The sequence below is a fragment of the Pseudomonas sp. NPDC007930 genome (genome assembly GCF_042958985.1).
Lineage (GTDB): Bacteria > Pseudomonadota > Gammaproteobacteria > Pseudomonadales > Pseudomonadaceae > Aquipseudomonas.
The window spans coordinates 108,175-221,100 of the sequence record NZ_JBIBKC010000005.1; the positions used below are offsets into that span (position 1 = coordinate 108,175).

Sequence of the window (112,926 nt, forward strand, 5' to 3'; positions counted from 1 at the left end):
TGATCCTTCCACGAAGCGGCAATCAAAGCGCTAAATCTTAGGCACAAAGCCTTGATCTCTCCCTGGGGTTTTACCGAGCGCATGATCTGACTGGCCTATCGCCCGGCACAGCCGGCCTCCCACAAGTTCTGTGTTGCCCAGTAAATCAAATGCTTACACAAATCGGGTGGGAGGCCGGCTGTGCCGGGCGATGGGCCCTGAAGCTCATGCACGAAATCAGCAGCGCTTACAGATTGATCCTTCCACGAAGCGGCAATCAAAGCGCTAAATCTTAGGCACAAAGCCTTGATCTCTCCCTGGGGTTTTACCGAGCGCATGATCTGACTGGCCCATCGCCCGGCACGGCCGGCCTCCCACGGACTCTGTGTTGCCCCGTAAATCAAGTGCTTACACAAATCTGGTGGGAGGCCGGCTGTGCCGGGCGATGGGCCCTGAAGTTCATGCACGAAATCAGCAGCGCTTACAGATTGATCCTTCCACGAAGCGGCAATCAAAGCACTAAATCTTAGGCACAAAGCCTTGATCTCTCCCTGGGGTTTTACCGAGCGCATGATCTGACTGGCCCATCGCCCGGCACAGCCGGCCTCCCACGGACTCTGTGTTGCCCCGTAAATCAAGTACTTACACAAATCTGGTGGGAGGCCGGCTGTGCCGGGCGAGGGGCCAGTCAGGTCATGCGCTCAGTAAAACCATCAGTGCTTTTCACCCCCGATTTGGCGCTCTGATTGCTCAAGTGAACAGCATTCCGGCTGTGCCGGGCCAAGGCCCCCAACCCCGCCACCTGATGAGGGGTGCCCCACGGATTGAACAATCCGCCCCCCTGCCGCTGTCACAGCCTATGCACGGTTGCCCGGCCCTCTGGAGTTGGAAGGCTTCTTGCAACCCTTGTTCCAAGCGTCAAAAGTTTGCTGGGGAACGAACGTCATGGCGGTGGATCGCACACAATTACTGAACAACGCCAGGGGCCTGGCCCGGGGCAACCTCGGGGTGCCGCTGCTGCTGCTCACCATGCTCGCCATGATGACGCTGCCGGTGCCGCCGTTCCTGCTCGACGTGTTCTTTACCTTCAACATCGCGCTGTCGATCGTCGTGCTGCTGGTCAGCGTGTACGCCCTGCGGCCGCTGGATTTCGCCGTATTCCCGACCATCCTGCTGGTCGCCACGCTGCTGCGCCTGGCGCTGAACGTGGCCTCGACCCGGGTGGTGATGCTCCACGGCCACGAAGGCCACCAAGCCGCGGGCAAGGTGATCCAGGCGTTCGGTGAGGTGGTGATCGGCGGCAACTACGTAGTCGGTGCGGTGGTGTTCGCCATCCTGATGATCATCAACTTCGTGGTGGTCACCAAGGGTGCCGGGCGGATTTCCGAGGTGAGCGCGCGGTTCACCCTCGACGCCATGCCCGGCAAGCAGATGGCCATCGACGCCGACCTCAACGCCGGCCTGATCGACCAGGCGGGCGCCAAGCACCGCCGTTCCGAGGTGGCCGCCGAGGCCGAGTTCTACGGCTCGATGGACGGCGCCAGCAAGTTCGTGCGCGGTGACGCCATCGCCGGCTTGCTGATTCTTTTCATCAACCTGATCGGCGGCATGGCCATTGGTATTCTCCAGCACGGCCTGACCTTTGCCGACGCCGGTAAAACCTACGCCTTGCTGACCATCGGTGACGGTTTGGTGGCGCAGTTGCCGTCGCTGTTGCTCTCCACCGCCGCCGCGGTGATGGTCACCCGCGCCAGCGGCTCGGAAGACATGGGCAAGCAGATCACCCGGCAGATGTTCGATTCGCCCAAGGCGCTCGCGGTTTCCGCCGGGTTGATGATGGTCATGGGCCTGGTCCCCGGCATGCCGCACATTGCCTTCCTCAGCTTGGCCCTGGCCGCCGCCGGTGGCGCCTACCTGGTGTGGAAAAAACAAAACGACGAAAAACTCCGGGTGATCGCCGAAACCCAGCGCCAGCAAGAGATGCTGCCTTCGCCGCAACGCGCACAGGAGGTCAAGGAGCTGGGCTGGGACGACGTCACGCCGATCGACATGATCGGCCTGGAAGTGGGCTACCGGCTGATCCCGTTGGTGGACCGCAACCAAGGTGGCGAATTACTGGCGCGGATCAAGGGCGTGCGCAAGAAGCTCTCCCAGGACTTGGGCTTTTTGATGCCCACCGTGCACATCCGCGACAACCTTGACCTCGCCCCCAGCGCCTATCGCTTGACGCTGATGGGGGTGATCCTCGCCGAGGCGGAGATATACCCCGACCGCGAACTGGCGATCAACCCCGGCCAGGTGTTCGGCAACCTCAACGGCATCCAGGCGCGCGACCCGGCCTTCGGCCTGGAAGCGGTGTGGATCGAAGTCAGCAGCCGCGCCCAGGCGCAGTCGCTGGGCTATACCGTGGTAGACGCCAGCACCGTGGTGGCCACGCACTTGAACCAGATTTTGCAGAAGCACGCCCACGAACTGCTCGGCCACGAAGAAGTGCAGCAGTTGCTCTCGGTGCTGGCCAAGGCTTCGCCGAAGCTGGCCGAAGAGCTGGTGCCCAGCGTGCTGTCGCTGTCGGCGTTGCTCAAGGTGCTGCAGTCGCTGTTGGCCGAGCAGGTGCCGGTGCGCGACATCCGCACCATCGCCGAAGCGATCGCCAACAACGCCAGCCGGAGTCAAGATACCGCCGCGCTGGTGCAGCATGTGCGCGCCGCGCTGGCCCGTGCAATCGTGCAAAGCATTGTGGGCACTGAGTCCGAGCTGCCTGTGATCACCCTTGAGCCGAAGTTGGAACAGATATTGCTCAATAGTCTTCAGAAGGCTGGGCAGGGTCAGGAAGAAGGCGTTCTGCTCGAGCCGGGGATGGCTGAACGCTTGCAGCGTTCGTTGATCGAAGCCTCGCAGCGCCAGGAAATGATGGGCCAGCCAGCGATACTGCTGGTGGCCGGGCCGGTTCGGGCGATGCTCTCGCGCTTTGGCCGCCTGGCGGTACCGAACCTGCATGTGCTGGCGTACCAGGAAATACCGGATAACAAACAAGTGACGATCGTTGCGACAGTAGGGCCGAACGGCTGAGGTAGCGGGCTATGCAAGTGAAGCGTTTTTTTGCCGCCGATATGCGTCAAGCGATGAAGCTGGTGCGTGACGAGCTGGGCTCCGACGCTGCCATCATCGGCAACCGCCGCATTGCCGGCGGGGTAGAGCTGACCGCCGCGCTCGACTACAAACTGTCGGCGCTGGCCCCGCGTGAGCCGAACCTGGAGCTCGAAAGCGAGCTGCGCAAAACCCAGTCGCGGATCGTCTCCGCCCAGGCCGAACTGACCACCCGAGGTGGCGACACCGACGGCACCACCAACCGCCAATTGTTCGCCGGCCTGCCGCTGACCGCCGCCGAGCCGCTGATCGAACCGACCTTCGACGAACCGCTGCGCGCCGCCCCGGTGGCACCGGCCAAGCCCGCCGAGCCGGCCATGGACCAGCGCTTGTTCGACTCGATGCGCCAGGAACTCAACGGCCTGCGCGAACTGCTCGAAGTGCAACTGGGCTCGCTGGCCTGGACCCAACTGCAAGGCAGCCGCCCGGAACAGGCCAACCTCTGGCGCCGCCTGCAGCGCATCGGCCTGAGCGGGCCGCTGTCGCGCCAGTTGCTTGACCAGATCGGCGAGTTCAGCGAGCCGCGCCAGGCTTGGCGCATGCTGCTGGCGCATCTGGCGCGGATGATCAGCACGCCAGAGGTCGAGCCGCTGGAAGAAGGCGGGATCATTTCGGTGGTCGGGCCGGCCGGGATGGGCAAAACCACTACGCTGGCCAAGCTTGCCGCGCGATATGTGCTTAAATACGGCGCGCAAAACATCGCTTTGGTGAGCATGGACAGTTTCCGTATCGGCGCCCAGGAACAGCTGAAAACGCTGGGGCGCATTCTCAACGTACCGGTCACCCACGTCGACCCCGGCCAATCGCTGGCCCAGGCGCTGGAACCGCTGCTGCGCAAGCGTGTGGTGTTGATCGACACCGCCGGCCTGCAAGCCAGCGACCCGGCCCTGAAGCTTCAGCTCGAAAGCCTGGCCGGGCGCGGCATCCGCGCGCGCAATTACCTGGTATTGGCCACCACCAGCCAGAAACAGGTGCTGACCGCCGCCTACCACAGCTACAAGCGCTGTGGCCTGGCCGGTTGCATCCTGACCAAACTCGATGAATCTGCAAGCCTCGGTGAGGTGCTGAGCCTGGCGATCAGCCATGAGCTGCCAGTGGCGTACCTCACCGATGGCCCGCGCATCCCCGATGACCTTCACCTGCCGCGCCGGCACCAGTTGGTAAGCCGCGCGGTGAGTGCGCAAGTACAGGAAGAGCCCAGCGAAGAGGCCATGGCCGATATGTTCGCTGATCTCTACCACAGCCCCGGCAAGCGTGCCGGGTGAGGGCAAGGGCGATGGAAAATGCAATCTACCTGCGTGAAGTGCTGCCCCTGGCAGGCTCGCGTGGCCTCGGTCTGAAGTGACAAGGTAAAGAACGAATGGGCAGCATGCATCCCGTACAGGTGATCGCGGTGACCGGCGGCAAAGGTGGCGTCGGCAAGACAAACGTGTCAGTGAACCTCTCGCTGGCACTGGCCGAACTCGGCCGGCGAGTGATGTTGCTCGACGCCGACCTGGGCCTTGCCAACGTTGACGTGCTGCTCGGGCTCACGCCCAAGCGCACCCTGGCCGACGTGATCGAGGGCCGCTGCGACCTGCGCGACGTCTTGCTGCAGGGGCCGGGCGGCATCCGCATCGTGCCGGCGGCCAGCGGTACCCAGAGCATGGTGCACCTGACCCCGGCCCAGCATGCCGGGTTGATCCAGGCGTTCAGCGAAATCGGCGACAACCTCGACGTGCTGGTGATCGACACCGCCGCCGGGATCGGCGACTCGGTGGTCAGCTTCGTGCGCGCCGCCCAGGAAGTGCTGTTGGTGGTGTGCGACGAGCCCACGTCGATCACCGATGCCTACGCCCTGATCAAGCTGCTCAACCGCGACTACGGCATGAACCGCTTCCGCGTGCTCGCCAACATGGCGCAAAGCCCGCAGGAAGGGCGCAACCTGTTCGCTAAGCTTACGAAAGTGACTGACCGTTTCCTTGACGTGGCCCTGCAGTACGTGGGCGCGGTGCCTTACGATGAAACGGTGCGCAAGGCCGTGCAGAAGCAACGCGCGGTGTACGAGGCGTTTCCACGCTCCAAGTGCGCGCTGGCCTTCAAGGCCATCGCCCAGAAGGTCGACACCTGGCCGCTGCCCGCCAACCCTCGCGGGCACCTGGAGTTCTTCGTCGAACGATTGGTACAGCAAACCAGTGCGGGGCCCGTATCATGAGTGCCAGCGGATACCGGATGTACAACAAGGCTTCTCGCGAGTCGCAGCAATACCAGCTGATTGAACGCTATGCGCCGCTGGTCAAGCGCATCGCCTACCACCTGCTGGCGCGCTTGCCCTCCAGCGTGCAGGTCGAAGACCTGATCCAGGCCGGCATGATCGGCCTGCTCGAGGTGTCGACCAAGTACGACTCGAGCAAGGGCGCCAGTTTCGAGACCTACGCCGGCATCCGCATTCGCGGCGCGATGCTCGATGAAGTGCGCAAGGGTGACTGGGCGCCACGCTCGGTGCACCGCAATACGCGCATGGTCAGTGACGCGATTCGCGCAATTGAAGCGCGAACTGGCCGTGACGCTAAAGATCACGAGGTTGCTGCCGAACTCAAGATGAGCCTGGACGAATACTACGGGATCCTCAACGACACCCTCGGTAGCCGCCTGTTCAGCTTTGACGACCTGCTCCAGGAAGGCGAGCACGAAGGCACCCACGAAGAGGGCGCCAGCAGTGGCGAGCCATCGCGGGGGCTGGAAGACGAGCGCTTCCAGAAGGCCTTGGCCGAAGCCATCGCCAACCTGCCGGAGCGGGAGCGGCTGGTGCTGTCGCTGTATTACGACGAGGAACTCAACCTCAAGGAAATCGGCGAAGTACTGGGCGTGAGCGAGTCGCGGGTGAGCCAGTTGCACAGCCAATGCGCGGCACGTTTGCGCAGCCGGCTGGGTGAGTGGCGGGCCCGGTAACAAAGTTGCGGGTTTTGTAAAAGATTTGCTGGATCAGGGCGTTGGCTGTGTGATATCACGCCAGCCATGCCTGCTCATGCAGTCGCGTTTGCTGTGAACTGGTTTGAATGCTTGCGCCCCCGGGGCTGGGCGTGTTTAAGACTGCTTGGAGGTCTACTTGGACAAGAACATGAAAATCCTCATCGTTGACGACTTCTCGACGATGCGGCGAATCATCAAAAACCTGCTGCGTGACCTGGGCTTCACCAACACCGCCGAGGCCGATGACGGCAACACGGCGCTGCCCATGTTGCACAGCGGCAACTTCGACTTTCTGGTCACCGACTGGAACATGCCTGGCATGAGCGGCATCGACCTGCTGCGCACCGTGCGCGCCGACGACCGCCTGCGCCACCTGCCAGTGCTGATGGTCACCGCCGAGGCCAAACGCGAGCAGATCATCGAAGCGGCCCAGGCCGGGGTCAACGGCTACGTGGTCAAACCTTTCACCGCCCAGGTGCTGAAAGAGAAGATCGAGAAGATCTTCGAACGCGTCAACAGCTGACTCAGCCTACGGGGGCCCCATGGAGCCGAAGCATTCATCGTTGGGGGACTTTGAGTCCACCCTGAAAAAACACGCCCATGAGTTGGTCGAAAGCCTGGAACAAGGAAAGTTCAGCGAGGCGGTCGAACTGATCCATGAGCTGAATCAGGCCCGTGATCGCGGGCTGTACCAAGAGGTCGGCAAACTGACGCGCGAGTTGCACAGCGCGATCGTCAGCTTCCAGATCGACCCGCGCCTGCCTGAAGCCCAGGAAGCGTCGCAAATCACCGACGCCACCGAGCGCCTGGACTACGTCACGCGCCTGACCGAAAAAGCCGCCAACCGCACCATGGACCTGGTCGAGCAAAGCCTACCGGTGGTGCAGGGGTTTGGCGACGCGGCCAAAGACCTGCGCGCCGACTGGCAGCGCTTCATGCGCAAAGAGGTCAGCGCCGAGGAATTCCGCGAGCTGGTCAAGCGCGTAGACACCTTCCTGGAACGCAGCGAGGCCGATGTCTCGAACCTGCACACCCACCTCAACGACATTCTGCTGGCGCAGGACTTCCAGGACCTCACCGGCCAAGTGATCAAGCGCGTGACCAAGCTGGTCACCGAGGTGGAAGGCAACCTGCTCAAGCTGGTGTTGATGGCCAGCTCGGTCGACCGCTTCGCCGGCATCCGCCACGACCGCGAAGAGCTGGAGCGCGAGCAGGACAAAGAAAAATATCCCGATAGGGGTGAAGGTCCGCAGATTCATGCCGATAAGCGTGATGACGTGGTATCCGGTCAAGACGACGTGGATGACCTGCTGTCGAGCCTGGGCTTCTGATTCCGGGCTGCAGGCACCGTTCCAGGCCCGGCGCTGAGCCGCCGCGGCCGGGCCGTACTTAACGAATTCCAGGAGCACCCCTACATGAGCTTCGGCGCCGATGAAGAAATCCTCCAGGACTTCCTGGTAGAGGCCGGCGAGATCCTCGAGCAGTTGTCCGAGCAATTGGTCGAGCTGGAAAGCCGGCCCGACGACTCCGACCTGCTCAATGCGATATTCCGTGGGTTTCACACCGTCAAGGGCGGCGCGGGTTTTCTCCAGCTCAACGAGCTGGTGGAGTGCTGCCACATTGCCGAGAACGTGTTCGACATCCTTCGTAAGGGCGAACGGCGCGTAGACGCCGAGCTGATGGACGTGGTGCTCGAGGCCCTCGACACCGTCAACGGTATGTTCGGCCAGGTGCGTGAGCGCAGCGAGATCACCCCGGCCAGCCCGCAGTTGCTCGAGGCCTTGGCGCGCCTGGCGGAACCGGCCGGTGCCGCGCCCGCCGCCCCGGTGGCGCCGCCCGCGGCAGTTGCCCCGGCGCCCGCGGCGCCTGCCGCGGCCGAAGCCGACATCACCGACGCCGAATTCGAAGCGCTGCTGCATTCGCTCGATGCCAGCAATGCCCCGGCGCCTGCGCCGGTGGCCGCGGCGCCAGCCGAAGCCGGCAGCGATGAAATCACCGACTCTGAATTCGAAGCGCTGCTCGACCAATTGCACGGCAAGGGCCAGTTCGCCGCCGATGCCTTGCCGGTGCCGCCGGCGGAAGCCGCCCCAGCCGCGGCCGGGGCCGCGGATTTGATCACCGACGACGAGTTCGAAGCGCTGCTCGACCAGTTGCATGGCAAGGGCTCGTTCACCGCCGATAACGTTGCCGCCGCCGCGCCGGCAACCCCGGTGGCGGCCGCGCCCGCGGCGGGCAGCCCAGAGCTGATCACCGACGACGAATTCGAATCGCTGCTCGACGAGCTGCACGGCAAAGGCAAGTTCACCGGTGAGGTGGCCACCGCCGCCACGCCAGCGGCCGCTGCCGTGGCCGCGCCGCCGAAAGCCGCCGCTCCAGCGCCAGCTGCCGCGCCCGCCGCGGCCGCTGCGCCCGCGCCGGCCCGCAGCGAAGCGCCCAAGCCTGCCGCCGCGCCAGCACCCGCCGCGCCCGCGCCGGCCCGCGCCCCGGCCGCCGACAAACCGGCCGCCAGCGAAGCGGAAACCACCGTGCGGGTCGACACCGCGCGGCTCGATGAAATCATGAACATGGTCGGCGAACTGGTGCTGGTGCGTAACCGCCTGGTGCGCCTGGGCGCCAACAGCGGCAACGAAGCCATGGCCAAGGCGGTGTCGAACCTCGACGTGGTCACCGCCGACCTGCAGACCGCGGTGATGAAAACCCGCATGCAGCCGATCAAGAAGGTGTTCGGGCGCTTCCCGCGGTTGGTCCGTGACCTGGCGCGCCAGCTCAAGAAGGAAATCAACCTGGAGCTGGTGGGCGAAGACACCGACCTCGACAAGAACCTCGTCGAAGCCCTCGCCGACCCGTTGGTGCACTTGGTGCGCAACGCCTGTGACCACGGCGTTGAAACCCCTGAAGAGCGTGAAGCCTCGGGCAAGGTGCGCAGTGGCCGGGTGGTGCTCTCCGCCGAGCAGGAGGGCGACCACATCCTGTTGTCGATCTCCGACGACGGCAAGGGCATGGACCCGAACGTGCTGCGTTCGAAGGCCGTCGAAAAGGGCCTGATGGACAAAGACGCCGCCGACCGCCTGAGCGAGTCGGACTGCTACAACCTGATCTTCGCCCCGGGCTTCTCGACCAAAACCGAAATTTCCGACGTGTCGGGCCGTGGCGTGGGCATGGACGTGGTCAAGACCAAGATCGCCCAGCTCAATGGCTCGATCAACATCTTCTCGGCCAAGGGCCAGGGCTCGAAGATCGTCATCAAGGTGCCGCTGACCCTGGCGATCATGCCCACGCTGATGGTCATGCTCGGCGACCAGGCGTTTGCCTTCCCGCTGGTGAGCGTGAACGAAATCTTCCACCTCGATTTGTCGCGCACCAACGTGGTCGATGGCCAGGAAGTGGTGATCGTGCGCGACAAGGCGCTGCCGCTGTTCTACCTCAAGCGCTGGCTGGTCAACGACGCCGCCTCCCGCGAGGAGCAGCGCGAAGGCCATGTGGTCATCCTCTCGGTGGGCACCCAGCGCATCGGCTTTGTGGTCGACCAACTGGTAGGCCAGGAAGAAGTGGTGATCAAGCCCCTGGGCAAGATGCTCCAGGGCACCCCGGGCATGAGTGGCGCCACCATTACCGGCGATGGCCGAATCGCGTTGATCCTCGACGTTCCCAGCATGCTCAAGCGCTACGCCTCGCGGCGTATCTAATGTCCCCGGGCGCCGGCAGGTAGCTGGCGCCCGGTAATGGAGTGAACAATGGCAGTGAAAGTCCTGGTGGTGGACGACTCGGGTTTCTTCCGCCGTCGCGTATCGGAAATCCTCGCCGCCGACACCAGCCTGCAGGTGGTCGGCACGGCCACCAATGGCCGTGAGGCGATCGACCAGGCCTTGGCGCTCAAGCCCGACGTGATCACCATGGATTACGAAATGCCGATGATGGACGGCATCACCGCCGTGCGCCACATCATGCAGCGCTGCCCTACGCCGGTCTTGATGTTCAGCTCGCTGACCCACGAAGGCGCGCGGGTCACCCTCGACGCCCTCGACGCCGGCGCGGTGGACTACCTGCCGAAGAATTTCGAAGACATCTCGCGCAACCCCGAGCGGGTGCGCCAACTGCTGTGCGAGAAGATCCACACCATCGCCCGCAGCAACCGCCGCTTCAGCGCCTACGCCACACCCACCGCGCCGGCCCCGGCGCCCACGCGCCCGGCCGTAGGCAGCACCGCCACGGCCAGCACGCCGCGGCCGGTGGCCCCGGCGCCACGCCCAGCGGCCACGCCCGCGGCGGCCTCGCCGGCACCCAAGCGCAAGGCCTACAAGTTGGTGGCGATCGGCACCTCCACCGGTGGCCCGGTGGCGCTGCAGCGGGTGCTGACCCAACTACCGGCCAGCTTCCCGGCGCCGATCGTATTGATCCAGCACATGCCGGCGGCCTTCACCAAGGCCTTCGCCGAGCGGCTCGATAAACTCTGCCGCATCAGCGTTAAAGAGGCCGAAGACGGCGACGTACTGCGCCCCGGCCTGGCACTGCTGGCCCCAGGTGGCAAGCAGATGATGATCGACGCTCGCGGCACGGTGAAAATCCTCCCCGGCGATGAGCGCCTGAACTACAAGCCCTGCGTAGACATCACCTTTGGCTCGGCGGCGAAATCCTTCGGCGACAAAGTGCTGGCGGTGGTGCTCACCGGCATGGGCGCCGACGGCCGTGAAGGCGCGCGGCTGCTCAAGCAGAGCGGCAGCCAGGTGTGGGGCCAGGACGAAGCCAGCTGCGTGATCTACGGCATGCCCATGGCGGTGGCCAAGGCTGGCCTCACCGACGCGGTGTACAGCCTTGACGACATTGGCCGCCACCTGGTGGAGGCCTGCCACTGATGGATGCCTTGAGCCTGATCGGGATCATTCTCGCGTTCGTCGCCATCGTCGGCGGTAACTTTCTCGAAGGCGGCCACCTGCCGTCGCTGGCCAACGGCCCGGCGGCGCTGATCGTGCTGGGCGGTACCCTGGCCGCGGCGTTGCTGCAATCGCCGGTCAGCGCCTTCAAGCGCGCGCTGACCATCGCCCGCTGGATTATCTTCCCACCGCGCATCGACCTGGCCGGCGGTATCGACCGCGTGGTCGGCTGGAGCCTGGTGGCGCGCAAGGAAGGCCTGCTGGGCCTGGAGGCCGTCGCCGACAGCGAGCCCGACGCCTATGCGCGCAAAGGCCTGCAACTGCTGGTCGACGGCGCCGAGCCGGAATCCATCCGCGGCGTGCTCGAAGTCGATTTCCTGACGCAAGAGGGCCGCGACCTGGCAGCCGCCAAGGTGTACGAGTGCATGGGCGGCTACGCCCCGACGATCGGCATCATCGGCGCGGTGATGGGCTTGATCCACGTGATGGGCAACCTGGCCGACCCTTCCCAGCTGGGCAGTGGCATCGCCGTTGCATTCGTCGCCACCATCTACGGTGTGGCGTCGGCCAACCTGGTGCTGCTGCCGATGGCCAACAAGCTCAAGGCCATCGTGCACCGCCAGGCGCGGTATCGGGAAATGCTCCTGGAGGGGCTGCTGTCGATTGCCGAAGGCGAAAACCCACGCTCCATCGAACTGAAGCTGCAAGGCTTCATGGAGTGAATTGATGCGTCGTCGTCGGTTGGTCGAGGAACACGAGAATCACGAGCGCTGGCTGGTCAGCTACGCAGACTTCATCACCTTGCTGTTTGCCTTTTTCGTGGTGATGTACTCCATTTCCTCGATCAACGAAGGCAAGTACAAGGTGCTCTCGCAAACCTTCATTGGCGTGTTCAACGACCAGCAGCGCAGCATGAAGCCGATCCCGATCGGCGAGGAAAAACCGCTGTCTACCCAGCCGTCGGACCCGCTGGACACCAGCACCGAGGCCACCGACACCGCCCTGGGCCAGGCCGACCCGCTGAAAACCATCGCCGATGACGTGCGCACCGCCTTTGGCGACTTGATCGCCAGCAACCAGATGACCGTGCGTGGCAACGAGCTGTGGATCGAGATCGAGCTCAAATCCGGCTTGCTGTTCCCCAGCGGCGACGCCATCCCCAGCGACCAGGCGTTCCAGATCATCGAGAAGGTCAGCAAGGTGCTGGCGCCGTTCGCCAACCCGGTGCACGTCGAGGGCTTTACCGACAACCAGCCGATCCGCACCGCCCAGTACCCGACCAACTGGGAGTTGTCGACCGCGCGCGCCTCGAGCATCGTGCGGATGATGGCCATGGACGGCATCGACCCGCGCCGCCTGGCAGCGGTGGGTTATGGCGAGTTCCAGCCGGTGGCCAGCAACGACAGCGCCGACGGCCGTTCGCGCAACCGCCGCACGGTGTTGGTGATCTCGCGCAACCTTGAAGTGCGCCGCAGCCTGACCGGTACCGGCACCGCCAATGCAACGCCGGATGCCGCCTTGCGCCGGGCTGGCACACAAAGTGCACCAGCTCCCGCAACGTCTCCGGGAACGGGCCAGGCCGTCAAAAGCCCGGCGCCTTCCCCGTAAGCTGAAGAATCGGGATCCAAGCGCATGAGAGTCTGGGCTGTTGCCAACCAAAAAGGTGGGGTGGGTAAAACCACCACCTCCATTGCCCTGGCGGGTTTGCTGGCCGACGCCGGCAAACGCGTGCTGGTGGTCGACCTCGACCCCCATGGTTCGATGACCAGTTACTTTGGCCTCAACCCCGATGCCCTCGAGCACAGCTGCTTCGACCTGTTCCTGCACCGTGGCGGTGTGCCCGAGGGGTTGCCCGGGCAACTGCTGCAGCCCACCAGCCACGAGTTGGTGTCGCTGTTGCCGTCGAGCACCGCGCTGGCCACCCTCGAGCGCCAGAGCCCGGGGCAGAGCGGCCTGGGCCTGGTGATCGCGAAGACCCTGGCCCAGTTGTGGCAGGATTTCGACTACGCGCTGATCGACAGCCCGCCACTGTTGGGCGTGCTGATGGTCAATGCCTTGGCGGCCAGCCAGCAGTTGGTGATCCCCTGCCAAACCGAACACCTGGCGGTGAACGGCCTGGAGCGGATGGTCAATACCCTGGAGATGATCAACCGCTCGCGCAAGCAGCCGTTGCCGTACTCGATCGTGCCGACCCTGTTCGACCGCCGCACCCAGGCCTCGCTGGGCACCCTCAAGACTCTGCGCGATCGCTGGCCGCAAAACGTCTGGGAGGGCTATATTCCTGTGGACACCCGCCTGCGCGATGCCAGCCGGGCCGGCCAGGCGCCGTCGCAGTTCGACCCCAAAAGCCGTGGGGTAACCGCCTACCGTGCCTTGCTCAAGCACCTGCTGGGCCAGCAACTCACTTCCCAGGTGGCCTGAGATGAACCGCCCGGTCGATTTCGCCAAGCGCCCGCAGCAAGCCTTGCAGTCCTACCTGGACGGCTTGCTGCAGGACATCGCCGATGACCTGCCCGACGCGCCGCCGGCACCGGAGGCCGCGCCTGCGCCAGCGCCGGAGAAGGTGCTGAAGCCTGCGCCGCCGGCCCAGCCAGACCCCGCCCTGGACGAATTCGCCGCCGCCGTGCTCGAAGAACAAGTGCGCGACGCCCGCCCGGCGCCGCGCCCCAGCGCGCTGCTGCAGCCCGACGAGCCGACCCAACTGGTGCCCACCGCCGAAGCTTCGCCCGCCGTGTTGCGCCAGGCCCTGCTGGTGCCGCCGGCACTGCCGCTGATGCCGCCGGCGCCGCCGTTGATCACCCCCGCGGCGCCGCTGGCCGAGCCGGTGGTGGAAGCCGCCGAGGCCGCGTTACCGCCGGCCGCGCCGCCACCGCCCGCCGAAGAGGGCCCACCGGCCTGGGCCAGCGAGCCGTTCGAGTGCCTGTTGTTTGACGTTGCCGGGCTGACCCTGGCCGTGCCGCTGGTGTGCCTGGGCTCGATCTACCCCTTGGCCGGGCAAGAGCTCACGCCGCTGTTTGGCCAGCCGGAGTGGTTCCTTGGCATCCTGCCCAGCCAGGCCGGCAACCTCAAGGTGCTCGACACCGCCCGCTGGGTGATGCCCGACCGCTACCGCGAGGACTTCCAGCAAGGTTTGCAGTATGTGATTTCCGTACAAGGCTATGAGTGGGGGCTGGCGGTGCACCATGTCAGCCGCTCGTTGCGGCTCGACCCCAGCGAAATCAAATGGCGCAGCCAACGGGGCCTGCGCCCCTGGCTGGCCGGCACGGTGATCGAACACATGTGCGCGTTGCTCGACGTTGCGGCTTTGGCCGAACTGATCGCCAGCGGCGCCATCAAGCGGCAGATGCAAGAGGCCAAGGAAAAAGCCGCCGCCGAGGCCAAGGCCAAGGCAGCGGCGCAACGGGCCAGGAAACGCTAGAAACGCGGGCCCGCCGGGCCGCGCGCCACCACACACGCCACACAGGTAGCGAGGGGTTTATGAAGAAATCGTCCGCCCAAGGTTCCGAAGATCCGATCCTGCAATGGGTCACCTTCCGCCTGGACAACGAGACCTACGGCATCAATGTGATGCAGGTCCAGGAAGTGCTGCGCTACACCGAGATCGCGCCGGTGCCGGGGGCCCCGGCCTACGTGCTGGGGATCATCAACCTGCGCGGTAACGTGGTCACCGTGATCGACACTCGCCAGCGCTTCGGCCTGGCCTCTACCGACATCACCGACAACACCCGGATCGTGATCATCGAGGCCGACAAGCAAGTGGTGGGCATCCTCGTCGACAGCGTCGCCGAAGTGGTCTACCTGCGCCAGTCGGAGATCGAAACCGCGCCGAACGTGGGCAACGAGGAGTCGGCCAAGTTCATCCAGGGCGTGTGCAACAAGAACGGCGAGTTGCTGATCCTGGTCGAACTCGACAAGATGATGAGCGAAGAAGAATGGTCGGACCTGGAGAACCTCTGAGTTGATTTTCGAAGCCGCGGTGATCGTGCTGGGCATCCTGTGGGCCGGCAGTGTGGCGCTGTTCATGCAGTACAGCCGTAACCAGCAACGCCTGGCGGCCGAGCAGGCCGCTGGCGATGCCCTGCGCGACCAGCGCATCCGCGACCTGGCCAAGCGCCTCGACGACTACCAGAACGGCACGGTGCGCATGGGCGAGGCCATCCACGAACTGCGCGCCGCGGTGGCGCCGCTGCCCGACAAACTGCTACAGCTCGAGCAGCGCGACCCCGACAACCTCTCCTTCGCCCAGGCCGCCAAGTTGGTCAACATGGGCGCCAGCGTCGATGAACTGACCCAAGCCTGCGGCCTGACCCAGGCCGAAGCCGAGCTGATGCGCAAGCTGCACGGGCATTAACGGCCGTTGGCGGCCGCCGGCGCGGGTGCCGGCGGCGTGGTGGGTTTTGCCGCTTGGCCGCTGCTGGCGGCGGCAGCGGGTTCAGCGGCGGCTTGCTCGCGTTCGCGCGCCTGCGCGCGATAGCATTCCTGTAGCAGTGACCAGACTCCGTTTCGTGGGCTTGCCATGGCAGTTCTCCGTCGATGGGGCTGCCAGTTAACCGCAACGGGGCGAGTTCGGTAACTGTCACATAGGACAGGTGCCTACAGGTTTTGCAAGGTTTTTTGGCGCTTCAGGTGCTCGCCCAGCTCTCCGTGCCGCCGATAGCCATGGCGCGGGTAAACGGCAAATGCGCATCGATGCTGGTGGGCAGGTCGCTCAGCGGGATGATTTCGGCGCTGTCGATCAACGCAAATGCCCATAAACTCAGCACTTGCCGCAGTTGGTACAGCTCTGGGCGCAGCCGCGCGATGATGTCGTTGAACAGCCCCGGGCCGGTCAGGCGGTTCAGCTCACGGGTGTAGGTTAAAAAACCTTCAGGATCAACGGCCGGGTGCGGCCGCTGCTGATAGAACGCCGGGTTGGCGTCGAAGCGCTGGCGCATCTCTTCGGAAATCGCCTTGAGCGTCGGGTTGCCGGCATGGCTGCCGATGATGCTGGTGTTGTACTGCTCACGCATGCCGAGCTTGTAATTCGACACCGCGTCGTTGAGCAGTAGGCCGTCGGCGGTGGTGTTCAGCTCCAGCGCTTGCAACGCTAGCACCGGCCGGCCGAACGAGCGGCTGGGGCTGCCGGCAGGCAGCACGCTGTCGTCCAGATCCATGTAGATACCTCCCTCCTCATGCAGCAGGGGGTAGCGCAGTACGTCCGAGGCCGAGGCATAGTTCGATGGCCCGCCGCCTTCACCCAGGGCCGCGCGGTACTGCGCGGCGTTTTCACTTTCGCTGAAGCGTGCGTAGAACGGCTGTTCCTCCAGGGTGACCACTTCCAGCGTGGGCGCGTGTTCGGCCAACAGCTGCAGGTTTTGCGCGAATGCTTCCGGGTGCGTGTTGGAGAGGAACAAACGGAAACGAAACTCGGCCGCGGAGAACGCTTCGGCGTTGCGCCCAATGGTGCTCAGCAAGGTGGGGTTGATGAGCTTGTCGCCCACCCAGAGGCTCATCACCGAACGCGGGATCGCGCTGCGCTCGGCTAGCAGCGGGCCGGCCAGGTCCACCGGCAGGGTGAGGTCAACGCCCAGCGCGCGGAGGGTCGCCATGCGGCTCTCGTCGCTGGCCGGGTGCGCTGTTGCGCCCTCGGGCTCGAGCTGGTACAGCGCGTCGGGTGGCGCCACATAGCCAATCGGGTCGACCGCGTTGAGGTCTTCGACGCGCACGAACACGTCGCGCTTCAGGTCGTAGGCAACATGGGTGATACGGTCTTCTATGGTGGCTTCGAGCACGTCCTGCTCGCCGGTCCAGCGGCCCAGGCGGGTCACGCAGCGGGCCACCGCCTGATCGTGGCCGGCCACCGCGGTGAGGGTGTCGACCGGCCCGAACGCTTGGGCGAACGGATCTTGTGGCCAATGTGGCGCGTCGATCGGGCTGAGCGGGTAGCCCAGTTGCCCATTGACCCGCCGCGGCGCGAAAAAGCCGCTTTCGGCGCCAAACAGCTCGCCGGCTTTTTCACCGGCCGCGTGCACCAGCGGCAGGGCATTGAGCACGCCGAAGACAGCCCCTTGCACGCCCTCGGCCTGGGCTTCGGCGTCCTTGCCGTGGATCGCCGCATCCAGCCCCAGGCCAAACTGCGCCGCGCCGCCCACGGCGAACAGCGGCGCCAGCTCCGGCACCACCAGCGCCAGTGGCCCCAGCAGGTTGAGGGCCGAATTCACGTAGCTGCGCCAGTGGGCCTTGGTCACGTCGCTGCGGGTGGTGATCAGAAACTCGGCGTCGGCGTAGCTGCGCTGCTGCTGGCGGGTGGCCAGGGCCTGGCCGAGGTCGCCGCTGAGCAGCGGGCTGTAGGTTTTAGGCCGGTAGTTGACGTACACCTGTGGGTCCCACACGCCTTCGGTGGTAAAGCCTGGGCGCTGTGGTGGCAGGTGGTGGGGGTGCGGGTAGTCGGCCAGCCCCGCCAGGGCGCTGTCCAGGCCGCTGAAATCCAGGCCGTCCGGGGCGTCGGCGAGGTTGAAGTGGGCTTTGAGCGCTTGCCGCGTGTCGGCTTGCTTGCACTGTTCGGCGACCCAAGCGCGCAACGCCTTTGGGCTGCTGAACTCATGCAGGGGCGAGGCGTTGCCGGGGATGTACAGCAGCGCCAGCTGGCTTTCGCTGTCGTACAGGCACAGCAGGTCACTGGCGGCGTAGCCGTAGATGTTCAGCGCACTGGCCAAGGCCGGGGGGTAGGCTTTCGGTGCTTTGCCCAGGGCCTCCCAACTGGGAATGGGCTTGAGCCCCGCAACCTGCCACACCAGGTGCTGGCCGCGGGCGCTGAGGCTGCCCTCGGCCACCTGTTTGTTGCAGGCGGCGACCAACCCCAGTTTGGCGGCGAAGCCGTAGGCATCCTGGCGGGCGGCCCAGTAGCGATCGAGCATGGCGCGGTAGGCGCTGGAAAAGTCCAACTGCCACACGAACGCCTGGAAGGCTTCGGCGCTCAGGGGCAACTGGTTGGCCGGGCCATAGCTGGCCGGGGTGGTGCGTTGGTACAGGCCGTTGTACACCGCATAGCTGGCGCCGTTCTCCGGGGCCAGCGGGTTGTGCTGGTAGGGCAGTTCATCGACCAGGATGGGCGCCTCCGGCGGCGCGGTGCCTGCCCAAGGCTCGCCGAACAGGCCGCCGAGCAGATTGTTGGCGCTCTCGCCTTGCCAGTTGGCCAGCAGCGCCTGGGGCAGGCTGGCGTGGCTGATCACCTGGGCGTACCACTGGCCTTCGTGCTGTTGGTAGTGCAGGGTGACCACCTCGGCGTGGTCAGGGTCAAGGCTTACGCCTTGGCCCTGGGCCCAGGCCTGCACCGCTTCGGCGGCGGCGCGGTCGGGGCGGGGGTAATCGGTGAGGGCGGCGTAGGCCTGTTGCCGGCCGCTGGGGGAGAGCAGGGTGGTGCTGGGCATGGTGTGCGCCTCTGGGGGGGGTGAGGTGCGCACCTTGGCGATGGCGTGTGGGTGCTGGGTGGTAGGCGGTTAGTGCCCTTCGCCCGGCGTAGCGGGTGCAGGGTAATGGCTTCGGTGTGGTCTGGGTTCAGGGTGAGCCCCGCTCAGGTTGGCCTCAGGCGCATAGGATGAGCTGGGTGATGACGGGGCGGGAAGCGCCGTCACTGCGACCTTGGCCTTTGTGGGAACAAACTGTCGTAGCTGGGAGGAAAATCATCGTTGTTTACCGTTGGAGTGGAAAGGTTGATGCCGCCGTCGCGGGTATTTGGAGTGTAGGGGTTGATACCGCCGCGTCTCCCATGTACGAGGCGGCTGGCGCCGACGGCCGCCTCCCACGCGGGTGCGCCCATACCTTGGGTAAAGAGTGTTGATCCATCCGGTGCCGCTACTGCGTACTCGTCAAAACCGTTCCAGGATTGGTTTCGGGTGGTCCACGCGGCCGACTTCTCGCTGAAGCTTCCTCGGCGTGAAGCCGATGCAGAAAGCGCATCCATCGCCAATGGAGCATCGCTGGATAGGCTGCGGAGGCTGGCGCGCCGGTGGCCTATGCGTGGGTTGTTTGCCGTAGCGTCCACTGCGCGTTGTAATTGCCTGAGATGATCCGCTGAACGCCGGGTGATCGTGGCCGATCGGCTGCGACCTAATATCCGGTTGAGCAAACGCCTGACCGACCAGCGCCCATTTTCATCGCTGCGGTTGGTGGGGTCTGCCAGGCAATAACTATAGGCATTCAGGCCTCCTCGGTTAAAAGGGCTATTGGCGTCTGGTTGTATGAAGCGCATCAGTGAGGGCAGGTACGCTCGATAACCGTGGCCGCATAAGTACAGGCCTACGTGGGGCTCTTGCAGCATACCCTTGTGGCGGGGTTGGCTTGTGGCAGAGTGCTGGCTGCCACCAAAGGGTGAATAGCCCTGCCAGGCATCGCCGCCGCGCTTGAGCACGCTGTTATCGGGGGCGGTGATCGCCAATGAAGATAACTGCACGGGCTTGATGTGAGCGCGCATAGAGGCTTCTAAGTGGGTGGGTCGTTACGCGCAGTCGAGCGCATTTGTGCATGAGGGTAGGCCTGAATCAGGCTGCTCGCGCCTAGTAGTTCTAATAGGTTTGCGTACCGCTTGTCGGTATTTCGGCCACAGGTGGGGCTCTTTCGGGGCCGCGCTTAGCGATTGGGGTGGACCATTGTGGACTGATAGAGCCAGCGGCTGCTGTGCGTACTGGTGACCATGGGAAGGCCGATGGGGCTCTCTGTGCTGGATGCACCCAGTCCGAGTAAACGTTCAAAGGTGTCAGGCTCGTAAACACTTGTCACACCGCGGTAGCCTTTTACCCTCAGCTGTGTGTGGTTTGCCAAGGCTTCAGCGAAAGAGATGCCGATATCCGGGCGAGTGGCAGAGTCGCAAACGAGCAGCCTGATCGTATGTGCATCATCAAGTAGGCCAGTGGGTTCCAGCAGGCTTTGAAGTTCGCCAGGGGCCAGCGCGCGCTCGCCATGATAGAGGCTACCGGGTCGGCCATGCGCAACTACTGTGGCAACACCAGGCTTATGACTGAAAGCGGCCAGCTCCCCACCCAAAAAATGGACTTCAGCCCGCTGCGATGGAGCGGCAGCAACCTTCACGGTTCTTGCGATGCCCTTCCCCAGCAACTTCAGAGCGTTGAAGAAGGATCCCCCTGATGGGTCTAACCGGTTAACAGGCTCGGCGCCGCAGTAACAGTAGGTATTAAGCCCACCCCGGGAGAACGGGCTTAGGGTATCGGGTTGCAGGAAGCGGCGTAGCACCGCGCTATAAGCGCGGCGGCCATGACCCAGCGAGTAGATCCCCGGGGTATTGGCTTCCAGTTGGCCATTGAAGCCTTGGCGAGTATTGGCGCGGTGCCGGAAGCCGTAGGCGCTGAAGCCATAGGGCACGAGCGGGGTGCCGTGGCTGTCCGTCTTTATCTGCGTCATGAGGTAGTTCTTTCAGTATGAAGTCGCTATGGCTCGCTTCATGGAATTGTGCTGTTGCCAGCATAATTAGGGTTACTGATTTTAAACCCCAAGTGTTATTGGGTGTTTACTCTGGAATCATAGGTAATGGTTCGGGTAGAGGGTTACTTCTAAAGCGCGGTAGCGGGCCTTCTATCGGGGTGTAATGCAATGCTGTGCGCGCTCTGTAAGCTTTAGGGTAGCTGGGAGAGCCAATTTTTAGTAACTTCTGTTTTGTTGGCGGCAATGTGATGCGCGTGTTTGAAATAGGTGCTGGCTTATAGGAATACAGCCATTTATCATAGATCAACGGCTCTGTAATCGTCTTCGTAGAGGTGCTCCTAACGTTGAACGCTATATCAGTGGTCCTGAACAGCCGGGCCTCATTAGACGGCTTGAAGGCCACGCGCTTCGCCGCCTTGCCTGCCGTTTTAGTGCCGATTTTTAATATGCTTTCCACACCGTGGCCATCGGGGTCGTCAAAATTGACGGGGTCCGCAGCTACATAAGCATAGGCATTGTAGCCACCCCGGCCAAAGGGGCTGTCATCGTCGGCTTTGGCAAACCTCATCAGTGCCGGTACGTAGGCGCGGTACCCTTGGCCGAGCAGGAATAGTTGCACGTTGCGCTCTGGCCATTCACCTTTGAAAGGGGCGTACAGGGGCGAACAGCCGAACGGGCTGTGAGCATAACTGTGCCTTGGGTCTCGCAACGCGGTGCCAGAAAAATCAGTTGCAAAGAGCTGGGATGAAATAGCCAAGGCGTTGGGTGTAAACATGGTTGTGGACCTGCGCTTGCGGGTTTGGCTCTATCCTATTACCGGTTCTCGCTGAGCGAACCTAGTAGATCCAATAGGTCCTACTACCACTCATCGGCGCGCCGGCAACGCGGGTAGCTCGCCATGCCCCGGCGTCACATCCCTTTCCCCCGGCCCGTCACCGCGCACGAACCCACTCGGCTGCTTGCCCTGTAGGTACCAGGCAAACGCGATGATCTCGGCAATCGTCAGGTACAGCGCCTCGGGGATGCTTTCGCCCAGCTCCAGCCGCGCCAGCACCTTGACCAACTCGGCGTTCTCGTAGATGGGCACTTCATGGGCCTTGGCCAGCGCCAGGATGGCGTCGGCCAGGTCATCGTCGCCCTTGGCCGAGAGGGTGGGGGCGCTGCCTTCGTCGTAGCTCAGGGCGATGGCCTGGCGGGAAAAATGCGTGCTCATGCGGTTTCGTCCACCCAGCGTTGGGTCAAGGGGGCGCGGCTGTCGCGCACAGGCTTGCCCACCTGGCAATCCAGCTCGCCAACGGTCAGCCCGGCGGCGCCGAGGCGTTCGCGCAGGTAGCCGAGCTGGCTTTGCACCAGCGCGGCGGTGGTGGGGTTTTCCGCCCACAGGTGGCTGGACAGTTGCTCTTCCTGCAACTGCGCCTGCACCTGCAGCGGGCCGAGCGGGGCGAGGTCGAAGGCCAGCTCCAGGCGCCAGACTTTCTGCTTGGGCAGCGGGTTGCCGTCGGGGTCGCGCGCTGGCGGTTCGTCGCGCTCTTCGCTTTGCAGGCGTACTTGCAGCGGCACCACCTCACCGAAGTGGCGCAGGGGGATTTCCAGTTGCCAGGTGTTCAGCAGCTTGCCGTCGGGCTGCGGGCCGCTGTGTTCGAGGCTGCTCAGTTGGTGGCTTTGCACCCGCGCCAGCACCCCGCTGGCCAGGCGCAGCAGGCTTTGCAGGTCGTCTTCGTCGTCGCCGGGCTCGCTGTGGCGCGGCGGCAGCGGGAAGTCGCCATCAGCCTCGCTGGGGGCGGCCACCGGGCTGGCGGCGCCGAAGGCATTGCGCAAGCGGTAGGCCTGCGGGTTGCGCAGCACGGCCTGGAGCAAGGTGGCCAGGGTGGCGGGGTTGATCTCGCTGGCATCGGGAAGGTTCGGCAGAATTTGCGCCACCAGCCGCAGCAGGGCGGTTTTCAGGTCTGGCGCGGCCAGCTCGGGGCGGTGCTGGCCCGTGAGCAGGCTGCTTTCGAGGAAGATCCCGCTGTTCTGGATGGCCTGGGCCACTACCTTCGGGTCGGCCATCTGCGCCACGCTGGGCAGGCTGGCGAGCAGCGCCTGGGCGCTCTGCTGTACCCCGGTGGGCAGGCTGCTGTTGGCCTGGGCGTTCTGCACCAGCGCCAGCAGGCTGGGCAAGGCCACCTGCCGCGCCTGCTGGGTGCTGCGCTGCTGGCTGACTTCCAATTGGTCAAGCTGGTTGCCCACCTGCACAAAGCGCAGTTGCTGCGGGCCCTGCACCTGGGCGCTGAGCAGGCTGCCCAGGCGCAGCGGCGCGGGGCTGTCGACGCTGAGGCTTTGCCCGGCCAGGGCGCTGTTGAGCAGCACCACGGTGTTGCGGTACTGGGCCACGGCGCCGGGTACCTGCGGCGGCAGGGCAATGCTGGTCAGCACCTTGCCTTGCAGCAGGGTGCCCAGTGGCAGTTGCGCGGTGTCCAGTTCGGTCAGGCTGCCACGGTCGCCGGCCGTGGGCGTGGTGATCATCAACTGCTCGCTGAACAGCTTTTGCACCAGCAACTGGGTGCCCTGGGCCAGCGGTTGGCCGGCGCCCACCTGTACCGTCAGGCTTTTGCCGTTGCTCAGGGTCAGCGCCAGCAGCAGTTGGAAGTCTTGCAACACCTGCTTGACCGCCAGCACTTCGGCCTTGGCGGTGTCGCCCGGTTGCATGAGGGTTTCCAGCGGCTGCAACAGCTTCAGCAGCTCGCCGGTGTTCGCGGCGCTGCGTTGGGCCTGTGCCAAGGCGGCAGTGGCGGTGACGCTGCTGATTTCACTTGTCATTGAATACAAAGCCGTGAAAAAGTGTGAGCAATTTTAAGGGCGGGAGTGGGTTATGATGGCGCCCCGCTTTAAAACCCAATGCATAGGTATCGGCTGTTCGCCGTTTCTCTTGAACCGCGCCAGCCCCTGAAGGCAACCCGTGACCCCTTATCTGCAAGCCACCGCGCTAGGCTGCGAGCGCGACGGCCGGCTGCTGTTCGAGCACCAGGCGCTGAGCCTGGGCGCAGGCGACATGCTGCAGGTCAGCGGCCCCAATGGGGCCGGTAAAACCAGCTTGCTCCGCTTGCTTGCCGGGCTGATGGCGCCCACCCATGGCGAAGTGCGCTGTGCCCAGCGGCCGCTGTGGCTGGGGCATGCCGCGGGCATCCAGGAGCGCCTCAGCGCCGAAGAAAACCTCGCCTGGCTGTGTGCCCTGCATGGCGCCGCGCCGGCCGTTGCGCGCGCGGCGCTGTGGCAGGCGCTGGCCGCGGTGGGCCTGCGCGGCTTCGAAGATGTGCCCTGCCATACGTTGTCTGCCGGGCAAAAACGCCGGGTGGCGCTGGCCCGCTTGTATTTGCCGGGTTCGCCGCTGTGGGTGCTCGATGAGCCTTTTACCGCGCTCGACGTGCACGCCGTGGCCCAGCTCGAAGAACACCTGGCGCGCCATTGCGAGCAGGGCGGGGCGGTGGTGCTGACCACCCACCATCACTTGCGGCGGCGCCCGCCGGCCTTCGCCGAGCTGGCCCTGGGGGTGGCGCCATGAGCGTGCTGCGTGAATTGTTGCGGCGCGAGGCGCGGCTGCTGTGCCGGCGCCCGGGCGAGCTGCTCAACCCGCTGGTGTTCTTCGCCATCGTGGTGGCGCTGTTCCCGCTGGCGCTGGGCGCCCAGCCGCAGCTGCTGCAAAGCGTGGCGCCGGGGCTGGTGTGGGTGGCGGCGTTGCTGGCGGTGCTGTTGTCGTTGGATGGGCTGTTTCGCAGTGATTTCGAAGACGGCTCCCTCGAGCAGATGGCCCTCAGCCCGCAGCCGCTGGCCCTGCTGATGCTCGCCAAGGTGCTGGTGCACTGGTTGTTTTCCGGGCTGGCGCTGGTGCTGCTGGCGCCGCTGCTGGGGTTGATGCTCGGCCTGCCGGCAGCCTGCCTGCCGGTGCTGTTGGCCTCGTTGCTACTGGGCACGCCGGTGCTGAGCCTGCTCGGGGCAATCGGCGCGGCGTTGACCGTTGGGCTGAAGCGCGGCGGTTTACTGCTGGCCTTGTTGATCCTGCCGCTGTATATACCGGTGCTGATTCTTGGCAGCGGCGCGCTGCAAGCCGCATTGCAGGGCCTTCCCAGTGGCGGCTTTTTGCTCTGGCTGGGCAGCCTGGCGGCGCTGGCGGTGACCCTCGCCCCCCTGGCGATCGCCGCGGGTGTGCGGATCAGCGTGGCAGAATAGACCGATAACGATACACCGTGATGAGTAACGACCGATGAGCTGGACCTGGTTTCACAAATGGGGCTCGCCAAAGTGGTTCTACACCCTGGCCGGGCGCCTGCAGCCGTGGCTGGCCGTGGCCGCGGCGTTGCTGCTGGTGGTCGGGGTGGCCTGGGGCCTGGCCTTCGCGCCGGCGGATTACCAACAGGGCAATAGTTTCCGCATCATCTACATCCACGTGCCCAGCGCCATGCTCGCGCAAAGCTGCTACGTGCTGATGGCCCTGGCCGGGGTGGTGAGCCTGGTGTGGAAGATGAAAGTCGCCGACGTCGCCATCCACTGTGCCGCGCCGGTGGGCGCCTCGATGACCGCCCTGGCGCTGCTGACCGGGGCCATCTGGGGCAAGCCGACCTGGGGCGCCTGGTGGGTGTGGGACGCACGCCTCACCTCGATGCTGATCCTGTTATTCCTCTACGCCGGGGTGATCGCCCTGGGCAACGCCATCGGCAACCGCGACAGCGCCGGCAAGGCCTGCGCGGTGCTGAGCATCGTCGGGGTGGTGAACATCCCGATCATCAAGTATTCGGTGGAGTGGTGGAGCACGCTGCACCAAGGCGCCACCTTCAGCCTGACGGAAAAACCCGCCATGCCGGCTGAAATGTGGCTGCCGCTGCTGTTCACCGCGCTGGGCTTCTACTGCCTGTTCGGCGCGGTGTTGCTGGCGCGCATGCGCCTCGAGGTGCTCAAGCGCGAGGCCCGCAGCGGTTGGGCGCAGGCAGCGCTGGGGCAGGCGCTGGAGGGCGGGCGATGAACTTTGCTTCATTCGGTGAATTCATCGCCATGGGCCATCATGGGCCCTTTGTGTGGTCAGCCTATGCCATTGGCCTGGCCGTGATCGCCTGGAACGTCGCCACGCCATGGTTGGCCCGGCGCCGCTACCTGCAACAAGAGGCGCGCCGTGTGCGCCGGGAGCAGCAACGGTGAACCCCCAGCGCAAAAAGCGCCTGTACATCATCCTTGGCCTGCTGGCCGGGGTCGGCGTGGCCGTGGCCCTGGCGCTGTCGGCGCTGCAGCAGAACATCAACCTGTTCTACACCCCCACCCAGATCGCCAACGGCGAGGCCCCGGTGGGCACGCGCATCCGCGCCGGCGGGATGGTCGAGAAGGGCTCGCTGGTGCGCTCGGCCGACTCGCTCGACGTGCGCTTCGTGGTCACTGACTTCAACCGGGCGGTGACCATCACCTACCGCGGCATCCTCCCCGACCTGTTCCGCGAAGGCCAGGGCATCGTTGCTCTGGGGAAGGTCGGCGCCGACGGCGTGGTGGTGGCCGACGAAGTGCTGGCCAAGCACGATGAAAAATACATGCCCCCGGAAGTGAACAAAGCGCTGAAAGACGGCAAGCTGGCGGAGGCCACGCGATGATCCCGGAGCTCGGCCAACTGGCGATGATCCTCGCGCTGTGTTTTTCCGCGGCCCTTGGCGTGCTGCCGCTGCTGGGCGCCTGGCGCGGCCAACAGGTGTGGATGGCGCTGGCGCGGCCGCTGGCCTGGGGGCAGTTCAGCTTCTTGCTGTTCGCCTTCGGCTGCCTGACCCACGCCTTCATGGCCGATGACTTTTCCGTGGCCTATGTGGCGGAGAACTCCAACCGCTTTTTGCCCTGGTACTACAAGTTCAGCGCCGTGTGGGGCGCCCATGAGGGCTCGCTGCTGCTGTGGGCGCTGATTCTTGGCGGCTGGACCTTCGCCGTGTCGGTGTTCTCCGCGCAGCTGCCGCGTGACATGCTCGCCCGGGTGCTGGCGGTGATGGGGCTGATCGGCACTGGCTTCATGCTGTTCCTGATCTGCACCTCCAACCCCTTCACCCGGCTGCTGCCGCAGGTGCCGGAGAACGGCCGTGACCTCAACCCGCTGCTGCAGGACTTCGGCTTGATCGTGCACCCGCCGATGCTCTACATGGGCTACGTGGGCTTCTCGGTGGCCTTTGCCTTTGCCATCGCCGCGCTGCTCGGGGGCCGCCTCGACGCCGCTTGGGCGCGCTGGTCGCGGCCGTGGACGCTGGTCGCCTGGAGCTTTCTCGGGGTGGGCATCAGCCTCGGCTCGTGGTGGGCCTACTACGAACTCGGCTGGGGCGGCTGGTGGTTCTGGGACCCCGTCGAAAACGCCTCGTTCATGCCCTGGCTGGTGGGCACAGCGCTCATCCATTCACTGGCAGTGACGGAAAAACGCGGCGTGTTCAAAAGCTGGACGGTGCTGCTGGCGATCGCCGCGTTCTCGTTGAGCCTGATGGGCACCTTTCTGGTCCGTTCGGGGGTGCTCACCTCGGTGCACGCGTTTGCCTCGGACCCGACCCGTGGGGTGTTCATCCTGGTCTTTTTGCTGGTGGTGATCGGCGGTTCGCTGGGGCTGTTCGCCCTGCGCGCGCCGGTGGTGCGCAGCCAGGCGCGGTTCGGCCTGTGGTCGCGGGAAACCCTGCTGCTGGGCAACAACCTGCTGCTGGTGGTGGCTGCGGCGACCATTCTGCTGGGTACCCTCTACCCGCTGTTGCTCGACGCCCTGACCGGGGCGAAGTTGTCGGTCGGGCCGCCGTACTTCAACCTGTTGTTCGTGCCGCTGATGGCGCTGGTGCTGGTGTTGCTGGCGGTCGGCGTGCTGGTGCGCTGGAAAGGCACCCCCCTGCGCTGGCTCGGCGGGCTGCTGCTGCCGGTGCTGGTGGCCGCCGCGCTGCTGGCGCCGGTGGGTGGCTGGCTGGTGGGCGATTTCGATTGGCCGGTGCTCAGCGTGTTCGCCCTGGCGGTGTGGGTGGTGGCCGGTGGGCTGCGCGATGTGCGCGACAAAACCCGCCACAGCGGCCTGCTCGCCGGGCTTAAGGGCCTGCGCCGCAGCTACTGGGCGATGCACCTGGCGCACCTGGGCATCGTGGTGTGCGCCCTGGGGGTGGTGCTGTCGAGCCAGCACAACGCCGAACGCGACCTGCGCATGGCGCCGGGCGAGGCGGTGGAACTGGGCGGCTACCGCTTTTTGTTCGAGGGCTCGCAGCATGTCAACGGGCCGAACTGGAGCGCTGACCGCGCGGTGATCCGGGTGACCCAGGGCGGCCGCCCGGTGGCCGTGCTCAACCCGGAAAAACGCCTGTACACCGCCCAGCAATCGATGATGACCGAAGCCGGCATCGACCCTGGCTTGTTCCGCGACCTCTACGTGGCCCTGGGCGAGCCTTTGGGGGGCGGCGCCTGGGCGGTGCGGGTGCATGTAAAACCGTTCGTGCGGTGGATCTGGCTCGGCGGCCTGCTCACCGCGCTGGGCGGCTTGCTGGCGGCGGCCGATGGCCGCTACCGGATGAAGCTCAAGGCCCGCGCCAAGGCGGCGCTGGGCATGAAGGAGGCGGTGGCATGAAGCGCTGGCTGTTGCTGTTACCGCTGGCGCTGTTCCTGGTGCTGGCGGTGTTTTTGTACCGGGGGTTGTTCCTTGACCCGCAAACCTTGCCCTCGGCGCTGATCGGCAAGCCCTTCCCGGCCTTTGAACTGCCCGCGGTGCAGGGCGGCCCGGCGTTGAACCGCCAGGCTTTTATTGGCCGCCCGGCGCTGGTGAACGTGTGGGGCACCTGGTGCGTGGCCTGCCGCGACGAGCACCCGGTGCTGAACAAACTGAAAAGCCAGGGCGTGGTGATCTACGGCGTCAACTACAAGGACGACAACGCCGCCGCGCAAAAATGGCTGGCCGAATTCCACGACCCCTACCAGTTGAACGTCAGCGACGCCGACGGCAGCCTTGGCCTGGACCTGGGCGTGTACGGCGCGCCGGAAACCTTTCTGATCGACGCCAAGGGCGTGGTGCGCTTCAAGCACGTTGGGGTGATCGACGAACAGGTGTGGCGCGAGCAACTGGCCAGCCGTTATCAGCAACTGCTCAGCGAGGCCGGCCAATGAGCGCGCGCGCCTGGCTGGCCGGCGCGGTGCTGGCGCTGTGTGCCGGCACTGCCCACGCCGCCATCGACACCTACAGCTTCAGCGATGACGCCCAGCGCCAGCGCTTCACCGAGCTGACCCGCGAGCTGCGCTGCCCCAAGTGCCAGAACCAGGACATCGCCGACTCCAACGCACCGATCGCCGCCGACCTGCGCCGGGAAATCGTGCGCCTGCTCGGCGAAGGCCAGAGCGATCAGCAGATCATTGACTACATGGTCGACCGCTACGGTGAGTTCATCCGCTACAAGCCGGCACTGAGCGCGCGCACCTCGTTGTTGTGGTTCGGCCCGGCCTCGCTGCTGCTCGGCGGCGTGCTGGTGATCGGCATCATCGTGCGCCGCCGCCGTGCCGCTGCCGCCCCCGCTTCCCTTTCGCCCGAAGAGCAGCAACGCCTCGCTCGCCTGTTGGACGACCACCGCCCATGACCGATTTCTGGCTGGCCGCCGCGCTGCTGTTGCTGGTGGCCATGTGTTTCATCCTGATCCCGCTGGCCCTGCGCCGGCCCCAGGCCGAGGGGCAAGACCGCGCCGCGCTGAACGTGGCGCTGTTCGAAGAGCGGGTGGCGAACCTGCGCGTGCAGCACGCCGCCGGCCTGCTCAGCCGCGCTGAGGCAGACGCCGGGCGCGCCGAGGCGGCCCGTGAGCTGCTGGCCGACACTGCCGGCGCGGCGCCCGCACCGGCGCTGGGGCGCGACCGCCGCCTGCCGCTGGGGTTGGCCGTGCTGCTGCCATTGCTGGCGCTGGGGCTGTACCTGCATTACGGCGCCAGCGACAAGGTTGCGCTCAGCCGCAGCTTCGCCACCCCGCCGAAGGACATGGCCGAGATGACCGCGCGCCTCGAGCAGGCCGTGCGCGCCCAGCCTGATGCCGTAGAAGGGGTGTATTACCTGGCCCGTACCTACATGGCGCAAAACCGCCCCGGCGAGGCGGCGCCGTTGTTTGGCCGCGCGGTGGCCCTGGCCGGGCGGCGCCCGGACCTGCTCGGGCAATGGGCCCAGGCGCAGTACTTTGCCGCCGGCAAGCAGTGGGCGCCGGCGATGCAGGCACTGACCGATGAAGCCCTCAAGGGCGACCCGAACGAAGTCACCAGCCTGGGCCTGCTGGGCATCGTGAACTTCGAAGCCCAGCACTTCGCCGAGGCCGCCGATTACTGGCAGCGCCTGCAAGCCCTGTTGCCGGCCGCGGACCCGGCGCGCCAGGCATTGCAGGGCGGCATCGACAAGGCCCGCCAGCAGGCGGGCTTGCCAGCCCTGGCGCCAGCCGCCGCGGGCCTGGTGGTGCGGGTCAGCCTGGCGCCGGCGCTGCAAGGCAAGGTGCAGCCGAACGACACGGTGTTCGTGTTTGCCCGCGCGGTCGGCGGCCCGCCGATCCCGCTGGCGGTCAAGCGCCTGAGCGTGGCCGAGCTGCCCGCCACAGTCGAGCTGGGCGATGCCGACGCGATGCAGCCGGCGCTGAAACTGTCGGGCTTCCAGCAAGTCCAACTGGCAGCGCGCATCAGCCGCAGTGGCCAGCCGACCCATGGCGAATGGCGAGGGCAGGGCGCGCCGATCGATCGCGAACGCGCGGCCGCTGGCGGCGCGCCCCAAATCCTGATTATCGACAGCCCAGACCCATGACCCGAACCTTGTTGTTGCCCGCTTCCCAACGCCTGGCCCTGGCGGCGCTGCTGCTGGCCTTGGCCGCCTGTACCTCGCAGCGCCCGGCGCAGCAGCCCGCGCCCGGGTTGCCGACCATCCCGCAAGGGCCCGTGACCCAGCCGCCACCCAGCACCCCGAGTATCCCCAGCACGCCAGTCCCGGCCAAGCCGCTGCCGCGCACCTCGGCCAGCTTCGCGCCGCCGCCGAGCGGGCCAAGCCATTGGGACCAGGGGTTGGGGGTGTATGTGCTGGAGAACGCCAATGGCGTGTATTACCGCCAGCGCACCTATTACCGCTACAGCAACGGCTGGGCCTGGGCAACCAGCCCGAACGGGCCGTGGCAGCCGACCGATAGCGGTGGGGTGCCGCCAGGTTTGGGGCAGTTGCACCCTTGAGCAGGGGCAAGCTGCAAGCTTCAAGCGGCACGTGAAAGCGCCGCACCCACTTGCAGCTTAACGCTTGAACTCGGGGCCGATCAGGCCCCGTGGCACTTCTTGAACTTCTTGTCGCTACCGCATGGGCAGGGGTCATTGCGGCCTACGTCTTTCAGCGCGTTGCGCACCGGCTCCTGCGGGCCATGGTTGCAGTGCGGGCCGTGCACGTGGCCGTGATCGTGGTGGTGATGGCCGTGATCGTGGTCGTGATCATGATTGCAGTCAGGGCCATGAACATGGGGTTGGGTGGACATGGAATCACTCCGGAATGAAATTGGCCGGTATTATCGCATCACTGCGCCGGAGTGTGATCCGGTGGCCAAAGAATATTCCGGTTTTCAGTTCACCCTTGAACTCGTAATGCACCGGCCGCGAGGTATCCTTGAGCACCGCGCGCAGGGCCTTGAGGTGTTGCCAGAGGTTAGTGCGCACTTCTACGTTGTAGAACGAGGTGCCCGCCGCCGGCACGCTGAACCAGTCGCTGGCAGTGCCTTCGGCCAGCGGTATGCCTTCCAGCGTGACCTTGTAGCGGAACCCGCGCACCGGCAGCGCGCTGCTGTTGGGGTTATCGATGCGAAAGTGCAGAATGAAGCGCTGCTCGAGCAGCCGGGTTTTCACCCGTTCCACTTGCAGCAAGCGCACGTCGGGGTCTTGGTAGCGGTCGGTGAGCCAAGCGGTGGAGCATCCGCTCAGGCACACGGCTAAGATAACGGCAGCCAGCGCTGGTAGTCGTGTCATTGCCAGGCGCCCCGTATTGATCAGGAGAAGTAGACCGATGAGCCTCTATGAAATCGTCTTCGAAGGCCAGGCGCAAGCCGGCGCCCCGCTTGAGGCGGTGAAACTGAACCTGGGCAAGGTGTTCCAGGCTGGGCCCGAGCAGGTCGAGAAGCTCTTCAGCGGCCGCCGCCTGGTGCTCAAGACCGGCCTCGACGAAGCCGCGGCACGCAAGTACCAGCAGGTGCTCGAGCGCGCCGGCGCGGTGGTGCAGGTCAACCCGCTGGAAGAACATACCATCGAAATCGACCTGCCGGCGCCGGCCCCGCCGCCGCGCCGGCGGGCCCAGGTGGTGCCGCGGGATCAATACATGGCCGCCTTCGCCGAGGTCGACGCCCCCGACTACGACATCGCCGAAGTCGGCGCCACCCTCGCCCCCGGCGCGCCGCCACCCCGCGCCCCGGCCCTGGACCTCAGCGGCCTGAGCCTGGCCCCGGCCGGCGCCGACATGGGCCAGGCCAAGGCCCCCGCCGCGCCGCCAGCGCCGAGTACCGAGCATTTGAAGCTGGCGCCGTAGGTTAGGTTTGCAGGAAGCCCGCGCAGCGAGGCGCTACCCGCATCGCAATCGACCTGTACAACCAGCACCCCGGCGGTGGGGCTAGTGCAATAGAGTTCATGGATGAAGCTTTATCTTTACTGGGTTCCAGCAGGGAAGGCGCGTGACCACGTCTGCAAATAAACCGAAGCGAAACGCCTGGCGTTGGGCGCTGGTGCTAGTGCTCGCGCCTCTGGTCACCTGGTACGTCGCTACGCCTCAAGTGAGCTTTCACTTCTCCGCGCAGGGGCAGGGGCGCCTGGGTTATATCTTGAATGTTCAGCACGACATTTCAAAAGGTGAGATCTACCCGGGGGAGGCCACGGGGGGCGCGGGGCATATTTTTCCGAGCCGGCAATTCTTTATGGAGTTCGATTGGCAATACGGCGGGGCGTCGCACTGCATCCGGGTTAAACCGAGGTGGCCCAGTACCGACATCTACATCGGGCCAGGGGGCGCTATCGATAGCCGCACAGACAGTAAAAACATCGAGGCATGCGGGCCTCTGCCGAATTAGCAGGCAGCAACCCGCCGTGCCGCGCGAGGGCTCAACCCTGTATGAAACCCGCGCAGCACTTCTTGAACTTCTGCCCGCTGGCACAGGGGCAGGGGTCGTTGCGGCTGGCCTTGAGCGGCACGGTTGGGTCGATGAAATACCACCGCCCGCCCTGTTGCACGAACGCCGAGCGCTCATGGTGGCTGTGCTCGCCGGCGGCGTCGTGCCAGCGCGCGGTGAAGCTCACGAATGCGTGCTCGGGCTTGCCGCCGAGGGTTTGCGCGGCTTGCACGTCGAGCCCCAGCCAGGTCGCCGAGGCGCTCCAGGCGGCCATCGCCTCGAGGTCAAGGCCGGCCTGCTGGGCGGGCAGGGTGGTGGCCACCAGGTAGTCGATTTCGCCCAGCACGTAGGCGCTGTAGCGCGAGCGCATCAAGGTGTGCGCATCCGGTGCGCCGGGCTTGAGGTGAAAGCGGCCGCAGCATTCGCCAAGCAAATTGCCGCTGCCGCAAGGGCATGGGTTCATCGGGGTTACCACCAATACTTGCCAAAGTTTTCCGGGTTGGCCCAGAACCGCGAGTTGAGCCAGTCCGGCACCTGCTTGTAGTCCTTCAGGTCGTAAGTGTAGAGCGCCAGCTCCTGGCCATCGCGGCTGAAGCGTTCGGTGGCCTGCATCGCCAGCGAGTAGAAGTCGGTATCCGCCCAGCCGGCGGCGTGCAGGTCGACCAGCACCGCCAGGCGGCTGCTGTTGAGGTTGCGGATGCCACCGAGCAGGTGCAGCGCGTCGCGCTTGGGCAGGTGCTCGAGGCAGTCAAGCACCAGGGCGAGGTCAAAACGCCGGCCGGCGAGCTCGGCCGGCAACGGGCCGGGGGCGGCATGGGCGACGTCGCAGTCCGGGTGCGCCTGGGTAAAGGCCTCCAGCGCCGGGAAGCGCTCGGTACTGACCACCAGCAGCGTGCGCGGCGTGTAGCGGTCGAGCAGGGCGGCCAGGGCCTGTTGGGGGGTCAAAGGGGCCATCGGTACTCCTTAGCGTAAGCAATAAGAGTAGCCGGCCACGGGACCCTTCCGATAGTGGCACGGTCACATGCAGGCGGCGGGCGGTTGTGAACCCCGGCCGTTGCGCTTTACTACCTAGACCGGCAGGAGCCGGAGACACAGGAGCTTCGATGATGAGCCTAGTCAATAAGGCTTTATTACCCGTACTTCTGGTCAGCAGTGTTCTCTCGGGGTGTGCCACGCACAGTGATGGAAGTGCGCCACTGAACCAACGGAACTGGCCAATCTGTAGCGTGATCGGCGGTGTTGCCGGCGGTGGCCTGGGCGCCATCGAAAGTGGTGCCTGGGCTGCCGGGGGCGGCCTGCTTGGCGCCCTGACCGGCGGGCTGATCTGCTACGCCCACGACGGCGATGCCGACGGCGACGGCGTATTCGACCGCCGCGACCGCTGCCCCGACACACCCAAGGGCACCCCGGTCAGCCATAACGGCTGCCCATTGCCGGAATACCCGCCGGCGCCGCCCAAGGCCGAACCGCCACCGCCGCCGCCCAAGGAAGAAGTGATCACCCTGAACGAGGCCACTGGCAATGTGCTGTTCGCCTTTGACAAGTCCAACCTGACGCCCGCGGCCACCGCGCTGCTCGACGCCCAGCTCGACAAACTGCGCGCCGCCGACGTGGTCGCGATCAAGGTCGAAGGGCACACCGACAGCGTGGGCACCGACGCCTACAACCAGAAGCTCAGTGAGCGCCGCGCCGCCAGCGTGGTGAATTACCTGGTCGGGCATGGAGTGGCGCAGTCGAAGATCACCAGCGAAGGCTTTGGCGAGTCGCGGCCCGTGGCCGATAACGCCACCGACGCGGGCCGGGCGCAGAACCGCCGGGTGGAGATCCACATCAATCGCTAGAGGTGGCGCCGCCCACCTGAGGAGTGCAGATGCTGCTGGGGTTTTTCAAAGCGCTGATGCTGTTGTTCTGGTGGGTGGTGCTGGTCAACCTGTTCATGCCGATGGTCTGGCCGTTCCGCGCCTGGGTGAACCTTGCCGGCGCGGCCATGCTGGCGTTGCATGTGCTCGAGCTGTTCGCCTTCAACCGGCGCCTGCGCGAGCGCTCGCACAAGTTCATCGACCGGGTGCAGATCCTCCTGCTGGGGGCGTTTCACCTGCAGTCGATACCGGCGCCGGCCAAGCGCCGCCGTCAGTAGGGCCGCAGCGCGGCCAGCGCCACTACCAGCGTGCCCAGGGCCAGGTTGAAGCCCACCCAACGGCGCACCTGGGCCATCTGCGCGCCCGCGGCGGGCCAGTCTTCGGCCGCCACGGCCAGGCGCAGCGCGGGCAGGCGCAAGGTCGCCAGGCGGATGAACACCGCCACCATCACCAGGTAACCGCCCATCATCCATTGCACATAGCGTGGCGCGGTCTCGAAGCCGGTGAAGCGCGCCTGCAGCACGATCACCCCGCTCACCGCCAGCACCACCACGGCGCCCCACACCCAAGCGAAAAACCGTTGCAGCACCTGCAGCCACAGGCCCAGCCGCGCCGGCGCGGGCAATGCCGCGGCGCTGGCCGGGCGCAGCACCGCCCAGGCGAAGAACATCCCGCCGACCCAGAGCATGGCGGCCAGCACATGCACGGCGTAAATGATTGTTTGCAAAGTCATGCGGATCTCCGGTCGGCGCATGGCGGTGGAAGCGGGTATGATACCCCCCTCACCGATGCACTGAAAATTTATCCAGCTATACGCTGGCCCGGATTCCATGCTCAGCACTGAACTCAAAACCACTATCCAGGGCGCCTACTCGAAGTTTCTCGAGGCCAAGGGGCTCAAGCCACGCTATGGCCAGCGGCTGATGATCGCCGAAGTCGCCAAGGTGCTCGGCGCCATCGCCCAGGACGACGAAGGCCGCCGCTCGGGGGACCCGGCAGTGGTGGCGGTGGAGGCGGGCACCGGTACCGGCAAAACGGTGGCCTACAGCCTGGCGGCGATCCCCGCGGCCAAGGCGGCCGGCAAGCGCCTGGTGATCGCTACCGCCACCGTCGCGCTGCAGGAGCAGATCGTCCACAAGGACCTGCCCGACATCATCCGCAACTCCGGGCTCAACTTCAGCTTCGCCCTGGCCAAGGGCCGCGGCCGCTACCTGTGCCTGTCCAAGCTCGACGCCCTGCTGCAGGAAGGCCAGGCGCAGTCGGCCACCGCCCAGTTGTTCGAAGACGAAGGCTTTGCCATCGACGTCGACGAGGCCAGCCTCAAGCTGTTCAACAGCATGATCGAGAAGCTCGCCGGCAATAAATGGGACGGCGACCGCGACAGCTGGCCGGTGGCCCTCGAAGACCAGGACTGGGCGCGGGTCACCACCGACCACAGCCAGTGCACCAACCGCCATTGCCCGAATTTCCAGCAATGCGCGTTCTTCCGCGCCCGCGAGGGCATGGGCAAGGTCGACGTGATCGTCACCAACCACGACATGGTCCTGGCCGACCTCGCCCTCGGCGGCGGCGCCGTGCTGCCCGACCCACGCGACACGCTGTACGTGTTCGACGAAGGCCACCACCTGCCAGACAAAGCCATCGGCCACTTCGCCCATTACACCCGGCTGCGCAGCACCGCCGACTGGCTCGAGCAAACCGCCCGCAACCTGACCAAGCTGCTGGCCCAGCACCCGTTGCCGGGCGACCTCGGCAAGCTGGTCGAGCAGGTGCCGGAGCTGGCCCGCGAACTCAAGGGCCAGCAGCAGTTCATGTACGGTGCGTGCGAGCAACTGGCCGACTTCCACGCCGGCGAAGACATGGAAGGCCGCGAGCGGCCGCGCCACCGCTTCGTCGGCGGGGTGGTGCCCGAGCACCTGCGGGAAATGGGCACCGAGCTGAAAAAGGGCTTCGCCCGCCTGACCGACCTGTTCACCCGCCTGGCGGAGCTGCTCAAAGAGGGCATGGACGGCGAAAAAAGCATCGGCATCCCCAGCCACCAGGCCGAGGAATGGTACCCACTGTTCGGCAGCCTGCTGGCGCGTTCCCAGGGCAACTGGGAGCTGTGGACGGCCTTTACCGTCGAAGACCCGGAAGACAACCCGCCCATGGCCCGCTGGATGACCTTGGTCGAGGCCGGCAACCTGCACGACATCGAAGTCAACGCCAGCCCCATCCTCGCCGCCGACATGCTGCGCCGCACCCTCTGGAATGTGGCCTATGGCGCGCTGGTCACTTCGGCCACGCTCACCGCGCTCAGCCGCTTCGACCGCTTCCGCATGCGCTCGGGCATCCCCCGCGACGCGGTCACCGCGGTGGTGCCAAGCCCGTTCCACCACGCCGACGCCGGCGTGCTGCGGGTGCCCAACCTCAACGCGGACCCCCGCAACGCCGCCGAGCACACCGCGGCGATCGTGCGCGAGCTGCCAGCATTGGTCGAGGGCTCACGCGGCTCGCTGGTGCTGTTCTCCTCGCGGCGGCAGATGCAGGATGTGTTCGACGGCCTGGACCGGGATTTTCGCAAGCAGGTGTTCATCCAGGGCAACCTCTCGAAGCAGGAAACCCTCAACAAGCACAAGGCCCGGGTCGATGGCGGCGACAGCAGCGTGCTGTTCGGCCTGGCCAGCTTCGCCGAAGGGGTAGACCTGCCCGGCGCCTATTGCGAACACGTGGTGATCGCCAAAATCCCCTTCGCCGTGCCCGACGACCCGGTCGAGGCTGCCTTGGCCGAGTGGATCGAGGCCCGTGGCGGCAACCCGTTCATGGAAATCGCCGTGCCCGATGCCTCGCTGCGCTTGATCCAAGCCTGCGGCCGGTTACTGCGCACCGAGCAAGACCGCGGCACCATCACCCTGCTCGACCGGCGGGTGGTGACCCAGCGCTATGGCAAGGCAATCCTCGCCGCGCTACCGCCGTTCCGCCAGGAAATCGGCTACTAGCTGGCGCGGCGCGAACGGGGTATTTATTCCATTCACCCCGTTCACAAAAACGCCGCGTGCTGAAACAATGCCTGCCAATTTCGTGGCAGCCAGCAGGAACCGACGGGTGCAGATTCAGGGCCATTTCCAACTCGAGTTCGAACCGGTGCGCGACGCGTTCGCCGCCCTGTTCGATGACCCGCAGGAGCGCGGCGCCGCGCTGTGCATCCAGGTGGGCGGCGAGACGGTGGTCGACCTGTGGGCCGGCACCTCCGACAAAGACGGCCAGCAGGCCTGGCACAGCGATACCCTCGTCAACCTGTTCTCTTGCACCAAGGCCTTCACCGCCGTGGCGGTGTTGCAACTGGTGGCCGAAGGCAAGCTCAACCTCGACGCCCCCGTGGCCCGTTACTGGCCTGAGTTCGCCGCCGCCGGCAAGGCCGAGGTGAGTGTGCGCCAGTTGCTTTGCCACCGCGCCGGCCTGCCGGCGCTGCGCGCGCCGTTGGCCCCCGAGGCGCTGTACCAATGGCAGACCATGGTCGGCGCCCTGGCCGCCGAAACGCCGTGGTGGGCGCCGGGCACTGCCCATGGTTATGCCGCCATGACCTTCGGCTGGCTGGTGGGTGAGTTGCTGCGCCGGGTCGAAGGGCGCGAGCCGGGCGACGTGATCGTCGACCGCGTGGCGCGGCCGCTGGGCCTGGACTTTCACATCGGCCTGGCCGACAGCGAGTTCCACCGCGTGGCGCACATCGCCCGCGGCAAGGGTAACCCTGGCGACGAGGCGGCCAAGCGCTTGCTGCAGGTTACCCTGCGCGAGCCCGGGGCGCTGAGCACCCGTGCCTTTACCAACCCGCCGTCGATGCTTACCAGCACCAACAAGCCCGAGTGGCGGCGCATGCAGCAGCCGGCGGCGAACGGCCACGGCAATGCGCGCAGCCTGGCCGGGTTTTATGCTGGGTTGCTGGATGGCCAATTGCTCGAGCCCGAGTGGCTCAGCGAAATGGCGCGCGAACACAGCCGTGGCGAAGATTTGACGTTGCTCACCGATACACGCTTTGGCCTGGGCCTGATGCTCGACCAGCCGGATCGCGCCAATGCCACCTTCGGCCTCGGGCCCGGCGCCCTAGGGCACCCGGGGGCGGGCGGCAGTTGCGGCTTTGCCGACCCTGGCAAGGATGTTGCCTTCGGTTTCGTCACCCACACCCTTGGCCCCTATGTGCTGATGGACCCTCGCGCTCAGCGCCTGGCCCGTGCACTGGGTGAATGCCTGTGAAGCGACAAGCGGTCAACAATTAACCAGTTATTGCTCTACCATCACAATCAATAAGTTATGCGGGTTTTCTAACCCGCTTTATCAATCAACGCCTGGAACGCTCAATGTACGTCAAAAAATCCCTTGCTTTGGCCCTTTGCCTGGCCATCACCGGTTGCGCCACCAGCGGCGCGCCGGATGCCAAGACCGCGAGCGCAGACACCGGCCATAGCTGGTGGCCGTTCGGTGGTGAAGAAAAAACCGCCGCCAAGGACCCAGGCGTAGACAAGAACGTTGCCCAGGCAGTGAATGACCGCGTGGCCAAGGTGGATGCCAAGGAGCAGGCCGCCGAGGCCAAGGCCGGTGACAGCCACTGGTGGTGGCCGTTCGGCGGCGAAGACGCCAAGGCCGACGCCGCCAAGCCAGCGGCCGCCGCGGTGGCCGCTGTGCCGAAGGTAGACCCAGTCGCCACCAAGGCCTTCCTCGACAAGTACGAGCCCAAAGTGCGCGAAGCGGTCAAGGGCAGCAAGTTCCAGGTCGAGCGCCATGACGACCTGCTGGTGGTCACCGCCCCGGTAGACGCCTCGTTCAACCCTGATCGCCCTGCCATGCTGCTGCCGGTCGCGCTGGGCCCGATCACCAACGTGGCCAAGCTGCTTGAGCCTGACCAGCAAGGCGCGGTGCTGATTCTTGGCCACGCCGACAGCACCGGCGCGGCCGATGTGAACAAAAAACTGAGCCTGGAGCGCGCCCAGTCGATCGCCGCGATCTTCCGCCTCAGCGGCCTGGAGCGTACTCGCCTGAGCCTGCGTGGCATGGGTTCGGTAATGCCACGGGCGGCCAACGACAGCGCTGCTGGCCGTTCGCTGAACCGCCGTGTGGAAATGATCGTGACCCCACAGAACACCATGATCGCGCTGATGGCCAAGTACGACCTGCCGCCGACCTCGCTGCCACAGCTGGTGGCCCTGCAAGACGTCAAGGCCGAGCCTGAAGCCCCGGCCAAGCCGGCGGCCGCGGCGAAGAAACCCGTTGCGAAAAAAGCCGCGCCGGCCAAGAAAGCCGCCCCGGCCAAGGCCGCCGCCGCCGCCAAGAAGGCCCCGGCCAAGAAGCCCGCGGCTGACCAACAAGCGTCGAACTGAGCCGGGGGCCTGAGATGAGTTCATCGCTGGCCGACATGCGCCGCGACTACACCCGCGACGGCTTGAGCGAGGCGCAAGCCCCGGCCGAACCGTTCGCGCTGTTTCGCCAGTGGTTCGCCGAGGCGGTGAAAACCGAGCAGCCACCGGTCGAGGCCAACGCCATGACCCTGGCCACGGTCGACGCCCAGGGCCGGCCGCACCTGCGGGTGTTGCTGCTCAAGGCGCTGGACGACGAGGGTTTTACCTTCTTCACCAACTACGACAGCGCTAAGGGCCAGCACCTGGCCCTGAACAGCTTCGCCGCGATGACCTTCTTCTGGCCAGCGCTGGAGCGCCAGGTGCGGATCGACGGCCGGGCGCTGCGGGTGGCCCCGGCGGAATCCGAGGCGTACTTCCAGGTGCGCCCGCTGGGCAGCCGCCTGGGCGCCTGGGCTTCACCGCAAAGCCGGGTGATCGAGGGCCGCGGCGAGTTGGAAGGCCTGCTCGAGGCCACCCGCCAGCGTTTTGGCGACACCCCCCCGCACTGCCCCGAGCACTGGGGCGGTTACCGCTTGGTGCCCGACCGCATCGAGTTCTGGCAGGGGCGCCCAAGCCGCCTGCACGATCGCCTCAACTACCGGCTGGCCCACGGCCAGTGGCAGCGCGAGCGCTTGGCGCCCTGAGCGGCGCCTCGCGTATCACCTTGTTACAGGTTGGCAGCCTGTCTCCGCGCTGAACCGTTACCATTTTCTCCATCCGCCCCCGTGACACTTGCGGGGCGCTGGCGTCTAATGGGCACGAGTCCTCTGGAGTATGTTTCATGCGTAAATCTGCCTTGCTGGTTGCTACTTTTACCGTTTCGTCCCTGCTGTTGGGAGGCTGCGCCTCCAGCCTGCAGGGTGATGTTTATTCCCGTGATGAAGCCCGCCGGGTGCAGACCGTGCGCATGGGCACCATCGAGTCGCTGCGCCCGGTGCGCATTGAAGGCACTAAAAGCCCGATCGGCACCGGTGCGGGCGCCATCGTCGGCGGTGTAGCGGGTTCGGCGGTCGGCGGTGGCCGTGGCAGCATCGTCGCCGCGGTGATTGGCGCCGTGGCGGGTGGCTTCGCCGGTTCGGCGGCCGAAGAAGGCATCACCCGCACCCAGGGTGTGGAAGTGACCGTGCGTGAAGACGACGGCAGCATGCGCGCCTATGTGCAGGAAGTGCAGCCGAACGAGATTTTCCGCGTGGGTGAGCGCGTGCGCATCATGACCGTAGACGGCACCAGCCGCGTTTCTCACTGATTACTGCCTATCGCCCGCGGGGCGCCCTTCGGGCGCCGCCGCGCGCCAGGGGCCGGCCGGCCCCGCACTCAACGCTTGAGGTTGGCGCGTACCAAGGTATAACCCAGCAGCGCCGCCAGGCATGAGCCACTCAGGATCCCCAGGCGGTCTTCCCCGGCATACGGGCTGCTGCCCGCTTCAAAGGCCAACGAGCCGACGAAGATGCTGATCGTGAAGCCAATCCCGCAAAGTACCGCCACGCCCAGTACCTGGCCCCAGTTGCTGCCGGCTGGCAGGCTGGCCCAGCGCAGGCGTACCGCCAGCCAGGTCAGGCCGAACACGCCGACCGTCTTGCCTACCAGCAGCCCGCTGATGATGCCCAGTGGCACGCCATGGGTGAAGCTTTGCAGGCTTAACCCCGCCAGCGAGATCCCGGCGTTGGCGAAGGCGAACAGCGGCACGATGATGTAGGCCACCCAGGGGTGCAGGGCATGTTCCAGCACCACCAGGGGGGGGCGCTCGCCTTTCAGCGGGATGAAAAACGCCAGGGCCACGCCGGCCAGCGTCGCGTGCACCCCGCTTTTCAACACGCACACCCACAGCACCAGGCCCACCAGCAGGTACGGGCCCAGTGCCCGCACCCCCAGGCGGTTCAGCGCCAGCAGCAGCACCAGGCAGGCCGCCGCCATGCCCAACGCCGCTGGGGCCAGGTCACTGGAATAGAACAGGGCGATAATGGCGATGGCGCCGAGGTCATCGATGACGGCCAGGGTCATCAGAAACAGCTTCAGCGCTGGCGGCACGCGATTGCCCAGCAGCGCCAGCACCCCCAGGGCGAAGGCGATGTCAGTGGCCGTGGGGATGGCCCAACCGGCCCGCGCCGCCGGGTCGGCGTGGTTGATGGCGAGGTAGATCAGCGCTGGCACCAGCATGCCGCCCAGCGCCGCGGCGCCGGGCAGGGCGACCTGGGAGAACTTGGCCAACTGGCCTTGCAACAGCTCGCGCTTGAGCTCCAGGCCGATCAGCAGGAAGAACATCGCCATCAGCAGGTCGTTGATCCACAGCAGCGCAGGCTTGGCGATGTCCAGCGGGCCCAGGCGCACTTGCACAGGGGCATCGAGAAAGGCCTGGTACCAGGGGGCCAGCGGTGAGTTGTTGATGACCAGCGCCAGCACCGCGGCGCTGATCAACAGCAGCCCGCTGGCTGCTTCCATGGCGAAGAAACGTTTTAACGAATGACCCAGAGACATGCCCCAGCGCTCCATGACCGAACCTGAAAGGGCGCTTACCCTAACCCCAAGCCGAACGGATGAGAATCAAAACTATATTCTATTTTGGAATATGAGAATTTTCTGATTCCCGAAAACGCGGGTCGAACAGGGTGGGGTGTTGAATCCTTTCAAATCATTTCGTTATAAAAAAAGCGCCCCGTGGGGCGCTCGATCATTCGAAGCGAATTTCCGGCAACGCCGCCAGGTTGACCGTTTGCTGCTTGCGCGGGGCGATGATCTCGGCCACTCCGTCGACCACCAGCTCTTCGCGCTGGTTGAACACCTGGGTGGCGATGCGCACCTTGAACTTGGGCAGCTTCTCGAGGATTTCGAGGCGCACGGTGAGGGTGTCGCCCAGGTGCACCGGCTTGGCGAAGGTCATCTGCTGGCCGAGGTAGATGGTGCCCGGGCCAGGCAGTTCGCAGGCCACCGCGGCGCTGATCAGCGCGCCACTGAACATGCCGTGGGCGATGCGCTCGCGAAACGGGGTGCGGGCGGCGAATTCGGCATCGAGGTGCACCGGGTTGTGATCACCACTCATGGCGGCGAACAGCTGGATGTCGCGCTCTGCCACGGTCTTGCTATAGGAGGCGGTCTGGCCGACCTCCAGCGCTTCGTACGGCGTGTTGGTGACTTCTGACATGGGGGGTGGAAATCCTTCACGGTTCGGTATTCAAGTGCACAGTGTACCGCGCCTGCGGCCGCCGCGAGTGAAATCACGCGCCGCGAAGCGCCTGTAACCTGCTGAAACGACTCGCTTGCCAGGCCCCACGCCGTTGCGCTTTCGCCCCTCAATGTTGCCCATAGGCCGGGCAAGCCCGGACTAGAGCAACGCGGGCGGCTGGTGCAAAGGCTCTAAACGTGACCAATTTGAATCAGATGGTTCTGTAAGTGACTGATCGGGCGGGTATCGGCTCTAGGCGCCCCTAGGCAAAACTGCTACTCTCGGCGCGTTTTCCCTATATCAATAAGAACCGCCATCGAGGCGGTGCAGCCAAAGCAGTTGCGCGAGGAGCAGGCTTCCATGGTCGAAAACTTCTGGATGGACAAGTACCCGGCGGGCGTGCCGACGAACATCGATCCTGACCAGTACCCTAACGTGCAGGCGGTGCTCAAGGCGTCGTGCGAGCGCTTCGCCGCGCAACCGGCGTTCAGCAGCATGGGCAAGACGATCACCTACGGCGAGCTTTACCACCTCAGCGGCGCGTTCGCCGCCTGGCTGCAGCAACACACCGATCTCAAGCCCGGCGACCGCATCGCCGTGCAACTGCCCAACCTGCTGCAATACCCGGTGGCAGTGTTCGGCGCCATCCGCGCCGGGCTGATCGTGGTCAACACCAACCCGCTGTACACCGCGCGGGAAATGGAACACCAGTTCAAGGATTCCGGCGCCAAGGCGCTGGTGTGCCTGGCCAACATGGCCCACCTGGCCCAGGCCGTGGTGCCAAAAACCCAGGTGCGCCACGTGATCGTCACCCAGGTCGGTGACCTGCTCCCGCCGCTCAAGCGCCTGCTGGTCAACGCGGTGGTGCGCTACGTGAAGAAAATGGTCCCGGCCTACCACTTGCCCAACGCGGTGCCCTTCAACGACGTGCTGGCCCATGGCAGCGGCCGCTCGGTCAACGAGGCCAACCCGGCCGCCAACGACGTGGCGGTGTTGCAGTACACCGGCGGCACCACCGGGGTAGCCAAGGGCGCGATGCTCACCCACCGCAACCTGGTGGCCAATATGCTGCAGTGCAAATCGCTGATGGGCGCCAACCTCGATGAGGGCGGCGAAGTGATCATCGCGCCGCTGCCGCTGTATCACATCTATGCCTTCACCTTTCACTGCATGGCGATGCTGCTGATGGGCAACCACAACGTGCTGATCAGCAACCCGCGGGACCTGGCCGCCACCACCAAGGAGCTGGCGCGCTGGAAGTTCAATGGCTTCGTGGGGCTGAACACCCTGTTCGTGGCCCTGTGCAACAACGCCGACTTCCGCCGCCTCGACTTCTCCCATCTCAAGGTCACCCTCTCCGGCGGTATGGCCTTGCAGCAGCCGGTGGCCGAGCGCTGGCAAGAGGTGACCGGCTGCCCGATCTGCGAAGGCTACGGCATGACCGAAACCAGCCCGGTGGCCACGGTCAACCCGCGGGAGAACATCCAGGTGGGCTCGATCGGCATCCCGGTACCGTCCACCCTCTGCAAGGTGGTCAACGACGCTGGCGAGGAGCTCGGCTTTAGCGAGGTGGGCGAGCTGTGCGTGAAGGGCCCGCAGGTGATGAAGGGCTATTGGGAGCGCCCAGACGCCACGGCGGAAATCCTCGACGCCGAGGGCTGGCTTAAAACCGGTGACATCGCCCTGATCCAGCCCGACGGTTACATCCGCATCGTCGACCGCAAGAAAGACATGATCCTGGTCAGCGGCTTCAACGTGTACCCCAACGAACTCGAAGACGTCCTGGTGTCGTTGCCCGGGGTGATGCAGTGCGCCGCCATCGGCGTGCCGGACGAAAAAGCCGGTGAGCTGATCAAAGTGTTCGTGGTCATCCGCCCGGGCGCATCATTGACCAAGGAGCAGGTGATCGAGCACATGCGCGCCAACCTCACCGGCTACAAGGTGCCGCGCCAGGTGGAGTTCCGCGACAGCCTGCCAACCACCAACGTGGGCAAGATCCTGCGCCGCGAGCTGCGCGACGAAGAGCTGCGCAAGGCTGGCCTGAAGAAAACCGCCTGAGCCGGGGCGGGGGAGGCGGGCAGGTGGCAAATCTGCGACAATCCCGCCATCCCCGCCGCGCCGTAGATTTCCCCGCTGATGACTGATCAAGCCCCATCGTTCGACACGCTGCTCAATAACCTCGACCACGCCCAGACCGCCGACCGCCATCGGTTGCGCCGGCAACTGCACGCGCTGCAAAAGGCCCCGGACGAGGCCCGCCTGGCGCAGTGGCTGGAGCGCTATCAGGCGTCCTGCGCGCTGGTCGCCCAGCGCCGTGGCAGCGTGCCGGCGGTGCGCTACGACGACCAACTGCCAATCGCCGCCAAGCGCGACGAAATCAAGCGCTTGATCGCCGAGCACCAGGTGGTGGTGATCGCCGGCGAAACCGGCTCGGGTAAAACCACCCAGTTGCCGAAAATCTGCCTGGAACTGGGCCGCGGCCAGTTTGGCCTGATCGCCCACACCCAGCCGCGGCGGATCGCCGCGCGCAGCGTGGCCAGCCGGGTGGCCGAGGAACTGGGCACGCCGCTGGGGCAGTTGGTGGGGTACCAGGTGCGTTTCGAGGACCAGACCAGCCCGCAAAGCCTGATCAAGCTGATGACCGACGGCATCCTGCTGGCCGAAACCCAGCATGACCGCTTCCTCGAGCGCTACGACACGATCATCGTCGACGAGGCCCACGAGCGCAGCCTGAACATCGACTTCCTGCTGGGCTACCTGAAAACCCTGCTGCCGCGCCGCCCGGACCTGAAGCTGATCATCACCTCGGCGACCATCGACCTGGAGCGGTTTTCCCAGCACTTCGACGGCGCGCCGATCATCGAGGTGTCTGGCCGCACCTACCCGGTAGACACCTGGTACCGGCCACTGACCCGTGAACAGGACGAAGACGGCAACGCCGTGGAAGACGACCTCTCGGTCGACCAGGGTATTCTGGCGGCCTTGGACGAAATCGCCGCCCATGAGCGCAGCGAGCGCAAGGGCCCGGGTGACGTACTGGTGTTCCTGCCGGGCGAGCGCGAGATTCGCGACTGTGCCGAACTGCTGCGCAAGGCGCAATTGCGCCACACCGAGATTCTGCCGTTGTACGCGCGGCTGTCGCCGGCCGAGCAGCAACGGATTTTCCAGAGCCACCCCGGGCGGCGCGTGGTGCTGGCCACCAACGTGGCGGAAACCTCGCTGACGGTGCCAGGCATCCGCTACGTGATCGACAGCGGCACCGCGCGCATCAGCCGTTACAGTTACCGCGCCAAGGTCCAACGGCTGCCGATCGAAGCGGTGTCGCAGGCCAGCGCCAATCAGCGCAAGGGCCGTTGCGGGCGGGTCGAGCCGGGTATTTGCATCCGCCTGTACGGCGAAGACGACTTCAACGCGCGGCCAGCGTTTACCGACCCGGAGATCCTGCGCACCAACCTGGCGGCGGTGATCCTGCAGATGCTGCACCTGCGCCTGGGTGCGATCGACGCGTTCCCGTTCATCGAGCCGCCAGACGGCAAGGCGATCAGCGACGGTTTCAACCTGCTGCAAGAGCTCTGCGCGGTCAACCGCGAGCAGCAGCTCACCCCCCTGGGCCGGCAGCTGGCGCGCTTGCCGGTCGACCCGCGGCTGGGCCGCATGCTGCTCGAAGGCGCCGCGCAAGGCAGCTTGGCGGAGATTCTGATCGTCGCCAGCGCGCTGTCGGTGCAAGACCCGCGTGACCGCCCGGCCGAACGCCAGCAGGCGGCAGACCAAGCCCATGCGCAATGGAAAGACCCAGACTCCGACTTCGCCGCCCTGGTGAACCTGTGGCACGGCTTCGAGGCGCAGCGCCAGGAGCTGGGCGCCAATGCCCTGCGCAACTGGTGCCGCAAGCAGTTTCTGAATTACCTGCGCATGCGCGAATGGCGCGACGCCCACCGCCAGTTGGCGCTGATTTGCCGCGACCTGCAGTTGAAGGTCAACCCGGAGCCTGCGGACTTCCCCAAGCTGCACAAGGCCATCCTGGCCGGGCTGCTGAGCCAGGTGGGGCAAAAAACCGAAGAGGGCGACTACCTGGGCGCGCGCCAGCGGCGTTTCTGGGTGCACCCGTCGTCAGGCATCGGCCGCAAGCGCCCGCAATGGCTGATGGCCGCGGAGCTGGTCGAAACCACCAAGCTGTATGCGCGCATGGTCGCCAAGATCGACGTGCTATGGCTTGAGCCATTGGCCAGCCACCTGATCAAGACCAACCATTTCGAGCCGCACTGGGAGAAAAAACGCGGCCAGGTGGTGGCGTTCGAGCAGGTCACCCTGTACGGCTTGATCATCGTTGGCCGGCGCCCGGTGCACTATGGCCCGATCGACCCGCCAGTGGCCCGCGAGCTGTTCATCCGCGAGGCGCTGGTGCGCGGCGAGATCAACTCCCGGGCGCGCTGCCTGGCGGCCAACCGTGCTTTGCTCGAGCAACTCGACGCCCTCGAGGCCAAGGCCCGCCGGCGCGACATCCTCGCCGATGAAGACACCCTCTACGCCTACTATGACGCGCGGGTGCCGGCCGAGGTTTACCAAACCGCCACCTTCGATGCCTGGTACCGCAGCGAGAGCCAAAAGCAGCCGCAGCTGTTGATCATGCAGGAAGACGACGTGCTCGCCCGCGAGGCGTCGGAGGTCACCGCCAAGCAATACCCCGACACCTTGCAGTGGGGTGAGCTCAGCCTGCCGCTGAGCTACCACTTCGAGCCCAATCACCCGCGCGATGGCGTCACGCTGAGGGTGCCGGCGCCGTTATTGCCGGCGCTGCCCGGCGAACGCCTGGAGTGGTTGGTGCCAGGCCTGATCGAGGCCAAGTGCACGGCGCTGGTGCGCAACCTGCCCAAGGCCCTGCGCAAGAACTTCGTGCCGGTGCCGGATTTCGTCCGCGCCTCGCTCGAGCGCCTGGCCTTCGGCGATGGACCGTTGCCCCAGGCACTCGGCGCGCAGTTGCTGCGCATGACCGGCGCGCGGGTTGCCGATGAGGCCTGGGCCGAGGCGGCCGCGCAGGTCGAGGCGCACCTGAAGATGAACATCGAAGTGGTCGATGCCCAAGGCAAGCCACTGGGCGAGGGCCGCGACCTGGCCGCGCTCACCGCGCGCTTTGCCGAGGCCAGCCAGGCCGCGCTGGCGCTGCCGGCCAAGGCCGAGGGCCAGCCGCCGGTGCAGGCCAAGGCTTTCGGCAACGTGGCCGAAACCGCCCGGCAGAACATCGCCGGCCTGGAAATGACCGTGTACCCAGCCCTGGCCGAAGAGGGCGGTGAAGTGCGCCAGGCGCGCTTTACCACCGCCGCCGAGGCCGATTGGCAGCACCGCCGCGCGCTGCAGCGGCTGTTGCTGCAGCAGCTGGCGGAACCGGCGAAGTTCCTGCGCGGCAAGCTGCCCGGGCTGACCGAACTGGGCTTGCTGTACCGCGACATGGGCCGGGTCGAGGCGCTGGTCGAAGACATCCTGCTGGCCAGCCTTGACGCCTGCATTCTCGACGGCGAAGCCAGCCTGCCACGTGACGGCGCCGCGCTGGCGTCGCTGGCCGAGCGCAAGCGTGGCGCCTGGGCCGAACACGCCGAGCGCCTGGCGCGGCTCACCCTGGAAGTGCTCAAGCTGTGGCACGGCGTGCAAAAACGCCTGAAGGGCAAGATTGACCTGGCCCGTGCCGTGGCCTTGAACGACATCAAGCAGCAGGTCGGCGCACTGGTCTATGCTGGGTTCGTGCGGCAAACACCCGCGTTGTGGCTCAAGGAGCTGCCGCGCTACCTCAAGGCCATCGACATGCGCCTCGACAAACTCCCCGGCCAGTTGCAGAAAGACCGGATGTGGAGCGGCGAATTCGCCCAGGCCTGGGCGCAGTACAGCGCGCGCCTGGCCAAGCATGGCCAGGAAGGCAAGCACGACCCGGAACTGGAAACGTACCGCTGGTGGCTGGAGGAGTACCGCGTGTCGTTGTTCGCTCAGCAGTTGGGCACCAAGGTACCGGTCTCCGATAAACGCCTGGCCAAGCAGTGGTCGCAGGTCGAGGCCTGAACCCGGTACGGGCGTACCGGGTTGTGGCAAACTCCGGTGTGCCGGCCGCGTTGTGTGCGGCCGGCGCCCCTACAATCATGAGGATGGATCGTGCATAAGGCTGTTATCAGTGGCACCGGTTTGTACACACCGCCCCACAGCATCAGCAACGACGAACTCGTTGCCGCGTTCAACACTTACGTCAACCAGTACAACGACCAGCACGCGGCCGCCATCGAGCGCGGCGAGGCCGAGGCGCTGGCCGAGTCCAGCGCGGCGTTCATCGAGAAAGCCAGCGGCATTCAAAGCCGTTACGTGATGGACAAAACCGGCATCCTCGACCCGCAGCGGATGAAGCCGCGGTTGCCCGAGCGTGGCAACGACGAGCCGTCGATCCTCTGTGAAATGGCCGTGAGCGCCGCCCGCCAGGCGCTGCAGCGGGCCGGACGAACCGCGGCCGATGTCGACGCGGTGATCGTCGCCTGCTCCAACCTGCAACGGCCTTACCCGGCCATCGCCATCGAAGTGCAGCAAGCGTTGGGCATTGCCGGCTTTGGTTTCGACATGAACGTGGCGTGCTCGTCGGCCACCTTCGGCATCCAAACCGCATGCAACGCGGTGCAACTGGGCCAGGCCCGCGCCGTGCTGGTGGTCGACCCGGAAATCTGCACCGGGCATTTGAATTTCCGTGACCGCGACAGCCACTTCATTTTTGGCGATGCCGCCACCGCGGTGCTGGTGGAACGGGCTGACCTGGCCAGCTCGGCCCATCAGTTCGATATCGTCGGCACCAAGCTGCTGACGCAGTTCTCCAATAACATCCGCAACAACTTTGGCTTTCTCAACCGTGCCGAAGAGGGCCCCGCGCTGGCCGCGGAAAAGCTGTTCGTACAGGAAGGCCGCAAGGTGTTCCGCGAAGTGTGCCCGATGGTCGCCGAGCTGATTGGCCAGCACTTGGCCGAGCAGGGCATCGCGGTGGAAGCGGTACAACGCTTCTGGCTGCACCAGGCCAACTTGTCGATGAACCAGTTGATCGTTAAAAAACTGCTGGGCCGTGATGCCGAGCCCCACGAGGCCCCAGTGATTCTCGACCGTTACGCCAACACCAGTTCGGCGGGCTCGGTCATCGCCTTGCACCTGCATCAGGACGACCTGCCCAGCGGCGCGTTGGGTGTGCTCAGCTCGTTCGGCGCCGGTTATTCGATTGGCAGTGTGATCCTGCGCAAACGTTGAGGCTTACCCCAGGCGGATGTTCAGGCTTTGTGCCTGGCCTGCCTGGGCCGCCAACACCAGCTGTTGGCGGGCGGTGGTATTGAGCGGTGTTACCCAGCTCACCACGGTGTGGCTGTTGCCCAAGGCCAAGGCCTCGCACGCCAGCTCCAGGGCGGTTTGGCCCTGGCGCGGCTGCAGCAGGCGAATACGTTCGCGGTTGAGCCCCGCATCACGCAGCCAGGCGTGGGTCAGGCTGGCCGGCGGCGCAACCAGCGTTAACCAGCGCTGTTCGCGGGCCTGGCTCAGGGACTGCAGCACCGGCGCCAGCAGGTTCAGGCAGCTTCCCGCGGACCCCCGCAGTGCCAGCTCGCTGAACACTTCGGTGTCATCGACCTCGGCAACGCTGGCCCCGTAGGGCTCGCGCGGCTCGGCCACGAACAGTGGTTTACCGGCCGACGGTGCCATAAAAGCCTCGAACAGCGACAGTTGAGCCTGTTGAGGCCGGGTGGGGGTAGCGGGAATACACTGCATGACGCCTCCTCGTTAACGGCGGATCACGCCGACACTCAGCCCTTCGATCACCAGATCCTGCTCCCGCAGGTCGACCTCGATAGGGGCGAACTCCGGGTTTTCCGCCAGCAGGCGGACCTTGCTGCCACTGCGCTGGAAGCGCTTGACGGTCACTTCGTCGCCGATGCGCGCCACTACGATCTGGCCGTTGCGGGCTTCGCGGCAGGTGTGCACGGCGATCAGGTCGCCATCGAGAATGCCCACGTCCTTCATGCTCATGCCGTGCACGCGCAACAGGTAGTCGGCGCGGGGATGGAAGAACCCCGGGTTGATGTTGCAGGATTCCTCGATGTGCTGCTGCGCCAGGATCGGCGCGCCGGCAGCGACACGGCCGATGATCGGCAGGGTGTCGTCTGCCTTGGCGTCGCCGGTGCCACCCGGGATGCGGATGCCGCGGCTGGCGCCTGGGGTCATCTCGATGGCGCCCTTGCGGGCCAGTGCCTTGAGGTGCTCCTCGGCGGCGTTGGCCGATTTGAAACCGAGCTGCTGGGCGATTTCGGCGCGCGTGGGCGGGAAGCCGTTGTCTTCGATGCAGCGCCGGATGAAGGCCAGGATTTCTGCCTGGCGGGGCGTCAGTTTCAGCATGGTAGGGGCTCTGGTTTTTTGTACAGTGACTGGGATTATATACAGTGGAACGGTCTTGGCAACCCTCATTTTTGCCCGGGAACCTTGTAAAGCTTGACCATCTGGCCGGAAAATGCAGCGCCCGGCTTGACAGCCGAGAGGGCTGAAACGTAAGTTTCAAACACTTGTTTGCCTGCCGGAGTGACCATGGCCCAATCGGAGACTGTCGAACGCATCCTCGATGCCGCCGAACAACTGTTCGCGGAGAAGGGCTTCGCCGAAACGTCCCTGCGCCTCATTACCGGCAAGGCCGGGGTGAACCTGGCCGCGGTGAATTACCACTTCGGCTCCAAGAAGGCGCTGATCCAGGCGGTGTTCTCGCGCTTCCTCGGGCCGTTTTGCGCCAGCCTCGAACGTGAACTCGACCGCCGCGCGGCGTTGCCGGCGCACAAGGCCAGCCTCGAGGAGCTGCTCGAGGTGCTGGTCGACCAAGCCATGGTCGTGCAGCCGCGCAGCAACAATGACCTGTCGATCTTCATGCGCCTGCTGGGCCTGGCCTTCAGCGAAAGCCAGGGGCACCTGCGGCGCTACCTCGAAGACATGTACGGCAAGGTGTTTCGCCGCTACATGCAGTTGGTCAACGACACCGCGCCGCGCATTCCGCCGCTGGAGCTGTTCTGGCGGGTGCATTTCATGCTCGGCGCGGCTGCCTTCAGCATGTCGGGTATCAAGGCGCTGCGGGCGATTTCCGAGAACGACTTCGGCGTCGACACCTCCATCGAGCAGGTGATGCGCCTGATGGTGCCGTTCCTGGCCGCCGGCATGCGTGCCGACAGCGGCGTGACCGACCCGGCCATGCACGCCGCGCAATTGCGCCCGCGCAGCAAGCAGCCGCAGGCGGCGGCCAAGGCCTGAGCCGTGGCCGGCGCCTGCGCCATCCGTTAAAGTAGCGCCCCCACTGCTTTGAAGGATTGCCCATGACTGCCCGCTTGCAAGGCGCCTTGATGGTCGACGTGGCCGGTACCTGGCTCAGCGCCGAAGACCGCCACCTGCTGCGCCAACCCGAAGTGCGCGGCTTGATCATCTTCGCCCGCAACATCGAGCACCCGCGCCAGGTGCGCGAACTCACGGCTTCGATTCGCGCCCTGCGCCCGGACCTGATCCTCGCCGTGGACCAGGAAGGCGGCCGCGTGCAGCGGCTGCGCCAAGGCTTCGTGCGGCTGCCGGCGATGCGCCGCATCGCCGAGGCGGCCAACGCCGAATACCTGGCCGAGCAATGCGGCTGGGTGATGGCCAGTGAAGTGCTCGGGGTGGGCCTGGACCTCTCTTTCGCGCCGGTACTCGACCTCGACCACGGGCGCAGCGCGGTGATTGGCCAGCGCGCCTTCGAAACCGACCCGGCGCGCGCGGCGCTGCTGGCCGGTGCCTTTATACGTGGCATGAACCAGGCCGGCATGGCCGCCTGCGGCAAGCACTTCCCTGGGCATGGCTGGGCCGAGGCCGACTCCCACGTGGCGATCCCGGTCGACGAGCGCGACCTGGCGGCGCTGCGCCAGCAAGACCTGATCCCCTTTACCCGGTTGCTCGGCCAGTTGGCGGCGGTGATGCCGGCCCATGTGATCTACCCTCAGGTAGACGAGCGCCCGGCGGGCTTCTCGCCACGCTGGCTGCAGGGCATTCTGCGCGGCGAACTGGGCTTTGACGGGGTGATTTTCAGCGACGACCTGTCGATGGCTGGTGCCCATGTGGTGGGCGATGCCGCGGCGCGGGTCGAGGCGGCGTTCAGCGCGGGTTGCGACATGGGCCTGGTGTGCAACGACCGCGCCGCGGCCGAGCTGGCCTTGAGCGCGGCGCAACGCTTGAAGGTCACCCCGGCGCCGCGCATCGCGCGCATGGCCGGGCGCGCCACCCCGGGGCGGGAATACCGCCAGCATCCGCGCTGGTTGCACGCATTGGGCGCGCTGCGCGACGCACAATTGATCGACTGAGGGTTACCCATGGCGGTTTACGCAATCATCGGCGGCTCCGGGCTGGCACAGCTCGAGGGTTTGCGCATCCAGCGCACCCAGGTAGTAGAAACCCCCTACGGTGAGCCTTCGGCGGAGCTGGCGATCGGCGAGTTCGGCGGCCATGAGGTGCTGTTCTTGCCACGCCATGGCAGCCCGCACCGGCTGGCGCCGCACCAGGTCAACTACCGCGCCAACCTCTGGGCGCTCAAGCAGGCTGGCGCCGAGGCGGTGCTGGCGGTCAATGCCGTGGGCGGCATTCACCCGGCCATGGGCACCGGCCACCTCTGTGTGCCGCATCAGTTGATCGACTACACCAGCGGCCGCGAGCACACCTACTTCGCCGACCCGCTGGAGCCGGTGGTGCACATCGACTTCAGCGAACCCTACAGCGAACCCCTGCGCCAACGCCTGCTCGCGGCCCTGGCTGCCGAGGGCCATGCCCACAGCGCCCAGGGGGTGTACGGCTGCACCCAAGGCCCACGGCTGGAAACCGCCGCCGAGATTGCCCGGCTGGAGCGCGACGGCTGCGACCTGGTGGGCATGACCGGCATGCCCGAAGCTGCCCTGGCCCGTGAGCTGGGGCTGGCCTACGCGTGCCTGGCGCTGGTGGTCAACCCGGCGGCCGGCAAGGGCACCGCGGTGATCAGCATGGCGCAGATCGAACAGGCGCTGGAGGCGGGGATGGGCAAGGTGCGCGGCGTGTTGGCGCGGGTGCTGGGTACGCCTTGAGGGGCCCTCGGCTGAAATAAAAAAGGGCCAGCAAACGCCGGCCCTTCTTCACACCAACCAGCGCCTCAGGCGTTGGCTGCCTCGCGCACCCGCAGCTCATGGCGGTTGCCACGGAACAGCACCAGGGTAGCGATCAGCCCCATGATGGCCGCACCGGTCAGCCACAGGCCAGGCGCGGCCTGGTTGTCGAGGTAGTGGATCAGCCAGGTGCAGGCCGCCGGGGTGAAGCCGCCGAAGGTGGCGGTGGCCAGGCTGTAGGCCAGCGAGAAGCCGGTGGTGCGCACTTCTTTCGGCATGATCTCGGTCAGCGCCACGACCATCGCACCGTTATACGAGCCATACAGGAACGACAGCCACAGCTCGACCATCAGCAGGTGGCTGAAGCTTGGCGCGCTGACCAGCCACGACAGCAGCGGGTAGGCGGTCACGATGGCCAGGATGGTGGTGGCCAGCAGCAGCGGCTTGCGGCCGATGCGGTCAGACACCGAGCCCATCACCGGCAGCCAGATGAAGTTCGAGATACCCACGCACACCGTCACCACCAGCGCGTCGAGGTCCGACAAGTGCAGCACGCTCTTGCCGAAGGTCGGGGTGTAGGCGGTGATCAGGTAGAACGACACGGTGGTCATCACCACCAGCGCCATGCCGGCGATGACCAGGCCGAAGTTCTGGCCGATCGAACGCAGCACGTCGGCGAACGCCGGGCGATGGGTACGGGCTTCGAACTCCGGGGTTTCTTCCAGCGAGCGGCGGATCACGAAGATCGCCGGGACGATGGCGCAACCGACCAGGAACGGCACGCGCCAGCCCCATTCACCCATGTCTTGCGGCGACAGGAAGTGGTTCAGCAGCACGCCGAGCAGGCCGGCGAACACCACCGCGACCTGTTGGCTGGCCGACTGCCAGCTGACGAAGAAGCCTTTTTTGCCCGGGGTGGCGATTTCCGAGAGGTAAACGGAGACGCCGCCCAGCTCCACGCCCGCCGAGAAGCCCTGCAACAGGCGCCCGAGCAGTACCAGAATGGGCGACACCACCCCGAGTGTGGCGTAGCCGGGCACCAGCGCGATCAGCAAGGTACCGGCGGCCATCATTGCCAGGGTCACGATCAGGCCTTGGCGGCGGCCGTGTTTGTCGATGTAGGCGCCGAGCACCACCGCACCCAGCGGGCGCATCAGGAAGCCCGCGCCAAAGGTGGCCAGCGAGAGCATCAACGAAGCGAATTCGTTGTCCGAGGGGAAGAAGGTCTTGGCGATGGCGGTGGCGTAGTAGCCGTACACCATGAAGTCGAACATTTCAAGAAAGTTGCCGCTGACAACGCGAAAAATCGCCTTGCCCTTGCCTGTATTGGAGGCCATGAATGCACCTATTTGTAGTTGTTGGCTGTGCTCGATCCTTGATCTTGAGCGCTGCGCGGGTCCTGCACAGTGTGTGCGTCACTAACCGACGGTATTTGTAACGATATGTGTATCGTAAGACCGGAGCAACTAAAATCCGTTCAGTGGCCCTCTAGCGCGGTGCTTGCGGGCCGCCAATGTGGCAGGTTGCCGCACGGAAAAATGGCGTTTATCGCGACCAAGGGGTAATGTGCGCGTCACTCGCTGTTCACTAAAATGCTCGGGCCAGGTTTTTCGGTGCGCCGCGCACCGAACGCCGGAAACGGTTGGCGTTTCCGGCCCGTTCTAAGGAGTACGCATGGCTGTCTACAACTACGACGTAGTGGTGCTGGGTTCCGGCCCGGCGGGGGAAGGCGCGGCAATGAATGCCGCCAAGGCAGGGCGCAAGGTGGCGATGGTCGACAGCCGCCGCGAGGTCGGCGGCAACTGCACGCACCTGGGCACCATCCCGTCCAAGGCGCTGCGCCACTCGGTCAAGCAGATCATCCAGTTCAACTCCAACCCCATGTTCCGTGCCATCGGCGAGCCGCGCTGGTTCTCCTTTCCCGATGTGCTGCGCAGCGCCGAGCGGGTGATCGCCAAGCAGGTGGCCTCGCGCACCAGCTACTACGCGCGCAACCGCGTCGATGTGTTCTTCGGCACCGGCAGCTTCGCCGACGAGCAGACCGTCAGCGTGATCTGCGCCAACGGCGCCCAGGAAAAACTCGTCGCCAAGCAGATCGTCATCGCCACCGGCTCGCGCCCGTACCGCCCGGCCGACATCGACTTCAACCACCCGCGCATCTACGACAGCGACACCATCCTCAGCCTTACCCACACCCCGCGCAAGATCATCATCTACGGCGCCGGGGTGATCGGCTGCGAATACGCGTCGATCTTCAGCGGCCTGGGCGTGCTGGTCGAATTGGTAGACACCCGCGACCAACTGCTGAGCTTCCTCGACTCGGAAATCTCCCAGTCGCTGAGCTACCACTTCAGCAACAACAACGTGATGGTGCGCCACACCGAGGAATACGAGCGGGTCGAAGGCATCGAGAGCGGGGTGATCCTGCACTTGAAGTCGGGCAAGAAGATCAAGGCCGACGCCCTGCTGTGGTGTAACGGCCGTACCGGCAACACCGACCGCCTGGGCCTCGAGAACATCGGCATCAAGGTCAACAGCCGCGGCCAGATCGACGTCGACGAAGCCTATCGCACCAGCGTGCCGACCATTTACGGCGCCGGCGACGTGATCGGCTGGCCAAGCCTGGCCAGTGCCGCCTACGACCAGGGCCGCTCGGCCTCTGGCAGCATCGTCGAGAACGGCAGCTGGCGCTTCGTCAACGACGTGCCCACGGGCATCTACACCATCCCGGAGATCAGCTCGATCGGCAAGAACGAGCACGAACTCACCGAGGCCAAGGTGCCGTACGAGGTGGGCAAGGCGTTCTTCAAGGGCATGGCGCGGGCGCAGATTTCCGACGAGCCGGTGGGCATGCTGAAGATCCTCTTCCACCGTGAAACCCTCGAAGTGCTGGGCGTGCATTGCTTCGGCGACCAGGCCTCGGAGATCGTGCACATCGGCCAGGCGATCATGAACCAGCCCGGCGAGCTGAACACCCTCAAGTATTTCGTCAACACCACCTTCAACTACCCGACCATGGCCGAAGCCTATCGGGTAGCGGCGTACGACGGCCTCAACCGGCTTTTTTGAGGGGCTCCGGCCGGTGGCCTGAGCCGGCCGGAGAGGGGGTTTTCAGCGATTCCCGAGGGTGGCGCTGGCCAAACCGGGAAAGTCTGTAATCAGGCTGTCTACGCCGAAGTCGGCGAGCCGGCGCATCAGCGCCGGTTCGTTGACCGTCCACACCGACACATGCAGCCCCTGGCGCTGGGCCTTTTGCAGGCGCTCCGGGGTGCACAGCGTCCAGTTCAGCGCCAGCAGGTGGCAACCGTAGCTCTGGGCCACCTTCAGCGGGTCGAGCCAGGCGTATTCGGCCACCAGCCCGCGGCCCACATCCGGCACCAGCTCCTGCGCGGCGCGCAGCACCTCGCGCGAGCTCGAGGTGATCGTCACCTTGTCGAGCACGCCAAAGCGCTGCGCCAGCTCGCGAATCGCCAGCACCGTGCCGGCGGCGCGCACCCGCGACGCGCTCTTCACTTCCAACTGCCAATGCTCGAAGGCGCACGCCTCGAACAACTGCGCCAGGGTCGGCACCGGGCACGGCGTGAGCCAGCCTGGGCCGCCGCGGCGGGCGTCGAGCGCGGTGAGCTCGGCGGCGTTGTAGTCGGCCACCTTGCCGCGGCGCTCGGTGGTACGGCGCAGGGTTGGGTCGTGGATGACCATCAGCTCGCCATCGCGAGACAGGTGAAGGTCCAGCTCACAGCGTTTGACGCCGTGGCTCAGGCACTGCTGGAAGCTGGCCAGGGTGTTTTCCGGGGCTTCGCCCTTGGCGCCCCGATGGCCGTAGAGAAGGGTCACGTGGTGTCCTTAGCGTGTGGGAGAGGGTAATCAGGCCGTTTCCGCGGCGTGTTCGGCTTCCTTGGCCTGGCGCCGCTCGGCGGCCTGCTTTTGCAGAACATAGCGTGCCAGTAATTGCCGTTGCGCGTCAGTGGCGTCGATGAATTCCACGCCGATGTCGAACGGCCCCTCGGCGGTGGCATCGCAACGCACCACCCGGGCGCGCAGCATCACCCCCAGGGCCTGGGGCATCAGCGCCATCTTCACGTTCAACACGCTGCCGGGCGGCATCGCGCTGGCGCCGTGAAATTCCAGCCCGGCCTCGGACAACACCACCGGCTGCGGCTGGCCGATGCTGCCCAGGATCGACTGCGCCATCACCTGGGTGAGCAGCTCGATGCGTTTGTTCTGCGTGCGCAGAAAGGCCGAGAGCGCACGGTTGCCCTCGCCGACCTGGCGCAGCAGGTGTTGCGATTCGAAGTCGGACAGGTGCAGCTCGCAGAGCAAGCCGAACAGGCTCTGGCCGGTTTCCAGGAAGGTTTCATCGTCGGTGAAACCTGCCTGCAAAGGGGTGATTTCAAGTGCGATACGATCGTTGATGCGATAGTATTCGCGGCGTTCCGCGTCGTCTGTCGTCAGCATGGCGAACCCAACCTGGCAGTAATGGTCCGAGTGTAAGTTCGCGCGGGCAGTCACGCCATACGGGCGATCCCAACCACTGCGAACAAGCCCTTACATGTTCAGACCTCTTTTCGTTTACATCGGCGCCCGCTACACCCGCGCCAAACGTCGTAATCACTTTGTTTCCTTCATTTCCCTGACGTCGATGATCGGCCTGGCCCTGGGGGTTGTGGTGATGATCGTGGTGCTGTCGGTGATGAACGGCTTCGACCGCGAGATGCGTAACCGCGTGCTCGGCATGGTCCCGCACGCCACCATCGAGTCGCCCACGCCGATCGCCGACTGGCAAGCGCTGGCCACCAAGGTGCAGGCCAACCCGCAGGTCGCGGCGGTGGCGCCGGTCACCCAGATGCAGGGCCTGTTGACCCACGACGGGCGGGTGCAGAAGGTCTTGCTCAACGGTATAGAGCCTGCGCTCGAAGATAAGGTTTCGATCATCGACGCCTTTATTCGCGAGGGTAAGCTGGCCGACCTCGCCCCGGGTGAGTTCGGCATCATGATCGGCGACAAGGCCGCCAGCACCCTGGGGGTGAAGGTGGGCGACAAGCTCACCTTCGTCGCTCCGGAAGTGGCGGTCACCCCGGCCGGGGTGTTCCCGCGCATGAAGCGCTTTACCGTGACCGGTATTTTCCACGTCGGCGCTGGCGAAATCGACGGCTACCTGGGCGTGACCAACATCGAAGACCTCGGCCGCCTGCACCGCTGGCAGCCGGGCCAGGTGCAGGGCATCCGGCTGAAGTTCGGCGACCTGTTCGAAGCGCCGAAAATCGCCTGGCAACTGGCCCAGCAGTTGGGCGACGACTATTACGCCCGCGACTGGACCCGCACCCACGGCAACCTCTACCAGGCCATCCGCATGGAAAAGAACATGATCGGCCTGCTGTTGCTGCTGATCGTGGCGGTGGCGGCGTTCAACATCATTTCCACCCTGGTGATGGTGGTCAACGACAAACGCGGCGACATCGCCATCCTGCGCACCCTGGGCATGACGCCACGGCAGATCATGGGCGTGTTCATGGTTCAGGGCACGGTGATCGGTGTGGTCGGCGTGGCCGTGGGCGCGGCGCTGGGCATTCTCGCCGCGCTGAACGTGAGCAGCGCCATCGCCGGGCTCGAGCATCTGATCGGGCACAAATTCCTTAATCCGGATGTGTACTTCATCGATTACATCCCGTCGCAGGTCATGGCCGAGGACGTTTACCTCGTGTGTGGCGCGGCGCTGATCCTGAGTTTCTTCGCCACCCTTTACCCCGCCTGGCGCGCCGCGCGCACCCAGCCGGCGGAGGCGCTTCGTTATGAGTGAGCCACGTATGAACGACCAAGCCGTGTTGAGCTGCCGCAACCTGGGCAAAGCCTACGAAGAAGGCCCCGAGAAGGTGGTGGTGCTGCACAACCTGCAACTGGAGTTGTACGCCGGTGAGCGGGTAGCGATCGTCGGTACCTCCGGCTCGGGCAAAAGTACCTTGCTCAACCTGCTCGGCGGCCTCGACACGCCCACCGAAGGCAGCGTCTGGCTGGCCGGCGAACAGCTCTCGGCGCTGAACGAGCGGGACCGCGGCCTGCTGCGCAACCGCGCGCTGGGCTTCGTGTACCAGTTCCACCACCTGCTGGCCGAGTTCACCGCGCTGGAGAACGTGTGCATGCCGTTGCTGATCGGCAAGGCCTCGATCGCCGAGGCCCGCCAGCGCGCCACCGCGCTGCTGGAGCGGGTCGGCTTGGGCCATCGGCTGTCGCACAAGCCGGCTGAGTTGTCTGGTGGCGAGCGCCAGCGGGTGGCGATTGCCCGCGCGCTGGTCAACCGGCCGGGGCTGGTGATGCTCGATGAGCCCACCGGCAACCTCGACCAGCACACCGCCCAGGGCATCCAGGAGCTGATGCTCGAGCTGAGCCAGCAGCTCAATACCGCGTTCCTGGTGGTCACCCACGACCTCGCCCTGGCGCGGCAGATGGATCGCACCCTCAAGCTCGACGAAGGCCGCCTGGCCCCGCTCTGATTCCGAGGCGCACATGTTCAGACCTTTAGCGATCTTCATCGGCAGCCGCTACACCCGGGCCAAGCGCCGCAACCACTTCATCTCGTTCATCTCGATGACCTCCATGATCGGCCTGGCGCTGGGCGTGCTGGCGATGATCGTGGTGTTGTCGGTGATGAACGGCTTCCAGCAGGAAATGAGCACGCGCATTCTTGGCATGGTGCCCCACGCCACCGTGGGCGCCACCCAGCCGCTGGACGACTGGCGCCCGGTGGCCGCGGCGGCAATGAAAAACCCCGAGGTGCAGGCCGCGGTGCCCTTCACCCAGCTCGACGGCATGCTCTCGTTCAAGGGCGCGATGCAGCCGATCCAGGTCAGCGGGGTCGACCCGGCCCTCGAAGGCCAGGTGTCGATCGTTGCTTCGCACATCAAGGCCGGTGACCTGCAAGCGCTCAAGCCCGGTGAGTTCGGGGTGATCATCGGTGACATCACCGCGCGCCGGTTCCGCCTGCTGCCGGGTGACAAGATCACCCTGATCGTGCCGGAAGTCAGCGGCACGCCAGGGGGTATCACCCCGCGCCTGCAACGGCTGACGGTGGTGGGTATCTTCAAGGTCGGCGCCGAGATCGACAGCAGCCTGGCCTTGATCAACGTGCAGGACGCGGCCGACCTGCAGCGCTGGCAGCCCAACCAGGTGCAAAGCGTGCGGCTGAAGGTGCGTGACCTGTGGACTGCCCCCCAGGTGGCCAGCGACATCGCCAAGGGCCTGGGCAGCCAATACCGCCCCGAGGACTGGACTCACACCCAGGGCAGCCTGTTCAGCGCGATGAAGATGGAAAAAACCATGATCGGCCTGTTGCTGCTGATGATCGTCGCAGTGGCGGCGTTCAACATCATCGCCACGCTGGTGATGGTGGTGAACGACAAAGGCACCGACATCGCCATCCTGCGCACCATTGGCGCCACGCCGCGGCAGATTCTCGGCATCTTCGTGGTGCAGGGCTCGCTGATCGGCATCGCCGGGACGGTGATCGGTGGGGTGCTCGGGGTGATCGCCGCGCTGAACGTCAGCGCGATCGTCGGCGCGCTCGAGCGCTTGACCGGCCAGCACATCTTTACCTCGGACGTGTACTTCATCAGCAACCTGCCGTCGCAGCTGCAATGGAGCGACGTGGCGTTGATCTGCTTTGCCGGGCTGATGATGAGCTTTCTTGCCACGCTGTACCCGGCCTGGCGCGCGGCCCAGGTAGAGCCGGCGCAGGCGCTGCGTTACGAGTGAGCCGGCAGGGCCAGGGTGAAGGCCATGCCACCTTCGGCGGCTTCGGCCGTTAGCGTGCCGCCATGGGCCTGGGCGATCGAACGGGTGATCGCCAGGCCCAGCCCGGCGTGGTGGCTGCCCGCGGCCGCGGCGCGGGCCGGGTCGGCGCGGTAGAAGCGGTCGAACAGCCGCGCCAACTGCTCGGCAGGCACCTGCGGGCCGGTGTTGAACACCGCCAGTGTGGCCACCCCCTCGGTGTGCTCGATGATCACGCGCACCTCGCCACCGGCGGGGGTGTAGCGCAGGGCGTTTTCCAGCAGGTTGGCCAGCGCCCGGCGCAGCAGGCCGCGGTCCCCGGCCAGGTGTGCCTGGCCGTGCTGGGTCAGGCTGATGCCGGCGTCGTCGGCCAGCAGCCGGTAGTAATCGAGCAGCTCGGCGGCCTCGTCGGCCAGTGCCAGCGGCTGTAGCCCCGGGCGGATCAGGCCGTGGTCGGCCTTGGCCAGCAACAGCATGTCGTTGACCAGTTGCCCCAGGCGTTGCAGCTCCTCGAGGTTGCCGTGCAGGGCCTCGCGGTAGTCTTCCAGCGCCCGCGGCTGGGCCAGGGTGACCTGGGTGTGGGTGAGCAGGTTGGTCAAGGGGGTGCGCAGCTCATGGGCGATGTCGGCGCTGAACCCGGCCAGCCGCTCGAACGCCCCTTCCAGCCGTTCGAGCATGGCGTTGAAGGTGCGCGCCACCTCGGCCAGCTCCGCCGGCATGGCCTGTTCCGGCAGCCGCGCGGTCAGCGAAGTGGCCTGCACACTGGCGGCCACCTCGCCCATCCGCCGCAGCGGCGCCAACGCCTGGCGCGCGGCCCAGGCGCCGAGTAGCGCGGTGGCCAGCGCCGAGCAGCCGACCGTGAGCCAGATCAGCCGTTGCATGCGCTGCAAAAAATGCTGGTGGTGGGTGATGTCGAGCCACAATTCGAGCACGGGGGCCTCGGCGCCGCTACCCAACGGCGCGCTCAGCACGCGGAAGGCGCCAGCGCCGTTGTGCACGCTGGTCAGCCCCAGCGGAGCGGCGCTGGCCGGCGCTGGGCTGCGCTCGTCGAACCAGGCCGCGCCGTTGGCGCCGAGCAGGCGCAGGCCGAGATCCGGGGCGTGTGCCAGTTCCTGGCGCAGCGCCGGCAGCCGCGCGGGCAGCGCCGCCGGGCTGGCGACCCCCTCGAGCACCTGGCTCAGCGCTGCCAGGCGGTTGCCGAGCAGTTGTTGGTCGAGCTCAAGGAAGTGCGCCTCGCTGGCGCGGCTGAACAGCACCCCGGCCAGCAACGACACCACCGCCGTGCAGGCGGCGAACAGCAGGCCCAGGCGCGCCGCCAGGGTAGGGCGGCTCATGCCGGCCGCGCCTCGAGCACGTAGCCCATGCCGCGCACGGTGTGGATCAGCTTGGCCGGGTGCGGGTCATCGACCTTGGCGCGCAAGCGGCGGATCGCCACTTCGATCACGTTGGTGTCGCTATCGAAGTTCATGTCCCACACCTGCGAGGCGATCACCGATTTGGGCAGCACTTCGCCCTGGCGCCGCAGGAGCAGTTCAAGCAGGGCGAATTCCCGGGCGGTGAGGTCGAGCCGCTGGCCGCCACGCTCGGCGCGCCGGCGCAGCAGGTCAAGGTGCAAGTCGGCCAGGCCCAGGGTGGTCGCCAGGCTTGGGCTGGCGCCGCGGCGCAACAGGGTGCGCACCCGCGCCAGCAGCTCGGCGAAGGCGAACGGCTTGACCAGGTAGTCGTCGGCGCCCAGCTCCAGCCCATGCACGCGGTCGGCCACCGCGTCGCGGGCGGTCAGAAACAGCACCGGGGTGTCGAGCCCGGCGCCACGCACCGCCTGGAGGATCTGCCAGCCGTCGCGCCCCGGCAGCATCACGTCGAGAATCAACAGCGCGTAGCCGCCGGCCAAGGCCAGGTGCTCGCCGCTCAGGCCGTCTTCGGCCCAGTCCACGGCGTAGCCGGCTTCGCTCAGGCCCTGGCGCAGGTAGTGGCCGGTCTTGGCCTGGTCTTCGACGAGCAGCAGTTTCATGGCGGGCCTGTGAGCGGGGCGAGGGCAGTTATTTTAAGGAAACGCCGGTACAATACCCGGGAATTTTTTGACCAGGTTTTTCCATGCACCCCGCTGCCGAACACTCCCCACTGGGCAAGGCCAGTGAATACATCGCCGTTTACACCCCCGGGCTGTTGTTCCCGATCCCCCGCGCGGGCAAATGGGCCGAGCTCGGCGTGCAGGGCGATGCGCTGCCCTGGCAGGGGGTAGACGTGTGGAACTGCTACGAGCTGTCCTGGCTGCTGCCCTCGGGCAAGCCGGTGGTGGCCGTCGCCGAGTTCCGTATTCCGGCCGGCTCGCCGAATATCATCGAGTCGAAGTCGTTCAAGCTGTACCTGAACTCACTGAACCAGTCCCCTTTCGCCAGCGTGGCCGACGTGCAGGCGTGCCTAGAGCGGGACCTCTCGGCCGCTGCTGGCGCGCCGGTGCAGGTGAGCGTGAAGACGCTGGCCCAGGCCCAGGCTGAAGGCATCGCCGCGGTACCCGGGCAGTGCATCGATGCGCTGGACATCCAGGTCAATGCCTACGAGCACCCCAGCGCCACGCAGTTGCGCGCCGGCGAGGGCGAGGTGAGCGAGGCGCTGCACAGCCACCTGTTGAAATCCAACTGCCCGGTCACCGGCCAGCCCGACTGGGGCACGGTGGTGGTGGAGTACCAGGGCAAACCGCTCGACCACGCCAGCTTCCTCGCCTACGTGGTGAGCTTCCGCCAGCACTCGGACTTCCACGAGCAGTGCGTGGAACGGATCTTCCTTGACCTGCAGGCGCTGCTGCAGCCGCAGCGGCTCTCGGTGTATGCGCGCTACGTGCGCCGCGGCGGGCTCGACATCAACCCGTGCCGCAGCACCCACGCCCAGGCCTGGGGCAACGCCCGGCTGGCCCGCCAGTAAGGGCTAAACGCCCATGCTGCCGAGCTTGGTGACGATGTCGCGAAGCACCCCGGCCACCTTCGGGTATTCCAGTTCCAAGCGCTCTACCGCCAGGTTCAGCCCGTCGGTGAGGCTGTCGGGCTGCTGGGTGGCATCGGCCAGCTTGATCCGTGCTTCGATCTGCGTGGCCAGTTCCTGCAGGTGCTCGCGCTCCTCCAGTGACAACGGCGGGTTTTGCTCCAACTGGTCGCGCAAGGCGGCCAGTTCTTCTTCCAGTTCGCGCACAGGCATGGGTTTCTCCTTCAAAAGCAGGCACTTCCATTGACCCGCCGGGCAGGCTAAAGGTTCGCGGCCGATGACATCGGCTTGCCAGTGCGCGATCAGCCGCTGTTACTTATACTAGGGCGTTTTTCATGAAATATTCAGAAAGCCTTAGCCCTTCGAGGAGATGCCCGATGCGTTACAACCAAGCGCGCCGTTTCGGCCCGTTGGCCTGCCTGGCCGCGGGGCTGGTGCTCGCGCCGCTGGCTGCCCAGGCAGCCGAGCAAGACCCATGGGAAGGGGTAAACCGCACCGTCTTCCGTTTCAACGACACCGTCGACACCTACACCCTCAAGCCACTGGCCCAGGGTTACCAGTACGTCACCCCGCAGTTCCTGCAGGACGGCGTGCACAACATGTTCAACAACGTCGGTGACGTCACCAACCTGGCCAACAACCTGCTGCAGGCCAAGCCGGCGGCGGCGGGCAAAGACGTCGCCCGGTTGATCTTCAACACCACCTTCGGCCTGCTCGGCTTCTTCGACGTCGGCACCCGCATGGGCCTGCAGCGCAGCGACGAAGACTTCGGCCAGACCCTCGGCTACTGGGGCGTGCCCTCCGGCCCGTACGTGGTATTGCCGTTCTTCGGCCCGAGCGATGTGCGCGATGCCTTGGCCAAGTACCCCGACACCTACACCTACCCCTATCGCTACATCGACCATGTGCCCACCCGCAACACGATCTTCGGGCTGAACATCCTCGACACCCGCGCCAGCCTGCTGTCTGCCGAAAAACTGGTGCGGGGCGACAAGTACAGCTTCGTGCGCAATGCCTACCTGCAGAACCGCGAGTACAAGGTCAAGGACGGGCAGGTCGAAGACGACTTCTAAGCACACCCGTGGGTATCGAAAAGGCTGGGCTACGTAGCGGTTTCGATACCCGAATGTGTTCAAGAAGCGCGCGCGGCGGGCGAAATAGACAGGCAAGCGGCCAGAATTGTCTACACTGGCCACGTTTCAATCGGGCATTGGGAGCTACCATGCAGATCGAACCGCTGGAAAACATCCTGCTTGACCTCGAAGGCACCGCCGCGCACCTGGCCGCGCTGTCCAAGGTGCTCGAGGGGCACGCCGTGTACCTGCGGCACATGCCCGGGCCAGACAACGGCGCCGACATCGACTCGATCGAGCGCCAGCTCAATGGCCTGGCGTCGTCCATCTCCGACTTGCGCGGGGTGGCGCAGAAGATTTCCAAGGTGGCTTGAGGGGCTGTGCGGCCCCGGGGGAGGCTGGCCACGCCGGTTGAAGGGTCCTCAGCCCCGGCTCAGGCGATCTTCACCCCGTCCATCTCCAGAATCCGCAAGCCGAGCAACTGGCCGTCCACCCCGGCCGGCTCGACCCGCACCACCTCGCACAGCGCGTCGAGGTCGGCCAGCTCCGGGTGGCGCGAGGGGATAATCACGTTCATCTGCTCGCCTTCCTGGGCCGGGCAGCGGGCTTCTACCTGCATGCCGTTGCTCGACAGGTCGCGGCACACCCCGCGCAGGGTCTGGCCGTGAGTCCGCAGCGTGACCTCGGCGTCCATCGCCATGCGGATGAAATCGCGTTTTTCGCTGTAGTCGAGTCGGTTCATGCTATGCGTCCTGTTTGATTATGAATCTGAGGGCTACATCTGGGCATTCTTATAACGCCCAGCGATTTAGCCTGTAAAGTCGCGCCGCGACCATCGGTGCACGCTTGAAACGGCCAGCGGATGGGAGTACCGTCTGCGCCTTGAAGGGCACCTCTGCTCCGTGCGCCCCAGGCTTGCCGCCCGGGAGCCGCCGAGGGGCCAGAAGTGAATCCAGTAAGTGAGTTCAGCCACGGCCGAGCCCTCCTTATGCCAACCAATTTCTGGCGCCGTTTGCCCACATGCCGAACACCAGTGCAACGCTGCTTCTAATCGACGATGACGAGGTCGTTCGCGCGAGCCTGGCCGCCTATCTTGAAGACAGCGGCTTTCGCGTACTGCAGGCCAACAATGGCCAGCAGGGCCTTCAGGTGTTCGAACAGCAACAGCCCGACCTGATCGTGTGCGACCTGCGCATGCCGCAGATGGGCGGCCTGGAGCTGATCCGCCGCATCAACGAGCGCTCCAGCGACACGCCGGTCATCGTGGTGTCCGGCGCCGGGGTGATGACCGACGCCGTCGAGGCGCTGCGCCTGGGCGCGGCCGACTACCTGATCAAGCCGCTCGAAGACCTCGCCGTGCTCGAGCATTCGGTTGCGCGGGCATTGGACCGCTCGCGCCTGGTGCGCGAGAACCAGCGCTATCGCGAGAAGCTCGAGACCGCCAACCGGGAGCTCGAGGCGAGCCTGCACCTGTTACAGGAAGACCAGAACGCCGGGCGCCAGGTTCAGATGAACATGCTGCCGGTAAACCCTTGGGTGACCGACGGTTTTCGCTTCGAACACCAGATCATCCCGTCCCTGTACCTATCGGGTGATTTCGTCGATTGCTTCCGGGTAGACGAGCACCGCCTGGCCTTTTACCTGGCCGACGTGTCGGGCCATGGGGCGTCTTCGGCGTTCGTCACGGTGCTGCTGAAGTTCATGACCACGCGGCTGATGTTCGAGTCCAAGCGCGCGGGCGGGCTGCCGGACTTCAAACCCTCGCAGGTGCTGGCCCACATCAACCGCGGCCTGCTCAACTGCCGCCTGGGCAAGCACGTGACCATGGTCGGCGGGGTGATCGACCAGCAGCGCGGAGTGCTGACCTACAGCATTGGTGGCCACTTGCCGCTTCCGGTGATCTACACTGACCAAGGCGCGCGCTACCTGCAAGGGCGCGGCATGCCGGTGGGCCTGTTCGACGAGGCCAGCTACAGTGACCATGAAATCGAATTACCCGAGCGTTTCAGCCTGACACTGTTCTCCGACGGCATTCTGGACCTTTTGCCAGGCGAAACACTCAAAGACAAAGAGGCTGCCTTGCCTGAAATCATCAAGGCAGCGGGCGGCAGCCTGGATGGCTTGCGCCGCAGTTTTGGATTGGCCACCCTGGGCGAGATGCCGGACGATATCGCGCTCATGGTGCTAAGCAGGAATTTTGAATGAGTACCGGTAGAATCCAGTTCGCCGAGCAAGACGGCACGTTCGTGCTGAAATTCGTCGGTGAGGTGCGCCTGACGCTCTGCTCGGCGCTGGATGCGACGATCGAAAAAATCTTCTGCGCGCTGGATTTTTCGGCGATCGTCATCGACCTCACCGAAACCCGCAGCATCGACAGCACCACCTTGGGCTTGCTGGCCAAGCTGTCGATCCTGTCGCGGCAAAAGGTTGGCCTGCTGCCGACCGTGGTCACCACCCATGAAGACATCACCCGGCTGCTGCAGTCGATGGGTTTCGATCAGGTGTTCAACATCGTCGAAACGCCGATCCCGTGCCCGGAATGCCTGACCGACTTGCCGTCCCAGGACCAAGACGAAGACGTGGTCAAATCCAAGGTGCTCGAGGCGCACAAAATTCTCATGGGGCTGAACGACTCCAACCGCGAGGCGTTCCATGACTTGGTCAACGCCCTGGAGCGCTCCTGACCGCCCGCCGATGAACCCACCATGAAAAAGGGCGGCCCCTCGCGGGGCCGCCCTTTTTTGTTGCCCGGTGTGATCAGCCTTTGTATTCGCTGATCAGCTTCTCGAGCTTCTCCTGGTCGCGGGCGAAGCCGCGGATGCCTTCGGCGAGTTTCTCGGTGGCCATGGCGTCTTCGTTGTTCAGCCAACGGAAGGTGCCTTCGTTCAGCGCCAGCTTGGCCTCGCCGTTCTTGTTCGGCGCCAGGGCGCGGGCGAGGGTGCCTTCGTCAGCAGCCAGCTTGTCGAGCAGGTCGGGGCTGATGGTCAGGCGGTCGCAGCCGGCCAGGTGTTCGATCTGGCTGGTATTGCGGAAGCTCGCGCCCATGACCACGGTGTTGTAGCCGTGGGTTTTGTAGTAGTTGTAAATGCGCGTGACCGACTGTACGCCTGGGTCTTCGGCGCCGGTGTAGTCGGTGTTGTTGGCTTTTTTGTACCAGTCGTAGATGCGCCCCACGAACGGCGAGATCAGGAACACGCCGGCTTCGGCGCAGGCAACGGCCTGGGCGAAGGAGAACAGCAGGGTCAGGTTGCACTGGATGCCATCGCGCTCGAGCTGCTCGGCGGCGCGAATGCCTTCCCAGGTAGAGGCCAGCTTGATCAGCACGCGGTCACGGCCCACGCCGTTCTTCTCGTACAGTTCGATCAAGTGGTTGGCTTTTTTCAGCATGGCCGGGGTGTCGAACGACAACCGTGCGTCGACCTCGGTGGAGATGCGGCCGGGGATAGCCTTGAGGATTTCACCGCCGACCGCTACGTTCAGCGCGTCGCTGGCCACTTCGACGTTGCCGTTGGCGGCGCCGATGGCTTTTTTCACCAGCTCCGCGTAGCCGGGCAGTTGCACGGCCTTGAGCAACAGGGACGGGTTGGTGGTGGCATCCTGCGGCTTGAGGCGCTTGATCGCATCCAGATCGCCGGTGTCGGCCACGACCGTGGTGAATTGCTTGAGTTGTTCCAGCTTGGAAGTCATGAGCGTTCTCTGTCCTGTTGGAATAGCGACATTAACCCAGCGCTGCCTGCCCCTCAATGGGGCGGGGCAGCGCTACCTGAAAGCGTAGGTTTGTTGGAGTTCGGTGGCGCTGCGAGGTTCCGGCCGGTTGTGAGCTTAGCGGCCCTCGACGATCGCCGCCGCCTGGTCATACAGCGCCAGCGGGTCGGCGGCCTTGTGGATGTCTACCGAGAGCAACTGGCGGAACCGCCGCGCGCCCTTGAAGCCTTGCGCCAGCCCGAGCATGTGGCGGGTGATGTGGTGCATCGCGCCGCCCTCGGCCAAATGCGCCTCGATGTACGGGCGCATGCCTTGCAACGCGCCGAAGCGGCTGACCGGCGGCTGCGCCGCGCCGAACAGCGCCGCGTCGACCTCCGCCAGCAGGTAGGGGTTGTGATACGCCTCGCGGCCGAGCATCACGCCGTCGAAGGTATTCAGGTGGCCAAGGCACTCGCCCAGGGTTTTGATGCCGCCGTTGAGCACCAGCTCGAGGTCCGGGAAGGCCGCCTTCAATTGCGCGGCCACGTCGTAGCGCAGCGGCGGGATTTCGCGGTTTTCTTTCGGCGACAGGCCTTCGAGGATGGCAATCCGCGCGTGCACGGTAAAGCTGCGGCAGCCGGCCTCGCGCACCTGGCCAACGAAATCACACAGCGCCTCGAAGCTGTCGCGGCCGTTGATGCCGATGCGGTGCTTGACCGTCACCGGGATCGACACCGCATCGCGCATGGCCTTTACGCAATCGGCCACCAGCGCCGGGTGGCCCATCAGGCAGGCGCCGATCATGTTGTTCTGCACCCGGTCGCTGGGGCAGCCAACGTTGAGGTTCACCTCATCGTAGCCGGCCTGCTCGGCCAGCCGCGCACAGGCGGCGAGGTCGGCCGGCACACTGCCGCCCAACTGCAGCGCCAACGGGTGTTCGCTGTCGTTGTAGCGCAGGAACCGCGCGGCATCGCCGTTGAGCAAGGCACCGGTGGTGACCATTTCGGTGTACAGCAGCGCGTGCTGGGACAGCAAGCGGTGGAAATGCCGGCAGTGGCGGTCGGTCCAGTCCATCATCGGCGCCACGGAGAAGCGGCGGGACGGTTCAAGGCGCGGGGTTACTGGGTTAGAGGCGTATTCGATGATCATACTTGGCAACATGTTTTGGGGCGATTTGTCTCAGTTTTCCGTGGTTTTGAGCCCTCACTGGCACACTGTATCAGTGCGAAACTCCCATGTACCGGTGATTCATGGCATCGATCAGAAAGCGTCAACGCAGAGACTGCTCGTATGGATATACGACGGAATTCGGTTGTTTAGGCAACGTGAGCGAGTCTATCAGGAAAGCCAAACCGTTGATCGTCAGCAGTGAGCCAAGGCCTGGGCGAAACGCTGCGGATACTCCCAGAGCGGCTAGGGTGTCTGGCCACCGGGATTGGGACTTTCTGAGGCGCTACACGCATTGGCGTGGCCGAAATGATCCTTATGCGGCTTGGAGAGGGTAGGTGCCAGTACTCGGTTCCATAGTAGAACTGGGGCTGAGTCAATAAAGTTTTGGCCCGCAAGTAGGATAGGGTTCTGCCAGAAGCATCCAACAGCTATTGCGGAGTTGAGCGAGTAGTGCTCAACTCACGGCGTTATACCCGTCCCGGTTGCTACTGGGGATCGAGCAATTCGATAGTGATGCCGAAACATGCAGCGATGCGCAAGCGAAGCGCATCCATAAAGTCTTGGTCGGTGACTTGGCCGATGAGTTCGGCTTGGCGCGCCACTGGATCCACCGCGCGCATCTGCGTCACAATGGCAGTCCCGTAGACGTTGCAATTATTCTGGTGCGTCTCAAGCTTAGGAAACAGGCGCATGATGGCACCGCTGCCGCTTGTCAGCGGTACCACCTGCACCGTAGTGCTCAGTTGGTTAAGACCGCCTTCACTGATTACAATGCACGGGCGCCATTTTTGCGTTTCATGCCCAGCAGTCGGATTAAGGTTGATATTGATAACGTCGCCGGGAACCAGCGCCGCGCGCCTGTTGCTATCAATTTGAATCTTCATCGCTATTTGTTGCCTCTGCGCCATATGCGCCTGGGATTAAGTCATGTGCGACATCCCGGAAGTCTTCGAGCAGCCAGTCGAGCGAGATTTCTCGGCTTCCCCGTCTTCCAGATGTCCGATGCCGCCTGATACTTAGGGTTCCGTCTACCACGGCCATATCTATTTCCGTACCTATTGCGAACTGCACCTCCTTAAGCATGACGGTGGGTATAACAACGCCAGCGCTATTACCTATCCTTCGAATCTGAGTGATCATGGTTAAACATCTCCAACACCGCGTGTTCAGCGGATGTAGTGCGGTTGAGGGTGCCGCTGCCTGCGTAGTGATTAGGTGGGATCGCCCTCCCTCATCGGGGCGTGGGAACAATGTAATACAGAATGCTCGTTATTACAACGTGGTAACGCGGGTTGCCTCTGGGGCGCATAGACCCGAGCCGCAGCGCCCTTTGCGTGCGCATCAGTCCGCGCGCCGATACGCTCGGCTTTGCAGCTTGGCACTCTCCGCCCTGGCCTGATCGCGCCGCGCAGAGATCTATCAAGCGCCCTTGTGCGTAGGTGTCATCTGCACCATTGGCAGGTTGACGTCTCCGCTCATGAGCTTTCGCTGAAATGATCCAGGTGCTACCTAGGCTGAAGTCGTCCGCGCAGACCAGCTCGAGTGGGGTTGCCGCACGTGCGTTGTTCTGGGCCATCGACAAACACGCGGCGTTGGTGTGATTTCCCCAACCCCTTACTGTGCGAATGGGACGCGAGCCCTCGTCGATTTCCAGAGCTTGGACGCCGTGGTGATAGTCGGTGGGCATGAGCACTGTTGCTGCCTGGTTGCTTTCGTGGCGTCAGAATACAGAGTCAGGCTTAAAAACTGCGACAGTGCGGCATTGAACAGTATGTAGTGACAGTGGGGGGCGCCGTGAAGGAGGCGTGGCTTGAAGAGCCTCTCCCGATGAGGGCTCTTGTTTACTGAAATAATCTTTCGAATAGCAAATTGTGGCAGCGCAGTGCGATACAGCCAAACAGCCAGGCCACGACGGCGAAACCACCCACGGGAAGAAGGCAGATGGCCAAGTTTACGGTGAAACCTAGGTGAATAGCGCTTTTATCGATCTCCGGCCATAGCTGTGTGATGACATACAAAAAGAAGCTCGAAACCAAAAAGGCAGGAGCGCCTAATGCGGCAAGCCCCCACTCGCCAAGCTGGTCAAACCTTTGCTTCTTGCCCAAGGTAGAGGCGTACACTATAGGGTTGCTTGCACTCATTATTCGTTCCTAAAAAGCAGATAGGCGTGGATAGTTACCTAACTCGCCGGCGTTTGCAAATTCTCACACACGGAGCCGTCTAGCTGATTTTCGATTCGAGACAGAGCGGCCACTCCGAATTTGCATGAAAGGTTATTTGGGCTGAGGTTAGCGGGCAACTTCGCCGCCCCACCGCGCTGCTTGCGCCTTGCTCGGCCAAGTCCTTCAGAATCTCCAACTCGACCTTTGGTGATCCGATCAACGCCGTGGTCTGCTCTACTCGTATGGCCCGTTCTGCCTCAAAAATGGCATTGAGCCTGGCAGCGCTTGGCTCTGCTATTTTTCAATAGTGGCCAGCTTGCTCGGGGTTTCATCGAGCGCTTCGTTCAACACTTCACCGGGATGAGGCGGGTTGTGCACAGGCATGGCTGCCCCCTCTGTGGTAGTCGAGATAGCCAAGCAGTTCACGGTGGAGGTGTTGCCCAGGAGACCAGGAACCACACAAGTCGGGTGGGGGCCGGCTGTGGCGGGCGAGGGGCTAGTCAGGTAATACGCTCAGTGGCGCCACCGAAGCAGATCAGGGCTTTTCACCATCGATTTGGTGCTCTGATTGTTTGAACGAACAATGTTACGGCACAGCCCCCCTCCTAAAGTACCGGCCCAGACACATCACTTTCATTCGACATCGGATCCATCGATCCATATGATTCTCTTATGACTGTTTGATGACATGGGCCGAGCCCCAAGGAGCACCGTATGGACAAGAAGGTAAGCATCAAGGCAGAGGCCAAGGGCCAGCGGCCCTGGCGGGTGACGGTCGGCAGTGTGTCGGCGTCGTTCCGCACCGAGCAGGAAGCCACCACCTATGCCAGTACCCTGGAGCAGCGGCTGGCGCCGGGGCTGCCGGCGTTCCAGCCCAAGGGTGGCACGCTGCGCTGAACGGGCAACGGCCAGGCTGCCGAGCTAGCCCGCGACCGTAGGCAGCCCGTTCCGCCAGATACCGCCGGGCACTGCCTAAGCCTGCCGCTTCGAGGCGCTGTGCCAGCCAAGCGCCCAAGCACATCCTCGCGTAGGGTTTCGCCGTTATAGCACGGGTTACACATTGGCATGGGGAGTGCGCCTGATGCCAGGGTTTAGGCGGGGCATTATCCCCACGCTCGCTCCCTCGGGCAGCGCTTCTTTCTTTACACAATCTTTATCCCCCCGCCCCACCCCCCACCTCGTTTCTTTACGCCACCCTTGCCGACAATCTCGCCACGGCCATATCGCCTGGGAGGGGTTACGCACATGAGCATCATGCAAGGGGTTTCAGGGCTGCTGGCCATAGGGTTGTTCGGCTACCTGCTGGTGGCGCTGCTGCGCGCCGGGCGGGAGTAGGGGGCGGCCATGCACACGTACGATATCGCGCTGGTGCTGGGGTTCCTGGCCTTGGTGCTGGCGCCCGCGCCAGCGCTGGGGCGGTTTTATTACCGGGTGATGGAAGGCCAGCGCACCTGGCTGCAGCCGCTGCTGGGCCCGCTGGAGCGGGGCTGCTACCGGCTGGCGGCGGTGGACCCGGCGCAGGAGCAGAGTTGGCAGCGCTACGCCTTGGCCCTGCTGGCGTTCAACGCCGCCGGGTTGCTGGTGCTGTGGGCACTGTTGCTGCTGCAAGGTGTACTGCCGCTGAACCCCCAGGGGGTGCCGGGGCTGGAGCCGGCGTTGGCGTTCAACACCGCGGTGAGTTTTGTCACCAACACCAATTGGCAGGCTTACAGCGGTGAGGCCTCGCTCAGCTACCTGAGCCAGATGCTCGGCCTGGCGGTGCAGAACTTCGTCAGCGCCGCCACAGGCATTGCCGTGCTGGTGGCATTGTGCCGCGGCATCGCCCGGCGTTCGGCGCGCAGTGTAGGTAACTTCTGGGCAGACCTCACCCGCGCCACCCTGTACGGGCTGCTGCCGCTGTGCCTGGGGCTGGCGCTGCTGCTGGTGTGGCAGGGCGTGCCGCAAACCTTTGCCAGCTATGTGGATGCCCACACCCTGCACGGCGGCACCCAGAGCCTGCCGTTGGGGCCGGTGGCCAGCCAGGTGGCGATCAAGCAACTGGGCACCAACGGCGGCGGCTTCTACGGGGTGAACTCGGCGCACCCGTTCGAGAACCCCACGGCCTTGAGCAACCTGCTGGAGCTGGCGGCGATCTTGCTGATCCCGGCGGCGCTGGTGTTCAGCTTCGGCCATTACGTCAAAGACCTGCGGCAAAGCCGCGCGATCCTCGCCACCATGTTGGTGTTACTGCTAGCCGGTGGCGCGCTGGCGCTGTACAGCGAGCAGCAGCCGCTGCCGGGGCTGGCCAGCGTGGTGCAGCAGGCCGCGCCGCTGGAGGGCAAGGAAACCCGCTTCGGCGCCACCGCCACCAGCCTCTGGGCGGTGGTCACCACGGCCGCCTCGAACGGCTCGGTCAATGGCATGCACGACAGCCTCAACCCGCTCACCGGCCTGGTGGCGATGGCCAACATGATGGTCGGCGAAGTGATCTTCGGCGGGGTGGGGGCGGGCTTGTACGGCATGCTGCTGTTCGTGTTGATCGCCGTGTTCCTGGCCGGGCTGATGATCGGCCGCACCCCGGAATACCTCGGTAAGAAGCTCCAGGCCCATGAGGTCAAGCTGCTGGTCGCGACCCTGCTGGTAATGCCCCTGGGCGTACTGGTACTGGGGGCGATCGCCGCCTGCCTGCCCGGCATCGGCGCGGCGCTTGGTAACCCCGGCGCCCATGGCTTCAGCGAGTTGCTGTACGCCTACACCTCGGCCACCGCCAACAACGGTTCGGCCTTCGGCGGCTTCGCCGCCAATAGCACCGTGCACAACCTGATGCTGAGCCTGGCGATGCTGCTCGGGCGCTTTGGCTACATCCTGCCGGTGCTGGCCCTGGCCGGCAGCCTGGCGGCGAAAAAGCCCATGCCGCTGGGGCCGGGCAGCTTCCCCACCCACGGGCTGTTGTTCGTAGTGCTGTTGGCCGTGACCATTCTCCTGGTCGGCGGCCTGACCTTTCTGCCCACCCTGGCCCTCGGGCCCGTGGCAGACCACCTCAGTAACCGGGGCCTGTGATGAACCTACCCGTTGATGTAAGCCAACCCGTGTTGCGCCCCATCGGCTTGCTGGCGCTGTGGCGGCCGGCGCTGCTGCAGGCGTTCGTCAAGCTCGACCCGCGCCAGCTCAAGCGCGCGCCGGTGATGCTGGTGGTCGAACTGACCGCCGTGCTCACCAGCGTGCTGTGCCTGGTGCCCGAAGCCGGCGTGCCGTTCGCCGTGGGGCTGCAGATTGCCCTGTGGCTGTGGTTCACGGTGCTGTTCGCGAACTTTGCCGAAGCCCTCGCCGAAGGCCGCGGCAAGGCCCGCGCCGACAGCCTGCGGGCCAACAACCAGGGCCTCACAGCGCGCCGCCGGTTGGCCAGCGGCGGCTTTGAGCGGGTGCCGGCCAGCGCCCTGCGCCAGGGCGATGTGGTGCGGGTGGAGGCCGGCGAGATGATCCCCGGCGACGGCGAGGTGCTCGAAGGCATTGCCGCGGTGGACGAAGCGGCGATTACCGGCGAATCCGCGCCGGTGATCCGTGAATCGGGCGGCGACCGCTCGGCGGTGACCGGCAATACCCGGCTGGTCTCGGACTGGCTGCTGCTGCGCATCACCGCCAACCCGGGGGAGTCCACCCTCGACCGGATGATCGCCTTGGTCGAAGGCGCCCGCCGGCAGAAAACCCCCAACGAGGTGGCGCTAGACATCCTGCTGATCGGCATGACGCTGATCTTCCTGCTGGTGGTGGTCACCCTGCAGCCCTTCGCGCGCTTTGCCGGTGGCGAGCTGCCGCTGGTGTTTCTGGTGGCCTTGCTGGTGACGTTGATCCCCACCACCATCGGCGGCTTGTTGTCGGCCATTGGCATCGCCGGGATGGACCGCCTGGTGCGGCTGAACGTGATCGCCAAGTCTGGCCGGGCGGTGGAGGCCGCTGGCGACGTGCACGTGCTGCTACTGGATAAAACCGGCACCATCACCTTCGGCAACCGCCGCTGCACCGCGTTGTTCGCCGCGCCTGGGGTGAGCCAGGCCGAGCTGGCCGAGGCAGCCTTGCTCGCATCGCTGGCCGATGGCACCGCCGAGGGCAAGTCGGTGGTGGCGTTTATCGAAGCCCTCGGCACCCCGCGCCGGGCCGTGGAAGAGGGCGCGCAGGCGGTGGCGTTCAGCGCTGAAACACGGTTGTCTGGGCTGGATGTACACGGCCAGTGCTACCGCAAGGGCGCGGTGGATGCGTTGCTGGCCTACTTGGGCCAGGCGCGCGCGCAGTTGCCCGCGGCGCTGGCCGCAGAGCTGGCGCGCATCGCCCAGGCCGGCGGCACGCCGCTGCTGGTGTGCCAGGGCGCGCGGCTGCTGGGCGCGATCGAGTTGACCGACGTGGTCAAGCCGGGCATTCGCGAGCGCTTCAGTGCTTTGCGCGAGCTGGGCATCCGCACGGTGATGGTCACCGGTGACAACCCGCTGACCGCCGCCGCCATCGCCGCCCAGGCCGGGGTCGACGACCTGATCGCCGAAGCCACGCCGCAGAAGAAGCTCGAACGCATCCGCCAGGAGCAGGACGACGGCCGCCTGGTGGCGATGTGCGGCGACGGCGCCAACGACGCCCCGGCGCTGGCCCAGGCTGACGTAGGCATGGCCATGAACGAGGGCACCCAGGCGGCCCGCGAGGCGGCCAACCTGGTCGACCTCGACAGCGACCCGACCAAGCTGCTCGAGGTGGTGCGCATCGGCAAGGAGTTGCTGGTGACCCGCGGCGCGCTGACCACCTTTTCAGTGGCCAACGACGTGGCCAAGTACTTCGCCATCCTGCCGGCGCTGTTCGCCTCGATCTACCCGCAACTGGGCGTGCTCAACCTGATGCAGTTGCACAGCCCGCAGAGCGCGATCCTCTCGGCGATCGTGTTCAACGCGCTGATCATCGTGGCGTTGATCCCGCTGGCCTTGCGTGGCGTGCGCGTGCAGGCGCGGGATGCCGCGCAGTTGTTGCGGCGCAACCTGCTGATCTACGGCCTGGGAGGGATCGTGGTGCCGTTCATCGGCATCAAGGCCATCGACCTGTTGCTCACCGCCCTGCACCTGGTTTAAGGAGTGCTCACCATGCAAACCCTCGTTCGCCCCGCCCTGATGTTGTTGCTGGCGCTGAGCCTGATCACCGGCGTGGCCTACCCGTTGCTGGTCACCGCGGTGGCGCGGCTGGCCTTTGCCGAACAGGCCGGCGGCAGCCTGCTGCGCGATGCCCAGGGCCAGGTGATCGGCTCGGCGTTGATCGCCCAGCCCTTCACCGGCGCCGGTGAGTTCCAGCCGCGGCCCTCGGCCGGCGATTACGCCACCGTGGCCAGCGCCGCCAGCAACCTGGCACCGAGCAACCCGGCGCTGGCCCAGCGCATCAATGCCGCGGCCGCGCAGTGGGCGCCCCAGGGCAGCGGGCCGGTACCGCTGGCGCTGCTGACCACCTCCGGCAGCGGCCTGGACCCTGACCTGCCGCCTGAGGCCGCCCTCTGGCAGGCCCCGCGCATCGCTGCGGCGCGGGGCTTGCCGGTGGCCGCCGTCGAGCAGGTGGTCACGGCAAACACCCGCACCCCCTGGGTCGGCCCGCCGGTGGTCAACGTGCTGGCTTTGAACCGCGCGCTGGATCGGTTACCGTCGCAGCCTCAATGAACAGGAAGCGCGCCCCATGAGTGATGCCGGCCGTGCCGATGCGCTGTTGGCGGGCCTGCCCGGCAATGGCCGCGGCCGCCTGAAGGTGTACCTGGGCGCCGCCGCCGGGGTGGGTAAAACCTGCGCCATGCTGCGCGCCGCCCACCATCTGCAACGGCAAGGGGTCAAGGTACTCGCGGCGGTGGTCGAAACCCACGGCCGCGCCGGCACCGAAGCGCTGCTGGTGGGCCTGGCGCGCCAGCCGCTGGCACGCCTGCGCTACCGCGAGCGCACCCTCGAGGAGCTTGACCTCGACGCGGTGCTGGCGGCCCGCCCGGCGCTGGCGCTGGTCGATGAGCTGGCCCACAGCAACGCCCCGGGCAGCCGCCACGGCAAACGCTGGCAAGACGTTCACGAACTGCTCGCCGCCGGCATCGACGTGCACACCACGGTCAACGTGCAGCACCTCGAAAGCCTCAACGACCAGGTGCGCGGCATCACCGGTGTGCAGGTGCGCGAAACCGTGCCCGACTGGGTGCTGCTCGAGGCCCATGAACTGGTGCTGGTCGACCTGCCACCGCGCGAGCTGCTCGAGCGGCTGCGCGAGGGCAAGGTGTACATGCCCGAGCAGGCCCGCGCCGCCATCGAGGCGTTTTTCACCCCCACCCACCTCAGTGCCCTGCGTGAGCTGGCCATGCAAACCGCGGCCGCCCAGGTCGATGGCGATCTGGCCCAGGGTTACCGCCGCCAGGGCGTGGCCGCGCCCAGCGTGCGCGGGCGGCTGCTGGTGGCGGTCAACGGCGATGGCCAGGCCGAGCGCCTGGTGCGCCATGCCAGCCGGGTGGCGCAGCGCCGGCACTTGCCCTGGAGCCTGGTCTACGTAGACACCGGCCAGCCCGGTGACCCAGCCCAGCGCCAGCGCCTGCAGGCGGCCCAGCAACTGGCCGAGCGCCTGGGCGGGGAAGTGGTGCTGCTGCGCGGCGCGAAGGTCGCCGCGGCGCTGTTGCGCCATGCCGGCGAGCGCCGCGCCAGCGTGTTGCTGCTCGGCACTGCCCGGGCCCGCCGTTGGCGCCTTGGCGTGCCGGGGCAGGTGCTGCGCGCGGGCCCGGGCCTGGAGGTGGCGCTGCTGGGCCGCGACTCGGCTGCCCACGCGCAGCCCGCGCGCCGGCCCTCGCCGGCGCGGCCGCGGGAGTACCTGCTGGCGCTGCTGGCCCCGGCGCTGGCGGCGGCGCTGGCCTGGGGCGTCAACCAGTGGCTGGCGTTGCCCAACCTGTCGCTGGTGTTTCTGATGGCGGTGCTGCTGGTGGCGGTGCGCGGCGGCCTTGGCCCGGCGCTGCTCAGTGCCGGGCTGTCGTTTTTGCTCTACGACTTTCTGTTTATCGCACCGCTGTTTTCGCTGAGCATCAACCTGCGCGAAGACCTCCTCACGCTGTTGTTCTTTTTGCTCATGGCCACCGTCACCGGCAACCTCGCCACCGCCCAGCGCCGCCAATGGCGCGCCCTCGGCGCGAGCCAGGCGCACACCCACGAGTTGCTGGAGCTGTCGCGCCGGCTGGCCGCCGCCACTGACCGCGCCCAGGTGCTGGAGGCCGCGCGCCGGCATTTCGAAGCGTGGCCGCAGGTGAGCGTGGTACTCGCCGAGCGCGGCCCTGGCAACGAACTGGCGTTGCCGCCGGGGGCCAGCGCCGCCGACCACGCCGCCGCCGCCTGGGCCTGGCAGCATGGGCAGGCGGCCGGGCAGGGCAGTGCCACCTTGCCGGCCAGTGCCTACGCTTGGTGGCCGTTGCTGGGTGAGCAGGGCACCCTGGCGCTGGTTGGCCTGCGCAGCGCCGCCGGGCCACTGAGCGATGAGCGCCGGCGTTTGCTCGCCGCCCTCTGCCAACCACTGGCCCAGGCCCTGGCCCGCGCGCACCTGGCTGAGCAACTGGAGGCCGCGCGCCTGCACGGTGAAACCGAACAACTGCGCAGCGCCTTGCTGGCGTCGGTGTCTCACGACCTGCGCACGCCGCTCACCGCCATGCGCGGCAGCATCGAAAGCCTGCAACTGCTGGGCGCCGCCCTGAGCCCGGCCGACCGCGATGAGTTGCTGGAAAGCACCCGCCTGGAATGCGAGCGGCTCGACCGCTACATCCAGAACCTGCTCGACATGACCCGCCTCGGCCACGGCGCGCTGGCCCTGGCCCGGGACTGGGTGGCGGTGGCCGACATCGTCGCCTCGGCCACCCAGCGCCTGCGCGCGGTGCTCGCACCGCTGCGGCTCGAGGCGCAGTTGGCCGAGCCGTTGCCGTTGCTGTACGTGCACGCGGCGCTGATCGAGCAGGCGCTGGTCAACGTGCTGGAGAACGCCGCGCGGTTTTCCCCGGCCGGCGGCCTGGTGCGGGTCAGCGCCCAGGTGCAGGCCGGCGAGTTGCGGCTGGCGGTGAGCGACCAGGGCCCAGGCATCCCGCTGGAGGAGCGCGCGCGGGTGTTCGACCTGTTCTACACCGCCGCCCGCGGCGACCGCGGTGGGCAAGGCACCGGGCTCGGCCTGGCGATCTGCCAGGGCATGGTCGGCGCCCACGGTGGGCGCGTCGAGGTGGCCGACGGCGACGCTGGCCGCGGCACCTGCATCGCTTTATGCTTGCCGCTTCATCCCGGCCCCGCCGCGCAAGGCACCCCATGAGCACCGCACACCCGGCGACCGTGCTGGTCATCGACGACGAAGCGCAAATCCGCAAGTTCCTGCGCATCAGCCTGGCCGCCCAGGGCTACCGCGTGCTCGAGGCCGAGAACGGCGCGCAGGGCTTGGCCCAGGCGGCGCTGGCCCAGCCCGACCTGGTGGTGCTCGACCTCGGCTTGCCGGATCAAGACGGCCAGCAGGTGCTGCGCGAGTTGCGCGAATGGGCCAGCGTGCCGGTGCTGGTGCTGTCGGTGCGCGCCAGTGAAGCGCAAAAGGTGCAGGCGCTCGATGCCGGCGCCAATGACTACGTGACCAAGCCATTCGGCATCCAGGAATTCCTCGCCCGGGTGCGCGCGTTGCTGCGCCAAGGCGCCGGCCAGGCGCAGCCCGGCGCGGCGCTGGAGCTGGGCGAGCTGCGCATCGACCTGGCCGCCCGCCAGGTGCGCCTGGCCGGCGCCGAGGTGGCACTGACCCGCAAGGAGTACGCGGTGCTCGCGCAGTTGGCGCGCCACCCCGGGCGGGTGGTCACCCAGCGCCAGTTGCTGGTCGACATCTGGGGCCCGAGCCACGGCGAAGACAGCCACTACCTTCGCATCGTGGTCGGCCATCTGCGGCAAAAGCTCGGCGACGACCCGGCCGCGCCCCGTTACCTGCTGACTGAAACCGGCGTGGGTTATCGCTTGCGAGCCGGCCAAGCCTGATTGACCAGTGGTTTATTTATGGTCTGAATCTAGTCTATAGTGCGCCCATATGGCGGGTACCCGCCCCGCAGGAGCCGCTTACATGCGCGTTGAAACCATCAGCTTTCTGAAGAAGCACGCGGCCGATCTGCCGCTCGATGAGCCCATGGTCGTCACCCAAAATGGCGTGCCGGCCTATGTTGTGGAGTCTTACGCTGAGCATAAGCGCCGTGATGAGACCATTGCGCTGGTCAAGTTGCTGGCGATCAGCAGCCGTGAATATGATCAAGGCAAGCACAGTTCCGGTGGTGACCTGAAAGCTCGCCTGGCCAAGCGGTTCGCCGATCAGTGAACTGGGTTATGCCATGAAGCAGTACAGCCTGCGTTATACCGAAGTGGCGCAATCCAGCATTGAAGATCAGGTCGAACACCTCGCGATCTACCACGGCTACCAAACCGCGCTGAACAAGGGTGAAACCCTGATCGATGCCATCGAGGCCAGCCTGGCAACGCTGCCGGACAAGTTCCCGGTCAGCCCACAACTGAGCGAGTTGGGCGTGCTTCAATACCGTGAACTCAACCTCAATGGCTACCGCGTGTTCTACAGAGTGATCGAGCCTGCCTCGGTGGTTTCCGTCGAGCTGTTGCTCAGGGGCAAGCGGGACGTCCAGCAAGCCCTTATTCGTTATTGCCTGCTCCAGCCGCTTTAGGGGAGGGGCCACAGGCCCGACGAAACCGCGGCGCCGCCGTGTTACCATCGCCGCCTGCAAAAAGGAGCCCCCCATGGCGTTGAATACTCCGGGCGATCGTTGGGTCGTCCTCGATACCGAAACCACCGGCATGCCGGTCACCGACGGCCATCGGGTGCTCGAGATCGGCTGCGTGGAAGTGGTGCGCCGGCGCCTGACCCAGCGCAACTTCCACGTGTACCTGCAGCCTGACCGCGAGAGCGACGAGGGCGCGATCGGCGTGCACGGCATCACCAGCGAGTTCCTGCGCGGCAAGCCACGCTTCGCCGAGGTCGCCGACGAGTTCTACGAGTACATCAAGGGCGCCACGCTGATCATCCACAACGCGGCGTTCGACGTGGGCTTCCTCAATAACGAGTTCGCCCTGCTCGGCCAGCATGACCGGGCCGACCTGTCGCAGTACTGCACGGTGATCGACTCCCTGGCGGTGGCCCGCGCGCGCCACCCGGGCCAGCGCAACAGCCTCGACGCCTTGTGCAAACGCTACGGCATCGACCTCTCCGAGCGGACCTTGCACGGCGCCTTGCTCGACTCCGAGTTGCTCGCCGACGTGTACCTGGCCATCACCGGCGGGCAAACCACCTTGTCGCTGGCCGGCAATGGTGCCGACGGCGACAGCGGTGGGCGCGAGGGCAGTGAAATCCGCCGCCTGCCGGCCAGCCGCCAGCCGTCGCGGGTGATCATGGCCAGCGAGGCCGAGCTGGCCGAGCACGCCGCGCGCCTGGAGGCGGTGGCCAAGGCCGCGGGTGGGCCGGCGTTGTGGGGGTAGGCATCTAGGGCCCTTCGCCCGGCACAGCCGGAGTGCCGGACCACGGCCTCCCACCAGATTTGCGTAAGTGATTGATTTACTTGGCAACATAGAACCCGTGGGAGGCCGGCTGTGCCGGGCGATGGGCCCTGAAGCTCATGCACAAAATCAGCAGGGCTCACAGATCGATCCCCTCCATGAAGTCCTGAAATGGCTTAAGTGAACAGCACTCCGGCTGTGCCGGGCGATGGGCCAGTCAGGCCCTTACCGTTCACGCAACGCCTCCCGCGCCCGGTTCAGCGGCTTGATCAGGTAATCCAGCACGGTTTTCTCGCCGGTGCGGATGTCTACCGTGGCAACCATCCCCGGCACGATCGCGAAGGCCTTGCCGGCCTTGTTGCGCAGGGCGTTGGCGGTGGTGCGGATGTACACCCGGTAGTAGAACTCCTCACGCTTGACCTCATCCTGGATGGTATCGGGCGAGATCGTCACCACTTGGCCGTCAAGGCTGCCGTACACCGAATAGTCGTAGGCGCTGAGCTTCACCTTGGCCTCTTGCCCTGGGTGGATGAAGGCGATGTCGCGGGGCTGGATGCGGGTTTCGATCAGCAGGTTTTCGTCCATGGGCACGATCTGCATCAACTGGCCGTTGGGCGGTACCACCCCGCCCACGGTGTTCACCTCGATGCCCTTGACGATCCCCCGCACCGGCGAGCGCACCGTCAGCCGTTGCAGCGAGTCGTTGCGCCCGCGGATCACCGCCGCTTGCAGGCTGGCCTCGGCGTTGGCCTTGGCCAGTTCTTCGCGGGCGCGCACCATGTAGTCGGATTTCGCCTCGGTGGCCTTGAGCTGCAGCTCCGAGCGCTGGCGGTTCAGGCGCAGCACTTCGACGCGGCTGGAGGCGCCGATCTTGGCGAGGTTTTCGGTGATCGCCAGCTCGTCGCTGACCAGCTTCAGCGAACTGGCGATGCCGGCCAGGGTAGCGTCCAGGCCGCGCTTGCGGGTGTTGTACAGCTCGGTTTCGGCGCGGGTCAGCTGCGGCCAGGCGGCCAGCGCTGGCGGGAACGCCAGCGGCGTGCCGCCGACCTCGGCCTGCAGCCGCGCCACGCTGGCCAGGGCGGCGCGGTAGCGGGCCTCGCTTTCGCCCACGGTCGACTCGGTTTTGGTCGGGTCGAGCTGGGCCAGCACCTGGTCGCGCTCGACCAGGTCCCCCTCGTGCACGTTCAACTGCGCGACGATGCCGCCTTCGAGGGACTGGATCACCTGCTCGCGGGAGCTGGGGATCACCTTGCCGGTGCCGGTAGACACCTCCACCACCTCGAACCAGGCGGCCCAGGCCAGAAAGCAGGCGAGCATCGCCGCGCACAGGCCGATCACCCGGCCCGCGCCGGCCAGCGCGCGGTCGTCGTCGCCGTCGAGGTAAGAACCGCCGCCGGTGGCGCGGGGCGGCTGGGCCGGCAGCGTGGCCGGCGCGCTGAGTGGGTTCATGGCTGGCCCCCCTGTGCGCCGCGCAGGCGCGCCAGGGCAGCGTCGCGCGGGCCGTCGATGGCCACCTGGCCGTTGTCTAGCACGATGACCCGGTCGACCCGCTGCAACACGCTCAACCGGTGCGTGGCGATGATCAGCGTGCGCCCTTGGCTCCAGGCCCAGAGGTTATCGAGCAGGCGCCGCTCGCTGACGTCGTCCAGCGCCGCGGTGGGCTCGTCGAGCAGCAAGATCTGCGGCTGGCGCAGCAGCAGGCGCGCCAGCACCAGGCTCTGCCGCTGCCCACCCGAGAGCCCCAGGCCGCCTTCGAGGATCAAATGGTCCATGCCCTTGGGCAACTGCCGCACGAACTCCAGCGCGCCAGTGGCGTTGAGCGCGGCGAGGATTTCCTGGTCGCTGGCCTGGCCGGCGCCGGCGCTGAGGTTCTCGCGCAGGGTGCCGTGGAACAGCCGCGCATGCTGTTGCAGCAGGCCGACGTCGCGGCGCAGGTCGGCGGGGTCGAGGTGGGCGAGGGCGATGCCGTCGAGGCTGATCTCGCCCTGGGCGAGGTCCATCGCGCCGCCCAGGGCCTGCAGCAGGGTCGATTTACCCGCACCGTTACGGCCGAGCACGGCGATCCGCTCGCCGGGGGCGATGTCCAACTGCGCTACCCGCAGCGCCGGCGCCGCCTCAGGGCTGTAGCGAAAGGCAATGTCGCGCAGCCGGTATTCGCCGTTGATCGCCGCCAGGTGCACCCGGGCGCTGTGTTCGGGGTGGTCGACCGGCGCCTGCATCAGCCGGTTCAGCCCTTGCAGGGCGACCTTGGCCTGCTGCCAGCGGGTCAGCACGGTGGTCAGTTGCGCCAGCGGCGCCATCATCCGCGAGCTGAGGATCGACGCCGCCACCAGCGCGCCGGTGGTCATGTCGCCGTGGATCACCAGCGGCGCGCCGACCACGATGACGATCGCGTACACCGCGCCCTGCACGCTTTGCGTCCAGGCCACCAGGGCGTTGGTCAGCCCGCGCAGTTGCAGGCCGCTCTGGGCGCAGGCGGCGTTGTAATGGTTCCACTGCTGCTGGAAGCGCGCCTCGGCCTGCAACGCCTTGATGTCGTCCAGGCCCTGGATGCTCTCGACCAGCAGCGCATTGCGCAGCGCCGCCTCACGCATCGACGCGTTGGCCAGCCGCGCCAGCCGGCGCTGGGCCAGCAGCCCCGGCAGCAGCATCGCCACCAGGGCGAACAACGGCACCAGCACCAACACCCCGCCGATCAGGTAGAACACCCCGAGGAACATCAAGAAGAACGGCAAGTCCGCCAGCGCGGTGGCGGTGCTGGAGGTGATCAGGTCGCGGATCTGCTCCAGCTCGCGCAACTGGGCGATGAACGAGCCAGTGGACTTCGGCCGCGCCGAGTTGCGCAGGCGCAAGGCATGGCCGAACACCAGGTCGCTGACCCGCAGGTCGGCGCGCTTGCCGAGCAGGTCGGTGATGCGCAGGCGCAACAGGCGCATCAGCAGGTCGAACAGCAGCGCCAGGAACACCCCGCCGAACAACACGTAGAGGGTGGGCAGCGACTGCGCCGGGATCACCCGGTCGTACACCTGCATCGAGAACAGCACCCCGGCCATCGCCAGCAGGTTGGCCACCAGCGAGGCGAGCATCACCTGCGCGTAGGGGCGCAGGTCGCGCAGCACGATGCGGCGGAACCAGTGTTCGTCGTAGGGCGCGGTGTAGTCGTCGGTGCGCACGTCGCGCAGCGGCCGCGCCGGGCGCAGCACCGCCACGCGCAGGGTGCGGGCGAGCAGCGCTTCGGGCTCGGCACGGCTTTGCAGGCCTTCGTCGCCACTGAAGGCCAGGCCCAGCGCGCCGTCGGCGGCGATGCTTTCGAGCACGCCGATCTGGCCCCCCTCGCACTGCACCACCAGCGGCAGCCGCCAGGGGCTCAGCGCCTCGCGGTCGAGGCGGGTGAAGCGCACCGACAGCCCGGCCTGGCGGGCCATGCGCCGCACCCCTTCGTCTTCGCCGGGGGCAGCGGCGGCGGCCAGCTCGATGCGCTGCGGGGAGACATCCAGGCGGTAATGCCCAGCCACCCGCAAAATCGCCTCGAGCCAGGGCCCGAGGGCAGGCACATCGCTTCCGGGCCCGGCGGGGGGCAAGCGTACAGCGTCGTTCATGGCAGGATCTCCACGCCTTGCACGGCCTGGCCTTCCAGGCCCAGCACACGGCGCAGGGCGCCACGGTTATACAGGCAGTCGACATTCAAGCGTTGCTGGTCGGCCAGGGTGTTGGCCAGGTCGAAGCGCGCCTGGTGGATCTCCTGCTCGGCATTGAGCAGGTCGAGCAGCGGCCGGGTGCCGAGGTCGAGGTACTGCCGCTCGTACAGCGCGCGCGCCTCGCGGATGCTGCTCTGGCGCGACTGCAAGGCCTGCAGGCGCAGGCCCAGCCCGGCGGTTTGCGCCTGCGCCTCGCTGAGCCCCTGGCGGGCTTGCAGGCGCGCGGCGTCTTCGGCCGAATCGGCCGCGCTCAGGGCATGGCCGGCGGCGCGGCTGCGCGCGCTGGTGGCGCCGCCCTGGTAGATCGGCACCTCCAGGTTCAGGTAGATCCCGGCCTGGGTGCGGTCGATGTAAGGGTTGTCGCGGTCGTAGTCGTTGTCCAGGTAATGGTTGACCGTCGGCTCCAGCGACAGCGTCGGGAACGCCTGGGCCTTGGCCTGGGCCAGTTCGGCGCGGGCTTCGCTGCGCTGGGCCAGGGCCGCCAGCACCGCGGGCTGGGTGTCGCCGGCGCCGGGTTCGGCGGCGCAGGCCTGCTGCAGGGCATTGGCCGGTGCCGGGCTCAGCGCCGGCAGGTAGCTGCGCCCCAAGAGGTTTTGCAGGGTCGCCTGCCAGCGCGCGGCCTGGGCCTTGTACTCCTGCAGCAGCGCCCGCGCGCCGTCGGCGCGGGACTGCGCCTGCACGGCATCGGAGCGGGTGCTGGCGCCCATCTCGGCGCGCTGCTCGGCGAGGGTCACGATCGCACCGATGCCGCTGACCTGTTCGCGGGCTTCATCGAGCAACTGTTCGTAGCGGCGGGTTTCGATAAAGGCGTAGGCGGTGTCGCGGGCCACCTGGTCCACCGCCAGCAGGATGTTCGCCTGGGCCCGCGCGGTCTTGGCCCGGGCCACGTCTACCCCGCTGCGCACTTTGCCGAAGTCGTAAAGCATTTGCTTGAGCGACAGCGACAACGCCTGGGTGCCGCGGGCACCGTTGTAGCCGCTGTCGACCCCGGCTTTGATCCCACCGCTGACCTGCGGGTAGTAGCCGGCTTCGGCCACGTTGATGCCCTCGCCCTGCTGGTTGAGGGTGCCGATCGCCTCGGCGATGCTCGGGTGCCACTGCGCGGCCAGGGCCACCGCCTCGGCCAGGCTCAACGGTTGCTCGCCGGCGCTGCCGCTGGCGTGCGGCGGCGGGCGCGCCGGTACCTCGGCCGGGGCGCCGTGCAGTTGGCTGGGGCTGAGCCGGCGCAAGGCCGGGTCAAGGGTGTCGGCCGCCCGCGTGGGGTGGCTGTGAAACAACGGGAACAGGCACAGCAGCAATGTAGAAGCGTTCAGCGTGCGAGCGGGTTTCACAAGGCGTCCTTACTGATGGAAACGCCCCGGCGCCGCGGCACCGGGGAGCTTGCGAGCTAGACAACGTGAATGCCGTTCTGCACCCACAGGTGATGGGTCGGGTCCTCTTGCGGGGTGTATTGGGTGTAGGTCAGGCCGTCGGCGGTTTGCGTGCCGTCGGCGGCCCAACTGCCGCTCATGTGCACACTGTCGCCGGCGTTGCCCTTGATCAGCAGGGTGCTGCGGTCGGCCTCGGTGATCGCCACCAGGTCGGCCAGGCTGAGGGTGAGGTTCACCGAGCTGGTGGTGTTGAGGTCGAGCACTTCGATGTTGTGGATACGGCTGGCCAGGTTGCCCAGGTCGATGCTGGCATCGCCGCCGGCCCACAGCAGGGTGTCGGTGCCGCTGCCGCCGTCGATCGAAGCGAACTGCTGGTCGACGATGATCAGCGTGTCGTTGCCGGCGCCGCCATTGAGGGTGATGTGCCCACCTTGGCTGCCGTCGAGGGTGTCGTTGCCGTCGGTGCCCTGCAGCACCGCCTCGCTGCTGCTGGCGGCGGCCACGGCGGCGTGCGCGGCGCCGTCGTCGGCCAGCGCCAAGGCGGCGAAGCTTTGGCTGGCGAGGGCGGCGCCCGCCTGGTTGAGGCTGATGGTCAGGGTAGCGACGTCGCTGCTGCCGTTGGGGTGGGTCAGCTCGTAGGTGAACACGTCCTGGTGGCCGATCACGCTGCTGTCCAGGCCGCTGTTGAGGGTGTAGCTGTAGCTGCCATCGGCCTTCACCAGCAGGGTGCCGTAGGTGCCGCTGATGCTGGTGCCGTTGTAGCCGGGCACCACGTAGTTGCCGGCCACCAGCACGCTGAGCACGGTGAACGGCGAGCCGAGCAGGTCGGCGCCGCCGCCAGCGGTGTCGGTGAGCAGGTTGCCGGCCACCGGGGTGTAGCTGCTGACCACCTGCTGGCCGGCGTAGGTGGCGTGGTTGGAGAGGCTGGCGGTCACGCTGCTGAGCACGCTCAGGCCGCCGCCGCTGAGCTTGATCTGGTAGTTGCCCGCGGCCTGGCCGCTGAAGGTCGCGCCATAGCTGCCGCCGCCCAGGGCCAGCAGGTTGTTGCCGCTGTAGGTGCGCACCAGGTCCCAGCCGCCGCTGGCGTTCTGTTTGTACAGGCTCAGCGACAACCCGCCGAGCACGCTGAGCAGGTTGCTGGCAGTGAGGTTCACGGTCAGGTCGCTGACCGCGCCAGTGGCCACGCTGGTGCTCCAGGTTTGCGTGGCGCTGCCCAGCAGTGGCAGGTTGAGGGTGCCCAGCGCGGTGCTGCTGGTGACTTCCCGGGCGGCCAGGCTGATGGCCGTGCTGGCCACATCGTAGGTGGCGTCGACCACCGTGGCTGGCGCCGCCAGGTCGCTGTTGCTCCAGATTTCCGTGGCCTGGGGGCTGTCGATGCGCACATAGAGGGTGGCGGTGGCGCTCAGGCCGTTGGGGTGGGCCAGGCTGTAGCTGAACACATCGACCTTGCCCACGCTGCTGGCGCTGCCGTTGGGGGTGTAGGTGTAACTGCCGTCGGCGTGCAGGGTGAGGCTGCCGTACAGCCCTTGCACCACGGTGCCAGCGGCAGTGGCGGCGACATAGCTGCCGCCCTTGAGCACTGCCAACTGGGCGCCGTTGTCCGGGCCGGTGACATCGCGGCTGCCGTCAGTGCCCGGGTCGGTGATGACGTTGCCGCTCACCGCGGTGCCCACCCCGGTGAACTGGGTCAGGCTGGTGATGGCGGTCTGGAAGGTGGTGCTCACGGTGGTGAGCACGCCAATCCCGGTGCTGCTGACCACCAGGCGGTAGTCCCCGGCCAGCAGGGTGCCGATGTCTACCCGCACGCCCTGGCTGCCGAGCGCGACCAGGTCGAGCAGGCCGCCGCTGCCATTGACCGACAGGGTCACCCAGTTGCCGCTGGCATCCTTGACCTGCAGGGTATAGACCACGCCGTTGAGCAACGACACCAGGCTGCCGGCGCTGAGGGTCAGGGTGGGGTCGATGCTGTTGCCGGCGGCCACGCTGAAGGTGAAGGTTTTCGAAAAGCCGCTGAGCACGGTGGTGAAGCTGTCGGTGTAGGTGCGGCTGGTACTGACCGGGGTGAGCACCACCTGGGCGGTGGTGAGGTTATCGCTGGCCACCACCGGGGTGTTGGCGTCGATGTCTGGCGCGCTCACGCTGGCGGCACTGGAGAGGTTGCCGGCGGCGTCGCGCAGGGTCACGGTCAGGGCTTCGCCGTTGACCTGGGCGCTGCCCAGGGTGACCGAGAACACGCCATTGCTGGCCACCGTGGCGGTGCCGAGCACGCTGCCACTGGCGCTGCGCACGGTGACCGTAGCGCCGGCTTCGCCGCTGCCGGTCAGGCTCAGGCCGTCGGCGCCGACCACCAGGGCGCTGGCGGCGGCCGGCGGGGTCAGGTCCGGGGCGATCACGCTGGCTGCGGCAGAGACGTTGCCGGCGGCGTCGGTGAGGGTCACGCTCAGCGCCTGCAGGTTGATCTGCGCCGCCGCCAGCGCCACGCTGAAGCTGCCGTTGGCCGCCACCGTGCCGGTGCCGAGCAGGGCGCCGCTGGCACTGCGGATGGCCACGCTGGCGCCGGGCTCGCCGCTGCCGCTGACCAGCGTACCGCTGGCGTTGATCGCCACCGCGCTGGGCGCCGCGGGCGCGGTGGTGTCGAGGGCGGTGACGGTGCTGGCCAGCGAGGTGTTGTTGGCGCCGTCGACCAGGCGCACGCTGAGCACCTGGCCGTCGAGCTGGGCGCTGGGCAGGGTGATGCTGAAGGTACCGCTGGCGTTCACGCTGCCACTGGCGAGCAAGGCGCCGCTGGCGCTGTACACCCGCACGCTGGCGCCGGCCTCGCCGCTGCCGCTGAGCAACAGGCCGCTGGCATTGATCGCCAGCGCGGTGGCGGCGTTGGGTGGGGTGATGTCGGGCGCGCTGACGCTGGCGCTGGCCGAGACGTTGCCGGCGGCATCGGCCTGGCTGGCGCTGAGCAACTGGCCGTTGGCCTGGGGCGTGCTCAGCAGCAGGCTGAACGTGCCATCGCTGGCGACCACCGCGCTACCCAGCGCCGCGCCGTTGCTGCCGCGCACGGTCACGGTCGCGCCGGCTTCGCCCTTGCCGGTGAGCAAACTGCCGTTGGCGCTGACCGCCAGGTCGGCCAGGGCCAGCGGGGCGGTGCTGTCGGGGGCGAGGAAAGGGCTGCCCACCGAGCTCACGGCGCCGCTGCTGGCCACCACGTGCAGGGCCTGGCCGTTGAGCTGGGCGTTGCTCAAGTTCACTGAAAAGGTGCCCAGCGCCGAGGTTTGCGCGCTGCCCAGCGCGGTACCGGCGGCGTTATACACGGTCACCGTGGTGCCGGCTTCGGCCAGGCCGATCAGGTTCAGGCCGTCGGCGCTCAAGGCCAGCCCGGTGGGCGCGGCCACCACCAGCGCCGGCACGTTGAAGCCGACCCCGGCGTTGCTGTTGCCGGCCGTATCGGTGAGGGTCACCTGCAGGGTGCTGCCGCCGGCGGCGGCGCTGCTCAGGGTCACGATGAACGCGCCGCTGGCATTTACCGTGCCGCTGCCGAGCAGGGCGCCGTTGCTGCCGCGCACACTCACCGTGGCGCCGGCCTCGCCCACGCCTGCCAGTTGCAGGCGGTTGGCGCTCAAGGCCAGCAGGCTGGCTTCGGCCGGTGGGGTGGTGTCGGCGGCCGTATACAGGCTTGGCAGCGAGAGGTTGCCGGCGGCGTCGGCCTGCACCACGGTGAGCACCTGGCCGTTGAGCTGGGCGGCGCTCAGGCCCACGCTGAAGGTGCCGTTGGCGGCCACCTGGGTGCTGCCCAATTCCACCCCGCTGGCGCTGCGCACTACCAAGGTGGCGCCCGCCTCGCCGGTGCCGCTGAGGGTCAGGCCGTCGGCGCTCAGCGCGGTGGCCACTGGCGCGGCAGGGGCGGTGAGGTCCGGGGCGGCCAGGCTCAGGGCCGTGGAGGTGTTGTTGCTGGCGTCGGTGAGGGTCACCGCCAGCACTTGGCCGTTCTGTTGCGGGCTGCTCAGGGCCACGCTGAAGCTGCCGTCGGCGGCCACCGTGGCGCTGCCCAGCAGGGTGCCGTCGGGCGCGCGCACATTGACCGTGGCGCCCGCCTCGCCGCTGCCTTCGACCTGGCTGCCGCCCACGGCCAGCACGGCCACCGGCGGCAGCGGCGCGGTGGTGTCCGCCGCGGTCAGGCTGGCCAGGGCCGACACGTTGCCGGCGGCGTCGGTCAGGCTCACGCTGAGCCGTTGGCCGTTGCTTTGCGCCGGGCTGAGGCTGACGCTGAACGTGCCATTGGCGGCCACCACGCCGCTGCCCAGCAGGGTGCCGGCGGTGCTGTACACGTTCACCGTGGCGCCGGCCTCGCCGCGCCCGCTGAGCTCGCTGCCGGCGTCCAGCCGCAGGCCCAGCGCGGCGTCGGGCGGGGTCAGGTCGGGGGCGCCGATCGCCACCGAGCTGCTGATGTTGCCGGGTGGGTCGGCCTGCTGCACGCTGAGCACCTCGGCGTTGATCTGCGGCGGCAGCAGGGCCACGGCAAAGCTGCCGTTGGCCAGCACCACGGTACTGCCCAGCAGTACCCCGGCGGCGTTTTTCACGGTCACCGTGGCGCCGGGTTCACCGCTGCCGGTAACCAGCGCGCCGGCGGCGTTGATCGCCACGTTCAGCAGTGGGTCGGGGGCGGTCAGGTCGGGTGCGCTGAGGGTGGCGCTGGGCGATACGTTGCCGGCGGCGTCGGCCTGGCTGAGGGTGAGCAATTCGGCGTTGGCCAGCGGCGTGCCCAGCACCAGGCTGAAGCTGCCGTTGGCCGCCACCGTGGTGCTCCCCAGCGGGCTGCCGAGGCTGTTGTACACGGTCACCGTGGCCCCGGCTTCGCCGCGGCCGTTGATCGTGGCGCCGTCGGCGGCGATGCTCAGGTCGGTCAGTGAAGTGGGCGCGGTGGTGTCTTGGGCGACCCAGGGGGTGCTGGCGCTGACATTGCCAGCGGCATCGGTGAGGGTGACCGCCAACGCCTGGCCGTTGGCCTGGGCCGGGCTGAGGGTGACCTGGAAGCTGCCGTCTACCCGCACCGTGGCGCTGCCCAGCAGCGTGCCATCGGCGCCGCGCACGTTGACCGTGCTGCCGGCCTCGCCGCTGCCGCTGAGCAGCCCGCCGCCGGCGCTCAGGCTGAGCACGCTGGGGGCGAGTGGGGCGGTCAGGTCTGGCGCGTTGAGCGTAGCTGCCACCGACTCGTTGCCGGCGGCATCGGCCTGGGCCGCGCTCAAGCGCTCGCCGTTGAGTTGGGCGCTGTTCAATACCAGGCTGAAGCGGCCATCGTCGCCCACCTGCGCGCTGCCCAGCAGGCGGCCGCCTTCGCCGAGCACGGTGACCGTGGCGCCGGCTTCGCCGCGGCCGCTGAAGCTCACGCCGTCGTTGGCCAGGGCCAATTGGCTAAGGGCGCCGGGGGCGGTGAGGTCGGCTGCGGTGAGGTCGGCCGGCAGCGAGGCACTGCCGTCGCCGGCGCTGGCGGTCACGCTGAGCCGTTCACCGTTGAGCTGCGCGCTGCTCAGGTTGATGCTGAAGCGGCCGCTGCTGTCGGCCACGCCCTGGCCGAGCAGGGCACCATTGGCGCCGCGTACTTGCACGCTGTTGCCGGCTTCGGCGCTGCCGCTCAGGGCCAGGCCGTCGCTGCTCAGCGCCAGCTCGCTGGGGATGCTCGGCGCCAACGCGTCAGGGGCGGTTACGCTGGCCGGCGGCGAGCTGTTGCCGGCGGCGTCGCTGGCCACCACGGTCAGGGTGCTGCCGGCGTTGGTGGCGGTGTTCAGGGCCAGGCTGAAACGCCCGTTGGCGCCGACACTGCCGTTACCGACCACGCTGCCGTTGGCGTCGCGCACCACCAGTTGCGCGTTGGCCTCGCCGAAGCCGGCCAGGGTCAGGCCATCGGCGCTCAGCGCCAGGCCAGTGACCGCAGCCGGCGCGGTGCTGTCGCCTGCGTTCAGGCTGCTGGGGCTGGACACATTCCCCGCAGCGTCGGTGGCGGTCACGCTCAGCAACTGGCCGTTGAGCTGGGCGCTGCTCAGGCTGAGCTGGAAGCTGCCATCGCTGCCGGCCTGGCTGCTGCCGAGCAGGGCGCCGTTGGCGCTGCGCACCTCCACGGTGCTGCCGGCTTCGGCGCGCCCGCTCAGTTGCAGGCCGCTGCTGGCCAGGCTGAGGTCACTCGGCGCGGCGGGCGGGGTGAGGTCCGGCGCGCTGGCGCTGGCCCAGGCCGAGAGGTTGCCGGCGGCGTCGGCCTGGCGCGCATCGATCAGCTCGGCATTGAGCTGGGCCGGGCTCAGGTTGAGGCTGAAACTACCATCGCTGGCCACGCTGGCGCTGCCCAGCAGGGCCCCGCTGTTGCTGTAGGCGGTCACCGTGGCGCCGGGTTCGCCGTGGCCGCTGAGGGTGCCGCCGTCGGCGCTGACCGCGAGGTTTTGCAGCGGCGCCGGGGCAGTGATGTCCGGGGCTTGCACGGCCGCCGCCGGCGAGGTGTTGCCGGCCGCGTCGACCTGGTTCAGCGCCAGCGCCTGGCCGTTGGCCTGGGCCGGGCTCAGGGCCACGCTGAAGGTACCGTCGGCGGCGACCACGGCGCTGCCGAGCAGGCTGCCGTCGGCGCCGCGCACAGTGACCGTGGCGCCCGGCTCGCCGAGGCCGCTCACGGCGCTGCCGGCCGCGTTGATCAAGGTACCGGCGGGGGCATCCGGGGCGGTGCGGTCGGCGCTGGCGATCAACGCCTGGGCCGACGCATTACCGGCGCCATCGGTGAGGGTGACCGCCAGGCTGGCGCCGCTCAGTTGCGCCGCCGGCAGGGTGACCTGGAAGTTGCCGCTTTGGTCCACCACGCCGCTGGCCAAGGGGTTGCCGGCGGCGTCGCGCACGGTGACCGTGGCGCCGGCTTCGCCACGGCCGCTGAGCACCGTGCCTTCGGCGTTGAGCGTGAGGTTCTCGGCGGCGCTGGGCGGGGTGAGGTCGGGTGCGTTGAAGCTGGCCGGCAGCGAGGTATTGCCGGCCGCGTCGGTCAGGCTGGCGGTGAGCGCCTGGCCGTTGGTTTGCGGGCTGCTCAGGGTAACGCTGAACAGGCCGTTGGCGCCTACCGTGCCGCTGCCCAGCAGGGTGTTGCCGGCGCTGATGGTCACGCTGCTGCCGGGCTCGCCGCGGCCGCTGACGACACTGCCGCCGGCGCTGAAGGCAAGGCCTGCCGGTGCGTCCGGGGCGGTGCTGTCGGCGGCGGTGAGGGTCGTAGCGGTGGAGGTGTTGCCGCTGTCGTCGCTGGCGCTCACGTGCAGGGTTTGCGCGTTGAGCTGGGCCAGCCGCAGGTTCACCCGGAAGGTCCCGTTACTCAGTACCCGGGCGCTGCCCAGGCTGCTGCCGTCGGCGCTGAACACGGTGACGGTGCTGCCGGCCACGGCCACGCCGGTGAGGCTCAGGCCATCGGCGGCCAGCGCCAGTTGCGACGGCGCCGCCAGCTCGGTGCCGGTGAAGGTCACGCTGGCGGCCTCGGAGGCGTTGTTGCTGGCATCGATCGCCACCACCTCAAGCGCATCGCCGGCGTTGGCGGCGCTGCCCAGGGCCACGCTGAAGCTACCATCGGCGCCCACCGTGGCGGTGCCGACCACGCTGCCACCGGCGTTGCGCACCTCAACGGTGCTGGCCGGTTCCGCGCGGCCGGTGATGGTCAGGCCGTCGGCGCTGATCGCCACCTCGCTCGGCGCCTGCGGCGCGGTGCTGTCGGCCGCCTGAATGGCCGCGGCGCTGGAGGTGTTGCCGTTGAGGCTGGCGCTGACCTCGAAGCGTTCGCCGTTGGCATAACCCGGCAGGGCAATGCTGAAGCCGCCATCGGCGCCGCTGCTGCCGCTGGCGATCACGCTGCCGTCGGCGCCGCGCACCTCAACGCTGGCGTTGGCGCTGGTCACACCGGTGAGCAGGGTGGCCTCGGCATTGAGCAGCAACTGGCTGGGGGTGGCGGGCGCGGTGAAGTCCGGCGCGTTCACCGCGGTGGCGGCGGAGGTGTTGCCGGCGGCGTCGGCCTCGCTCACCGTCAAGGTTTGCCCGCCCACCTGGGGCGTGCTCAGGGTGAGGCTGAACACGCCGTTGGCGGCGACCGTGGCGCTGCCCAGCAGGCTGCCGTCGGGGCCACGCACGGTGACCGTGGCGCCGGCCTCGCCGCGCCCGCTGAGGACGCTGCCGTCGGCGCTGAGGGCCAGCGCGCTCGGCGCCGGCGGGGCGGTGACGTCTGCGGCGGTATAGGCGGTGCTGGCCGAGAGGTTGCCAGCGGCGTCGGCCTGGCGCACCTGCAGCACCTCGCCGTTGAGCTGGGCGGCATTCAGGCCCACGCTGAAGCTGCCATCGGCGCCCACCGTGGCACTGCCGAGCAGGGTGCCGCCGGCGCTGCGCACGCTTACCGTGGCGCCGGCTTCACCGCGGCCGCTGAGGGCCAGGCCGTCGCCGCTCAAGGCGTCGACCGTGGGCGGGTTGGGCGCGGTGAGGTCGGCCGCGTTCAGGCTGGCGGCGGCTGAGCTGTTGCCGCTGGGGTCGGCCTGGGTCACGCTCAGCGCCTGGCCATTGAGCTGGGCGCTGCTGAGGTTGACCACGAAGGTGCCGTTGGCCGCGACCAGCGCCGTGCCCAGCAGGCTGCCGTCGCTGCCGCGCACCGTGACGCTGGCGCCGGCTTCGCCGCGGCCGCTGAGCACCAGGCCGTCGCCGCTCAAGGCCAGCGCGGTGACCGCCGCCGGCGCGGTGTTGTCTGCCGCGGCCAGTGCCGCGGGCGGCGAAACATTGCCGGCGGCGTCGGCCTGCACCACGCTCAGGGCCTGGCCGTTGAGCTGCGCGGCGCTCAGCGCCACGCTGAAGCTGCCGTTCGCGGCCACCGTCGCGCTGCCCAGCTCAGTGCCGTTGGCATCGCGCACACTGACCCGCGCGCCGGGCTCGCCCTGGCCGCTGACTTCAAGCCCGCTGGCATCCAGGGCTAAGCCGCTGACCGCCGCCGGCGCCGAGGTGTCGGCGGCGGTGAGGCTGGCCTGGGCGCTGTCGCCGGCACTGTTGTTGGCGCTGACCGCCAGGGTTTGGCCGTTGTTCTGGGCACTGCCCAGGGTAAGGCTGAACTGCCCGCCAGCGCCGGCCTGGGTGGTGCCCAGCAGGTTGCCGGAGGCGTCGCGCACCTGCACGGTGGCGCCGGCCTGGGTCAGCCCGGTCAGCACCAGGCCGTCGCTGCTCAGGGCCAGGCCGCTCAGGGCCAGGCTGCCGTCGAGGTCCGGGGCGCTCACGGTGGCTGGGAGGGAGGTGTTGCCGGCGGCGTCGGTCAGCGCCACCTGCAGGGGTTGCCCGTTTGTCTGCGCCGTGGCCAGGTTGACCGCGAAGCTACCGCTGGGGTTGACCACCGCGCTGCCGAGCAGGCTGCCGTCGGCGCTGCGCACGCTCACCGTGGCGCCGGGTTCGCCGCGGCCGCTGAGCAGCAGGCCATTGCTGCTGACCACCAGGCCCGTGGCGGCGGCCGGGGCGCTGCTGTCGGCGGCGTTGACCGGGGTGGTCACCGAGGCGTTGCCATCGCCATCCAGCGCGACCACGTCGAGCACCTGGCCATTGGTTTGCGCGCTGGGCAGCGGCACGTTGAAGTTACCGTTCGCATCCACCGTGGCGGTGCCGATCACCGTGCCGCTGGCATCGCGCACCTCGATGGTTTGCCCTGGCGTGCCGGTGCCGGTCACGCTGTTGCCATCGCTGCTCACCGCGACGTTGGCGGGGGCTACCGGGGCCAAGCCGGTGGCCGTGGCCGCGGTGCTTTCAGAACGGTTACCGGCGGCGTCGGCCTGTTCCACGGCCAGCGTACTGCCCTGGGCCGCGGCGGGGGAGAGCGCCAGTTCGAAGGTGCCGTTGGCCAGCACCGTGGTGGTGCCGAGCAGGTTACCGGCGGCGTCGCGCACGCTCACCGTGGCGCCGGCTTCGCCGCGGCCGGAGAGCGAGGCGCCGTCGGCGGCGACCACCAGTGCGGAGACCGGCGCCGGCGCGCTGGTGTCGGCGGCGCTGATTGCGCTGGGCGCCGACTGCGTGCCGGCGGCATTGGTGGCCGTCACGTCGAGTGCTTCGCCGTTGAGCTGGGCGCTGTCCAGGGCCACGCTGAAACGGCCATCGGCGCCGGCGCGGCCACTGCCGATCACCCGGCCCAAGGCATTGCGGACCAGAATGCGCACGCCGGCGCCGCTCACCCCCGACAGGCTCAGGCCGTCGGCACTGAGCAGCAAGTCGCTGGGCGCGGCCGGCACGCTGAGGTCTGGCGCGTTGACCGTGGCATTGCCCGAGGTGTTGCCGGCGGCGTCTTGCAGGGTCACCTGCAACGGCTCACCGGCCTGTGGCGGTGGCGCCAGGTTGATGAGGAATCGCCCATCGGCGCCGACCACGCCGGTGCCCAGCACGCTGCCATCGGGCGCGGTGGCCTGCACGCTGGCGCCCATTTCGCCGCGGCCGCTGAGCTGGCCACCATTGGCGCTGACCGCCAGCTCGGTGGCCGGCGCCGGCGCGGTGGTATCGCCCTGGCCGGGGGCGGTCACCACCGGCGCGGTCACCTCGGCGGCAGGCGAAGGGTTACCGGCGGGGTCTACCGCCGTGATGCTGAGCACCTGGCCATTGGCTTGCGGCGCGGCCAGGGCCACGCTGAAGCCGCCGTCGGCGCCGGCCACGGCACTGCCCAACACATTGCCAGCGGCGTCGCGCACCTGCACCGTGGCGCCTGCTTCGGCGCGGCCGCTGACGCTGTTGCCATCAGCGCTCACGTTGAGTGAATCCGGGGCGGGGGGGGCGGTGGTGTCGGGGGCGCTGAGGTTGCCCGGCGGGGATTGGTTACCGCTGCTGTCGGTGAGGTCTACCGTCAGGTTTTCGCCGTTCTGCTGGGCGCTGGGCAGGCTGACCTGGAAGGTGCCATCGGCGCCCACCACCGCGCTGCCCAGCAGGTTGCCGGCGGCATCGCGCACGCTGGCGGTGGTGCCGGCTTGGCCACGGCCGCTGACGGTCAGGCCGTCGGCCGAAAGGGCCAGGCCAGTCGGGGCCTCCAGCCCGGCCGCGGCGCCGCCGCCCGCCCCGCCACTGCTGCCGCCACTGTTGGCCACCGCTGCCCCGGCCGCGGCGGCGCCACCGGCACCGAGCAGGCCAAGGCCGGCGATCGCCCATTCCGGGGTGGCGCTGCCGATCACCCCGGCGCCGGCCAGCAGTTCGTCGATCGAGGTGATTTCTTCGAAGGTAAAGCCGTTGAAGGCCTGGGTGTCGTACTGCGCTTGCCACAGGGTGCCGTCGTCGCTCTGGAACACCATGTCACTGGTTTGCCCGGCGGGGTTGCTGGCGAAGAAGTTGTTCACCGTGGTGCGCTCGCCGGTTTTCAGGGTGACCACCAGGTCTTGCCCGTTACGGGTCACGCTGGCCACTTGCTGGGGCGAAACCGGCATCCGCACCACGCCGGGGCCGTTCAGTTGCACATTGCCCCAGGTGGCTTGGGTCACTTGTTCGGTGGCTTTATCGGCGACGACGATATTGTCCATTATCACTCCCTGCCTTTTCCGGCTTCCTATGGGGAAACTTCCCGGAAACACCTTTTTGCAAAGTTGGATCCTTGGTCAGGTATAGCAGGGTGACTTTGCTTGGCCAGTTAATCAGGAGGCTAATGGTTGGGGTGCTAATGGTTGCGTCGGGCGGTGTTGCCGGGTGCCGATGGCCCTTCGCCCAGCAGCGCCGGGGTGCCGCGGCAGGGCCTCGCCAACGTTGCGTGGGCGAGCGGGCCAGAAGGCTATGTGTTGGTTTTGTTACGAATTATGTTGGGGTGCAGCCGAGCAACGCATGCTCCACCCACCCGCGCACACGCTCGGCTTCGGGCAACGCTTCGGCGAACATCACCCGGTACACCACCGGCGCGGCCAGGCGGTCGACCAGTTGCTCGGCGCTGGGGCAGGCTTCGCCACGGGCCAGGGCGCGGTCGACGATGCACTGCAATTGCCCACGCAGGATGTTCGAGCACTGGCAGCCTTGGTCGCTGGTCACGAAGTCCCGGATCATCGCCCGGCCTGGCGCCGAGCCGAGTTCGTCTACGTATTGCTCGGTCCAGGCGAGCAGGTCGCCGCGCAGGCTGCCGGTGCTGGCTGGCGGGGTGTCGGGGCGCAGCCGCTCGAGGCTGGCGTCGGCCAGCAGGCTGGCCAGGTCGCCCCACCGGCGGTAGAGGGTTGACGGGGTAACCCCGGCGCGGGCGGCGATCATCGGCACGGTGAGGCTCTCGCGCGGTTCGCTGGCCAGCAGCTCACGCACGGCCTGGTGGACCGATTGTTGCACGCGGGCACTGCGCCCGCCGGTGCGGATGGGTTCTCGAATAGCCATGCGTGCCACCTTATCACAAAGCGTTTGCGTTAAGCGGCGGAATGCGCGCACACTTCCGGTTAACGCAAACCTTTAGCTTTTATGGAAGCATGATCATGTCACCGCGGCTGTCCTTGGCTTACCTGGCCTTTATCCTGCTGTGCTTCTTGGCCGCCTCCAGCGCGCCCACGCCGTTGTACCCGCTGTACCAGCAGGCCTGGAGCTTTTCGCCGGCCATGTTGACGCTGGTGTTCGGCGTGTACGCGCTGAGCCTGCTGCTGGCGCTGCTGACCGTCGGCAAGCTGTCCGACCACCTCGGCCGGCGCCCGGTGGTCGGTGGCGCGCTGCTGCTAGAGGTGGCGGCGATGGGGCTGTTTCTCCATGCGCCGAACGTGGCCTGGTTGCTGGCCGCGCGCACGCTGCAGGGCTTTGCCACCGGCATGGCCACCAGCGCGTTGGGCGCGGCATTGATCGACCGTGACAAAACCAGCGGGCCGCTGCTCAACAGCGTCGCGCCGTTGCTCGGCATGGCCGCCGGCGCGCTGGGTTGCAGCGTATTGGTGGAGTACGGGCCGTGGCCGATGCGTTTGGTCTACGCGCTGATGGCGCTGCTGTTCGCCTTGCAACTGCTGGCGTTGCCGCGCCTGGGCGAGAGCGTGAGCCGCGCCCCGGGGGCGCTGGCCTCGCTCAAGCCGGCGGTGCAGGTGCCGCCGCAGGCACGCAGCGCGTTGTGGCGGGCGTTGCCGGTGGATGTCGCCTGCTGGGCGCTGGGTGGGTTCTTTCTCTCGTTGGCGCCCGGCCTGGTGCGCGCCACCACCGGGGTGAACAGCCACCTGTTGCCCGGGGCGCTGGTGGCCACCCTGACCCTGGCCGGCGCCGCCGCCATCTACCGCCTGCGCCAGCACCCGCCGGCCTGGGTGCTGGGCTTTGGCACGCTGATGCTTGGGCTGGGCCTGGTGCTGCTGTTGCTGGCGGTGCACAGCGGCCAGGCGGGGCTGTTCTTCATCGCCACCCTGGTTGCGGGGGCGGGCTTTGGCTCCGGCTTTGCCGGGGCGGTGCGCAGCGTGATGCCGCTGGCCCACGCCCATGAGCGGGCCGGGCTGATGGCGGCCTTTTATGTGCTCAGTTACCTGGCGTTCTGCCTGCCGGCATTGCTGGCCGGGCTGTTGGTCAAGCAGTTCGGCCTGGTGCCCACCAGCGAGGGTTACGCGAGTTTGTTACTGGCGCTGTGTATGCTGTCGGCGCTGGCAATGTGGCGCGTGCGCGGTGCGGCGCGTTCCAATGCCTGACCCCTAAGGCAACCTGAGCACCCAAGGACCATGAGTTCACAAGCCGGCCTGCTGCGCACGCGGCGTTTTCTTCCGTTCTTCATTACCCAGTCACTGGGGGCGTTCAACGATAACCTGTTCAAGCAGTCGTTGATCCTGGCCATCCTTTACAAGCTCGCCCTGGAGGGCGATCGCACGGTGTGGGTCAACCTCTGTGCGTTGCTGTTCATCCTGCCTTTCTTTCTGTTTTCGGCCTTGGCCGGGCAGTTGGGCGAGCGCTTCGCCAAGCACCGCTTGATCCGCGCGATCAAGCTGGCGGAGGTGGGCATCATGGCGGTGGGCGCGGCGGGCTTTGCCTTTGGCCACCTGGCGCTGATGCTGGCGGCGCTGTTCGCGATGGGCATGCACTCGGCGCTGTTTGGCCCGGTGAAGTATTCGATCCTGCCCCAGGCGCTGCACCCCCATGAGTTGGTGGGCGGCAACGGCCTGGTGGAAATGGGCACCTTCCTGGCGATTTTGCTCGGCACCATTGGCGCTGGCGTGCTGGTGAGCCATGAGCACTACGCCGGCGCGGTGGCGCTGGGCATCGTCGGCACCGCGCTGGCCGGCTTTGCCGCCAGCCAGTTCATCCCGCCGGCAGCGGCGGCCAACCCGGGCTTGGCGCTGGATTGGCACATCCCCCGGCAAACCTGGCGCACGCTCAAGTTGGGCCTGGGCCAGACCGAAGCGGTGTCGCGGTCGATACTCGGCAACTCGTGGTTCTGGTTCGTCGGGGCGATCTATCTCACGCAAATTCCGACCTACGCCAAGGATTGGCTGCACGGCGACGAAACCGTGGTGACGTTGATCCTCACGGTGTTTTCGGTGGGCATCGCCGCCGGCTCGTTGCTCTGCGAGCGGTTGTCGGGGAGCAAGGTGGAGATCGGCCTGGTGCCGTTCGGCTCGTTCGGCCTGACCCTGTTCGGCCTGCTCTGGTGGTGGGCCTCGGGCCATGTGCCGGCGGCGGCGGCGCCGTACGGCTGGCTGCAGGTGCTGGCGATCGGTTCGGCCTGGTGGGTGATGCTGGCGATTCTCGGCCTGGGGGTGTTTGGCGGCTTCTATATCGTGCCGCTGTATGCGTTGATCCAGTCGCGCACCGCCGAGGGCGAGCGGGCCCGGGTGATCGCCGCCAACAACATCCTCAACGCGCTGTTCATGGTGGTCTCGGCGATCGTCGCGATCCTCTTGCTGGCCGTGGCCAAGTTGTCGATCCCGCAGTTGTTCCTGGTGGTGTCGCTGATGAACATCGCCATCAACCTGTACATCTTCAGCATCGTGCCGGAGTTCACCGCGCGGTTCTTGATCTGGCTGCTCAGCCATTCGATGTACCGGGTCAGCCATCATGGCCTGCGCCACATCCCCGACGAAGGCGCGGCGCTGCTGGTGTGCAACCACGTGTCATTCGTCGACGCGCTGCTGCTGGCCGGTGCCATCCGCCGGCCGATCCGCTTCGTGATGTACTACCGCATCTTCAACATCCCGGTGCTCAACTTCGTCTTCCGCACTGTCGGCGCGGTGCCGATCGCGGGCCGTGGCGAAGACCTGGCGGTGTACGAGGCCGCCTTTGCGCGGGTGGCCGCGTACCTGGCCGCCGGTGAGCTGGTGTGCATCTTCCCCGAGGGCAAGCTGACCACCGACGGTGACATCAGCGAGTTCAAGGGCGGGGTGAACACCATCCTCAAGGCCAGCCCGGTGCCGGTGATCCCGTTGGCGCTGCAGGGGTTGTGGGGCAGTTTCTTCAGCCGCGCGCCGCACAAGGGCCTGTTCCGGCGCTGGTGGTCGAGGGTGGCGGTGGTGGCGGGGGCACCGCTGGGCAGCGACGAAGCCGTGCCCAGGGTGATGCGCGAGCGCGTGATGGCGCTGCGCGGCGAAGTGCGTTGATCAGTCTTTGAGGCGGCGGAAGAAGGTCGAAAGCAGCGCGCCACTGATGTTGTGCCACACGCTGAACAGCGCGCTGGGCACCGCTGCCAGTGGCGAGATGTGCGCCGCCGCCAGGGCGGCGCCAAGGCCTGAGTTCTGCATGCCGACCTCCAGCGCCAGCGACTTGCGCTGGGCCAGCGGCAGGCCGAACAGCCGCGCGGTGCCGTAGCCAAGCAGGTAACCGAAGCTGTTGTGCAGGATCACCACGGCCATGATCAACAGGCCGGATTCAGCGATCTTCGCCTGGCTGGCCGCCACCACCGCGCAGACGATCAGCACGATGCTGACCACCGACACCAGCGGCAGCACATCCACCGCCAGTTGCACCTTCTCGCCCAGCAGCCGCTGGGCCACTACGCCCAACACGATCGGCAGCATCACGAACTGCAGGATCGAGATGAACATCTCCCAGAACGACACCGGCATCCACGCCGAGGCCAGCAGCCAGATCAGCGCCGGGGTGGCCAGCGGGGCGATCAGGGTGGTGACCGCGGCAATCGCCACGCTCAGCGCCAGGTCGCCCTTGGCCAGCCAGGTCATCACGTTGGAGGAAGTGCCGCTTGGGCAGCAACCGACCAGGATCACCCCCACGGCGATTTCCGCCGGCAGGTGGAACGCCTGGCACAGCAGCCAGGCCACCCCCGGCATGATCACGAAGTGGGCCACGCAGCCCAGGCCAACCCGCCACGGTTGGCGGAACACCGCGGCGAAGTCATCGAGCTTGAGGGTCAACCCCATGCCGAACATCACCAGCCCCAGCAGCGGCACGATGGCCGCCTTCAAACCGATGAACACGCCAGGGTAGAAAAACGCCAGCACGGCGAACAACAGCACCCACCAGGCGAAAGTGTTGCCGACGAAGCGGCTGAGGGCGGCCAGGGCACGCATGGATGATCCTTATTATTGACGGTAAGGGCTTAGATGCCCTGCGGGGTTTCTTCGCCGCCCAGGGCTTCGAACAGCGCCGGGAGGAATTCGTTGAAGGTCAGCATCATCAGGGTGAAGCTGGCATCGAGCTGGCCAAGGGCCTCGTCGCCGCCGTCCTGTTCGGCCTGGTCTTGCAGCAGGTCTTCGAAGCGCAGGCGCTTGACGGTGAGTTTGTCGTCGAGCACGAAGGCGATCTTGTCTTGCCAGGCCAACGACAGTTGGGTCACCAGCTTGCCGGTGTTCAGGTGCAGCTGGATTTCATCGCTGGTCAGGTCCTGGCGCTTGCAGCGCACGATGCCGCCGTCTTCGCCGCTGTCGCGCAGCTCGCATTCGTCGAGTACGTAGAAGTCTGGCGCGGGCTGCTGGGCCTTGACCCAGTCGGTCATCACCGCGGTGGGCGCCATCTTCACGTTCAGCGGGCGCACCGGCAGGGTGCCGAGCACTTCGCGCAGGGTGGAGAGCAGGTCTTCGGCGCGCTTGGGGCTGGCCGAGTTGACCAGCACCAGGCCGGCCTTGGTGTCGATCGCGGCGAAGGTCGAAGAGCGGCGAATGAACGCACGGGGCAGGAAGGCCTGGATGATCTCGTCCTTGATCTGGTCGCGCTCCTTCTTGTAGACCTTGCGCATTTGCTCCAGCTCGATCTCGTCGACCTTCTCCTTGACCGCGTCACGCACCACGCTGCCAGGCAGGATGCGCTCTTCTTTACGGGCGCTGACCAGCAGGTAATCGCCGCTCACGTGCACCAGGGGCGCATCGGCGCCTTTGCCGAAGGGGGCGACAAAGCCATAGGTGGCCAGTTCCTGGCTGGCGCAGGGGCGGGCGGGCTTGCTCGCCAGGGCGTCTTCCAGTGCTTGCGGGTCGAAGGGGATGTCCTGGGTCAGGCGGTAGACCAGTAGGTTCTTGAACCACATGGGGCGTGCGTCCTCTTAATACATAAGGGGCGCATTATTCTCCGCAACCGGTGCCGCCGCCAACCTCTAAGGTGGCCAAACAGCCCTGCGGCTAGGTCTTTGAAAGCACTGCAAAATTATTTTGAAAAAGTGCTTGCCATAGGGAAACGCCCTCCGTAGAATGCGCGCCACACCGAGAGACGAAGGGTGATTAGCTCAGCCGGGAGAGCATCTGCCTTACAAGCAGAGGGTCGGCGGTTCGATCCCGTCATCACCCACCACTCGCTCACGAGGTGTATCGCGCAGCGGTAGTTCAGTCGGTTAGAATACCGGCCTGTCACGCCGGGGGTCGCGGGTTCGAGTCCCGTCCGCTGCGCCATATATAGAGCATCAGGTCCCACTGAACAATCTGATGCTTACAACGAAGGCGACCTTAGGGTCGCCTTTTTTGTGCCTGGCGCTTGGGCCTTTCACCCGGCGCTACCGGGCGAAAGGCCATCAAGGCCGCTCAACCCTCAGTCAACGTCCCCGCCCTGAAATCGCGCATCGCCTGCTCGATCTCTTCCCGGCTGTTCATCACGAACGGCCCGTACTGCATGATCGGCTCGCCCAGCGGCCGCCCGGCGATCAACAGCACCTTGGCGCCCGCTTCGCTACCCAGGCGCACCTCGCCCTGCTCGCTCAGGCGCAGCAGGCGCCCCGCCGGCACCGGCTGGGGGTGGCCTTCGAGGCTCAGGCTGCCTTCGTACACGTACAGCAACACCCGGTGCCCATCGGCCACCGCTGGGGCTACGGCGCCGCCGGCCGGCAGGTGCAGGTCTAGGTACAGCGGCTCGGTGTCTGGGCGTTGTACCGCGCCGGCTTGCTCCACGCCGCTGGCGCGCAGTTGGCCGGCAATCACCACCACCTCCACGCCGCCCTCCAGGCGCACCCGGGGGATCTCGGCCGGTGGGATGTCGCGGTAGCCCGCCGGGCCCAGCTTGGCCTTGGCCGGCAGGTTCAGCCACAGCTGGAAGCCGCGCATCACGCCTTCTTCCTGTTCGGGCATTTCGCTGTGGATCACCCCACGGGCGGCGGTCATCCATTGCACGCCACCGGCGCCGAGCAGGCCGACGTTGCCCATGTGGTCTTCGTGGCGCATGCGCCCTTCGAGCATGTAGGTCACGGTCTCGAAGCCGCGGTGCGGGTGCGCCGGGAAGCCGGCGATGTATTCATCGGGGTTGTCCGAGCCGAATTCGTCGAGCATCAGGAACGGGTCAAAGCGCTCGGGGCCCGGGCCGCCGAACACGCGGGTCAGGCGCACCCCGGCGCCATCGGAAGTGGCCTGGCCGATGTGGGTGTCGAGGACGGTACGCAAGGTCATGCAAACAGCTCCGGCTATATCACGGTGGTGACCATGCTACGCGGGGCGAGGGGCGGGCGGGGTGAAAAATCCTGCCGGTACCGATCGAAGGCTTCGATCGGTACCGCGGGCGGGAAAGGGGTTACTCGGCGATCTGCAGCTTGCGCGACTCGGTGTACACGTAGCGCACCTTCTCGTACTCGAACGGCGAGTTCAACTGGCCGTAGCGGAAGCTGTTGGTGTAGCGCTTGTCGATGCCACGCAGCAGGAGGATTTCCGGGTGGCGGCCGCTTTCCTGAGACACATTGAGGAAGTTGATCTGCGACTCCGCGCCGAAGTCGGCCAGCAGCCCGGTGGTGTCGCGCAGGTTCGACGGGCCGAAGATCGGCAGCACGATGTACGGGCCGTCGGGCACGCCGTAGAAGCCCAGGGTTTGCCCGAAGTCTTCGGTCTGCTTGGGCAGGCCGAGCTTGGTGGCTGGGTCCCACAGGCCGGCGATGCCGACCGTGGTGTTGACCAGCAGCCGGCCACCGACCTGCAGCGAGCGCTTGCCCTTGAGCTGCAGCGCCGAGTTGAGCAGGTTGGTCACATCGCCCAGGTTACTGAAGAAGTTGCTCACGCCGCTGCGCACGAAGCGCGGGGTGATGAACTCGTAGCCATTGACCACCGGCAGGAACACCCACTCGTCGAAGCGGTAGTTGAAGTGATACACCCGGCGGTTCCACGACTCGATCGGGTCGTACACTTCCAGCGCGCTGAGGGTGGAGCGCTCGAACTCGCGTTGGTCCAGCCCCGGGTTGAACTGCAGCTGCTTGAGCGGTTCCTTGAACCCGTCTGGGTCCGGCGCGCTGGCGGGCGCGGCCTGTGCGGCACCCGCGAACAGCAGGGCGGCCAGTAGAAGGTATTTCTTAGCCACGGAACCACTCCAGCATGGCGTCGGTGTTGACGCGGTAATTAAGGTTGCCGCAATGGCCGCCATAAGGGTAGACGGTCAGGCGGTCGCCAAAGGTTTTACGCAAGAAACCCAGGTCGCCCGGGCCGATGATCACGTCGTCGGCGTTGTGCATCACGGCGATCTTGGTGCTGCTGTGCAGGTAGTCCTTGATGCCGTACAGGCTGGCCTGGTCGATCAGTTGCAGCACGCTGCCGCCGTCGGTGCGCGCGCGCCACATCGGGATGACCTGGTCGGTCATGTAGCAGTCGAAATCGCACTGCATCGCCCGGCGCATGAACTGGGTCAGGCTGGTGCCCTCGCGGATCGGGTACTTCACCGGGGTGATCAGCCCACGCCGGTTGATCAAATCCGAGGTAAAGGCGATGTCGGCCGCCGAGAAGCGGAACGACACGCCGATCAGCATGGCCATCTGCTCGTTGCTCAGGTGCTGCTTGGACTGCTGGAAGTCGTACAGCAGGGCATCGTTGAGGTCGATGTAGCCCTTCTGCTGGAAGTACCGGGTGAGCTTGGCCAGCACCAGTTCATAGAAGGTGGTGGAGTTGTCGATGCCCTTGACCCGGGTTTGCACCAGTTTGTCGAGGTTGTTGATCGAGGTGTAGAGGTTCACCGGCGGGTTGAGCAGCAGCACCTTCTTGAAGTTGAAGCTGCGGCGGGTTTCATCCAGCTTGCTGACGAACGCGGCATCGAGCGCGCCGAGGCTGTAGCCGGTGAGGTAGAAGTCGGTGACCTGCAGTTTCGGATGCTGCGCGCGCACCGCTTGCATCACCCGGTAGAGGTCTTCGGCGTCTTCGGCGGTGATGCCCGGGGTGGCGAAGCGCGAGGCGGCGCTGATGAAGTCGAAGCTGGTCGGCGACGACAGTTGCACCACGTTGTAGCCGGCGTTCCAGTAGAGCTTCTTCAGGCTTTCGTTGATCGTGGAGTTGTACGCCGCGCCGGTGCCGGCGATCAGGAAGATCAGCGGCGCCGGCTTGCTTTGTTTGGCCAGGCGATAACGGAGTTTTTTCACCGCCCAGAAGTTGTCGGGCAGCACCTGCTCGCGCTCGGGGCGGATGTTCAGGGTGTAGTCGGCCTGGTCGATGTCTTCATCCAGCGGCAGCTTCGGGCGAAGGTCCGGTGGCGTGGTGGCGATGGTCGCCTCGAACGGGTTGGTCAACGGGTAGCCGTAGCTGGCCGGGTCGATGTCCTGGGCCTGGGCCGGGGTAAGTGCAAGGGCACCCATCACCAGCCCGCCGAGCAGGGCGGCGCAGCGCAAAGGTCGAAGCATGTGGAAGTTCCTGAGGCAAATGCTGCTGACTAGACAACGCCCCTAATGGCAAGTTGCCAATCCCGTACGGTGTTTTTTCTAGGGCGGGATTACCGCACAGAAGATACACCGAAAAGCGAGGCGGTATGTAGCGCTAAGCGGCCGGTTTTGTGACGCTTTTACTGCATTTTGCCGTGGGCCGAAACGGTGCGGCGGTGGGCGCCGGGGGGCCTTTTCAGCCCTGCGGTTGTGCAAGGCCCATGGGGCGGGGCTTTGCTGGCGTTGTGATGTCGTTCCCGGGTGCCTGGAGGTCGCGGCTGGATCAGGCTGCCCCCCGCAGTCGGCCGATGATCGGTCCGTCAGGTTCACTGGCACGCCGGACCACCAAGAAAACACACCATTACGCTCGGCGTGGCCGAGCCAGCCTTTTCGGGGAGTCAAGCATGAAATTCACACGTATTCTGGGCGCGGGCGCCGCGCTGGCGTTCGCCGTGAGCGCCACCTTCGCACAGGCCAAGACCGAGCTCAGCATCGGTTACGTAGACGGCTGGTCCGACAGCGTTGCCACCACCTTCGTGGCCGCGGAAGTCATCAAGCAAAAGCTCGGCTACGACGTCAAGCCGACCGCCCTGGGCGCCGGGATCATGTGGCAGGCCGTGGCCAGCGACAAACTCGACATGATGCTTTCGGCCTGGCTGCCGGGCACCCATGGTGAATACTGGAAGAAGTACGGCGACCAGGTGGTCGACTACGGCGCCAACTTCAACGATGCCAAGATCGGCCTGATCGTGCCGGGCTACGTCAAGGCCAAGAGCATCGAAGACCTGAAAACCGACAAGAGCTTCGACGGCAAGATCACCGGTATCGACGCCGGCGCGGGCGTGATGCTCAAGACCGACCAGGCGATCAAGGACTACGGCCTCGATGGCTACAAGCTGGTCGCCAGTTCCGGCGCCGGCATGACCTCGCAGTTGGAGCGTTCGGTGGGCCGCAAGCAGTCGATCGCCGTGACCGGCTGGGTGCCGCACTGGATCTTCGCCAAGTACACCGGCGACAGCGCCCTGCGCTTCCTGGATGACCCGAAAGGCGTCTATGGCGGCGCCGAGCACGTCGACAGCGTCGGCAGCAAGGGCCTCGAAGGCAAGGCCCCGGAAGTGGTGGCGTTCCTGAAGAAATTCCAGTGGAAAGACGCCGCCGAGATCGGCGCGGTGATGCTCGACATCCAGAACGGCAAGAAGCCTGAAGAAGCCGCCAAGGCCTGGGTTGCCGCCAACCCGGCGCGCGTGGCCGAGTGGACCGGTAAGTAAGCGTCAGGCCGCGCCTTCGCCCGGCACAGCCGGCCTCCCACCAGATTTGTGTAAGCCATTGATTTACGAGGCAACACAGAACCCGTGGGAGGCCGGCTGTGCCGGGCGAGGGGCCTTTCAGCCTTACAAGCCCGATCATTTCCCCGGCAGCGGCTCGAACAACGCTTCGATGTCTTCCGGCTGCCAGCGCCAGTCTCCAGTCGGCCCACCGTCCAGCACGCCCGCGGCCAGCGCGCTCTTTTCCTGCTGCAATTGGGCGATCTTCTCTTCCACCGTGCCGCGGGTGATCAACTTGTAGACGAACACCGGTTTGTCCTGGCCGATGCGGTAAGCGCGGTCGGTGGCTTGCTGTTCGGCGGCCGGGTTCCACCACGGGTCGTAGTGGATCACCGTGTCGGCGGCGGTAAGGTTCAGGCCCACGCCACCGGCCTTCAGGCTGATCAAGAACACCCGCTTGCGGCCTTCCTGGAAGTCTTTCACCGGCGCGCGGCGGTCGCGGGTGGCGCCGGTAAGCAGGGTGTAGTCGATGTTGCGCGCCTTTAGCTCGGCCTCGATCAGCGCCAGCATCGAGGTGAACTGCGAAAACAACAGAATGCGCCGGTCTTCGCTGGCCAGCCGCTCGAGCATGCCCATCAGGCTGTCGAGCTTGCCCGAAGAGCTGCCGCGCGCCGGTGCCTCGCCGGCCAGGCGCAGGTCGCAGCACACCTGGCGCAGCTTGAGCAAGGCCTCGAGGATGATGATCTGGCTGCGGGCGATGCCGCTGCGCTGGATCTGCTCGCGGACCTTGCGGTCCATGGCCAAGCGCACGGTTTCATAGAGGTCGCGCTGGGCATCGTTGAGCTCGACCCACTGGATGATGTCGGTTTTCGCCGGCAGCTCGGTGGCCACCTGTTCCTTGGTGCGGCGCAGCATGAACGGGCGGATGCGCCGGTTCAGGTGGGCCAGGCGCTGTTCGTCGTCGTGGCGCTCGATCGGCACCCGGTAGTCGGCGGCAAAGGCCTTGGCATCGCCCAGCCAGCCGGGCATGAGGAAATGAAACAGCGACCACAGCTCGCCCAGGTGGTTTTCCAGCGGGGTGCCGGTCAGGCACAGGCGCTGGCGCGCGTCGAAGCGGCGCGCGGCCAGCCCGGCCTTGCTGCCCGGGGTTTTGATGTACTGCGCCTCATCGAGCACCAGCACGTGCAGCTTGAGCCCGGCGATGTGCTCGATGTCTTTGGGCAGCAGGGCATAGGTGGTCAGCAGCAGGTCGTAGCCGGCCAGCTTGCCGAAGTGCTTCTTGCGGCCCACCCCCTGCAGCGCCAGCACCTTCAGCGACGGCGCAAAGCGCGCGGCTTCGTCGAGCCAGTTCGGCACCAGGCTGGTGGGCATCACCACCATGGCCGGGCGGTCGAGGCGCCCGGCCTGTTGCTCGCACAACAGGTGCGCCAGGGTTTGCAGGGTTTTGCCCAGGCCCATGTCGTCGGCCAGCACGCCGCCCACCTCCAGCTCGCGCAGGTTCTGCATCCAGTTCAGGCCGTCGAGCTGGTAGCCGCGCAGGGTGGCGCGCAGGCCTTCGGGCTGGGCCACCTGCTGCGGCGCGCAGCGGCGCAGGCGTTCGGCAAAGCGGCGCAGGCGCTCGCCACCTTGCCATTGCAGCTCAAGGCCGCTGAGGGCCTGCAACTGGCTGGCGTCCGGGGTGGGCAGGCGCACCCGCTGCTCGTTGCCGGCCAGCTTGTAAACATCGCCCAGCGCCGCCAGCACCGGCTTGAGCCGCCCGTAGGGCAGCGCCACCTGCTTGGCGCGGGCGTTCACCCCGGCCGGCAGCGGCACCAGCAGTTGCTCGTCGTCCCGGCGCCGCGCCAGTTGCTGCGGGCGCAGCCATTCGGGGTGCTGGCGCAGCACGTTGAGCAGGATCGGCAGCAGGCTCAGGCGCTGGCCGCCGACCACGATGCCCACTTCCAGGTCGAACCAGTCGCGCGCCGGGCCTTCGTCGATCACCGCGTACCAGCCCTGCACCGGCTCCAGGTCGAAGGCGAAATTCTCGGCGAACTCGATCTGCCAGCCCTGGGCGCGCAGCGCGGGGACGTCGCTTTGCATAAAGCGCAGCCAGGCGCTTTCGCCGGCCAGTTCGAGCAGCTCGCCGGCGCTTTCGGGCAGGGCCTTGCTTTGCCGGGTGGCGATCTTGAAGCCCAGTGCCAGCAACTGCTCGCGCAGTTGCCGCTCGGCGCCGGGCTGGCGCGCCAGGCGCTGGCGCTGGCCGGCTTCGTTCTCGATCAGCGGCCCGGGCTGGGTGGCGTGCACGAACTGCCCGGCATAGCCGAACGCCAGCGCGGCACGGTGCTGCACCTGGCGCTGCATGCG

The 112,926-nt window shown here is 66.6% G+C and carries 97 protein-coding genes, 2 tRNA genes and 1 pseudogene (1 of these 100 only partly in view); 63 read left to right on the forward strand and 37 right to left on the reverse strand.

Annotation, left to right across the window (positions count from 1 at the left end; genetic code table 11):
* Window positions 1-930 precede the first annotated feature (930 nt).
* From flhA to ACFZCE_RS13170, 14 genes are all read left to right on the forward strand, one after another.
* Window positions 931-3,048 carry a flagellar biosynthesis protein FlhA gene (flhA, locus tag ACFZCE_RS13105; RefSeq protein ID WP_390939974.1) on the forward strand — a complete coding sequence of 706 codons (2,118 nt, stop codon included), beginning with the start codon at window positions 931-933 and terminating at the stop codon, window positions 3,046-3,048.
* Between the two features lie 11 nt (window positions 3,049-3,059).
* Window positions 3,060-4,391 carry a flagellar biosynthesis protein FlhF gene (gene flhF / locus ACFZCE_RS13110; protein ID WP_390939532.1) on the forward strand — a complete coding sequence of 444 codons (1,332 nt, stop codon included), beginning with the start codon at window positions 3,060-3,062 and terminating at the stop codon, window positions 4,389-4,391.
* A 95-nt stretch (window positions 4,392-4,486) separates the two neighbouring features.
* A complete protein-coding gene (fleN, locus tag ACFZCE_RS13115) occupies window positions 4,487-5,320 on the forward strand; it encodes a flagellar synthesis regulator FleN (RefSeq protein ID WP_390939534.1) in 834 nt (277 codons plus the stop codon).
* Window positions 5,314-6,057, forward strand: coding sequence for an RNA polymerase sigma factor FliA (fliA, locus tag ACFZCE_RS13120; protein WP_390939976.1), 744 nt, complete (start codon window positions 5,314-5,316; stop codon window positions 6,055-6,057). Before fleN ends, fliA begins: the two co-directional genes overlap by 7 nt.
* A gap of 169 nt (window positions 6,058-6,226) precedes the next feature.
* Window positions 6,227-6,601, forward strand: coding sequence for a response regulator (locus ACFZCE_RS13125; protein WP_390939536.1), 375 nt, complete (start codon window positions 6,227-6,229; stop codon window positions 6,599-6,601).
* 19 nt (window positions 6,602-6,620) lie between these two features.
* Entirely contained in the window at window positions 6,621-7,409 is a 789-nt protein-coding gene (locus ACFZCE_RS13130) for a protein phosphatase CheZ (RefSeq protein ID WP_390939538.1), read from the forward strand.
* A gap of 84 nt (window positions 7,410-7,493) precedes the next feature.
* Window positions 7,494-9,764 carry a chemotaxis protein CheW gene (locus ACFZCE_RS13135; protein WP_390939540.1) on the forward strand — a complete coding sequence of 757 codons (2,271 nt, stop codon included), beginning with the start codon at window positions 7,494-7,496 and terminating at the stop codon, window positions 9,762-9,764.
* A gap of 48 nt (window positions 9,765-9,812) precedes the next feature.
* Window positions 9,813-10,931, forward strand: a complete 1,119-nt coding sequence (locus ACFZCE_RS13140) for a chemotaxis-specific protein-glutamate methyltransferase CheB (protein ID WP_390939542.1) — start codon at window positions 9,813-9,815, stop codon at window positions 10,929-10,931.
* Complete coding sequence (locus ACFZCE_RS13145) at window positions 10,931-11,671, forward strand: flagellar motor protein (RefSeq protein WP_390939544.1); 741 nt, start codon at window positions 10,931-10,933, stop codon at window positions 11,669-11,671. Before ACFZCE_RS13140 ends, ACFZCE_RS13145 begins: the two co-directional genes overlap by 1 nt.
* Window positions 11,672-11,675: 4 nt before the next feature.
* The gene (gene motD / locus ACFZCE_RS13150; RefSeq protein WP_390939546.1) at window positions 11,676-12,557 is read left to right on the forward strand and encodes a flagellar motor protein MotD; all 882 of its coding nucleotides are present in this window, start codon (window positions 11,676-11,678) and stop codon (window positions 12,555-12,557) included.
* 24 nt (window positions 12,558-12,581) lie between these two features.
* On the forward strand, window positions 12,582-13,370 hold the full coding sequence (locus tag ACFZCE_RS13155; RefSeq protein WP_390939548.1) for an AAA family ATPase: 789 nt from the start codon (window positions 12,582-12,584) through the stop codon (window positions 13,368-13,370).
* A 1-nt stretch (window position 13,371) separates the two neighbouring features.
* Complete coding sequence (locus ACFZCE_RS13160) at window positions 13,372-14,367, forward strand: chemotaxis protein CheW (RefSeq protein ID WP_390939550.1); 996 nt, start codon at window positions 13,372-13,374, stop codon at window positions 14,365-14,367.
* Window positions 14,368-14,426: 59 nt separating this feature from the next.
* Window positions 14,427-14,906 carry a chemotaxis protein CheW gene (locus ACFZCE_RS13165; RefSeq protein WP_390939552.1) on the forward strand — a complete coding sequence of 160 codons (480 nt, stop codon included), beginning with the start codon at window positions 14,427-14,429 and terminating at the stop codon, window positions 14,904-14,906.
* 1 nt (window position 14,907) lies between these two features.
* Window positions 14,908-15,300, forward strand: a complete 393-nt coding sequence (locus tag ACFZCE_RS13170) for a DUF2802 domain-containing protein (protein ID WP_390939554.1) — start codon at window positions 14,908-14,910, stop codon at window positions 15,298-15,300.
* Window positions 15,301-15,571: 271 nt separating this feature from the next.
* On the opposite strand, the gene ACFZCE_RS13175 is transcribed toward ACFZCE_RS13170, so the two are convergent.
* The 6 genes from ACFZCE_RS13175 to ACFZCE_RS13200 all read right to left on the reverse strand — a co-directional run bounded on the left by ACFZCE_RS13175 (window position 15,572) and on the right by ACFZCE_RS13200 (window position 23,165).
* Window positions 15,572-18,358 (reverse strand): dermonecrotic toxin domain-containing protein, encoded by a 2,787-nt coding sequence (locus ACFZCE_RS13175; RefSeq protein ID WP_390939556.1) that lies wholly within the window; start codon window positions 18,356-18,358, stop codon window positions 15,572-15,574.
* Between the two features lie 200 nt (window positions 18,359-18,558).
* The gene (locus ACFZCE_RS13180; RefSeq protein ID WP_390939558.1) at window positions 18,559-19,401 is read right to left on the reverse strand and encodes an RHS repeat-associated core domain-containing protein; all 843 of its coding nucleotides are present in this window, start codon (window positions 19,399-19,401) and stop codon (window positions 18,559-18,561) included.
* Between the two features lie 155 nt (window positions 19,402-19,556).
* Window positions 19,557-20,345 carry an RHS repeat-associated core domain-containing protein gene (locus ACFZCE_RS13185; protein ID WP_390939560.1) on the reverse strand — a complete coding sequence of 263 codons (789 nt, stop codon included), beginning with the start codon at window positions 20,343-20,345 and terminating at the stop codon, window positions 19,557-19,559.
* A gap of 106 nt (window positions 20,346-20,451) precedes the next feature.
* Window positions 20,452-21,141 carry an RHS repeat-associated core domain-containing protein gene (locus ACFZCE_RS13190; RefSeq protein WP_390939562.1) on the reverse strand — a complete coding sequence of 230 codons (690 nt, stop codon included), beginning with the start codon at window positions 21,139-21,141 and terminating at the stop codon, window positions 20,452-20,454.
* Between the two features lie 90 nt (window positions 21,142-21,231).
* A complete protein-coding gene (locus tag ACFZCE_RS13195; RefSeq protein WP_390939564.1) occupies window positions 21,232-21,579 on the reverse strand; it encodes an EscU/YscU/HrcU family type III secretion system export apparatus switch protein in 348 nt (115 codons plus the stop codon).
* Window positions 21,576-23,165 carry a flagellar hook-length control protein FliK gene (locus tag ACFZCE_RS13200; protein ID WP_390939566.1) on the reverse strand — a complete coding sequence of 530 codons (1,590 nt, stop codon included), beginning with the start codon at window positions 23,163-23,165 and terminating at the stop codon, window positions 21,576-21,578. The genes ACFZCE_RS13195 and ACFZCE_RS13200 overlap by 4 nt, the downstream gene beginning before the upstream one ends.
* Before the next feature lie 139 nt (window positions 23,166-23,304).
* Here ACFZCE_RS13200 and ccmA point away from each other — a divergent pair, with 139 nt between their 5' ends.
* From ccmA to ACFZCE_RS13250, 10 genes are read left to right on the forward strand one after another with little or no spacing between them, the layout of a single operon-like run.
* A complete protein-coding gene (ccmA, locus tag ACFZCE_RS13205; protein ID WP_390939568.1) occupies window positions 23,305-23,907 on the forward strand; it encodes a cytochrome c biogenesis heme-transporting ATPase CcmA in 603 nt (200 codons plus the stop codon).
* Window positions 23,904-24,572: a heme exporter protein CcmB gene (gene ccmB / locus ACFZCE_RS13210; protein WP_390939570.1), complete on the forward strand. Its 669-nt coding sequence runs from the start codon at window positions 23,904-23,906 to the stop codon at window positions 24,570-24,572. Before ccmA ends, ccmB begins: the two co-directional genes overlap by 4 nt.
* Before the next feature lie 34 nt (window positions 24,573-24,606).
* The gene (locus ACFZCE_RS13215; protein ID WP_390939572.1) at window positions 24,607-25,362 is read left to right on the forward strand and encodes a heme ABC transporter permease CcmC; all 756 of its coding nucleotides are present in this window, start codon (window positions 24,607-24,609) and stop codon (window positions 25,360-25,362) included.
* Entirely contained in the window at window positions 25,359-25,535 is a 177-nt protein-coding gene (gene ccmD / locus ACFZCE_RS13220) for a heme exporter protein CcmD (RefSeq protein WP_390939574.1), read from the forward strand. The genes ACFZCE_RS13215 and ccmD overlap by 4 nt, the downstream gene beginning before the upstream one ends.
* Entirely contained in the window at window positions 25,532-25,975 is a 444-nt protein-coding gene (gene ccmE / locus ACFZCE_RS13225) for a cytochrome c maturation protein CcmE (RefSeq protein ID WP_390939576.1), read from the forward strand. The genes ccmD and ccmE overlap by 4 nt, the downstream gene beginning before the upstream one ends.
* Entirely contained in the window at window positions 25,972-27,945 is a 1,974-nt protein-coding gene (locus ACFZCE_RS13230) for a heme lyase CcmF/NrfE family subunit (RefSeq protein WP_390939578.1), read from the forward strand. Before ccmE ends, ACFZCE_RS13230 begins: the two co-directional genes overlap by 4 nt.
* Window positions 27,942-28,478 (forward strand): DsbE family thiol:disulfide interchange protein, encoded by a 537-nt coding sequence (locus ACFZCE_RS13235; protein WP_390939581.1) that lies wholly within the window; start codon window positions 27,942-27,944, stop codon window positions 28,476-28,478. The genes ACFZCE_RS13230 and ACFZCE_RS13235 overlap by 4 nt, the downstream gene beginning before the upstream one ends.
* On the forward strand, window positions 28,475-28,942 hold the full coding sequence (locus ACFZCE_RS13240; protein ID WP_390939583.1) for a cytochrome c-type biogenesis protein CcmH: 468 nt from the start codon (window positions 28,475-28,477) through the stop codon (window positions 28,940-28,942). The genes ACFZCE_RS13235 and ACFZCE_RS13240 overlap by 4 nt, the downstream gene beginning before the upstream one ends.
* The gene (ccmI, locus tag ACFZCE_RS13245) at window positions 28,939-30,132 is read left to right on the forward strand and encodes a c-type cytochrome biogenesis protein CcmI (protein WP_390939585.1); all 1,194 of its coding nucleotides are present in this window, start codon (window positions 28,939-28,941) and stop codon (window positions 30,130-30,132) included. Before ACFZCE_RS13240 ends, ccmI begins: the two co-directional genes overlap by 4 nt.
* 14 nt (window positions 30,133-30,146) lie before the next feature.
* The gene (locus ACFZCE_RS13250; protein ID WP_390939978.1) at window positions 30,147-30,548 is read left to right on the forward strand and encodes a hypothetical protein; all 402 of its coding nucleotides are present in this window, start codon (window positions 30,147-30,149) and stop codon (window positions 30,546-30,548) included.
* A gap of 80 nt (window positions 30,549-30,628) precedes the next feature.
* On the opposite strand, the gene ACFZCE_RS13255 is transcribed toward ACFZCE_RS13250, so the two are convergent.
* Both ACFZCE_RS13255 and ACFZCE_RS13260 read right to left on the reverse strand, forming a co-directional pair.
* Complete coding sequence (locus ACFZCE_RS13255) at window positions 30,629-30,841, reverse strand: SEC-C metal-binding domain-containing protein (RefSeq protein WP_390939587.1); 213 nt, start codon at window positions 30,839-30,841, stop codon at window positions 30,629-30,631.
* 4 nt (window positions 30,842-30,845) lie between these two features.
* Window positions 30,846-31,325, reverse strand: a complete 480-nt coding sequence (locus tag ACFZCE_RS13260; RefSeq protein ID WP_390939589.1) for an LEA type 2 family protein — start codon at window positions 31,323-31,325, stop codon at window positions 30,846-30,848.
* Window positions 31,326-31,362: 37 nt separating this feature from the next.
* On the opposite strand from ACFZCE_RS13260, the gene ACFZCE_RS13265 reads away from it, so the two are divergent.
* Entirely contained in the window at window positions 31,363-31,878 is a 516-nt protein-coding gene (locus ACFZCE_RS13265) for a hypothetical protein (protein WP_390939591.1), read from the forward strand.
* Window positions 31,879-32,444: 566 nt separating this feature from the next.
* Here ACFZCE_RS13265 and ACFZCE_RS13270 read toward each other — a convergent pair.
* Both ACFZCE_RS13270 and ACFZCE_RS13275 read right to left on the reverse strand, forming a co-directional pair.
* Window positions 32,445-32,915: a YchJ family protein gene (locus tag ACFZCE_RS13270; RefSeq protein WP_390939593.1), complete on the reverse strand. Its 471-nt coding sequence runs from the start codon at window positions 32,913-32,915 to the stop codon at window positions 32,445-32,447.
* 5 nt (window positions 32,916-32,920) lie between these two features.
* Window positions 32,921-33,406, reverse strand: coding sequence for a DUF6231 family protein (locus ACFZCE_RS13275; RefSeq protein ID WP_390939595.1), 486 nt, complete (start codon window positions 33,404-33,406; stop codon window positions 32,921-32,923).
* 152 nt (window positions 33,407-33,558) lie between these two features.
* Between ACFZCE_RS13275 and ACFZCE_RS13280 the strand changes: the two genes are divergently transcribed.
* The gene (locus ACFZCE_RS13280) at window positions 33,559-34,293 is read left to right on the forward strand and encodes an OmpA family protein (RefSeq protein ID WP_390939597.1); all 735 of its coding nucleotides are present in this window, start codon (window positions 33,559-33,561) and stop codon (window positions 34,291-34,293) included.
* A 29-nt stretch (window positions 34,294-34,322) separates the two neighbouring features.
* Window positions 34,323-34,589, forward strand: a complete 267-nt coding sequence (locus ACFZCE_RS13285; RefSeq protein ID WP_390939599.1) for a DUF1145 domain-containing protein — start codon at window positions 34,323-34,325, stop codon at window positions 34,587-34,589.
* Here ACFZCE_RS13285 and ACFZCE_RS13290 read toward each other — a convergent pair.
* Entirely contained in the window at window positions 34,583-35,044 is a 462-nt protein-coding gene (locus tag ACFZCE_RS13290; protein WP_390939601.1) for a CopD family protein, read from the reverse strand. The two genes, ACFZCE_RS13285 and ACFZCE_RS13290, sit on opposite strands and share 7 nt — an antisense overlap.
* 97 nt (window positions 35,045-35,141) lie before the next feature.
* On the opposite strand from ACFZCE_RS13290, the gene dinG reads away from it, so the two are divergent.
* The 5 genes from dinG to ACFZCE_RS13315 all read left to right on the forward strand — a co-directional run bounded on the left by dinG (window position 35,142) and on the right by ACFZCE_RS13315 (window position 40,926).
* Window positions 35,142-37,289: an ATP-dependent DNA helicase DinG gene (dinG, locus tag ACFZCE_RS13295; RefSeq protein WP_390939603.1), complete on the forward strand. Its 2,148-nt coding sequence runs from the start codon at window positions 35,142-35,144 to the stop codon at window positions 37,287-37,289.
* Between the two features lie 106 nt (window positions 37,290-37,395).
* Complete coding sequence (locus ACFZCE_RS13300) at window positions 37,396-38,541, forward strand: serine hydrolase (protein WP_390939605.1); 1,146 nt, start codon at window positions 37,396-37,398, stop codon at window positions 38,539-38,541.
* 104 nt (window positions 38,542-38,645) lie between these two features.
* Window positions 38,646-39,662, forward strand: coding sequence for an OmpA family protein (locus ACFZCE_RS13305; protein ID WP_390939607.1), 1,017 nt, complete (start codon window positions 38,646-38,648; stop codon window positions 39,660-39,662).
* Between the two features lie 14 nt (window positions 39,663-39,676).
* Window positions 39,677-40,324, forward strand: a complete 648-nt coding sequence (gene pdxH, locus ACFZCE_RS13310) for a pyridoxamine 5'-phosphate oxidase (RefSeq protein WP_390939609.1) — start codon at window positions 39,677-39,679, stop codon at window positions 40,322-40,324.
* A gap of 137 nt (window positions 40,325-40,461) precedes the next feature.
* Window positions 40,462-40,926 carry a glycine zipper 2TM domain-containing protein gene (locus ACFZCE_RS13315; RefSeq protein ID WP_390939611.1) on the forward strand — a complete coding sequence of 155 codons (465 nt, stop codon included), beginning with the start codon at window positions 40,462-40,464 and terminating at the stop codon, window positions 40,924-40,926.
* Between the two features lie 68 nt (window positions 40,927-40,994).
* On the opposite strand, the gene nhaA is transcribed toward ACFZCE_RS13315, so the two are convergent.
* Both nhaA and ACFZCE_RS13325 read right to left on the reverse strand, forming a co-directional pair.
* Complete coding sequence (nhaA, locus tag ACFZCE_RS13320) at window positions 40,995-42,155, reverse strand: Na+/H+ antiporter NhaA (protein WP_390939613.1); 1,161 nt, start codon at window positions 42,153-42,155, stop codon at window positions 40,995-40,997.
* A 193-nt stretch (window positions 42,156-42,348) separates the two neighbouring features.
* A complete protein-coding gene (locus ACFZCE_RS13325; RefSeq protein WP_390939615.1) occupies window positions 42,349-42,819 on the reverse strand; it encodes a MaoC/PaaZ C-terminal domain-containing protein in 471 nt (156 codons plus the stop codon).
* Between the two features lie 381 nt (window positions 42,820-43,200).
* On the opposite strand from ACFZCE_RS13325, the gene fadD1 reads away from it, so the two are divergent.
* The 3 genes from fadD1 (at window position 43,201) to ACFZCE_RS13340 (ending at window position 50,100) form a co-directional block, all read left to right on the forward strand.
* Window positions 43,201-44,898, forward strand: a complete 1,698-nt coding sequence (fadD1, locus tag ACFZCE_RS13330; protein ID WP_390939617.1) for a long-chain-fatty-acid--CoA ligase FadD1 — start codon at window positions 43,201-43,203, stop codon at window positions 44,896-44,898.
* A 78-nt stretch (window positions 44,899-44,976) separates the two neighbouring features.
* Window positions 44,977-48,888, forward strand: coding sequence for an ATP-dependent RNA helicase HrpA (hrpA, locus tag ACFZCE_RS13335; RefSeq protein ID WP_390939619.1), 3,912 nt, complete (start codon window positions 44,977-44,979; stop codon window positions 48,886-48,888).
* A 90-nt stretch (window positions 48,889-48,978) separates the two neighbouring features.
* Window positions 48,979-50,100, forward strand: a complete 1,122-nt coding sequence (locus tag ACFZCE_RS13340; protein WP_390939621.1) for a beta-ketoacyl-ACP synthase III — start codon at window positions 48,979-48,981, stop codon at window positions 50,098-50,100.
* Between the two features lie 3 nt (window positions 50,101-50,103).
* Here ACFZCE_RS13340 and sulA read toward each other — a convergent pair whose 3' ends face one another.
* Window positions 50,104-50,610 (reverse strand): SOS-induced cell division inhibitor SulA, encoded by a 507-nt coding sequence (gene sulA / locus ACFZCE_RS13345; protein ID WP_390939623.1) that lies wholly within the window; start codon window positions 50,608-50,610, stop codon window positions 50,104-50,106.
* A gap of 12 nt (window positions 50,611-50,622) precedes the next feature.
* Window positions 50,623-51,234 (reverse strand): transcriptional repressor LexA, encoded by a 612-nt coding sequence (gene lexA / locus ACFZCE_RS13350; RefSeq protein WP_390939625.1) that lies wholly within the window; start codon window positions 51,232-51,234, stop codon window positions 50,623-50,625.
* Window positions 51,235-51,420: 186 nt separating this feature from the next.
* Between lexA and ACFZCE_RS13355 the strand changes: the two genes are divergently transcribed.
* From ACFZCE_RS13355 to ACFZCE_RS13365, 3 genes are all read left to right on the forward strand, one after another.
* Window positions 51,421-52,128: a TetR family transcriptional regulator gene (locus ACFZCE_RS13355; protein WP_390939627.1), complete on the forward strand. Its 708-nt coding sequence runs from the start codon at window positions 51,421-51,423 to the stop codon at window positions 52,126-52,128.
* A 74-nt stretch (window positions 52,129-52,202) separates the two neighbouring features.
* Entirely contained in the window at window positions 52,203-53,201 is a 999-nt protein-coding gene (nagZ, locus tag ACFZCE_RS13360; protein ID WP_390939980.1) for a beta-N-acetylhexosaminidase, read from the forward strand.
* 9 nt (window positions 53,202-53,210) lie between these two features.
* Complete coding sequence (locus ACFZCE_RS13365; RefSeq protein ID WP_390939629.1) at window positions 53,211-53,951, forward strand: S-methyl-5'-thioinosine phosphorylase; 741 nt, start codon at window positions 53,211-53,213, stop codon at window positions 53,949-53,951.
* 65 nt (window positions 53,952-54,016) lie between these two features.
* Here ACFZCE_RS13365 and ACFZCE_RS13370 read toward each other — a convergent pair whose 3' ends face one another.
* Window positions 54,017-55,306, reverse strand: coding sequence for a tricarballylate/proton symporter TcuC (locus ACFZCE_RS13370; RefSeq protein ID WP_390939632.1), 1,290 nt, complete (start codon window positions 55,304-55,306; stop codon window positions 54,017-54,019).
* A gap of 337 nt (window positions 55,307-55,643) precedes the next feature.
* Here ACFZCE_RS13370 and sthA point away from each other — a divergent pair, with 337 nt between their 5' ends.
* The gene (gene sthA, locus ACFZCE_RS13375; RefSeq protein WP_390939634.1) at window positions 55,644-57,038 is read left to right on the forward strand and encodes a Si-specific NAD(P)(+) transhydrogenase; all 1,395 of its coding nucleotides are present in this window, start codon (window positions 55,644-55,646) and stop codon (window positions 57,036-57,038) included.
* Between the two features lie 42 nt (window positions 57,039-57,080).
* Here sthA and ACFZCE_RS13380 read toward each other — a convergent pair whose 3' ends face one another.
* Complete coding sequence (locus tag ACFZCE_RS13380) at window positions 57,081-57,803, reverse strand: glycerophosphodiester phosphodiesterase family protein (RefSeq protein ID WP_390939636.1); 723 nt, start codon at window positions 57,801-57,803, stop codon at window positions 57,081-57,083.
* A 30-nt stretch (window positions 57,804-57,833) separates the two neighbouring features.
* Window positions 57,834-58,424, reverse strand: coding sequence for a PilZ domain-containing protein (locus ACFZCE_RS13385; protein WP_390939638.1), 591 nt, complete (start codon window positions 58,422-58,424; stop codon window positions 57,834-57,836).
* 94 nt (window positions 58,425-58,518) lie between these two features.
* On the opposite strand from ACFZCE_RS13385, the gene ACFZCE_RS13390 reads away from it, so the two are divergent.
* Genes ACFZCE_RS13390 through ACFZCE_RS13400 form a run of 3 tightly spaced genes read left to right on the forward strand, consistent with a single transcriptional unit; the run spans window position 58,519 to window position 61,715 of the window.
* The gene (locus ACFZCE_RS13390) at window positions 58,519-59,766 is read left to right on the forward strand and encodes a lipoprotein-releasing ABC transporter permease subunit (protein WP_390939641.1); all 1,248 of its coding nucleotides are present in this window, start codon (window positions 58,519-58,521) and stop codon (window positions 59,764-59,766) included.
* Between the two features lie 7 nt (window positions 59,767-59,773).
* Window positions 59,774-60,457 carry a lipoprotein-releasing ABC transporter ATP-binding protein LolD gene (lolD, locus tag ACFZCE_RS13395; protein WP_390939643.1) on the forward strand — a complete coding sequence of 228 codons (684 nt, stop codon included), beginning with the start codon at window positions 59,774-59,776 and terminating at the stop codon, window positions 60,455-60,457.
* 13 nt (window positions 60,458-60,470) lie between these two features.
* Complete coding sequence (locus ACFZCE_RS13400; RefSeq protein ID WP_390939645.1) at window positions 60,471-61,715, forward strand: lipoprotein-releasing ABC transporter permease subunit; 1,245 nt, start codon at window positions 60,471-60,473, stop codon at window positions 61,713-61,715.
* On the opposite strand, the gene ACFZCE_RS13405 is transcribed toward ACFZCE_RS13400, so the two are convergent.
* Together ACFZCE_RS13405 and ACFZCE_RS13410 are read right to left on the reverse strand one after the other, a co-directional pair.
* Entirely contained in the window at window positions 61,706-63,064 is a 1,359-nt protein-coding gene (locus tag ACFZCE_RS13405) for a heavy metal sensor histidine kinase (RefSeq protein ID WP_390939647.1), read from the reverse strand. The two genes, ACFZCE_RS13400 and ACFZCE_RS13405, sit on opposite strands and share 10 nt — an antisense overlap.
* Window positions 63,061-63,741, reverse strand: a complete 681-nt coding sequence (locus ACFZCE_RS13410) for a heavy metal response regulator transcription factor (RefSeq protein ID WP_390939649.1) — start codon at window positions 63,739-63,741, stop codon at window positions 63,061-63,063. Before ACFZCE_RS13410 ends, ACFZCE_RS13405 begins: the two co-directional genes overlap by 4 nt.
* 83 nt (window positions 63,742-63,824) lie before the next feature.
* On the opposite strand from ACFZCE_RS13410, the gene queF reads away from it, so the two are divergent.
* Complete coding sequence (gene queF, locus ACFZCE_RS13415; protein WP_390939650.1) at window positions 63,825-64,652, forward strand: NADPH-dependent 7-cyano-7-deazaguanine reductase QueF; 828 nt, start codon at window positions 63,825-63,827, stop codon at window positions 64,650-64,652.
* 3 nt (window positions 64,653-64,655) lie between these two features.
* Here queF and ACFZCE_RS13420 read toward each other — a convergent pair whose 3' ends face one another.
* Window positions 64,656-64,922 (reverse strand): DUF4404 family protein, encoded by a 267-nt coding sequence (locus ACFZCE_RS13420; protein ID WP_390939652.1) that lies wholly within the window; start codon window positions 64,920-64,922, stop codon window positions 64,656-64,658.
* Window positions 64,923-65,086: 164 nt separating this feature from the next.
* On the opposite strand from ACFZCE_RS13420, the gene ACFZCE_RS13425 reads away from it, so the two are divergent.
* A complete protein-coding gene (locus ACFZCE_RS13425; RefSeq protein WP_390939654.1) occupies window positions 65,087-65,782 on the forward strand; it encodes an MlaA family lipoprotein in 696 nt (231 codons plus the stop codon).
* A 149-nt stretch (window positions 65,783-65,931) separates the two neighbouring features.
* Window positions 65,932-66,156, forward strand: a complete 225-nt coding sequence (locus ACFZCE_RS13430) for a hypothetical protein (RefSeq protein ID WP_390939656.1) — start codon at window positions 65,932-65,934, stop codon at window positions 66,154-66,156.
* Between the two features lie 59 nt (window positions 66,157-66,215).
* Here ACFZCE_RS13430 and ACFZCE_RS13435 read toward each other — a convergent pair whose 3' ends face one another.
* Window positions 66,216-66,524 (reverse strand): PilZ domain-containing protein, encoded by a 309-nt coding sequence (locus ACFZCE_RS13435; RefSeq protein ID WP_390939658.1) that lies wholly within the window; start codon window positions 66,522-66,524, stop codon window positions 66,216-66,218.
* Window positions 66,525-66,802: 278 nt separating this feature from the next.
* Here ACFZCE_RS13435 and rssB point away from each other — a divergent pair, with 278 nt between their 5' ends.
* Both rssB and rssC read left to right on the forward strand, forming a co-directional pair.
* A complete protein-coding gene (gene rssB / locus ACFZCE_RS13440) occupies window positions 66,803-67,987 on the forward strand; it encodes a two-component system response regulator RssB (RefSeq protein ID WP_390939660.1) in 1,185 nt (394 codons plus the stop codon).
* Entirely contained in the window at window positions 67,984-68,466 is a 483-nt protein-coding gene (gene rssC, locus ACFZCE_RS13445) for an anti-sigma factor antagonist RssC (RefSeq protein ID WP_390939662.1), read from the forward strand. The genes rssB and rssC overlap by 4 nt, the downstream gene beginning before the upstream one ends.
* A gap of 73 nt (window positions 68,467-68,539) precedes the next feature.
* Here rssC and tal read toward each other — a convergent pair whose 3' ends face one another.
* Window positions 68,540-69,469, reverse strand: a complete 930-nt coding sequence (gene tal, locus ACFZCE_RS13450) for a transaldolase (RefSeq protein ID WP_390939664.1) — start codon at window positions 69,467-69,469, stop codon at window positions 68,540-68,542.
* A gap of 135 nt (window positions 69,470-69,604) precedes the next feature.
* Entirely contained in the window at window positions 69,605-70,615 is a 1,011-nt protein-coding gene (dusA, locus tag ACFZCE_RS13455) for a tRNA dihydrouridine(20/20a) synthase DusA (RefSeq protein WP_390939666.1), read from the reverse strand.
* 248 nt (window positions 70,616-70,863) lie between these two features.
* Here dusA and ACFZCE_RS13460 point away from each other — a divergent pair.
* Window positions 70,864-70,971: pseudogene (locus ACFZCE_RS13460) on the forward strand (integrase); the annotation flags it as partial.
* Window positions 70,972-71,121: 150 nt separating this feature from the next.
* On the opposite strand, the gene ACFZCE_RS13465 reads toward ACFZCE_RS13460, so the two are convergent.
* Both ACFZCE_RS13465 and ACFZCE_RS13470 read right to left on the reverse strand, forming a co-directional pair.
* Window positions 71,122-71,520 (reverse strand): type II toxin-antitoxin system PemK/MazF family toxin, encoded by a 399-nt coding sequence (locus ACFZCE_RS13465; protein WP_390939668.1) that lies wholly within the window; start codon window positions 71,518-71,520, stop codon window positions 71,122-71,124.
* Window positions 71,521-72,477: 957 nt separating this feature from the next.
* The gene (locus tag ACFZCE_RS13470) at window positions 72,478-72,777 is read right to left on the reverse strand and encodes a hypothetical protein (RefSeq protein WP_390939670.1); all 300 of its coding nucleotides are present in this window, start codon (window positions 72,775-72,777) and stop codon (window positions 72,478-72,480) included.
* A 735-nt stretch (window positions 72,778-73,512) separates the two neighbouring features.
* Here ACFZCE_RS13470 and ACFZCE_RS13475 point away from each other — a divergent pair.
* The 10 genes from ACFZCE_RS13475 to dnaQ all read left to right on the forward strand — a co-directional run bounded on the left by ACFZCE_RS13475 (window position 73,513) and on the right by dnaQ (window position 83,291).
* Window positions 73,513-73,695 (forward strand): hypothetical protein, encoded by a 183-nt coding sequence (locus ACFZCE_RS13475; protein ID WP_390939672.1) that lies wholly within the window; start codon window positions 73,513-73,515, stop codon window positions 73,693-73,695.
* 348 nt (window positions 73,696-74,043) lie between these two features.
* On the forward strand, window positions 74,044-74,133 hold the full coding sequence (kdpF, locus tag ACFZCE_RS13480; RefSeq protein WP_390939674.1) for a K(+)-transporting ATPase subunit F: 90 nt from the start codon (window positions 74,044-74,046) through the stop codon (window positions 74,131-74,133).
* A gap of 9 nt (window positions 74,134-74,142) precedes the next feature.
* The gene (gene kdpA / locus ACFZCE_RS13485) at window positions 74,143-75,837 is read left to right on the forward strand and encodes a potassium-transporting ATPase subunit KdpA (RefSeq protein WP_390939676.1); all 1,695 of its coding nucleotides are present in this window, start codon (window positions 74,143-74,145) and stop codon (window positions 75,835-75,837) included.
* Window positions 75,837-77,882: a potassium-transporting ATPase subunit KdpB gene (kdpB, locus tag ACFZCE_RS13490; RefSeq protein ID WP_390939678.1), complete on the forward strand. Its 2,046-nt coding sequence runs from the start codon at window positions 75,837-75,839 to the stop codon at window positions 77,880-77,882. The genes kdpA and kdpB overlap by 1 nt, the downstream gene beginning before the upstream one ends.
* Window positions 77,883-77,894: 12 nt before the next feature.
* Window positions 77,895-78,455: a potassium-transporting ATPase subunit KdpC gene (kdpC, locus tag ACFZCE_RS13495; RefSeq protein ID WP_390939680.1), complete on the forward strand. Its 561-nt coding sequence runs from the start codon at window positions 77,895-77,897 to the stop codon at window positions 78,453-78,455.
* A gap of 16 nt (window positions 78,456-78,471) precedes the next feature.
* The gene (locus ACFZCE_RS13500; RefSeq protein ID WP_390939683.1) at window positions 78,472-81,096 is read left to right on the forward strand and encodes a DUF4118 domain-containing protein; all 2,625 of its coding nucleotides are present in this window, start codon (window positions 78,472-78,474) and stop codon (window positions 81,094-81,096) included.
* Window positions 81,093-81,794 (forward strand): response regulator, encoded by a 702-nt coding sequence (locus ACFZCE_RS13505; protein WP_390939685.1) that lies wholly within the window; start codon window positions 81,093-81,095, stop codon window positions 81,792-81,794. The genes ACFZCE_RS13500 and ACFZCE_RS13505 overlap by 4 nt, the downstream gene beginning before the upstream one ends.
* An 82-nt stretch (window positions 81,795-81,876) precedes the next feature.
* Entirely contained in the window at window positions 81,877-82,125 is a 249-nt protein-coding gene (locus ACFZCE_RS13510; RefSeq protein ID WP_390939687.1) for a hypothetical protein, read from the forward strand.
* Between the two features lie 13 nt (window positions 82,126-82,138).
* The gene (locus ACFZCE_RS13515) at window positions 82,139-82,483 is read left to right on the forward strand and encodes a type II toxin-antitoxin system RelE/ParE family toxin (protein ID WP_390939689.1); all 345 of its coding nucleotides are present in this window, start codon (window positions 82,139-82,141) and stop codon (window positions 82,481-82,483) included.
* 73 nt (window positions 82,484-82,556) lie between these two features.
* Complete coding sequence (gene dnaQ / locus ACFZCE_RS13520; RefSeq protein WP_390939691.1) at window positions 82,557-83,291, forward strand: DNA polymerase III subunit epsilon; 735 nt, start codon at window positions 82,557-82,559, stop codon at window positions 83,289-83,291.
* Between the two features lie 243 nt (window positions 83,292-83,534).
* Here dnaQ and ACFZCE_RS13525 read toward each other — a convergent pair whose 3' ends face one another.
* From ACFZCE_RS13525 to ACFZCE_RS13545, 5 genes are all read right to left on the reverse strand, one after another.
* Complete coding sequence (locus ACFZCE_RS13525) at window positions 83,535-84,758, reverse strand: HlyD family type I secretion periplasmic adaptor subunit (RefSeq protein WP_390939693.1); 1,224 nt, start codon at window positions 84,756-84,758, stop codon at window positions 83,535-83,537.
* Window positions 84,755-86,908 (reverse strand): type I secretion system permease/ATPase, encoded by a 2,154-nt coding sequence (locus ACFZCE_RS13530; RefSeq protein WP_390939695.1) that lies wholly within the window; start codon window positions 86,906-86,908, stop codon window positions 84,755-84,757. The genes ACFZCE_RS13525 and ACFZCE_RS13530 overlap by 4 nt, the downstream gene beginning before the upstream one ends.
* Entirely contained in the window at window positions 86,905-88,320 is a 1,416-nt protein-coding gene (locus ACFZCE_RS13535) for a TolC family outer membrane protein (protein WP_390939981.1), read from the reverse strand. The genes ACFZCE_RS13530 and ACFZCE_RS13535 overlap by 4 nt, the downstream gene beginning before the upstream one ends.
* A gap of 74 nt (window positions 88,321-88,394) precedes the next feature.
* Window positions 88,395-99,890 (reverse strand): BapA/Bap/LapF family large adhesin, encoded by an 11,496-nt coding sequence (locus ACFZCE_RS13540; protein WP_390939697.1) that lies wholly within the window; start codon window positions 99,888-99,890, stop codon window positions 88,395-88,397.
* A gap of 268 nt (window positions 99,891-100,158) precedes the next feature.
* Window positions 100,159-100,716, reverse strand: coding sequence for a TetR/AcrR family transcriptional regulator C-terminal ligand-binding domain-containing protein (locus tag ACFZCE_RS13545; RefSeq protein WP_390939700.1), 558 nt, complete (start codon window positions 100,714-100,716; stop codon window positions 100,159-100,161).
* 95 nt (window positions 100,717-100,811) lie between these two features.
* Between ACFZCE_RS13545 and ACFZCE_RS13550 the strand changes: the two genes are divergently transcribed.
* Window positions 100,812-101,984: an MFS transporter gene (locus ACFZCE_RS13550; protein WP_390939703.1), complete on the forward strand. Its 1,173-nt coding sequence runs from the start codon at window positions 100,812-100,814 to the stop codon at window positions 101,982-101,984.
* Between the two features lie 30 nt (window positions 101,985-102,014).
* Window positions 102,015-103,883 carry an MFS transporter gene (locus tag ACFZCE_RS13555; RefSeq protein WP_390939705.1) on the forward strand — a complete coding sequence of 623 codons (1,869 nt, stop codon included), beginning with the start codon at window positions 102,015-102,017 and terminating at the stop codon, window positions 103,881-103,883.
* Here the strand turns inward: ACFZCE_RS13555 and ACFZCE_RS13560 are convergent, their stop codons facing one another.
* Both ACFZCE_RS13560 and rdgC read right to left on the reverse strand, forming a co-directional pair.
* Complete coding sequence (locus ACFZCE_RS13560) at window positions 103,884-104,810, reverse strand: bile acid:sodium symporter (protein WP_390939707.1); 927 nt, start codon at window positions 104,808-104,810, stop codon at window positions 103,884-103,886.
* Between the two features lie 29 nt (window positions 104,811-104,839).
* Complete coding sequence (gene rdgC, locus ACFZCE_RS13565; RefSeq protein WP_390939709.1) at window positions 104,840-105,760, reverse strand: recombination-associated protein RdgC; 921 nt, start codon at window positions 105,758-105,760, stop codon at window positions 104,840-104,842.
* 184 nt (window positions 105,761-105,944) lie between these two features.
* On the opposite strand from rdgC, the gene ACFZCE_RS13570 reads away from it, so the two are divergent.
* Window positions 105,945-106,020: transfer RNA gene (locus ACFZCE_RS13570), tRNA-Val, on the forward strand.
* Window positions 106,021-106,041: 21 nt separating this feature from the next.
* Window positions 106,042-106,118, forward strand: a tRNA-Asp gene (locus ACFZCE_RS13575).
* Window positions 106,119-106,247: 129 nt separating this feature from the next.
* Here the strand turns inward: ACFZCE_RS13575 and ACFZCE_RS13580 are convergent.
* The 3 genes from ACFZCE_RS13580 to ACFZCE_RS13590 all read right to left on the reverse strand — a co-directional run bounded on the left by ACFZCE_RS13580 (window position 106,248) and on the right by ACFZCE_RS13590 (window position 109,300).
* Window positions 106,248-107,102 (reverse strand): pirin family protein, encoded by an 855-nt coding sequence (locus ACFZCE_RS13580; RefSeq protein WP_390939711.1) that lies wholly within the window; start codon window positions 107,100-107,102, stop codon window positions 106,248-106,250.
* 121 nt (window positions 107,103-107,223) lie between these two features.
* Entirely contained in the window at window positions 107,224-107,997 is a 774-nt protein-coding gene (locus tag ACFZCE_RS13585; protein ID WP_390939713.1) for an MlaA family lipoprotein, read from the reverse strand.
* A complete protein-coding gene (locus tag ACFZCE_RS13590) occupies window positions 107,990-109,300 on the reverse strand; it encodes a serine/threonine protein kinase (RefSeq protein WP_390939715.1) in 1,311 nt (436 codons plus the stop codon). Before ACFZCE_RS13590 ends, ACFZCE_RS13585 begins: the two co-directional genes overlap by 8 nt.
* A 422-nt stretch (window positions 109,301-109,722) precedes the next feature.
* On the opposite strand from ACFZCE_RS13590, the gene ACFZCE_RS13595 reads away from it, so the two are divergent.
* Window positions 109,723-110,586 carry a glycine betaine ABC transporter substrate-binding protein gene (locus ACFZCE_RS13595; RefSeq protein WP_390939717.1) on the forward strand — a complete coding sequence of 288 codons (864 nt, stop codon included), beginning with the start codon at window positions 109,723-109,725 and terminating at the stop codon, window positions 110,584-110,586.
* A gap of 135 nt (window positions 110,587-110,721) precedes the next feature.
* Here ACFZCE_RS13595 and ACFZCE_RS13600 read toward each other — a convergent pair whose 3' ends face one another.
* Window positions 110,722-112,926, reverse strand: the 3' portion of a protein-coding gene (locus ACFZCE_RS13600) for an SNF2-related protein (protein ID WP_390939719.1). The gene runs 96 nt beyond the window's last position; only the last 2,205 of its 2,301 coding nucleotides appear in the window; its start codon lies off the right edge, out of view; the stop codon is at window positions 110,722-110,724.

Bases quoted from the DNA above. Each gene is read 5' to 3' on its own strand.
- flhF (WP_390939532.1), top strand. From the start codon at position 3,060: ATGCAAGTGAAGCGTTTTTTTGCCGCCGATATGCGTCAAGCGATGAAG.
- fleN (WP_390939534.1), top strand. From the start codon at position 4,487: ATGGGCAGCATGCATCCCGTACAGGTGATCGCGGTGACCGGCGGCAAA.
- ACFZCE_RS13125 (WP_390939536.1), top strand. From the start codon at position 6,227: ATGAAAATCCTCATCGTTGACGACTTCTCGACGATGCGGCGAATCATC.
- ACFZCE_RS13130 (WP_390939538.1), top strand. From the start codon at position 6,621: ATGGAGCCGAAGCATTCATCGTTGGGGGACTTTGAGTCCACCCTGAAA.
- ACFZCE_RS13135 (WP_390939540.1), top strand. From the start codon at position 7,494: ATGAGCTTCGGCGCCGATGAAGAAATCCTCCAGGACTTCCTGGTAGAG.
- ACFZCE_RS13140 (WP_390939542.1), top strand. From the start codon at position 9,813: ATGGCAGTGAAAGTCCTGGTGGTGGACGACTCGGGTTTCTTCCGCCGT.
- ACFZCE_RS13145 (WP_390939544.1), top strand. From the start codon at position 10,931: ATGGATGCCTTGAGCCTGATCGGGATCATTCTCGCGTTCGTCGCCATC.
- motD (WP_390939546.1), top strand. From the start codon at position 11,676: ATGCGTCGTCGTCGGTTGGTCGAGGAACACGAGAATCACGAGCGCTGG.
- ACFZCE_RS13155 (WP_390939548.1), top strand. From the start codon at position 12,582: ATGAGAGTCTGGGCTGTTGCCAACCAAAAAGGTGGGGTGGGTAAAACC.
- ACFZCE_RS13160 (WP_390939550.1), top strand. From the start codon at position 13,372: ATGAACCGCCCGGTCGATTTCGCCAAGCGCCCGCAGCAAGCCTTGCAG.
- ACFZCE_RS13165 (WP_390939552.1), top strand. From the start codon at position 14,427: ATGAAGAAATCGTCCGCCCAAGGTTCCGAAGATCCGATCCTGCAATGG.
- ACFZCE_RS13175 (WP_390939556.1), bottom strand. From the start codon at position 18,358: ATGCCCAGCACCACCCTGCTCTCCCCCAGCGGCCGGCAACAGGCCTAC.
- ACFZCE_RS13180 (WP_390939558.1), bottom strand. From the start codon at position 19,401: ATGCGCGCTCACATCAAGCCCGTGCAGTTATCTTCATTGGCGATCACC.
- ACFZCE_RS13185 (WP_390939560.1), bottom strand. From the start codon at position 20,345: ATGACGCAGATAAAGACGGACAGCCACGGCACCCCGCTCGTGCCCTAT.
- ACFZCE_RS13190 (WP_390939562.1), bottom strand. From the start codon at position 21,141: ATGTTTACACCCAACGCCTTGGCTATTTCATCCCAGCTCTTTGCAACT.
- ACFZCE_RS13195 (WP_390939564.1), bottom strand. From the start codon at position 21,579: ATGAGCACGCATTTTTCCCGCCAGGCCATCGCCCTGAGCTACGACGAA.
- ACFZCE_RS13200 (WP_390939566.1), bottom strand. From the start codon at position 23,165: ATGACAAGTGAAATCAGCAGCGTCACCGCCACTGCCGCCTTGGCACAG.
- ccmB (WP_390939570.1), top strand. From the start codon at position 23,904: ATGAGCGTGCTGCGTGAATTGTTGCGGCGCGAGGCGCGGCTGCTGTGC.
- ACFZCE_RS13215 (WP_390939572.1), top strand. From the start codon at position 24,607: ATGAGCTGGACCTGGTTTCACAAATGGGGCTCGCCAAAGTGGTTCTAC.
- ccmD (WP_390939574.1), top strand. From the start codon at position 25,359: ATGAACTTTGCTTCATTCGGTGAATTCATCGCCATGGGCCATCATGGG.
- ACFZCE_RS13230 (WP_390939578.1), top strand. From the start codon at position 25,972: ATGATCCCGGAGCTCGGCCAACTGGCGATGATCCTCGCGCTGTGTTTT.
- ACFZCE_RS13235 (WP_390939581.1), top strand. From the start codon at position 27,942: ATGAAGCGCTGGCTGTTGCTGTTACCGCTGGCGCTGTTCCTGGTGCTG.
- ACFZCE_RS13240 (WP_390939583.1), top strand. From the start codon at position 28,475: ATGAGCGCGCGCGCCTGGCTGGCCGGCGCGGTGCTGGCGCTGTGTGCC.
- ccmI (WP_390939585.1), top strand. From the start codon at position 28,939: ATGACCGATTTCTGGCTGGCCGCCGCGCTGCTGTTGCTGGTGGCCATG.
- ACFZCE_RS13255 (WP_390939587.1), bottom strand. From the start codon at position 30,841: ATGTCCACCCAACCCCATGTTCATGGCCCTGACTGCAATCATGATCAC.
- ACFZCE_RS13260 (WP_390939589.1), bottom strand. From the start codon at position 31,325: ATGACACGACTACCAGCGCTGGCTGCCGTTATCTTAGCCGTGTGCCTG.
- ACFZCE_RS13265 (WP_390939591.1), top strand. From the start codon at position 31,363: ATGAGCCTCTATGAAATCGTCTTCGAAGGCCAGGCGCAAGCCGGCGCC.
- ACFZCE_RS13270 (WP_390939593.1), bottom strand. From the start codon at position 32,915: ATGAACCCATGCCCTTGCGGCAGCGGCAATTTGCTTGGCGAATGCTGC.
- ACFZCE_RS13275 (WP_390939595.1), bottom strand. From the start codon at position 33,406: ATGGCCCCTTTGACCCCCCAACAGGCCCTGGCCGCCCTGCTCGACCGC.
- ACFZCE_RS13280 (WP_390939597.1), top strand. From the start codon at position 33,559: ATGAGCCTAGTCAATAAGGCTTTATTACCCGTACTTCTGGTCAGCAGT.
- ACFZCE_RS13285 (WP_390939599.1), top strand. From the start codon at position 34,323: ATGCTGCTGGGGTTTTTCAAAGCGCTGATGCTGTTGTTCTGGTGGGTG.
- ACFZCE_RS13290 (WP_390939601.1), bottom strand. From the start codon at position 35,044: ATGACTTTGCAAACAATCATTTACGCCGTGCATGTGCTGGCCGCCATG.
- dinG (WP_390939603.1), top strand. From the start codon at position 35,142: ATGCTCAGCACTGAACTCAAAACCACTATCCAGGGCGCCTACTCGAAG.
- ACFZCE_RS13305 (WP_390939607.1), top strand. From the start codon at position 38,646: ATGTACGTCAAAAAATCCCTTGCTTTGGCCCTTTGCCTGGCCATCACC.
- pdxH (WP_390939609.1), top strand. From the start codon at position 39,677: ATGAGTTCATCGCTGGCCGACATGCGCCGCGACTACACCCGCGACGGC.
- ACFZCE_RS13315 (WP_390939611.1), top strand. From the start codon at position 40,462: ATGCGTAAATCTGCCTTGCTGGTTGCTACTTTTACCGTTTCGTCCCTG.
- nhaA (WP_390939613.1), bottom strand. From the start codon at position 42,155: ATGTCTCTGGGTCATTCGTTAAAACGTTTCTTCGCCATGGAAGCAGCC.
- ACFZCE_RS13325 (WP_390939615.1), bottom strand. From the start codon at position 42,819: ATGTCAGAAGTCACCAACACGCCGTACGAAGCGCTGGAGGTCGGCCAG.
- fadD1 (WP_390939617.1), top strand. From the start codon at position 43,201: ATGGTCGAAAACTTCTGGATGGACAAGTACCCGGCGGGCGTGCCGACG.
- hrpA (WP_390939619.1), top strand. From the start codon at position 44,977: ATGACTGATCAAGCCCCATCGTTCGACACGCTGCTCAATAACCTCGAC.
- sulA (WP_390939623.1), bottom strand. From the start codon at position 50,610: ATGCAGTGTATTCCCGCTACCCCCACCCGGCCTCAACAGGCTCAACTG.
- lexA (WP_390939625.1), bottom strand. From the start codon at position 51,234: ATGCTGAAACTGACGCCCCGCCAGGCAGAAATCCTGGCCTTCATCCGG.
- ACFZCE_RS13355 (WP_390939627.1), top strand. From the start codon at position 51,421: ATGGCCCAATCGGAGACTGTCGAACGCATCCTCGATGCCGCCGAACAA.
- ACFZCE_RS13365 (WP_390939629.1), top strand. From the start codon at position 53,211: ATGGCGGTTTACGCAATCATCGGCGGCTCCGGGCTGGCACAGCTCGAG.
- ACFZCE_RS13370 (WP_390939632.1), bottom strand. From the start codon at position 55,306: ATGGCCTCCAATACAGGCAAGGGCAAGGCGATTTTTCGCGTTGTCAGC.
- sthA (WP_390939634.1), top strand. From the start codon at position 55,644: ATGGCTGTCTACAACTACGACGTAGTGGTGCTGGGTTCCGGCCCGGCG.
- ACFZCE_RS13385 (WP_390939638.1), bottom strand. From the start codon at position 58,424: ATGCTGACGACAGACGACGCGGAACGCCGCGAATACTATCGCATCAAC.
- ACFZCE_RS13390 (WP_390939641.1), top strand. From the start codon at position 58,519: ATGTTCAGACCTCTTTTCGTTTACATCGGCGCCCGCTACACCCGCGCC.
- lolD (WP_390939643.1), top strand. From the start codon at position 59,774: ATGAACGACCAAGCCGTGTTGAGCTGCCGCAACCTGGGCAAAGCCTAC.
- ACFZCE_RS13400 (WP_390939645.1), top strand. From the start codon at position 60,471: ATGTTCAGACCTTTAGCGATCTTCATCGGCAGCCGCTACACCCGGGCC.
- ACFZCE_RS13405 (WP_390939647.1), bottom strand. From the start codon at position 63,064: ATGAGCCGCCCTACCCTGGCGGCGCGCCTGGGCCTGCTGTTCGCCGCC.
- ACFZCE_RS13410 (WP_390939649.1), bottom strand. From the start codon at position 63,741: ATGAAACTGCTGCTCGTCGAAGACCAGGCCAAGACCGGCCACTACCTG.
- queF (WP_390939650.1), top strand. From the start codon at position 63,825: ATGCACCCCGCTGCCGAACACTCCCCACTGGGCAAGGCCAGTGAATAC.
- ACFZCE_RS13420 (WP_390939652.1), bottom strand. From the start codon at position 64,922: ATGCCTGTGCGCGAACTGGAAGAAGAACTGGCCGCCTTGCGCGACCAG.
- ACFZCE_RS13425 (WP_390939654.1), top strand. From the start codon at position 65,087: ATGCGTTACAACCAAGCGCGCCGTTTCGGCCCGTTGGCCTGCCTGGCC.
- ACFZCE_RS13430 (WP_390939656.1), top strand. From the start codon at position 65,932: ATGCAGATCGAACCGCTGGAAAACATCCTGCTTGACCTCGAAGGCACC.
- ACFZCE_RS13435 (WP_390939658.1), bottom strand. From the start codon at position 66,524: ATGAACCGACTCGACTACAGCGAAAAACGCGATTTCATCCGCATGGCG.
- rssB (WP_390939660.1), top strand. From the start codon at position 66,803: ATGCCGAACACCAGTGCAACGCTGCTTCTAATCGACGATGACGAGGTC.
- rssC (WP_390939662.1), top strand. From the start codon at position 67,984: ATGAGTACCGGTAGAATCCAGTTCGCCGAGCAAGACGGCACGTTCGTG.
- tal (WP_390939664.1), bottom strand. From the start codon at position 69,469: ATGACTTCCAAGCTGGAACAACTCAAGCAATTCACCACGGTCGTGGCC.
- dusA (WP_390939666.1), bottom strand. From the start codon at position 70,615: ATGATCATCGAATACGCCTCTAACCCAGTAACCCCGCGCCTTGAACCG.
- ACFZCE_RS13465 (WP_390939668.1), bottom strand. From the start codon at position 71,520: ATGAAGATTCAAATTGATAGCAACAGGCGCGCGGCGCTGGTTCCCGGC.
- ACFZCE_RS13470 (WP_390939670.1), bottom strand. From the start codon at position 72,777: ATGAGTGCAAGCAACCCTATAGTGTACGCCTCTACCTTGGGCAAGAAG.
- ACFZCE_RS13475 (WP_390939672.1), top strand. From the start codon at position 73,513: ATGGACAAGAAGGTAAGCATCAAGGCAGAGGCCAAGGGCCAGCGGCCC.
- kdpF (WP_390939674.1), top strand. From the start codon at position 74,044: ATGAGCATCATGCAAGGGGTTTCAGGGCTGCTGGCCATAGGGTTGTTC.
- kdpA (WP_390939676.1), top strand. From the start codon at position 74,143: ATGCACACGTACGATATCGCGCTGGTGCTGGGGTTCCTGGCCTTGGTG.
- kdpB (WP_390939678.1), top strand. From the start codon at position 75,837: ATGAACCTACCCGTTGATGTAAGCCAACCCGTGTTGCGCCCCATCGGC.
- kdpC (WP_390939680.1), top strand. From the start codon at position 77,895: ATGCAAACCCTCGTTCGCCCCGCCCTGATGTTGTTGCTGGCGCTGAGC.
- ACFZCE_RS13500 (WP_390939683.1), top strand. From the start codon at position 78,472: ATGAGTGATGCCGGCCGTGCCGATGCGCTGTTGGCGGGCCTGCCCGGC.
- ACFZCE_RS13505 (WP_390939685.1), top strand. From the start codon at position 81,093: ATGAGCACCGCACACCCGGCGACCGTGCTGGTCATCGACGACGAAGCG.
- ACFZCE_RS13510 (WP_390939687.1), top strand. From the start codon at position 81,877: ATGCGCGTTGAAACCATCAGCTTTCTGAAGAAGCACGCGGCCGATCTG.
- ACFZCE_RS13515 (WP_390939689.1), top strand. From the start codon at position 82,139: ATGAAGCAGTACAGCCTGCGTTATACCGAAGTGGCGCAATCCAGCATT.
- dnaQ (WP_390939691.1), top strand. From the start codon at position 82,557: ATGGCGTTGAATACTCCGGGCGATCGTTGGGTCGTCCTCGATACCGAA.
- ACFZCE_RS13525 (WP_390939693.1), bottom strand. From the start codon at position 84,758: ATGAACCCACTCAGCGCGCCGGCCACGCTGCCGGCCCAGCCGCCCCGC.
- ACFZCE_RS13530 (WP_390939695.1), bottom strand. From the start codon at position 86,908: ATGAACGACGCTGTACGCTTGCCCCCCGCCGGGCCCGGAAGCGATGTG.
- ACFZCE_RS13540 (WP_390939697.1), bottom strand. From the start codon at position 99,890: ATGGACAATATCGTCGTCGCCGATAAAGCCACCGAACAAGTGACCCAA.
- ACFZCE_RS13545 (WP_390939700.1), bottom strand. From the start codon at position 100,716: ATGGCTATTCGAGAACCCATCCGCACCGGCGGGCGCAGTGCCCGCGTG.
- ACFZCE_RS13550 (WP_390939703.1), top strand. From the start codon at position 100,812: ATGTCACCGCGGCTGTCCTTGGCTTACCTGGCCTTTATCCTGCTGTGC.
- ACFZCE_RS13555 (WP_390939705.1), top strand. From the start codon at position 102,015: ATGAGTTCACAAGCCGGCCTGCTGCGCACGCGGCGTTTTCTTCCGTTC.
- ACFZCE_RS13560 (WP_390939707.1), bottom strand. From the start codon at position 104,810: ATGCGTGCCCTGGCCGCCCTCAGCCGCTTCGTCGGCAACACTTTCGCC.
- rdgC (WP_390939709.1), bottom strand. From the start codon at position 105,760: ATGTGGTTCAAGAACCTACTGGTCTACCGCCTGACCCAGGACATCCCC.
- ACFZCE_RS13580 (WP_390939711.1), bottom strand. From the start codon at position 107,102: ATGACCTTGCGTACCGTCCTCGACACCCACATCGGCCAGGCCACTTCC.
- ACFZCE_RS13590 (WP_390939715.1), bottom strand. From the start codon at position 109,300: ATGCTTCGACCTTTGCGCTGCGCCGCCCTGCTCGGCGGGCTGGTGATG.
- ACFZCE_RS13595 (WP_390939717.1), top strand. From the start codon at position 109,723: ATGAAATTCACACGTATTCTGGGCGCGGGCGCCGCGCTGGCGTTCGCC.